This window comes from Acinetobacter pittii, from assembly GCF_034064985.1.
Lineage (GTDB): Bacteria > Pseudomonadota > Gammaproteobacteria > Pseudomonadales > Moraxellaceae > Acinetobacter > Acinetobacter pittii_H.
Genome location: NZ_CP139249.1, coordinates 3163052 through 3278394, shown reverse-complemented (window position 1 = coordinate 3278394; position 115343 = coordinate 3163052). Strand labels below are relative to the sequence as shown.

The following is a 115343-nucleotide window of genomic DNA, read 5'->3' as shown; positions in this document are numbered from 1 at the left end:
TGGCACTTAAGCGAAAGAGGAACATCCTTCGCATATTCAACACATAGTTGCTCTTTACCCTTAAAACTCTTAATAGGTGTAAGTATAGCGATAGGGCGCTGCTTCTGAAAAAACTTGATCAACTCAATACGACTGATCATTTTCTCAACTTCGTGGTTTATACTCGTCTTGAAAGTTTTAGTATTACCATTCTCTGTTGTCCACTCAAAAGTTGAAAAATCTTCTTTGAGCTGTTCTAGGAATGCATCTCTATCTGCACCTGAGAACTGTGCGATAGGTGGAAGAGAAGGTTTAGCTGTAGCGTTAAAAGATTTCATAATATACCTCAATACAAATAATTAATTACGTATCAGGCGTCATGAGGTAAAAGCTCTCCCTATGGACATCGTTTAGACATGTCCATTAGAGGTAGGCGTAGAGTGGGTATTGGCTAATCTATCTGGAGTGTATTCAAATCAATCTAATCCATAAGCAGTATTTGCTAAGGCATACTGCTTATGGCAATAAGTATCTATCAGAATAATTACATATATCTAATATTACTTATTAATTGTATTTAAGCCGAAAAGCCGATTGCCCTTTACTTCGAGAATGCTCTACCAAAAAATGACGGTAATACGAGAACTTTTTAAAGGTTGCGATGTCCCGCGTTACGCAGCATTTAAATGGCTTTGTGGAGTTATTTTTGGGTTGACCCACACCTGTAAATTGCTAAGCTTCCAATTGAATGTACTTATTAATTTGATGTGTTGCTGGCTTAGGTTTGAGTTGGTCATATTGGTTCCTTATGTAGCAAGTTTTGTATGCTTGATTGCATAAGGGGAATTCTAGAAAAAATTGACCACCCCAAAAAAAACTGCGAAGAATTTCTTTAAGCTACTGATATTTATATTTTTAAAAGCTTTAAAATATAGAAATTTCATTGTAATTATTACTCTTTTAAAAATTTATTAATTTTTTTTAAGAGCATGTCAGTGTAGAACTAACAGGCTCTAAATAAACTATGTGAGTGATCGGATTTTTATTGGGGTGAGAGGGGAATTCTAAAGTTTTCTACCTTTCTTTTCTATAAAAATGTTCAGCGCATTATATAGGCTTGGTTCGCTTTCCTTTAACCAAGATTTAGCTCCATTCAGTAATTTTAATCTTTGGTCGAAGTCTCTAATTTTACTTTTTTGAGTTTCTAAGTCAGAAATCTTTTTCTGATAAAATACTCTTATTTCCTTATAACGTTCGATAGGGCGACCTGCAAAAGAAGTTAGGGGTTGATCACGGTTCTGAGCTTGTATGATTACAGTTTTTTTACCATATTCTTCAATTTCTTTGACTTCAGCTGTAGATAGATCATTTCGAGCTGCAAAAAGAAAATATTCAGCTTCTTCTTTTTTTCGTAAACAATGTTCTATTTCAGCATTGTATTCTTGAGTGAGGTATTCTGGAATTTTTGAGATAGCTTGCTGCTCAATGGCTCCTAGAACCGTATCCATACTTGAGTAAGTTTTTTGATTACTGGTAATAAAACGTTGAACAAGTGAGAGGTAAGTTTTTTTTACCCTCTGGGATTTTTTATGGCTGTTTCGGGCTAATTGAGATTGTCTAATCTGTTTATAGATATCTTCTGGTAGCGTGTAGATATAGAAAGAACAATCATAATGTTTGGAGTAGAGACGAAATGCTTCTTCAAAATGTTTCTCAGCTTGTTGTGCTGTTTTTTTGAATATTCTGGTTTTAGTTGATACCAAGTTTTTGAATTTACGAATTTCAGTCGCGATTTCGCCATAGTGTCGGGCAAGTCGGTCCTCTTCGGGAATGTAGATGTAAATTTCCGATTTACCTCGAAGTAATGGTGGGGGTAATCTCCAAGTTTGTTTGCGTAGTTCAGATTGTTCCAGCGATTCATCTAATAAACCTTGGTCAAGCTGTTCATAAAACCACTTTCGGTCATTATCCGTCATTTCTTCACTGATAGGTTCCATTTGTTCGGGTAAATAAGCTTTGTAGTGTTCGGCATAGGCTGATGGCAAACCATAGGGAAATTTATGTCTTTTAATAATATGTTCTTCAAGTTGGTCAATTAAGCCAATAAGTTTTTTGATGTTACTCGTAGATGTGGTTTCTTGTTTAGCCTTAGCATTTTTTTTAGCTGAAGTTGCCATGTAATCAAGTTCACTTATTCATTTTAAAAGAAGTGCATATATTATAAGTCGTAACTACTTATAATTTAAAAATGATTTAGCTTAACTTGAGAGTGAATTATGAGCATTTGTAGAGGGGTGTTAGGTGTTAAACTGCACTCCATTTATGTACCGACTTATGATGATTCTGTACCGACTTGCGATGTTTTGGGTGAAAAGTAGTCAAAATCAAAATGTAGCTTAGAGTTATAATTGTTGGACTAAACTTGTAGTACTGTGAAGCATTCTACTGGATTATAAATTTATTATGGACTGAATCAAGTGCTAGAAAATCACTCATTATTGGTTAGTTAATAGTATGTCTTTGTATTACTAAAAGGTCTCAATAGCGTTTCATTAATTGCAATGCAAGATTGTAGGCTACGGTTGTAGAAATTGACTCTGCTATAAAGAACTCTTGGGGTGGGGTGAAGTTTAAAGCCTGCTTTCGATAACGCGTCTGCTTTCCTGTCTGTTTGTCTTTGAAAATAAACTCATCCTGAGCATGAGAATGTTCTTGTCCATACAGTGGACCACCAAGACACTTTAACCGAAACACTGAATCATCCTTAAATTTACCTAATGGTTAGTTTAAAGAATTAATCTAATGAAAAACAATAACAATCACTTTACAACTTAGTCGATAGATCATTGACACCTTAAATTTTGCACATTATCCTTTGCGTGCTGGCCTACATTGCCAGTTGGTTTTGACAGACCATTTCTCAGAGATATTAAAAGATCTTCTTTTAATGTCTAGCTTCTCGTTCCCTTCCGTAGCGGTAGGACGGAAGTGGGACACTTTCGAGTGTGCTGGCCTCTGAGACCAGTCTGTCAACCCACTTTCGTTCTGCCACCATAATTCTAAATTAATGCTTTGGCAGAACTCCCAATATAAGGAGTTGGCTATGCATATTCTTTTTACACCTTCCGACTAATTTTAATCGAGTTTGATGAACTTACTGTTTCTCAAGCTTTAGTTTTTTTCGTCTAAAAATTTAACTTTAAAAAATGTCATGTGAGCTACACCGTGGCAGGGCTTTGTATTACCTAAAAAAGCCTGACCTCCATGACCATGTCACTGGATATAACGATGAAAAATAAAATTTTGATGGGTGTGGTGGGTATCAGTTTTCTGATCTTGAATGGCTGTTCTTCCGATTTTGAAAAGGGCGTCAAACATGGCTGTTACAACATGGGTGGCAGTCGCAGCTATTGCTCTTGTGTCTATGACAAGGTCGAAGAACACTATGGACGTAAAGTCATGCGGCAAGTTGAGCGTATGAGCTACCTTCCTGCCGATCTGGACCGTGTGATGTACCAGTCTGGTGAGCAATGCGTAGACAAGTTTTAGTACCAGATATTTAAAGCCTTAAGCAAATCATTAAAGCACTCATTTCCTGTTGCCTGTTCGGGCAACGGGAAGGGCTTATGCAACTCAATTTAGGAGTTTTGATCATGAAACATCCATTTTTTACCTTCTATTTCACGATTGTCATTGGTTACTGGCTGTATTGCATTTGGGAATATCCGGGACATTACTCTGGCGCTTATTTACTAGGACGTGCTCTGGTCTGGCCGGTTATCTTTATACGTTGGTTCTTTTAGGGGGATTAAGAGTGATGAGCATATCGGATCGAATCCAGAAGAGTCAGTGGGTGCCCTTATTGCGATGTAGCGATAATATTTATTTTTCACCAGTCATTCCCAATAAAAAGTTGCAAGGTGCCATGACCTATCTCCCACATGGTGTAAGTCCCAATGATGTCTTGATGCTGATTGATGACACTGTATTTGGTAGTGCCAAGGCTGGAATGTGTCTCACGGCAAAGGGGCTTTTCTATAAAGAAAGCTTTGAAGATGAACAAGCTTATCCGTTTGAACACATCCAGCGAATAGAGGCTGATATTGGAATACTTACCAGTTCTATTTTGATCAATGGTCATGATGAACTGAACTTTAGTCAACTCGATAAAGGTGTGGTAAAAACTTTGGTGGCATTCCTAAATGAATGTTGTCAGGGCAAGCAAGCAACCAAGCAAACGAATGTAAATATTGATGCCGAGATGCAGATCATGATTGATCTGTTTGCTTACTTTATTACCTTTAGTGCGGGTCAGTGGAATAGCCGATCAAAAGCAGCGGTATCCGATCATTTTACTAAATTGAATGATAAGGGTGTGCATCAGTATGTTGAAAAACTACTGAATGAACAGACGCACTTCGATTATGACGACCTGTTGCATCGTCTGGCAGACCTGAAAGATAAGCTGGCCTATAACTTCCGTAGAGAGATGATTGAGCAACTGGTCTATGCAATGGCACTGGGACAAGTTGAGCAGAATCAGGCGGATCTCTTCATGACCCATTTATGTCGTGTATCCAATGTTTCTAAAGCCGTATTTCCGGATCTGGTCAAAATTATTTATCAATGTCTGGCTGATGAAGTGAATCAGTCTACTACTTCTACTTTCAACGGTGAACAACTTCAAGCGTGCAAACTTCTTGATATTCAGCCTAATTCACTGACTGAACAAACCTTGCAAATTGCTTACCGAAAAAAGATGGCTGAGTTCCATCCCGATAAATACCAGAACTTACCTGAATCTGTTCGTCAGTTGATTGAAAGTCAGGCACAGCAACTGAATGAAGCAAGAGCAGTATTAAAAAGCTATTTGGACAATAACTGAAAATAAAGAATTTTTACTTACATATTACCCCAGTGAAGGCAGCACTAAAGCGCCGTATATCCTCTATTTCAAGGTAATGATATGAATATGATAAAGAACAGCACTAACTCAACTAAAAAGATACCACCGTTATATTGGTTGTTAACTGTAGTCATGATGGCGGTGTTAATTGCAGGCGGTATTTTATTTAATCAACATCAAAAACGACAAACTGAACTTCAGTTAGCACAACTCGCTTTAGAACAATCTAAGGTACAAAATCAATCTGCCACAACACAAGCAGCATCGGAACCCGTTGAATCAGGTTTCACTGGAATTGAAAGTATGGTGGAAAACCCGGAATCAGAATCTGCTCATTCACAAGCTGAAGATGAGGTGGTTGCGGGGGCAATAGCCGCGGTTGATCAGGCAAAAGCACAAGATACAAGTCTAGGTAATCTCAGTTCAGAAGTTGATGGTGAGTACCATGAAGGGAAAACCTTAAGTTCCAATGCTTCTCGCTATGGATTAAAGCCAATCAAATCTGCTCCTAGTGATTTAAAGTCAGCCATCCCGAATATTGATCAAATGTTAGCTTCACACCTCATGAATGTATGGGGCCGCTCAAGTCCAGATCAGGTGAGTAAACGAGTTGAAGGATGGAGCCAGCAAGGTAATACCATGACCTATCGTACTGCATGGGACTCTGACCGTTACCAATGTACTTGGTATGTGGTGAGTTGGGATAAGAACAGCAATCAAGTCCTGAATGAAGGATACCAGCCATGTTTTGGTCACTAACTTAAATAGCCTTTTAGCATTTATTGAATGATTACTTTTATTTACATCAGAGAAAAGATTATGAACTTTATCAAACTTATCACTTGTGGCGTTTTAAGCCTTTCAATCAGTTCTATTGCCTTGGCTAAAACTGAGCAGGTTACACTTAAAGCCAATGTCTATTACGGCGAAGAATCAGTGGTATTTCCAACCACTAAAGGCGAAGTCATTTTAAATAGCTACGCCATACCAGCCAAAGTTGTTCCTCAAGTTAAACCTTTTAAGAAGGGGCAGTGTTTAGAAATTAAATCAAAACATGGTTTCTTTAAAGACACTGGAGATGGTCAATATATTGAAAGTATCCAACCATGTAGCAAGAAAGGTTTAGCGACTCCAAAAGTAACTCGTTAATCTGACATTCATCAAAACGACATAAATCTCAATCAAACCACAAGCATTTGCTTGTGGTTTTTTTTATGCCTTTTATTTAGAGGAAACGACTATGCATCAATGTCCTTACTGCCATTCGAGGCATCTGAAATTACTACGGCAGTCGGAGCAAACTCACCAAAGTGTATTTGCAAAGCTCTCATCATTCTCACCCATGTCTCTAGCAGCGGCCTGTATGCAATTGTCAAAGCGCAGTCCTATTCACCCACTAGTCGGTGGCTTTGTTGGGTTAGTTGTAGGGGGCATGTTTCTGCTCTACGTCCAGCATCAAGACAACACGGTGACCTTGCATTACCAGTGTGAGCAATGTCTGGAGCACTTTGAAATCAAGCAGTCGGGTTTTTAGTAACTCTCAATTTTACAGAATTCAAATTATTTAAATCATTTAAAGGAAATCAATCATGGCACATCAAGTGGAAAAAATGGCATTTGTAGGTCAAACCCCTTGGCATGGTTTAGGGAATCAATTGACCCGAAACCAACCTATAGAAGTATGGGCGGAACAAGCAGGTCTGGACTGGCGAATTGAATCATCCAATGTCAGCTATATGGCAAAAAATGAACGTGGACAAAGCATCATCATGCCGTATGAAGATCAGAGAGTCCTTTATCGTTCAGATACTCATGCGCCGTTATCGGTAGTGAGTCAGCGTTATCAGGAAGTCCAGCCCAAAGAGATTTTAGAATTTTACCGAGACCTAACAGAGCAATCAGGCTTTGAACTGGAAACAGCGGGGGTACTTAAAGGTGGGCGTAAGTTCTGGGCATTGGCAAGAACAGGGCAATCGGCAGCGTTGAAAAGTAAGGATGTCAGTAATGGCTACATTTTGTTGGCAACTGCATGTGATGGCACATTGGCAACCACGGCGCAATTTACCTCGATTCGTGTGGTATGTAATAACACTTTAGCTATTGCCTTACGTGGGCAGAATAGTAGTGCTGGTGTAGTTAAAGTTCCACACAGTACCAAGTTTGATGCTGAGAAGATCAAACAGCAATTGGGTATTTCAGTTCGTGCATGGGATGAACACATGTATGAAATGAAGCAACTCAGCCAACGCAAAGTCACTCAGCAGGAAGCAGCAGCTTACTTTGATGCTGTGTTCAATAACACGAATCTGAGTATTGCCGAACAGGATGATAGTATCATTCAGTTCTACCGTAATGTAGCTACGCCTAAACAGATCAACTCATCCAGAGCCGATAATAAAACTGAACCCAATGGGCGCGCCATGTCAAAAGTCATGACCATGTTTAACGGACATGGACGTGGGGCAGAGTTAGCCTCAGCCAAAGATACGGCTTATGGCTTGTTGTGCAGTATTACAGAATTTGCAGATCACGAGCGACGGGCGATTTCAACGGATCATCGGATGGATTCGGCATGGTTTGGAGCTGGGGCCAACCTTAAACAACGTGGATTGGAACAGGCATTAAGAATGGTTGTATAAGGTATGATTATTTATTTAAGTTCATTTATACATTAATTACAGAAAATCATGTAATTAATGTATAAAAACATAGGCAGATTATGGGGTAAGTAATTTTACCCCTATATTTTAAAAGATTTGAGACTCTATAGCCGTACACTACACTCTACTTACAATAGTAAAGCTTATGGAGTTAGAAAAAATATCAAGAATTGAACCAATAATGAAATCAAACAGAATCAGATAATTTTTTTCATTTTACTTTTTAAATTTCTATATACCTATTTAATCAATTCCCACTACAGTTGTAATATATCCAGTCGTTAAAAGGATCATTAAGCCTAATGATATTTCAAATAAAATGGCATAACCCAACTGTCCGGCAAATTTCGGGTCTTGTAAGCGAGGGGTAAAATACCATTTGTTAGAGGCAGCTAATAATAAAATGCTTAGAACAAATGCGATTTTAATAATAAAACCATGTCCATAAGGAGTATTTAGTAGAGTATTAAAATCTTTAATGAGTAACAGCGCAATACTGGCACCACAAGCGAGTAGTATTCCTACAACAAATGCTGCGATTCTTCCAAATAAATGCATGCGATCTTTTAATGGAAGACCAGTAATTTTTTTAGTTGTTCTCCATAAAGGGAAAAGTGATCCCATCCATAAGGACATTACAAGTACATGTATTGATAATAAGAATTGAGCTAATAAAGGTAAATTCGTAACATGGCCTAGTTGTGAAAAACTAAAAACTATGGGGATGAGCAGGATGGTAAAAATTGTCCCTTCTACTTTGGAAATCTGGATAGTCCCTTTACTAAGCTTTACGAGCATAAATAACAGTAAAAATGCGAAGCTGACTGAACGGATGATATGGATATGCCCAGTAGGTGTATTTACTAAGATATTAATGTAGTTACTGTCCCACATCCCAGAAAGACCTGTATTGGCAAAACTTCCTATAAGAACGAAGAAACCTAAAGTACTTGAAATAAAGCCTAATCCGGCACCAATAGTAATGTACTTTAGGAGAATTTCCTTGATTTCTACATAGCGTCCCAGTAGAAAATAGCTAAAGGCGCCCCCAACGACAAAGGCTATTCCTAAATATAAAATGACTTTAATCAGCCACGTTGCATATATCCAAGTTTCAGGATTCATATTTATCCCCCGCGATAGCAATATGCCAGCAAGCTGCTGGCATATAGACTACTGGTGTTTTATGGTTATTTCGCTGATTTAATGGTGAAGCTATATTCACCATTCATGTTATGACCATCAGCACCCATTGTGGTCCAAACCACTGTGTACTTGCCTTTCTTAAGTTTAGGTACTGCGACTTCAAATGATTTTTTTAAATCATGAGTTACCTGGTAATTTAAAGGGATGTCTTTACGTTGAGCGTCAAGTAATTTGACATTCATTAACATGACTTCATCACCAAAATTCAAAGTTATATTTTTGGGCTGGCTTGCTACAGATGCATTAATAGCCGGAGTAGCACTTTCAAGTTTGACATGAGCAAATGCGCTTGAAGCAGCTACAACCATAGTCGCACCTACTAGTACATTACGTAGAGCAGACACTTTATTTTGGAAAATTTTCATTTCATCACCTTTTTAAAATTAGTACTTGCTAAGTAATGACCCAGTGAAATTCCTAAATTGATAGAGTTGGTCATCACTCTTTGTATGCCTATTATTCAAGAAAGAGAGAAACGTCTTGATGACTCCAAAATTACATTTTTGTCATTTTTAGAATTGAAAACTCACAAGTGCTAAACTGACTTTATCAAGAAAAATGTTCATTAAATATCCAAATAACCGGAAATTTATTTCTGTCCGAAGCTAATTGTTTTTTTTTAAATTAAATATGAAGGAGGTTTATATATGAACCATCATCATGAAAAGAAAAGTATAAATGAAGCACTTAAGGATCCTGTCTGTGGCATGGCTGTAACAGAAGAATCTAAATTTCATGAACAAGTTGGTATTAAGACTTTTTACTTTTGTAGTGAAAAATGTCAGATAAAATTTAAGCATGATCCTGCTTTGTATATTGCTAAAGAAAATGAATCTGCTTCCGCAAATGCCTCTCTAAATAAGATGGATACACACTCAGATAGTGTAAATACCTTATCAATTTATACTTGCCCAATGCATCCAGAGATCCGGCAAAATCATCCCGGTAACTGCCCCATATGCGGTATGTCACTAGAACCATTACTACCCAATCTAGATGAAGCTGATGATAATTCTGAACTTAAAGATTTTAAAAGAAGATTTTGGTACACCTTACCGTTGACCCTAATTGTAGTATTTTTGGCGATGTTTGGTCATCAACTGAATTGGTTTGAAATGAAGGTGCAAAGCTGGATTGAACTTGTCCTTACTTTACCAATCGTTTTTTGGGCAGGTTGGCCATTTTTTGTAAGATGTTGGCAATCAATTTTAAATCGTAGTCCGAATATGTGGACTTTAATCGGAATTGGGACTGGGGCTGCATTTATATATAGTCTCGTTGGGACTTTGGCCCCACAAGTATTTCCAGATTCTTTTGTTTCTATGGGGCGTGTCGCTGTGTATTTTGAAGCTACAGCCGCCATTATTTCATTGACCTTATTAGGTCAAGTACTTGAATTAAAAGCTCGGTCACAGACTTCGGAAGCAATTAAGTCTTTACTTGGGCTGGCTCCAAAGACTGCAAGAAAAATTAACGAAGATGGCCGAGAGGAAGATATCCCACTTTCCCATGTACATGTTGGAGATTTACTGAGAGTGCGGCCAGGTGAAAAAGTACCTGTTGATGGAGTAATTACAGAAGGTTCAAGTTCTATTGATGAGTCGATGTTAACGGGGGAGCCAGTTCCGGTAACAAAACGTATAGGTGACCAAGTCATTGGTGCGACAATGAATATGAACGGTTCATTAGTGATGCGCTCGGAAAAGGTCGGCTCTTCAACAGTACTTTCACAGATAGTTCAAATGGTGGCACAGGCTCAGCGTTCTAAAGCCCCTATGCAAAGAATGGCAGATCAGGTAGCCGGTTGGTTTGTGCTGGTGGTGATCGGTATATCTATCCTTACTTTTTTTGGTTGGGGAATATTTGGACCAGAACCAAGTTGGGTATATGGACTAATCAATGCTGTCGCAGTTTTAATTATTGCTTGCCCGTGTGCTTTAGGATTGGCTACACCCATGTCAATCATGGTCGCAACAGGTTGTGGTGCATCCAATGGCGTACTCTTCCGTGATGCCGCAGCAATAGAAAATTTACGTAAGATAGATACATTAATTATTGATAAAACAGGCACCTTAACAGAAGGTCACCCCTCGTTTGATAAGGTCATTGCTTTATCCGGATATGAAGGGAATGAAGTTCTCAGACTAGCTGCGAGCTTGGATCAAGGTAGTGAACATCCCTTGGCGGATGCAATTGTACGGGCTGCCCGTGAAAGAAACCTTGTACTAACCACACCAACATCTTTCGAGTCAGGTTCCGGAATTGGTGTGAAGGGCGAGTTAGAGGGGCAACAATTAGCATTAGGCAATACCGCTCTAATGGAACAACTCGGCATATCAGTTGATACATATATCCCTCAAGCTGAGCAATTAAGAGCAGAAGGTGCGAGTGTTATGCATTTGGCTGTTGATGGGAAGCTCGTAGGATTATTGGCTGTTTCTGATCCAATCAAAGCCAGTACACCTGAGGCTGTGCATGCTCTGAAGAATTCTGGTTTAAGAATTATAATGGCCACAGGAGATGGTTTAACTACTGCAAAATCAGTTGGAGCTAGATTAGGCATTGATGAAGTTTATGGAGAAGTTAAACCGGCAGATAAACTGGAACTGGTTAATAAATTACAAAAAGAAGGAAGAATGGTTGCAATGGCAGGTGATGGCATCAATGATGCCCCAGCTTTAGCTCAAGCGGATATTGGTATTGCAATGGGAACAGGAACAGATGTGGCCATGAATAGTGCTCAAGTCACTTTAGTCAAAGGTGATTTACGGGGTATAGAGATCGCTCGTTCCCTGTCAGAGGCCACTATTAAAAATATGAGGCAAAACCTGATGTTTGCATTTCTTTATAATGCTTTAGGCATCCCTTTAGCTGCGGGTATTTTATATCCATTTACCGGTTGGCTACTTTCTCCTATGATCGCAGCTTTAGCAATGAGCCTAAGTTCAGCATCGGTTATTGGTAATGCTTTAAGGTTACGTAGTTAAGAAAGAATCATTGTCTGACTACTCATAACTTTTTAGATATAGAAATGAGTAGTCAGTTATTTTTTATTCACAAATATTTATCTTTTAAAAATTATTTGAAAAGCTATCCGACCGTTGTTATAGTCCGCTTGAATCGTTGCACCATGTACATCAAGAATTGACTTGGTAATTGCTAGACCTAAACCTGTGCCTTCCTCAACTCTTTGTCTGGACGCATCCGTACGGTAAAAACGGTCAAATAACCGATTCAGCTGCTCAGATGTTATTGGTGAGCTTTCATTTTCGATTGTAAATATAGTGGTATCAATATTTTGTCGGCAGTTAATCTTAATTACTGTATCAGGTTTGCCATATTTGATCGCATTTGATAGTAAATTACTCAGTGCACGACGTAACATTGAAGGATCGCCTTTTACATATCCTTGTCCACTTTGTTCTAGGGACATTCCCTTTTCAGCAGCGATAGCATCATAGAAGTCAAATAAAGCAGAAATTTCTTGTACCAGGTTGATCTGCTGCAGGTTTGGTAAGTGTAGGCCATGCTCTGCCTTTGCAAGAAATAACATATCTGAAACCATTCGAGCCAAACGTTCAAACTCTTCCAGATTAGAAAAGAGGACTTCCTGATAAGTATTAATATCCCGACTACGAGATAAACATACTTGAGTTTGAGTCATTAAATTATTAATTGGCGTTCTAATTTCATGGGCAAGATCAGATGAAAAATCTGAGAGTTTTTCTACAGCAGTTTCTAATCGATCTAGCATATCGTTAAAGGCTATGGCTAATGATTTTAGTTCAGTAGGAGTGTTATCGACTGCTAAACGTTCAGATAGATGCTGAGCTGAAATACCTTCTGCAACTTTTGCCATTTTCTGAACTGGACGTAAGCCCCTCCATGCGGCAAACCAACCTAAAAACATTAAACAAATTGTGCCCACCACTCCGATATATAACAATTGTCGTCTAAAGTCGTTTAAAAAATGTTGATGTTCGGAGGTATCGATTCCAACAATAATTTGAGCAGTTGGAACACTCATATTTTTATCAAACGACTTCTTATAAACTAAACCGCGGTATGTTTTATTTTGAATTTCCCACTCTATCCAAGGGATATGTTTGGACTTTACTAATGTTTTAGCCTTTATAACGGCAGGTGCTGAACTAAAAATGATTTGGCCAGTTGGGCGTTCAATCTGGACAATTAGGTCATGATGGCCAACTAAAGCATCTTTTAAATATATCTTTAGTTCATCGGTATTTTTCGGATTCTGTTCCAGTAAATTTTCTAAAAGCTGAATTTTCCCTTCTAGCTGAGTGCGGTCCTGAGTTTCAAAATGATGCATAACAAGCTGATGAATGACCAGCCCCATAATCATTAAGATAATAATGGTAGATAATGAGAAGATGAGAGCAATACGGAAACTGATCGCATTAAACAGTTTATGAGTCATCTTCTACCTCTAAGACATACCCCATTCCGCGGATGTTTTGAATCAACTTAGGACTAAAATTACTATCTATTTTATTTCTTAGACGTTTAATAGCGACTTCTACAACGTTTGTATCACTATCAAAATTCATATCCCATATTTGAGAAGCAATGAGAGCACGAGGCAGAATCTCTCCACGTCTACGCATGAATAATTCCATCAATGCGAACTCTTTAGCTGTAAGGTCAATTCTTTGTCCAGCACGTGTGACACGGCGTTTACGAAGATCAAGTTCAAGATCAGCAATAGTAATAATATTGCTATCTTCCTTTTGTTGACCGCGACGAAGTAAAGTTTTAATTCGGGCAAGAAGTTCTGCAAAAGCAAAAGGCTTAACGAGATAATCATCAGCTCCTAGTTCCAGGCCTTTAACTCTATCTTCAATTTGATCACGTGCTGAGAGAAAAAGGATAGGCATAGTTTTGCCACTTTTGCGAATATCATTAATGATATTCCAACCATCTAACTTCGGTAACATTACATCTAGTATAATTAGATCATATTCTTCAGAAAGAGCTTGATGTTTACCTGATAAGCCATCTGTAACCCAGTCTGTAATATATCCTGCCTCAGAAAGACCTTGCTTTAGATAATCACCAGTTTTTTGTTCATCTTCAACTAGTAAGATTCTCATTTATTAAGCCCCGTATCGCATATTAAGACCATAATAACGTTATAAATACAGGATGCGATGTAGATTACAAAAATGTCATTTTCAAGTCACATAGATGTCCGGTTCCAACCTATAAGTTAGTTATATAAAATTTATTTTTGGAGCAATCAATGAAAACTCTATTCCGTCGTAGCTTTACTGCTTTTATGTGTGTTGGGACTTTAATTGCTGGAAGCCAATCTTGGGCTGCGGATGCTCAACAGAAAAATACTGTAAGTACAGAAGTTAAAGTAAATTCAAAAGCACAAGAGAAATGCAAAAAGCCTTGTGATATGAAAGATGGCAAGGAAAATCAACAAAACCATAGTCAGCATGATCACAGCCAAATGTCTGATATGTCCCAAATGGATCATTCTAAAATGATGAACATGGATCATTCTCAAATGGGTGAGATGGACCATTCTAAAATGAATATGCCAAATAAATAATTAATACGCGAAATAAGATATTGAGGGAAAGTATTTTATCCACCTGCTTAGCCCTCAATTAACTATAGATAGGTGAAAATAAATGTCTAGAAAATTAAGTCATGTCCTTTTAATAGGAGTCGGATTGTTTTCGTCGACTTGGGTTATGGCAGCGGTTAAAGAATATGATTTAACAATTGCTGAACAGACGGTGAATATTACAGGAAAGCCTCTAAAACGAATTACTGTAAATGGTAAGTTTGTTGCACCTCTTCTTGAGTTTGAGGAAGGTGATGATGCCGTTATTCGCGTACACAACAAGTTGAAAAACCAAGATTCATCTATTCATTGGCATGGTTTAATTTTACCTGGCATTATGGATGGAGTACCTGGGTTCAACAAGTTTGATGGTATTGCACCAAATAAAACCTATGAATATAAATTCAAGGTTCGTCAGAATGGAACCTATTGGTATCACTCGCATAGTAAAGGCCAAGAGCAAGATGGCTTGTATGGTCCTCTAGTTATTTATCCCAAAAATAAAGTTCCTTTAACGGCTGGAGAAAAAGCTGATAGAGATTACGTAGTCTTACTCTCTGATTTTCACAATTCTACTAGTGGTCAGATTATGAGTAATCTCAAGAAAGAAGCTGATTATTACCAGAATCGAAGAGAAACGGTTTTTGATGTTTTCAGGCAGATTAAAAGAGATGGTTTAAAAGCAACATGGAAAGATCGTTCCATGTGGAATCAGATGCGAATGCTTAAGACAGATATGTCTGATGTAACAAACTATACGTTTTTAATGAATGGTAAGACTCCAGAACAAAATTGGACTGGAAATTTTAAAGCTGGAGAAAAAGTACGTCTTCGTTTTATCAATGCTTCTGCAATGTCTTTGTTCGATGTAAGAATTCCTAATCTGAAAATGACAGTAGTCAGCGCGGATGGACAACCAGTAAAACCCGTGCCAGTGGATGAGTTCCGGATAGGAACCGCTGAGACTTATGATGTTATTGTAGAACCGAAACAAGCAAGTTATCAGATTGAAGCTGAATCTATTGATCGAAGTGGTTTTTCTATCGGTACATTACATGATGAAAATACTTCACCTGTAAAAAATATAATGATGCCGACACCTCGTCCCCGTGCTTTACTGACGATGGAAGATATGGGAATGAACCATGACATGTCTTCGATGGAAGGTATGGGTCATGACATGTCTTCAATGAAAGGTATGGGTCACGACATGTCTTCAATGAAAGGTATGGATCATGACATGTCTTCAATGAAAGGTATGGATCATGACATGTCTTCGATGGAAGGTATGGGTCATGACATGTCTTCAATGAAAGGTATGGGTCACGACATGTCTTCAATGAAAGGTATGGGTCACGACATGTCTTCAAAAACAATGGGCTCTTCTGGATCAGATGAGGTGGTTTACGGATGGGCGAATGCCTCAACCCCAGCTGGACTAAAAGCACTTCAATATAGTGATCTACAATCTTTAACCCCTCAAAAAGATACTCGTGCTCCAGAACGTGAAATTGAAATCCGCTTAGGGGGAAATATGGAGCGCTATATTTGGACAATTAATGGTAAGAAGTTTAATGAAACTGAACCATTTAAAGTGAAATATGGTGAGCGTATACGCTTGAAATTTGTTAACGACAGTATGATGGCTCATCCAATGCATTTACACGGCATGTTTATGCAACTGGAAAATGGCCAAGATCCAAGTAATATGCCGAATAAACATACAGTAATTGTTCCACCAGGTAAAACAGTTACAACTTTATTAACTGCTGATGAGTTAGGTGAATGGGCCATCCATTGTCATTTGCTCTATCACATGTCTGCTGGAATGATGAATAAACTTATTGTGGCAAATGTCGATAGTAATAGTACATCTTCGAAAGATGTTGTTACTCAACCTAATACTAATGATAAGGGGGTAAATCAACATGCGCACCACTAAAAAAATATATTCTAAGACACTTTTATCTATAGCTTTAATTGGATTATCAGGTCTAGCTTTTGCAAATAATACTGATGTTCAACGCACGGATAATAGTACTAAATTCTGTCAGTCCGAGAGTATGAAAATGCTGTTAAAAGAGCCTGGTGGGCTAGGTTATGTTGACCGTAATACTTATCAAAATTCAACTTCTGGTAATGATGGAGATAACAATGCAGGTCTTGAAGTTGAAACATCTAATAGCCGAAATCATGATAAGCATCTGAAAGAACATGGTGGACAAGTTTTTCAAACGACTAAATTTGAGAATGAGTGGACTGTGGATGAAGATGGCAAAGGTACTTTAGGATCGAAAATTGAAACATTGATAGGCACAGATGAAAATCGCCTATTTATTGAAGCAAATTTGGATAAAGTAGAAAGTCATGATCCAAAATATGATGTGTCTGCACTTTATAGCCGTAATGTAGCACCCTTCTGGGATGTGCAGGCGGGGGTGAGATATAGTGAAGATAAAAATAACAGCAATAGTGATCGGGTTGATGGTGTTATTGGCGTATTGGGATTAGCTCCCTATTTCTTTGAAACCCAAGCTTATTTGTACGGTGGTGAGAATAATTTCTGGGGGGCAAGCTTAGAAGTCGAGCGTGATTTCTTGTTAACCCAGAAATTGATCACACAACCTTATCTCGAAGTAGATGCTGTGTTTAGCGATAATTCTAACTATGCTGCAAAATCAGGTTTATCTGAATTAAAGACAGGTATTAAAACCAGATATGAAGTTACTAAGAGAATCCGACCTTTTGTAGATATTGCTTATCAATATGAAAAAGGAAAAAAAGCGACTAATATGCAAGAAGCAACTGAGTCCGAAAAAGGATGGAGATATGGTGCAGGCATCGAATTGGGCTTTTAATGTACTATAACTTGGAATCATGAATGGTAGTTTTAGCTACTATTCATGAAATTGTTGCTATTGCCTTTCAATTCTGTAAAACTAAAAAAGCTTAAATTTTGGTCTTATCATTATGCAGTGGTTAAAGACATGCCTATCGCTGTTTTTATCGTTTGCTATCCTGTTAGTAGGATCGGCTGCTGCTGCTTCATCTGTACATAAGCGTTGTTTAATGCCATCTGAACAGATACAAACCATGCAAATGGAGCTGTCCGAAGTTCGGGGTATGATGCATACTGACTGTATGAAAACCGAGGTGAAGGTAAAAAAAGATGTACATGATCCATCATGTATGTCTGAGCAGGGACTGTTCTAAATTTTGTGTAAGTACTTAATTTTCATTTATCCTTCAGAGGATAATTACAAAAGGTACTTCACATGGATGAAGCAACAATCAAAAGTATGGCTGCCGAATTGGCTAAAGGTCTAAAAACACCAGAAGACTTAAACCAAATGACAGCAGTCTTTAAAAAATTCATGATTGAAACTGCACTCAATACTGAACTTTCAGACCATCTCGGTTATGAAAAGCATCAGCCCAAGAAAGGCTCAAATAGCCGTAATGGGTTTAGTTCTAAAACCATTACAACTCAAGATGGACAACTGGCTTTAGATATTCCCCGTGATCGAGAAGGTTCATTTGAGCCACAAATTATCAAAAAGCACCAAACACGCATCACCAGTATGGATGACCAAATCCTCTCACTGTATGCAAAAGGAATGACTAATAGGGAAATTGTAGCCTTCTTCAAAGAAATGTACGATGCCGATGTGTCAGCATCTCTCATCAGCAAAGTTACCGATGCTGTGATTGAGCAAGTGACTGAGTGGCAAAATAGAGCCTTAGATAGCCTTTATCCTGTTGTCTATCTTGACTGTATTGTTGTCAAAGTCCGTCAGCACTCCAATGTGATTAACAAGTCCGTATACCCTGCTTTAGGCATCAATATGGATGGGCAAAAAGAATTACTGGGTATGTGGATTGCTCAGACAGAAGGTGCCAAATTCTGGCTGTCAGTCATGACAGAGCTAAAAAATCGAGGAGTACAGGACATTCTTGTTGCCTGTGTAGATGGATTAAAAGGCTTCCCTGACGCGATAGCCTCTGTTTACCCTCATACTGATATTCAACTATGTATCGTGCATGTTGTACGCAATAGCCTGAGATTTGTAAGCTGGAAAGACTACAAAGCTGTTACGTCGGGTCTGAAAGCGATTTATCAGGCAAGTACAGAGGAAAATGCTTTAAAATCCCTAGACATCTTCTGTGATCAATGGAATCACCAGTATCCCAAAATTGGAGAATCCTGGCGGGCCAATTGGGAAAATATCCGAACGATCTTTAGCTATCCAGCCGAAATACGTCATGCTATTTATACAACAAATGCGATTGAGTCGTTGAATAGCGTAATACGCCATTCAACGAAGAAAAGGAAAATCTTTTCATCTGATGACTCAGTAAAGAAGGTCATTTACTTAGCAACATCAAATGCTGCGAAGAAATGGACGATGCCAATTCAAAATTGGCGTTTAGCAATGAATTGGTTTACGATTCAGTTCGATGATCGATTAAAAGATCATTTATAAAAAATGGAACTTACACAAAATAATTTACAGGCTCTCTGAGCAAGATTGTATTATGTCTTTTGCCAAGATTGCTTATGCCAACACTGCTCAAGATATTTCGCACTCAATTGTGTTCTCTCCAATAGAACGCTCTATTTTTTATTCTCCAGATCAAAACCTTCCTTCTCCATACCCTTCTGGTTTATGGAAACCCCCACGCTCTAACTAATCTGATGATTTTTTATCATTCATAGATTTTTCTATGGATGTTCTGCACGCGCGCGTGTACATCTTTTTAGAGCTAGAAATATGGACTTTTATAAAGAAAAACTGTCTCGAAAATGGGGGGGATGGTCAATAGCTGTGGCTTGCTTCTCTTTGACCTATGGTCATGCTTATGCCCAGCCACTGACCTTGGATACAGCTTTGAATCTTGCTGAGCAATATGCACCTACCCTAAGAGCAAATAGCGCCCAGATTGAAGGGGCTGAGGATATGGTTTCAGCTTCAGGTATTTTACCTAACCCTAAACTATTTGTGGGCTTAGATAATTACCCTGTATCTGGCGATGCTGCATGGTCAGTCACACGAGAAGGTATGACTATGCAAAAAATTGGCGTGATGCAAGATTTTCCAAATCGTGCCAAAAGACAAGCTGAGGTCGATTTAGCAAAAGCTGAACTAGGTTCGGCCAATGCTCAAACTGAGATTCTGCGTATTGAGTTACGTCAGAAAGTCGCATCTGCTTGGCTTAAGCGCTTTTATCTTGAACGTAAATTAGCACTATACGATGAACTGTTTTCAGAGAATCGATTACTTTCTCAAATTACTCAAACACAGGTCATCTCTGGTCGTACAATCATTGCCGATGCACTTGATCCAAGACAAGAAGCCACGGTATTGCTTGACCAGAAGGATGATTTACTTCGTGATTTAAATAAAGCCAAGTTGGAGTTGCATCGGTTAGTCAGTGCAGAACCTACTGAAAATCTCTCTCAAATTGAAACCTTACCTGACCAAGCACCATCTATCTACCTTGATAGATCAAAGCTATATCATCATTTGCATCAACATCCTGAATTAAAAGCATTTCAGGCAGAAAAGCAAACTGCTGAAGCAAAACTGAAGCAAGCTCAGGCTTTACAGAAACCAGATTGGGGTATTGAACTTGCTTATCAGCATCGAGCACCCGAATTTGGCGATATGATCGGGGTGCAACTAACAACAGAGCTTCCTGTGTTTTCAAAAAGACGTAGTAGTCCACTCATTCGGGCAGCTTTAGCCGAACAAAACAGGATTACTGCCGATCAAGAAGTCCAATACCGTGACCATCTCACTATGCTAGATGATGGGTTATCCGATCTTGATGCACTTGATCAGCAAATTAGACGTGCGATGCAAACAAGTATTCCACTCGCTAAACAAAAAGTGGGTTTACAGTTGGCAAGCTATCAAGCAGGTAAAAGTAATTTATCTAATGTTATTGCTGCTCGACAAGCTCTTTTAGAACAGCGTTTGCGTCTCATTGATCTCCAACAGCAACAGGCTGTGACTAAAGCCCAACTTTATTATGCCTTTGAAGAACCGACCTTAAACCATGTTGAGGGGCAGCCATAATGTTAAGAAATAAATTAGCAGTTACTGTCATGGGCGTTGCGGTAATTAGTCTGGCTGCGGGTGGTGGCGCTGGATACTGGATTGCACATCAGAAATACAATCCTCAATCAGGTCCGCAACAGGCTGCCAAAGTGTTGTATTGGTATGACCCAATGAAGCCTGAACAGCATTTTGATAAACCGGGGAAATCGCCATTTATGGACATGCAACTGGTTCCTAAATATGCAAATGAAAATACTACGATGACTGAAGACAGTTATCCTGCGGTTAAGATTGATCCATCCCTCCAACAAAATTTAGCAATCCGTTATGCTTCAGTCGAACAAGCTGTGATGGGAAATGCTTTGTTAACCAATGGTATATTGCAGACCAATGAACGACAGGTAGCTATTTTACAAACAAGGGCAAGTGGTTTCGTCCAACGAGTGTACGGACATGCCGTTGGGGATATGGTGACGCAAGGCAGTCCCATAGCTGATATTTCAATACCCGAATGGACAGGAGAACAAACTGAATTTCTAGCTGTACTTCGAACTGGAGATCGTTCTCTTATTCAGGCAAGCCGACAACGTTTACAGCTTTTAGGAATCCCACAAAATGTGATTAATCAAGTCGAGCGGACACATCGAGTGCAATCCAATATGACTTTAAGTGCACCTGTGAGTGGATTTATTGATTCGTTAGAAGTCCGCAATGGAATGGCTTTAGCTATGGGGCAAACGCTTGTCACTATCAAGGGGATAAGCCCAATCTGGTTAGAAGCATCTGTTCCAGAAGCACAAATTGCCGGGATAAAACGGGGAATGAAAGTTGAAGCTACTTTTGTTGCATACCCTCAAATAGTGTCCGGTAAAGTTATTGATATTTTACCAACTTTGGATAGCACGAGTAGAACCATAAAAGTTCGTATTGAGTTGCCCAATAGAGAGGGACTGCTCAAGCCGGGAATGTTTGCTTCTGTTAAATTCTCCAACAACCCACAAAGCAATTTAGTTATACCAGAGCAAGCTGTTATACGTACAGGTACTCGGAACGTTGTCATTGTGGGACATGAGCAAGGGCATTTTGAACCTGTTGTAGTACATTTAGGTCAAAGTGATGGCAATAAAATTGCAATTCTACAAGGGTTGAAAGCTGGTCAGAAGGTAGTAATTTCAGGGCAATTCCTGATTGATTCTGAAGCAAATTTACAAGGTGTATTGGATAAGCTGAACACTGGACAATCGATGACTTCATCCCAAGTGGTTAAGACATCAATATATCAAGGCATTGGTAAAGTTGAAAAAGTCACAGCTCAAGACATTACCATTTCACATCAGGCGATTCCTGAGTTGGGTTGGGGGGCTATGACTATGAGCTTTAAACAACCAGTGCAACCATTTACCCAAATTCAGCAAGGCGATCAGGTCCGTTTTAGTTTTACACATGCTAGAGATACTTACGTTATTTCTGACATTTCCAAGATGTCTATGACATCTATGAAGAACTAAACGGGAGGACGATTATGATTGCCCGTATTATTCGTTTTTCAATTGCGAATCGTGTATTTGTCCTGTTGGCCGCTTTAATTCTGGCTGCTTGGGGAACTTGGGCCGTAAAGAATACTCCGGTCGATGCATTACCAGATTTGTCTGATGTACAAGTAATTATTCGAACTAATTTTTCTGGTCAGGCACCACAAATTGTTGAAAATCAGGTGACCTACCCTTTAACAACAACCATGTTATCGGTACCGGGTGTTAAAACTGTTCGCGGTTATTCTTTTTTTGGTGACTCATTTGTTTATGTCATCTTTGATGAACATACTGACCTTTACTGGGCCCGTTCTCGTGTATTGGAGTATCTAAATCAAATTCAAGGGAAAATGCCTGCAAATGCGAAATCTTCATTGGGACCAGATGCCACTGGCGTTGGTTGGGTTTATGAATATGCATTAGTAGACCCAACAGGACAGCATGATCTTTCGGAGCTGAGAAGCATACAAGACTGGTTTTTAAAGTATGAACTGAAGACATTACCTAATGTGGCTGAAGTTGCCACAATTGGGGGAATGGTTAAGCAATATCAGGTTGTCTTAGACCCAAGCAAGATGGCTACTTTAGGTGTCACACAAAACAATGTCATTGAGGCGATTCAAAAAGCTAATCAGGAAACTGGTGGTTCAGTTCTGGAAATGGCTGAAACGGAATATATGGTGCGGGCTTCTGGTTATTTAAAAACTTTAGATGATTTTCGCCAAATTCCTTTACGAACAAATAGTTTCGGTGTTCCTGTTTCTTTAGGTGATGTTGCAACTATTCAACTTGGTCCAGAAATGCGTCGTGGCATCAGTGAATTGAATGGGCAAGGTGAAACGGTTGGGGGTGTCGTGATTTTACGAGCAGGTAAAAATGCACGTGAAACGATTACTGCTGTGAAAGCGAAGCTAGCTGAATTACAACAAAGTCTACCGAAAGGTGTACAAGTTGTTCCTGTATATGATCGCAGTCAATTGATTGATAGAGCAGTAGAAAATCTCAGCCATAAATTAATTGAAGAGTTTATTGTGGTGGCTTTAGTCTGTGGACTATTCCTCTGGCATTTACGTTCAGCAATGGTGGCTATTGTTTCTTTGCCGCTTGGGATTTTATCTGCTTTCTTGGTGATGCATTATCAAGGGCTAAATGCCAATATCATGTCGTTGGGTGGTATTGCTATCGCGATTGGCGCTATGGTCGATGCCGCAATTGTAATGGTTGAAAATGCACATAAGCATATCGAAACTTGGCAACACGAACATCCTGAGCAAGTCTTGGAAGCACAAGTCCGTTGGAACATCATTACACGTTCTGCCAGTGAGGTCGGGCCAACTTTATTTTTCTGTCTACTCATCATTACCTTATCCTTCATTCCTATTTTTACTTTACAGGCACAAGAAGGTCGCTTGTTCTCACCACTGGCATTTACTAAAACCTATGCAATGGCAGCAGCAGCAGGTTTATCCATTACCTTGATTCCCGTTTTAATGGGTTATTGGATTCGAGGGAAATTACCTTCTGAACAGCGTAATCCACTGAACCGTTTTCTGATCAAAATATACAGCCCTATGTTGGATAAGGTTTTAGCTCATCCAAAGACAATTTTACTTGGTGCATTGCTAATTTTCCTTATTAGTCTTTTCCCTTTAACACGGTTAGGTGGGGAGTTTCTACCCAATATGGATGAAGGTGATTTACTGTATATGCCTTCAGCTTTACCGGGATTGTCCGCAGCAAAAGCTTCTGAGCTACTCCAACAGACTGATCGAATGATTAAAACCGTTCCTGAAGTTGCAACAGTATTCGGTAAAGCTGGTCGCGCAGAGTCAGCCACAGATTCTGCACCATTAGAAATGTTTGAAACCACGATTCAGTTCAAACCACGGTCTGAATGGCGTTCAGGTATGACACCTGACAAATTGATAAAAGAACTAGATAAGGCAGTCCAAGTACCGGGTTTAACAAACATTTGGGTGCCACCTATCCGTAACCGGATTGATATGTTGGCAACTGGGGTGAAAAGTCCAATCGGGATTAAGGTTTCAGCAAATGATCTGCAAGATATTGATCGGGTAGCACAGCAAATTGAACAAGTGGCTAAACAGGTGCCCGGTGTTAGTTCAGCTTTAGCTGAACGGCTCACAGGTGGTCGATATGTTGATGTTGATATTAACCGTATGCAGGCTGCGCGATATGGTCTCAATATTAAAGATGTACAGCAAATCGTCTCATCAGCGATTGGCGGGGAAAATATTGGTGAAACTGTTGAAGGCTTGGCACGGTATCCCATTAATGTACGTTACCCACGAGAGATTCGAGATTCACTGGAAGCCTTAAGAAATTTACCGATTCTAACTGAATCTGGTCAACAAATAGTCTTGAGTAGTGTTGCTAATATTCAAATTACAGATGGGCCGCCAATGCTTAAAAGTGAGAATGCCCGTCCAAGTGGTTGGATCTATGTCGATGTACAAGGACGTGACTTAGCTTCGGTTGTACAAGATTTGAAGCAGGCCATAGACCAAAAAGTAAAACGTTCTTCTGCCATGAGCATTAGCTATTCAGGACAGTTTGAGTTCATGGAGCGTGCGAATGCTCGCTTAAAAGTTGTTATTCCAATTACTTTGATGATCATTTTTCTATTGCTCTATTTGATTTTTAGGCAAGTACAAGATGCTGTTCTGATTATGGCAACACTACCTTTTGCCTTGATTGGTGGTATTTGGGCTATGTACTTGAGTGATTATCACTTTTCGGTTGCGATTGCTGTTGGTTTTATTGCACTTGCTGGTGTTGCCGCAGAGTTTGGTGTAGTCATGTTGTTCTATTTAAAGCAAGCAATTGAGCATGCACAGCAAAGCCTATCTTCTTCAACGGCATCCTTAACAGAGCAACAACTCAATAAGGCAATTCATACAGGAGCCGTGCTACGTGTTCGCCCTAAAGCAATGACAGTCGCTGTCATTTTGGCGGGGTTAATCCCTATTCTGTTGGGGACTGGAACAGGTTCTGAATTAATGAGTCGTATTGCTTTACCTATGGTTGGGGGGATGATTTCAGCCCCTCTCTTATCTATGTTTGTTATCCCTGCGGCATATCAGCTTTTAATCAAAAGAAAACTATCAAAGAATTGATAGTTTTATTATTTCGTCAAAAGAGGTTTTATTATGTTGAAATTTATGAAAATTGTGGCTCTTGTTGCAACTGTTGCTGCGTTAAGTGCATGTAGCAAAAATGAGGCATCAGAGCAAAAGAAAGCGGAAGCACCGATGGAGCAGATGAGTAAAGAGTCATCTACAGTTGCAACAGCTCAAGCTGTTGGTGTGATTACTGCTATTGATACGAAAGAAAATATTCTAACACTCGACCATGAAGCAATTCCTGCAATTAAATGGCCTGCAATGACCATGGGCTTTAAAGTTGCAGATCCAGCATTATTGAATGGTTTAACTGTAGGGGAAAAGGTTGACTTCGAATTAAAAATAGAGGGTGAGAGTCAGATTATTGTTGCTGTGAAAAAAAGCTCATAATCAGTTTGATACTTAAAAGAAAAATGGATGCGAAGGCATCCATTTTTCTTTATGAAATATTCTTATTTTGATTAAAGTCTACTAATAAGCTGATATGTAATGAAGGCAAAGAAATACGCAAGCCCAAATAAGTAAGTCGCCATAATAACAGGCTGTTTCCAGCTACCAGTTTCACGACGAATGGTCGCTAATGTTGCAAGACAATGTGGTGCGAAAATGTACCAAACTAATAATGACATCCCTGTAGCTAGCCCCCAACCATCAGGACCAGAGATTTGACTCAACAATGTTTGAGTTACAGTATCTTCATCTCCAGACATAGCATAAATTACACCTAAAGCAGCAATGACAACTTCCCTTGCAGCCATAGCAGGAATTAATGCGATACAGATTTCCCAAGTAAAGCCAATAGGTGCAAATATAGGCTGAATAATGTGTCCAAGTTGTCCAGCTAAACTATAGTTGATAGCAGGCATCGTGGCATGCTCAGGTGGTTGAGGGAACGTAACCAACACCCAAAGCAATATAGATAATGCTACGATAATACCACCAACTCTTTTTAGAAAGATCGTAGCTCGATCATAAAGTCCTAATGCAACGTTTCGAATATCTGGCAATCGATAAGTAGGCAACTCAAAGATAAAAATACTTTCTGTTTTATCTTTTCTAACTAGTTTCAAAAATAAAGAAACACATAATGCTGAAACAATTCCAGCCATATATAGTCCAAAAAGAACTAAACCTTGTAGGCTCAACCAACCATAAACTAATTTGTTTGGAATGAATGCCGCAATTAGCAAAGCATAAACAGGTAATCTTGCAGAACAAGTCATTAATGGCGCAATCATAATGGTTGCTAGACGATCTCTTTCCGAACTAATGCTTCGTGTTGCCATGACACCAGGAATAGCACAGGCAAAACTAGACAATAGTGGAATAAAGGAACGTCCACTTAAACCAGCTTTGGACATTAATTTATCCAAAAGGAATGCTGCTCGTGGCAAATAACCTGATTCTTCTAAAATTAAAATAAAGAAGAATAAGATAAGGATCTGCGGCATATAAGCCAAAACACTACCCGATCCAGCGATTACCCCATCAACAATAAGACTTCTAAGTAATGGATGAGTAATAAGCGGGCCAATTGTATTACCTAACCAAGCAATTGCATTTTCAATTAATGAGATAAAAGGTTGTGCCCAGATAAAAACGGCTTGGAACATGACAAACATGGTAAGCGTTAGGATGACTAAACCAAGTACAGGATGTAAGAAAATTTTATCCAAGAAAGCTGTTCTTGCATCACCGTTATCATTTTTTAAAATTACCTGTTTAGTAATATTTTTAATCTGATCAAAATGATTCAGATCAGAATGATAAGGAGTGACAAATAGATTTTTTTGATCTAATTGATTTAGTAGTTCTTGCACGCCTTTAGTTTTAACGGCAACAGCCTCAATAACAGGGATACCCAACAATTCTGATAGCTTATTAATATCTATCGAAATACCACGCTTTTTGACCTCATCCATCATATTTAAAACAAGAAGCATTGGTCGATTCAATGCCCTTATTTCAAGCACAAGACTTAAATGTAAATGTAAATTAGTGGCATCAACCACACATACATATATATCAGGTAGAACCTCACCCTCAAGCTCACCTAAGCATACAGCCCTTGTTACCTCTTCATCTAGACTCGTAGGCTTTAAGCTGTATGTGCCGGGCAAATCTAAAACTCGAACTGATTCACCAGAAGGTAGTTTAAAAAAACCTTCTTTCCGCTCAACAGTAACACCAGCATAATTAGCTACTTTTTGACGAGTACCTGTTAAAGTATTAAAGAGAGATGTTTTCCCACAATTTGGGTTACCAATAAGTGCAATATTTTTACTGTTCATTTGAAACAATCTCTACAAAAATTCGTTCAGCTTCATTCTTTCTTAACGCAAATCGAGAAGTTTCAATTTGAACCAATACTGGATCACCACCGAAAAGTCCCTTAGCTAGAACTTGTAAAGTTTCACCAATTCTGAAACCTAACAATTCAAGTCGTTCGAGAACTGGATCATTTTTATCTAAATATTGGTTACCTTTTTTTAGGTCAACAATTTTGACAAATTCGTTTGGTTTAACTTGGAATAAATTCATTTTTAATACTCTTATTTCAATGCCAAAATTTTTCGAGCACCGTTAAGTACGAAAAGTGAAACAATTATTCCTATAACAAGATCTGGATATGCGGAACCTGTCAAAGCAACTAGTATCCCTGCACAAATCACACCAAAATTGACTATGATATCATTGGATAAAAAGACCCAACTAGCCTTCATGTGTGCACCATCATTTTTTTGATGAGACATTAGGTATATACAATAAAAATTGGCAATTAGCGCTAAAGCAGCAATTCCAATCATCAAGAAAGACTCTGGCTCACTACCATAAATGAACCGACGCACAACATCTACAATTACAGAAGTAGCGAGAATTAACTGTAACCAGCCTGAAAGATGCGCTGCTTTTAATTGTTTTTTTACACTTTTACCAACAACAAACAGTGCTATACCAAACACTGTGGCATCAGCAAGCATATCCAATGAGTCAGCAATCAAGCCTGTAGAGGCAGCTACCAAACCACTGATAAACTCTATAAAGAATAATAGGAGATTAATCGCTAAAAGAATTTTTAAAACTTTTGCTTGTTCAGACGTATCTGCTTTTTCAGGCATTTCACCCACAGAGGCAGCGGTACTTTCAAGTTTGGCTCCAAAACCAAGTGCTTCAAGTTTGCTAGTAATTTCATTAAGACCATCATTATGAAAAACTTTTAATTTCCGATTAGGTAAATCAAATATTAGTCCTTTGACCTCACTCACTGGAGACAATGCCATACGAACCATTTGCTCCTCAGCAGAGCAATCCATTTTCGGAATCAGAAACGTACTGATTTCTTTTGCATGCTCTTTATTTACATAGGCTTCAGTTTTATTTAATTTAGCGCCAAACCCAAGAGCTTCAAGTTTTGCAGTGATTTCATTACTTTCACCATTATGCATAACTTTTAGGTTTCGATTCGGCAAATCAAAAACTAGCCTCTTAACATTTACCAAAGAAGATAAAGTCATCCGAACCATTTGTTCCTCTGCGGAACAATCCATTTTAGGGATTTTATAGTCACTGATGAAAGTCGCTACACCCTCATTATCACTGATTATCTCAGGTGAACTTATTGAATCTGGGGTGCAACATGAGTTTGACTGCGTAGAACATGGCTGAGTACTAGCACAAGAATCTTTTTCATCTGGCTTAGATTGTTGTGGTACTTCATTACCACAACAAGAGCTTTTACTTTCTTCAGCAGTTAAATCTTTACTGTTACCAGAATTTGTTTCTGATTCATTTTGATTTTGCTTAGTGTCTTCACAAGAACTTTCTTTATTACAACCGCAACCACTCATTGATGTGCCCATAGTCATATCTTTACTTATTGCATATTAAAATCTCTATAGCTACTATAGAGTCAAGTTGGATTTTGAGTATTTCTAATGTTTATGAAGATAGGAGAGCTCTCTGAGAAAACGTCGTGCTCAGTACTGACAATACGGTTTTATGAAAAAGAAGGTTTAATCCCGCAACCTGATCGAACTCAAGGTAACTATAGACTATATACTGAAGATTACATTGATCGGTTGAAATTCATTGTGAATTGTCGTTCTTTGAATATGAACTTAATTGAAATCAAAAAATTACTAAATTATAAGGATCTGCCTAATCTAAATTGTTCTGATGTGAATGAGCTTATCGATTCACATATTAACGATGTAGAGGAAAATATTCGGAATCAGCAGAAACTCATACAGCAGCTATTAGAAATAAGAAAGACTTGTGATGGGTTATGTACAGTGGACAAATGTGGTGTACTGAAGAAGTTAGCCTGAATAAAAAGTTAGTGATCACATTTGTTTCTCAAACTTACTGATACGTATATTGGCTTATTTAATATTATTGCTAAATTCTTAATCTAAAATGAATTGTTTACAGCAGTTTTTCAAATTTAACTAGCTTATTTAATGGATTGTATTTTGCAGACCATCATATATGAAGTTGCATATATATGCTAATTCATATATAAAGATATTAATATATTAGAGGTCCCAGTTTCATGACAACTTCATTAGATGTAAAGATTTATCACAATCCTGCTTGTGGCACCTCTCGGAATACTTTGGCTTTGATTCGCAATACAGGAATTGAACCAACCGTTATTGAATATCTCATTACACCACCTAGTCATGACGAATTAGTTAAATTGATTCAGGATGCAAACTTAACAGTAAGAGAGGCTATTCGTCAGAATGTAGATCCTTATCGGGATTTACAGCTTGATCGTAGTGATTTGAGTGATGAACAACTACTCAGTTTTATGCTTGAACATCCTATTTTGATTAATCGACCATTTGTTGTTACTGAATTAGGTACTCGCTTAAGTCGTCCTTCAGAAGTTGTCTTGGATATTCTGCCATTACCACAAAAAGGTGCTTTCACTAAAGAAGATGGTGAACAAGTGATCGACGAAAATGGTCAGAGAGTAAATTAAAAAATTTAGTTCTTGTATGTGATTATCTGCATATCCAAATTTATAGGTAGCAAAGATGGATCAAGTTAATTTTTTTAAATGCTTATCAGATGAAACCCGTCTCAATATTGTCACTTTAATTGCTGAGAATAAAGAACTCTGTGTTTGTGATCTGACAGAAAAGCTACAACTGAGTCAACCAAAGATTTCTAGGCATTTAGCTTTATTACGCTCTTCTGGTCTCTTACAAGACAGACGACAAAGCCAATGGGTGTACTACAGCATTAATCAACAACTTCCAGCATGGTGTTTTGAAATTCTAGATACTTTGAAAAAAACATCATCTAGTCAAGTTGTAAGCAATACCAACACGCTTTCTATAAATAGTTATTGTGAGTAATAGATTATGAAATTCCTTTTTTTGTGTACTGGAAATAGTTGTCGTAGCATTTTGTCTGAAGTGCTTTTTAACAGTCGTGCTCCTCATGACTGGAAAGCATACAGTGCGGGTAGTAAGCCATCAGGACAGGTGCATCCATTGACTATTGAAACTTTGGAAAACCTTGGTCTTTCAACAGAAGGTTTATGGAGTAAAACCATTGATGACTGTGAGCAATATAAACCTGATGTAGTGATTACTGTGTGTGATTCAGCAGCTCAAGAAGCTTGTCCTCTTTATTTGGGGGGAGCGATCAAGGCACATTGGGGCTTGGCTGATCCATCACATTTAGACTTGCCTAAAGAGGAAAAATTAAAAGCTTTCCAAGTGACAGTAGACCATATCAACCGTCGTTTAGATGCTTTATTTGCACTTGATACAGCAAATATGTCTCGTCCTGAATTAATTGCTGCAATCAATCACATATCAGATATTGAATGAGAAAATCATGGCTCAACAAAGACTGTCATTTTTAGATCGTAACCTGACGCTATGGATTTTCATTGCGATGGGGTTGGGGATTGCGATAGGTGTCTTCTTACCTCAAGCTTCCGTTACTTTAGACAAAATGAGTGTGGATTCTGTCAATATTCCAATTGCGATTGGTTTGATTCTGATGATGTATCCACCGTTAGCCAAAGTGGACTATGCAGCTCTACCACAAGTATTTAAAGACAAAAGAACATTAACTTTGTCTTTAGTACAGAACTGGATTATTGCTCCTGTATTAATGTTTGCATTAGCAATTATTTTTTTGCATAGCTATCCAGAGTATATGACTGGACTAATCCTGATCGGATTAGCTCGTTGTATTGCAATGGTTTTAGTTTGGAATGGTTTAGCCTGCGGCGATAACCAATATGTAGCAGCATTGGTTGCATTCAATAGTATCTTTCAGATTTTGTTCTTTAGTACTTATGCTTGGTTATTTCTTACCTTCTTACCACCTTATTTTGGTATTGCTGGGCAAGTAATCAATGTGGATTTTTGGACGATTACCCACGCGGTATTAATTTACTTGGGTATTCCTTTTTTTCTTGGTTTCTTGACCCGTTTGATCTTAGTCAACGCCAAAGGCTTAGAGTGGTACCAAAATGTCTTTTTACCGAAGATCAGTCCATTAAGTCTATTGGCATTACTGTTTACTATTGTTGCTATGTTTAGTCTCAAAGGTGGAGATGTAGTGAGTCTGCCTTTGGATGTAATTCGAATTGCGATTCCATTAACAATTTACTTTATCGTAATGTTCTTCATTAGTTTCTTTATGAGTAAGTGGATGGGTAATGACTACCCAAAAACTACAGCAATTTCATTTACTGCTGCGGGTAATAATTTTGAGTTAGCACTGGCTGTAGCCATTGCAACCTTTGGTTTAGCATCGCCTGTGGCATTTACTACAGTCATTGGGCCATTAGTTGAAGTACCAGTTTTGATTGCTTTGGTCAGTGTCTCTTTATGGCTAAGAAAAAAGTATTTTGAATCGGTGTAAATCTATGAATCTCCCAAATGTTGATATGAATCTTCTTGATCGACCTACTTTAGAGAAAGTTCAAGCTAAAGCACTGGATCATGCACCACGCATCTTATTGTTATATGGCTCGAATCGTGAACGTTCTTATAGTCGTTTAGCGGTGATGGAAGCAGGACGAATCTTGGAGGAGTTTGGTGCTGAGGTGAAAATCTTTCATCCGAAAGGATTGCCTTTGCCAGAAGATGCCGATACTGAACATCCAAAAGTAAAAGAATTGCATGAACTTTTGGCTTGGTCAGAGGGTATGGTTTGGTGTTCACCTGAGCGTCATGGTTCTATGAGTTCTATTTTTAAATCCCAAATCGACTGGATTCCTTTGGCTGGTGGTGCAATACGTGCGACGCAAGGTAAAACTTTAGCACTTATGCAAGTTAGTGGTGGTTCACAATCTTTTAATAGCGTTAACCAGATGCGTATTTTGGGGCGCTGGATGCGGATGATTACAATCCCGAATCAATCTTCAATTCCTAAAGCCTTTTTAGAGTTTGAAGAAGATGGACGTATGAAAGCATCTTCTTATTACGATCGTATAGTAGATGTGATGGAAGAACTCTATAAGTTTACATTACTTACGCGTGGACAAAGCCTGTATCTAACTGATCGATATTCTGAGCGTAAAGAATCTGCTGAAGAATTATCTAAACGTGTTAACCAGCGTAGTCTGTAACACATTGGAGAGAACTAAATGCAAAGTAGACATTCACGTCTGATAATTCTCGGTTCTGGCCCTGCGGGCTATAGTGCAGCTGTCTATGCAGCGCGTGCAAACCTTAAACCTACTTTAATTGCGGGTTTACAACTAGGTGGGCAACTTACAACAACACCGAAGTTGACAACTGGCCGGGCGATCCTGAAGGTTTAACTGGTCCTGCATTAATGGATCGTATGCAAGCACATGCTGAACGCTTTGGTACAGAACTCGTCTATGACCATATTAACGAAGTGGACTTAAACGTACGTCCTTTTGTTCTAAAAGGTGATATGGAAGAGTACACATGTGATGCTTTGATTATTGCAACTGGTGCTACAGCTCAATATCTTGGCCTAGAGTCTGAACAAAACTTTATGGGACAAGGCGTAAGCGCATGTGCAACATGTGATGGTTTCTTCTACAAAAACCAAAAAGTAATGGTTGTAGGTGGTGGTAACACTGCTGTTGAAGAAGCGCTTTATTTATCAAATATTGCTTCACATGTAACGCTAGTACACCGCCGTGATAGCTTACGTTCTGAAAAGATTTTGCAAGATCATTTATTTGCTAAAGAAAAAGAAGGCAAAATCAGCATTATCTGGAATCACGAAGTTGAAGAAGTATTGGGTGACAATACTGGTGTAACAAGTGTTCGCCTTAAATCAACTCAAGATGAGTCTAAGCAAGACGTAGAGGTTCATGGTCTATTCGTTGCAATTGGCCACAAACCAAATACTGGAATGTTTGATGGTCAATTAAACTTACGTGATGGCTATATCCAAGTACAAAGCGGTACTTCTGGTAATGCAACAGCAACTTCTGTAGCTGGTGTTTTTGCTGCTGGTGACGTCGCTGACAGCATTTATCGTCAAGCGATTACTTCAGCTGGGTCAGGCTGTATGGCTGCTCTAGATGCTGAAAAATATCTAGATCAATTGAACGATTGAAAAGCTAATTCAATCACTTGAAAGTTTTAAGAAATAAGCCCAGTCTGTTAAACAGGCTGGGCTTTTGATTTTGTTTATGACAATAAAGAAGAGGGAGAGATAATTTGTCTCAATTACAAGCTGAAGTAGATGTAGTCATTATTGGTGGTGGACAAGCAGCTCTTGCTACAGCCTATTTTTTAAAACGTAAGAAAATTCCATTTGTGATTTTAGATGACCAAAATCAGGCAGGTGGTGCATGGTTACATGCTTGGGAGTCTTTACGTCTTTTTTCTCCAAATACTTGGAGTTCGTTGTCGGGCTGGATGATGCCAAAAACTGAACAAACTTATCCAACGCGGAATGAGGTGATTCAATACTTATCTGCATACGAACAACGCTATCAATTTCCTGTCATTCGACCTATACATGTTGATCATATTGAGAAAAAAAATGACTGCTTAGATGTATATGCGGGTGATAAATATTGGCGAGCAAAGGCCGTTGTCAGTGCTACAGGTACATGGAGTCAGCCTTATATTCCACATTACGAAGGATTAGAAAGATTTAAAGGAATACAAACCCATTCAGCACATTATGTTAATCCAGAACCTTTTATTAATAAAAAGGTTCTAGTGATAGGAGGAGGTAACTCTGGTGCTCAAATTCTTGCTGAAGTTTCAGAAGTTGCAGACACTATTTGGATCACAGTAAATCCTCCTCAATTTTTATCGGATGATGTTGATGGGCGTGTTTTATTCCTTCGAGCAACAGAACGTTTGAAGGCACAACAGGAGGGACGAATAGTTGATCAACCCATTGGTGGTCTAGGGGATATTGTCATGATTGATAGTGTCAAAGATGCACGTGAACGTGGGGTATTACATAGCAGAGAACCCTTTAAAGCATTTAAAGAATATTCGGTTGTTTGGGAGGATGGTTCAACACAATTGGTTGATGCTGTGATTTGGTGTACAGGCTTCAAAGCATCCCTAAATCACTTAAGGAGTCTAGGAGTGATAGAACCTAATCAGACTGTTGCTGTCAATGATGGGCGTTCAATAAAAATAAACAACCTTTGGCTAGTTGGTTATGGTGAATGGACAGGCATGGCATCGGCAACATTAATTGGGGTTTCTAGAACAGCCAAAGCAGTAGTCGATGAAATAGCTGTTTACTTAGCTATAGATTAAAAATTCTTAAATAAAGGATGGCTAAAGATATAGAAGGTTTATATATTTTTTATATCAAACACTTATATTTTTTTTTGGTGGTATTGGTTCTAATTTAGTTAGTGATCAATAACTGGAAAATTTTAACTAGACTCTAGTTGCTTAATATAATTCCCAATAAAACTAGTCTACTGTTTATATACTCTTTCATGAGTAAGGAGGTATCTGAGTACTACAAAAGTTGTTATTACTCAGATACCGACAGATTTAATTGAGCTAATTACACTGTAAGCAGAACCAATTACAGAGATGAAATCATGAAGTCTATAGATGAAATAAAAGCTCAAGAGGTATGTGTAGCTATTCTATTAGATAAAAAAGCTACTAATACGCAAGCCAAGATACTTCCTAGTGAAAATATAATCATTGATAGGTTACTTGAGCGTAAAGTTGAGTTACAACATGCTTATAGTGAGTTGTATTCAAAACTAGGGAAATATCATCAAGCCCTCACAAATTTTTTAGATTTGTTAGTAGAAATTACTTCAATGCATAGTCCAGAGGAAGTAATAAAGTCTAGAGCTGCTCAGAAAAAATTGAATGAGATTAATCAGCAAATTTCTATTAAAGCTCATGAATTAGCAGCTCTCCTAGAAACTAGATCCGAGTTAATAAATACTTCTGGCTTTATGACAGATACCCATTATCACATTGGTAATGTAATTCGTGAAGCATCTCAGAATAATCCGTATTTTAGAACATCTTTGCTAGATAAATTAAAGCAACTCCAAGGTCGGTTTGATCTTAAATATTGGCCTCGGTTAGATGATGTAATGAAAGTTATCGCTGAAGATGCAAGAATGGCCGTACCTATTGCTATTGATTCTATTACTGAAGTGGCAACAAGAGGTGAGAGAGCTTCCTTAGTTGATTATTTTAGAGCTTTATTTGAAGCTATTGAATGTAATCGTCAGAAAGAATATGGTTTCTTACCTAATGACTTTAAGTTAACAGATAATACAATTGCTACTTTAGCTAATTGCGCCTTAGCTTTAGAGCCAAAAGAAATGATTGATGGCCTATATGTGAAAAATTTTAGAAGTCGTGAACGCAAACGCATAGGTAGTGACTCCTAATTTTAAATATGTGGACAAGTCTGGATTTGTCCACATACATAAAACAATCTATAGACTACCTATCCCTATAACAGAAAGTATTTTTACTGTTATTTATTATTTAAGATCATTAGAGGTTAGTCAGACTGTAATTCTGTTAGAAAGACCGTGACTAAATTAGGTTTTGAATGAAGGAATTATGGGCAGCTTATGTCAATTCAATATCTAACATATCAAACTTTAAATATTGATTTATTTAATTAAATTTATTCTTTTATTTCAAAAAAATCTAACAAAGACCATATCACTGATAAATATTTAAGCAATTAAAGTAGTTCTCAATAATTAGTTTATGATAATTACCAAAATGGGAATTGAGTTGTATTTTGAAATGGTGTAATTTATTCCCAAATTGGGAATATTTTTAAATGAAGCTTTTAGGTCTTGAAAAAATAACAGTGATTGAGTGTGAGTTTGCTAAAAAATGGCTCATAAGTTGGATCTCTGAAATACGTGATGCTCATTGGCGGGGCGCGGAAGATATTCTGAAACAATTTCCAAAAGTATCTATTTTGGAAAATCAATGTTTCGAATTTTCGATACATAACTCTAAATGGGTTATTTGTCTACAAATCGCGTTTTCTCAAAGAATAGCGATTATTAAAGCTGTAAACATTAAAGGTGCTAACAATGGAATTTAAAGTTATTCGTACAAGAGAGCAGTATCAAGCTTATCTTGACGAAGTGCATTCTTTAATTATGCTAAATCCGGCTATAGGAAGTCCTGAGAGTGATCGGTTGGAATTATTATCGGTTTTAATAGAAGATTATGAAAATAAACAATATCCGATAGAGGCGCCTGATCCTATTGATGCAATTCTATTTAGGATGCATGAGAAAGGGTTAAAACAAGCTGATTTGGCCCCATATTTTGGTACTACTAGTAGAGTTTCTGAAGTTCTTAATCGAAAAAGAGCTTTAACCGTAGATATGATCCGAGCATTATCTGTAGGGTTGGGACTGTCGGTAGAGACATTAATTGGTTTATCAAATTCAAAGAATACATTAGATAAAAATAATATTGATTGGTCTAAATTTCCTGTTAAAGAGATGAAAAATAGGGGGTGGTTAAAAACATTTCTTGCTGATACGGCAGCATCAACTGAGAGTATTATCCAAAAATATATTGCTCAATCAGGGTTACAAATCGGCTCAGCTTCTTTTAAACGAAAGTTGTCTGGTGATGCCCAAACACCTAATACGATGTATGCACTGTATGCGTGGCTAGCTAGAGTCATTCTCCAAGCTAGAGATAAGAAAGATAGTCTAGGAAAATATGACCCTAATTTAATAAATAGTAATTTTTTAAGAGAGTTAGCTCAATTAAGCTGGTTTGAGCATGGGCCAATATTAGCAATTGAATACTTAGAAAAGCATGGAATTGCTGTAGTCATTGAGCCTCATCTTAAGGGTACGCATCTTGATGGAGCGGCATTGAAGGACAGTGACGGCACTCCTATTATTGGGCTAAGTTTACGATATGACCGATTGGATAATTTTTGGTTTACGTTACTACATGAATGCGCACATATTTGGAAGCATGTTGATGAAACAGAAGCATTTCTCGATGATTTAGATTCATCAAGTATGGAGGATCGGAGGGAGGCTGAAGCAAATCGATTGGCAAGAGAGGCATTTATACCAAGAGGAGTTTTGAGACGTACAGAGGCATTTATCTCACCAAGTAAAGAATCTATTGAAAAGTTGGCTAAAGAGTTGAGAGTTCATCCAGCAATCATTGCAGGGCGTATTCGAAAAGAGTTGGGAAATTACACCTTATTTTCAGACTTGGTTGGTCAATATCAGGTCAAGGCATTATTAACCAATTCTCATTTATTAAGTGTTGAGGAGTAGAGATGATGAAAATTCCAGAATATGTCCCAATCATGAAAGCGAAGCAAGGTGAATTTGATGCGATAAAACCTATTAGGTCTGAGCAGTTAGAATATCAAATACAGCCAACTTTCCACCCTTTATTTGAAATGCCTAATATTTATAAAGAAGGGGTTTCAAGACTTGTTGATATTAATAGCCGTTGCGAGAAAATAGGGAAATTATGGAGTGGAAATATTGCTTTAGTGGATGGTTATTTTTGGAAACCATCTGAAGCTTTATTGGAGAATGGTGAGCATTTCCTAACCTATACGTATAACAAATTGTTTGCATTAGGAGTAAAGGTAGTTCCTGTAATTGGTTATGACCGTTGGTTTGATCAAATGAGCAGTCTTTATCATCAAACAATGAAAAATTTAAATTATCCAGAGGCTCCTTATTTTTGTATTAGATTAGATGGTGAGGCAATGTATGATATTGATGAACCTGATTTTTTCAAAGAACAACTAGAATCAATTATTTCTGATTTAAAATTAGCAGAAAATAATTGTTCTATATTATTAGATTTTGGGGATGTAAGTGTCAATCGTATAACAATTGAACAGATGCTAAGCAAGTCTAGAGACTTTTTAGAAGTATTAACTGAATATGATTTTAAATACATTTCTATCAGTGGAGCTTCATATCCTTCAAGCGTTGCAGAAGCCATTGAAGATCATGATACGGATGGTCCAGTACTTCGAAAAGAAATGGTTGTATGGCAGACTTTAAGAAACATGTTCCCTAATGTTAAATTGAAGTTTGCAGATCATGGAGCAAGACATCCAGCTCCAGAAAAGCAGATTATTAATCAACATACGAATGGAAAAATTATCTACACTATAGATAAAAATTACTATGTCGTAAGAGGCCATCCATTTTCTAGAGATGGTGGAAGTCATGGGCATAGAAAGCAGCTAGCAATGAGATTAATTAATTCTATCTATTATGAAGATGTAAGCTTTAGTTGGGGAGACAATAAAATCTTTGAATGTGCGCACGGTATTAATAATTTTATAGGAAATCCTACGCAATGGGTTGCAATTGATACGAGCCACCACATTCGGTATGTCTTAGAGGAAATAGGATCTTTTGAGCTAGCTTATCAAAAATAGATCAAATAAAAATCCAGCCATTCATAAATGGGCTGGATTTTTAAATTATTTTTCAGTAATTAAATTTTTACACTAAATTTACACCATGAATTTTATTTTTGTTTCTAAGTTTTTAATAATAAATGATATTTTATTTTAGTTGATCCTATCCATCATAGGCGCGACAGAAATACGAGGTTGTAACGATTGAAGTGATTGCATAACCAATAGACCCAAAAGTCGCTAAATTAATGAAAGGGCAGCATTATACGGGGTTTAGCCTTGAATCGACAGTGGCATTTAACCGAGTAATTTATAACCACCCTTGTGTTAAATATAGAAAGATGATTTTTAACAAATTACTTTATAGCTAAGCCATTTGCTTTTTTTTGTAAGAAAGCATCAATCACGCTAAATAAAATACAAAACACAACGAGCCCCACACCTGCAAGGCAAGTCATAGTCCATCCACCACGATTCCATGCAAAAATCCCTAATGCCGAACCACCAGCACCACCAATAAAGTAAGTAGTCATATAAATAGCATTAATACGAGATTTAGCATCTGGACGTAAACGGAAGATAATACTTTGGTTGCTGGTGTGAACAAGGGCAAGTGCTAATTGAATTAGAGCAAAACCAATAACATAAGCTGAAAGTAGAGTTTGTCCGAAATAGAAACAAATCCAACTTACCAAAAACAGCCCACAGCCCATCCAAGTGAGGAGGCGTGTATACCCTTGGTCGGCATATTTACCAATATAACGTGTAGATAAAGCACCAAAGATACCAACTAGCGGGACTAGTCCGATAAATAGATCAGGTAAATGATGTGCCGAGGTGAGAAGTAATGCGATGGTGGAATATAGAATACTTACTGCTGCAAAGGCGAAAGCACCTGTAAGCGCTCTTAATAATAGTCGCTTTTCCTCTTTTAATAGTTGAGCCATGGAAACAAAGATTTGCCCATAGTTCATTTTCATGCGCATGACATAAGGTAGACGGCTTTTTAAGGTAAATGCCAACAGAAGCATTAATACGCCGCTGACGACATAGACTACTTTCCAGTGGAAAAGGTTGGAAAATAAGCCAGCTAAACTGGTAGAGAGTAAAATTCCGACCAATAAGCCACTCATTAAAAAACCAATGATCTCGCCAGTTTTCTCGGGTTTTACGGTCATGGTTGCAAGTGGGATCAGGACTTGCGCAGCAACAGAAAATAATCCCGCTAAAATTGTACCAATCCACAACATGGGTAAGTTCACAGCAAAAGCAGATGTGAATAGACCAACTGCGCAAAGCACCATCAAAAACGGAATAGCTTTGGCTTTATTGACAATATCACCCAATGGGACAATAAAGAGTAAACCGAGGGCATAAGACACCTGAGCAAATGTCACTGTTAAAGCGGCTTGTGCTTGAGTTACAGCAAACTCTTGCTGAATAGAGTGAATTAGAGGCTGACAATAATAATTCACACCTGCACATAAACCGCATGCTGCTGCCATCAACCAAAGCAAAGGTTTATTTTGACTGATATCTTCAGGGGTAGACATGACGTTCTCTCAGTTTTATTGGGTGTATGCCGTTGCTTCAACTTCAATAAGCATGTGTTCTAGCGCAAGGCGCGGCACAGGAATAAGTGTACAGGCAGGAAAAGGATGATTTTTCCATAAATTTTGCATAATTTTAATCAAAATTTGATGTTTTTCGACCGAGTGGTCAACAACTAAAACTCTCAATACAGCAATATTGCTAAGCTCTGCATTGGCCGCTTTTAAAGCATGTTGAATATTATCAAAAGCTTGGTTTACTTGTTCTTTAAAACTTGGGCTTAATTCACCTTGGGAATTTTCGCCTCCTTGACCTGCTACATGAATAATATTCTTAAAGCTTTCCACTACAGCAACATGACTATAAGCGTTTGGCGTTGGATTATATAAAGTTGATGGATTTATGATTTTAAAAGTTTCTTGACTCATTGGAACTCAACCGTTTATTAAAATTTAGATGAGTATCCAACCTCAACTTAAGTTGAGGTCAAGAGAATTTAATGTTTTAGTCTTTTCTTTCTGAGTGTAATCATCATGACACCGACAATATTAAGAAGGCAGCCGACCCATTGCCACATATTGAGATGTTCATTTAAAAAAGCCACAGCAAGTAAAATTGTTAAAACTGGTCCGATCGAAGCGATCATTGCTGATTGAGAGGCACCTAATCGTTCAATGCTTTGCATGAGCATAACGGTGGGTAACACGGTAACTAAAAAGCCTAAGCCAATGCCATACCAAATTACACTAGAGGGGAGTTGTAATAAAAGTTGAATAGGTTGAGGTGTGCTTAATACGTAATGAGTTAATGTGCCGATACAAGCCACAGTTAAGGCTAACCCTGTGAAATTCCAAGAGCCAAATTTCTTAATGAGAGGTGGAGTCAGCAATAAATAGCCAGCGAAAGCCACGGCACTTGCAAATACGAAACTTGTCCCTAACCAGAAGTTGCCCTGAATTGGTGCGTTGTTGTGCTCCTGAAGCATAACCAGCACGGTTCCACCATAACTAAGAAAAATGGCAAAGAAACTTTTTACATCTAATTTTTGTTTGTAGAGTAGGCTTGAAACAATTACGGTGAGAGTGGGATATAAAAATAGAATAATTCGTTCTAGAGAGGCACTAATAAACATAAGACCCATGAAATCGAGCCAACTTGCTAAGTAGTAGCCTAATAGACCGGCAAAAATTAAAATTAGCCAATCCTTCTTTTTTATGCCCTGATTATGATGCCTGTTAAACCAGCAAATTAATAGAAAGAACGGTAAAGCGCTTAACATGCGTAAAGCCATCAGGACTGTACCGTCGACTAATGGAGAAAGGGCATAAGTCTGTTTAATAAAGATTGCTTTGGTACTGAATAGAAACGCAGAGCAAAGCGCAAAAAAAGACCCGATTTGAAACGATGATAAAGAAATTTTCATATACAGGACTGTATAAGAGAGACTATTGTCTGTAAAAAAAGAAAAATCTTCCTATATTACACCTCAAATCAAATATCGTGAATCATCAGTTCAAAATATGGGTATTTATTAAATAAATATTGGGTGGTATTTTAAAAAAGTTCAATTAGAATCCAAATTCTGTACAAAGAATACACATGGGGGAAACATTGCAGCTTGCAATGTTTTTGACAATGAGAAATTAGCTTGAGGAACGCTCATGCAGATCGGAATCCCAACCGAAACTGTCGTCGGTGAAAATCGTGTAGCTGCTACGCCAGAGACAGTAAAGAAGTTGATTAGCGCTGGTCATAGCGTTGTGATTGAACGTGGTGCTGGTGTAAAGGCTGCGTACATTGACAGTGCTTATGAACAGGTCGGTGCAACCATTACGGATGATGCCTATACGGGTAGTCAAATTATTTTGAAAGTTCGCGCTCCACAGGGCGGGGAAATTCAGAAACTTGCAGCAAATACTGCTGTTGTAGCAATGTTTGATCCTTATCGTAACACCGAGCTAGATCAGTTTGCGAATCAACAGGTGTCTGCTTTTGCTCTAGAACTGCTTCCTCGTACGCTTTCTCGTGCACAAAACATGGATGTGTTGTCTTCTCAAGCAAACTTAGCTGGTTATAAATCAGTTTTACTTGCTGCTGCTGAATATCAACGCATGTTCCCAATGCTTATGACTGCTGCGGGTACCGTAAAGCCTGCGCGTGTTGTGATCATGGGTGTTGGGGTTGCAGGTCTTCAGGCGATTGCAACTGCAAAACGTTTAGGTGCAATTGTTGAAGCGACTGACTTGCGTCCTACGGCAAAAGATCAAGTTGAGTCTTTAGGCGGTAAGTGGTTAGACGTACCAATGTCTGAAGAAGAGCAACAACGTGCAGCAGACGCCGCTAAAAATGGTTATGGGTGGATGCCGGGTGAGCAGTACATCAAAGACCAAGCTGCCATTGTAGATAAAGCTGTTTCTAACGCAGACATCGTGATTACGACTGCATTGTTACCAGGTCGTGATGCGCCGCGTCTGATTAAAGCTGAAACTGTTGCCAAGATGAAACCAGGCTCTGTCATTTTAGATATGGCTGTTGAAACTGGTGGTAACGTTGAAGGCTCTAAAGTGGGTGAGACTGTATTTACTGAAAATGGCGTGAAAATTTTGGGTGTTCCAAATATTCCGGCAACTGTAGCAACAGAAGCTTCTGCATTGTATGCGCGTAACGTTTTTAATTTCGTAGAGACTTTATTCGACAAAGAGAAAAACTTTGCGATTAATCAAGAAGACGAAATCCAAAAAGCCCTATTGGTCACTCATGGCGGTCAAGTACTGCTTAAGCGTGGTTAAGGAGATTTCTCATGGTTGAGACTATTACAATTTTCGTCCTTGCCATCTTCGTAGGTTATTACGTGGTTTGGGGTGTTACGCCAGCTTTGCATACACCACTTATGGCGGTAACCAATGCTTTGTCATCTATTATTGTGGTAGGTGCGATGTTGCAAACTGTAGGTCTGCCAGTTTTAGGTGTAGATGCTAACGTTGCATTTCAAAGTGTGAATGTGGTGAGCGTACTCGGTGCGATTGCAGTATTTTTGGCAAGCATTAATATTTTCGGTGGCTTTGCAGTAACTGCACGCATGCTGGAAATGTTCAAGCCTAAGCAAAAGAAATAAGAGGGCTTTGACATGGAATTTATTCAAGCAAATGCAAACTGGTTGTACCTTGTTGGCGCAATCCTCTTTATCTTGACGCTTCGTGGCTTATCTGGCCCTAAAACAGCAATTCAAGGTAACCGTTACGGTATGATCGCGATGGCGATTGCAGTTGTAACCACCTTCTTTGTTGCGAATAACCCAGTTATTTGGATGATCGTTGGGGCAATGGTGTTAGGTGCAATCGTGGGTATCGCGCGTGCACGTACAGTGCCAATGACTCAAATGCCGGAAACTGTTGCGCTTATGCACTCATTAGTGGGTTTGGCTGCTGTTTTAATTGCGATTGCTGCAATTTTACATAATAACCAACTTACTGAACTATTTGCTCAAAATGAGGCGGCTTTAACAGCAGCTGGCGTGCAGCATGCACACATGAGTAAGGTTCACTTATTTGAATTGTTTGTTGGTTGTTTCGTTGGTGCGATTACCTTTACTGCATCTGTGTTTGCGTACGGTAAATTGGCTGCGAAAAAATGGGCTAAAACAATTTCTGGTGCATGGGTTAAACCTGTTCAAGCGCTTATCTTTATTGCGATGTTGGCTTGTGGATTTTACTTCTTCACGACTGGCAACATGACTGCTTTCTGGGCAATGACAGCTCTTGCGCTTGCATTTGGCTGGGTATGGATTGCACCGGTCGGTGGCGGTGATATGCCTGTAGTAGTATCGCTTCTTAACTCATTCTCAGGTTGGGCTGCGGCGGGTATTGGTTTTACTCTTGAAAACAACATGTTGATCGTTGCGGGTTCGCTTGTAGGTTCATCTGGTGCGATTCTGTCGTACATCATGTGTAAAGCAATGAACCGTTCGATCATCAATGTATTGTTTGGTGGAGCAATGGGTGGTGCAGCAGTTGCATCTGCAGATAAAGGTGAGCAAGTTCAACGTAACTACCGTTCAGGTTCTGCTGATGATGCTGGCTTCTTAATGTCAAATGCTGACAGTGTTGTGATTGTACCTGGTTATGGTATGGCGCAAGGTCGTGCTCAAAATGCGGTAAAAGAGTTGTGTGAACTTTTGAAAGAACAGGGGGTTCGCGTTCGCTTTGCAATCCATCCGGTTGCAGGTCGTATGCCTGGACATATGAACGTACTACTTGCTGAAGCAGACGTGGCATATGAAGACATCTTGGAAATGGATGAGATTAACTCAGACTTTCCTGCAACTGACGTAGTACTTGTAATTGGTGCAAACGACGTTGTTAACCCTGCTGCAAAAGATGACCCAAGCTCACCAATTTATGGTATGCCGATTCTTGAGGCTCATAAAGCGCGTACAATCATGGTGATTAAACGTTCTATGGCAACTGGTTATGCTGGTTTAGACAATGATTTGTTCTATAACGAAAAAACAATGATGATCTTTGGTGATGCCAAGAAAGTTGTGGAAGATATGACGAAAGCAATTAATGGTACAGGCCACTAATTTGCTTTGAAATAAAAAAACCACCTTCGGGTGGTTTTTTATTTACCTCTATTTTTAAAGAAATTTTTCTACAAGATCCATCGACTGTTGATAGAGGTCGCGTGCTAGTTGCTGGTTTTTAGCATGTGATGATTTCCAGTCTGGCATATGTGCACTGACATATTCGCCGTTGCGGTTTTGCCATGCTTCAGAAGTTGCCATTTCTGTAATGAGCTTTGCTGGAACTGAGGTTGGGACTAAGCCTAATTTCATTGCCGCATAGACAGGTTTTGGTAATTCACGATAAATATCAGAAGCAACACCGCCAGGGTGCAATGCATTATTGGTAATTGAGCTTCCAGTTAATTGCTCTGCTAATGCATTGCTAAATAGTAAATTTGCAAGTTTTGATTGTCCGTAATAGAACAGGGGATTGTAAAAACCTTCTGCACGAAATTTATTGGGTTTAATTGAGCCAACCCAATGAGCAATCGAAGCTAGATGAATAATTCGTGCTTTAGAGGACTGTTGTAAAACTGGAATTAATTTTTGAGTGAGTAAAAAATGGCCCAAATAATTAACCCCAAATTGTTGCTCAAAACCCTCTGTGGTTAGTTGCTTTGTTTTGGAAAATAAGCCTGCATTATTAATGAGTACGTCAAGGTTGCCATATTTATCTGCAATTTCATCTGCTGCTTTTTTGGTTAACTCAAGACTGTTTAAGTCGAGAGAAACGACATCGACTTGTCCTTGGTTAAGTGAGCTTAGTTTGTTTTGTGCCTCTTGCGCTTTGTGTGGATTTCGACAAGCCAAAATCACATGTTGTCCTTGTTTAACAAGTTGTTCTGCTGTGGCAAAACCAATCCCTGTGTTGGCGCCTGTAATGAGTATCTTCACTTTTTAGTGCTCCAGTTATGCTATTTATTGATGAGACTATAAGAATTGGTATAGTGCTGGAATTCTGACAATTTGTCATGTCAATTTTTGGTTGTAAGTGATAATTGGTTTCTTAGAGATAGTAGATGATATTTAAAAGGGGCTAAATTGTTATTAGAGAAACAAAAAAGCGGCTCAAAAGAGCCGCTTTTTTTAAAAGCAAAATTTTAAGCAACCGACTCCGGAGTGGTACGCCATAAGCTTTCTAAATCATAGAATTTACGAGCTGTTGGTAGCATCACATGTACTACAACAAAGCCGAGATCAATTAAGATCCATTCTGCATCTCGTTCACCTTCAACACCAATCGGGCGGAAACCGGCTTTTCGAGCTTCTTCTGCAACATTGTCAGCAAGTGCTTTGACATGGCGAGTAGAAGTACCACTTGCAATTACAATAGCATCAGCGACATTGCTAATTGAGCTAACATCTAACTGGAGAATATCTTTTGCTTTTACATCAACTAAAGCGTCGTGGACGACTTTGAGACAAGCTTGTACGTCTTTATTTGAGGTATTCATTGCGAAATCGTGAGAATTAGACACGCTGGGCGATGGTTCTAAATTCATATAGGGTATATTTTCCTGACAATTACTCACTATCTAATATAGTGGTTTTCGCGCTAAATTTCAAACAGAAGTCGTAACAGTTTATATATTTACATCATCAGAAAAGTATTTTTTCTTCCATGTAAACGACTGATTTGAAGCATTTTCAGGTTTATATTCTGCTGCAATATAATTTTGATATGAGCTTTGCTTTAACCAAGAAAAAATTTGTTCATAAGGAATTTGAGCGGTATCGGGTTCGTGGCGGCCCGGGCAGTCAGCAAATTGAATATGTCCAATTGAGTTAATATTCTCTTGTAAACCTTCAAGTACATCTTCACCCATCATCGCCATGTGATAGCAGTCATACTGCATTTTGAGAGCAGGGTGGTTAACCGCTTCGAGCATCTCCTGTGCTTGTGCAATGTTCTGCACTAAAAAGCGTGGCATATCAGTGCCGTTAATCATTTCAAAAACAGGCTCTATACCGTGTTCACCGAGTAAATTGCAGGCAAGTTTTAGATTGGCTGCTAATGTTTTTAAACAAGGAAGCAAGTCTGCATCAAGCGGTTGTTTACCCGCTAAAATATTAACACGAGGAACGTTTAAAGCAGTGGCATAGCGTATAGCCAATTCTAAAGCTTCATGAAAAGCGGCTTCTTGACCGGGTATGCCTGCTAAACCATTCCCGCCTTGCATAAGATCACCAGCAGGCACATTAATTAAGCAAAGACTGAGATTGTAGCGTTCGAGTTGAGTTTGAATATCGTCAATCGTCAATTCATAGGGGAATTGAATTTCTACATATTCAAAGCCCTGTGCATGAGCCAGAGCGAAGCGTTCAATTAAAGGAACTTCGGTAAAAATCATGGATAAATTGACTGCAAGACGACCCATACTCAAACTCCGTTTATTTTTGCTCTATTAATTGAATCATAGTAGCTAAATCTTTCTCGGCAAAGCCATTTTTTTGGTGAGTTTGTAGCTGTAATAGAGCTTTTTGTGCAACGGGGATGTCTAAATTAACATTGTTAGCCAATGTTACTGCGTTGTTAAGATCCTTAGATAATGTTTGAACTTTCCACTGAATAGGCTCAAATGTATGAGTTGCCATGCGTGGCGTCAGAATTTGAAAAGGTTTTGAATCTGCAAATCCGCCTGCTAAGGCTGGAGCGAGTAAAGTTGTATCTACACCCGCTCGGTCTGCAAGCGCGACAGCTTCTGCAATAAGCGCGCTGTTGGCTGCGACGATGAGTTGATTACAAATTTTGGTGGCTTGACCAGTTCCTGTATCTCCCATTCGCGTTACACGTTGAGATAGAACATTATAAATAGGCGTTAATTCTGTAATTGTTTGAGCATCACCGCCTGCAAAAATGACAAGTGTGCCTTGTTCTGCTCCAGCTGTTCCCCCCGATACAGGAGAATCAATCCAAGTAATCTCATGCGTGGCAGCATCTTGAGCAAGTTTTTTTGTTGCAGCAACAGATAAACTTGAGAAATCAACAATCACCTGTTTAGCTTTTAAGTGGGGCTGAATTTGCTCAAATACACTTTGTACGGCTTTGTCATCTGCGAGACAAGTTAAAATAACAGGATATTCGCCAATATTTATAAGATCTAAAGGCTGTGCGCCTATATCAATCAGTTCTTCACATGCAGAAGAGGTTCGGTTCCAAACAGCAACTTGAAAACCTGCCTGAATAAGACGGGTTGCCATGCGGCTTCCCATCAATCCTATACCTAAAAAAGCAATAGGGGTGTTGCGATCAAAATTCATAATCTAAGCTCTTTATTTATATTGGCGTGGTAAAAAATTAACTTCCGGATGTTTGTCTTTTTTACGAGCAAGTTTGCTATTTTTACCAAGTAATAATTTAAGTTGCCAGATTTTTTCTAAACGTAATGATTTTTCTGGTTGGTGCTCCATCGCATCGAGTACACGTTTTGCCGCAGTGAGCGCATCTGGTGAGCGCTGTAACATTTCAGCTGCAATTTCATTGGCTTTCTCTAGTGGAGAGTCACTTAAATGAGTTACAAGACCAATTTCTTTTGCATAATTTCCATCGAAAACGCGAGCGGTTAAGGTGAGTTCTTTTGCAAGGTCAACGCCAATTAAGCCTTTTAATGAGCGAGTAAGTCCCATATCCGGAACTAAGCCCCAACGACTTTCCATAATCGACATTTTAGTGTCTGGATGGGAAATTCGAATGTCGGCTGCTAAGGCAAGTTGCATCCCGGCGCCAAAACAATATCCTTCAAGTGCCGCAATCACAGGTACAGGTAAATTTTGCCAAATCAGGAATGCTTTTTGGAATAGACTTTGGCCTGGTTTAACAAGCTCCCAAATAGCAAAAGCAGAGTTTTTTGGATTATTAAGGTCAGACAAATCAATTCCGGCACTAAATACTTGTGCTTCACCTGTCAAAATCACACAGCGAATATCACGGTCCTTTTTAATGGTTTTTGCTGTTGAAACAAGTTCTTTTAATAAGGCAAAACTCATAGCATTGCGTTTATCAGGACGGTTTAAATATACCGTTGCAATGCCATTATTTTTTTCAATACGTAAGAGTGCCATGAGATTTCCGCTTCTTTTTTTATCGATAAGCGGAGCATAGCATGGCTGTAATTTGGAAACATGACAGCCCAGTCATGCCTATTTTGTAGATATGTTAGTCAGGAATTACCAAGATTTGATGGGCTGCACTTTCCACTTCTTTTACAACAAGTCCTAACTCGTCGAAGCGTCTCATAACTTCTTCAATGAAGCCTTCATCTGCTATACGGCGTTCTTTACGTAGTGTTGAAATAAATTGCTCAAAGTCACCTGTTACTTGTTGGAGCTTTGGAGTACCTACATAGCGAGTAGCGCCATAAAGACGATGTAAAACATGCTCAAGTTGAGGGAAGTCTTCAAGTTCAATGAGCTGCTGCATTTCATCTAGCTCAGTTGGGAAACTATCAACTAGCATTTTAAGTAAGTCTTGAGCTAAGTCTTCTTTATTTGCTGCAAGTTGCAAGCTTTGTTGCCAGTTTAAAATTTGCGGATCTAGAGCTTCTGCAACGACATGATGGTCTTTCTCTAGCGCTTTTGCTGCAAAGTTGTTTTTAGTCCACTGCGTTAAAATCTGGATAATTTGTTCCATTTGAATTGGCTTGGTGACATAGTCATTCATGCCGACTTTGAGTAGTTTTTGCTTTTCATCAGCAAGGGCATGGGCTGTTAATGCAATAATTGGAAGCTGCATTTCACCATCTAAAGTTGACTCTAGTGAACGAATGGCACGAGTGGTATCAATACCTGACATAACAGGCATTTGAATATCCATGAACACTAAATCAAATGGTTTGAGTTTTTGATCAATTCGCTCTTGGATAAGGTTCAGGGCTTCTTGACCGCTGAGAGCTTTAGTTGTTCTAACGTTGAGCTCACCTAGCAGGGCTTCTAGCACAATTAAGTTAGGTAAGTGATCGTCGACTGCCAGAATGTGTAAACCCTGCCCATTAAAGTCTTGTTGTTCCTCTTCAAAAATAGGTTGATCATTTAATAATTGAATGAGTCCGCTTCGGCTTAATGGTTGATAGAGAGGGCGAGCACGATATTCATTGAGCATATTTGGCTCAAGCGTCATTTGATAGCCATAAACTGCCAAATTACCTTGATAACGACTACGGATTTCTTTTAATAAGGCTTCAGTATCGCCGCTGTGGTCAACAATGAGCCATGTATTATCTTTTTGATCAAGATGTTTTAAGCGACTAAATAAGTCCAGAATCGATTGTGTCTCGATGTGAGGAACATGATAGTTTTCAAGATAGTAACGTAAAACACTTGCGGTAGCAGGGTGGGCAAGATAAGACACCACTTGTAAATGTTCAAAGTGCGGGTGTTCAATCTCGTAATCTTCATCTACAACAAATTGTGCGGTAAACCAGAAGGTCGAGCCTTTTTCTGTTGGAGCACGTTCTTGGTTATCCTCAAAACCAATTTGGCCATGCATGAGATGAACAAGCTGCTTAGAAATCGCAAGACCTAAACCTGTACCGCCAAATTGACGTGTAACGGATGCATCACCTTGCGAGAATGATTCAAATAATTTTTTACGGTCAGTGCCGCTTAAACCAATACCACTGTCTTGAACACTAAAATGAAGTAGGCATTGCCCGATATCATCATGTTCCATACGAACACGAACAATAATTTCGCCATCTGGAGTGAATTTAATCGCATTCGAAATCAAGTTAGTCAGAATTTGTTTAAAGCGTAAAGCATCACCAATCACTTGTTGTGGAATGTTGTCGGCATAGTAAAAAGCCATGGCGATATGCTTTTGGGCAGCCAGTGGAGACAACATATCCATGACATCAAAGACAGCTTCTTCTAAATCAAACGGTGCTGTTTCTAGCTCTAATTTACCTGCATCAATTTTTGAGAAATCTAATACATCATTAATTAATGCCAATAAATGGGCTGATGATTTGCGAATAGTTTGCAGGTAAAGATTTTGTTCGTTATTTAGATTTTGTTGACGAAGTAATAAATGAATAAAGCCATCAATACTATTTAGAGGGGTCCGAAGCTCATGACTAATATTGGCAAGAAAAACTGATTTGGCTTGGTTCGATGAAATCGCTTGGTCACGTGCTTGACGATAGGTAATATTTTGAACTTCTAAAGTATCTAAAGTTCTACGTAAGTCTTCTTCGGTTTGTTCAGTATGTTCTTTTAACTCTAAAAAGCTAAAGTGCAATCGTTTAACAACATTTGCAATATCTCGCTGTAATAAGCGTAATTCACCAGTACTGTTAATTACCATGTGCTGGTCTAGTGTGTCAGCATTTAAACGTTGCAACTGCATGCGAATTTCATACATCGGCGCAATCCAGCGACGTGAATAAAAATTCAGGCAAAGTAAAAGTAACAGTAAGGTCATTAATCCAGTAATGACGAGGGCGATTAGAATACGGTAACGAGCCAGTTCTAATGGCTGATTATCCATTTCAATAACAAGCCAAACAGGTGCTTTTCCGGGTGTGTCGCTAATCCGCTGTCCATAAATATTGTTGTGGTTATAAGAGATGGGCCCAAAAAAATTATTGTTTTGTTTGAAGTTTGGCCAGTAGCGATTGTCGCGATAACCGATACTTAAATAGGTCTGGCCATTACTGTCAATTAAAGCAGCACGTTTTAAATTTTTTTCACTAAACATGCTTTGCATGATGTGCTGAGCGTGATCATATTCATCGGGTTCTAGTTCAACCAGCTTATATAAATCGATCGCGATTTGATTATAGCGAGCTAAAATTGCAGAGGCATGATGTAGCTGTTGTTGTTTTACTGAATGTGAGGTTTCAGTTAAAACCAGAAAAGCACCAACGCACGTTAAAATCATAATAGGCACAAAAATCAGAGCAATTAATTGCCCATATGCATGATTCAGACGTAAGCGTTTCGATAAGGTTTTATTGAAATTAGACATGGCTACATCAGATTTATCTCTCTGTACGGCATCTTATCACGCTTTATTTTAAAACAGACGGCATTTTATAAATGACCGAGCTTTAATCGCTTTCATGAAAAAGCATATTGAAATGGGTGCAGTACCGAGCATTTTTTCATACAATAGGCCCACCTCGATATAGGTGTTGATCATGAGTAATACACAACCTGATTTTTTAGCCGACGAATTTTTGTTAGATCACTATGTAGGTAACACACCTCTAGTCCGTTTGCAGCGCTTGGCGTGTCACACGCAGGCAACGGTTTTAGCAAAATTGGAAGGTAATAATCCGGCAGGTTCTGTAAAAGACCGTCCAGCATATAACATGATTATGCAGGCAGAAAAACGTGGTCAAATTAAGCCAGGAGATACCTTAATTGAGGCAACCAGTGGAAACACGGGTATTGCTTTAGCAATGGTTGCTGCAATGCGTGGCTATAAAATGAAATTAATTATGCCGGGGAATTCAAGTCAGGAGCGTAAGGATGCAATGCGTGCTTATGGCGCAGAATTGATTGAAGCACCGAATATGGAAGCTGCACGAGATATGGCTTTGCAAATGCAAGCTGAAGGTCTAGGTCTGGTCCTTAATCAATTTGGTAATCCAGATAATGTCGAAGCTCATTACCTCACCACTGGCCCTGAAATTTGGAAGCAAACAGGTGGGAAGATTACTCATTTTGTGAGTTCAATGGGTACAACCGGTACCATTATGGGTGTTTCTAAGTATTTAAAAGAACAAAACCCAGATATTCAAATTATTGGTTTACAGCCTTCTGAAGGTTCAAATATTGCTGGCATTCGCCGTTGGCCACAAGAATATTTACCTACGATTTTCGAACCAAAGCGCGTTGATCAAATTATGGATATTCCGCAAATTGAAGCGGAAAAAACGGCTCGCCGTTTAGCGCGTCAGGAAGGAATTAGTGCAGGTACATCTTCTGGTGGAGCAGTGTGGGCTTCAGTAAAAATTGCAGAAGAAAATCCGGATGCTGTTATTGTTTGCATTATCTGTGATCGTGGTGACCGCTACTTATCTACAGGACTGTTTTCAGTACAGGACGATAACTCATAATTGAGAGAAATCATGCGTTTCCCTACCTTAGTTTTTGATATTGAAACTTTAACTGATTTAAAAGCGGGAGCGCATTTATATCATCTTGATTTACCTGAGACCGATGTAGAGCAAGCGCTCACAAAAATCCGTCGCCAAGAATCAGGTATGGACTTTCAGCGTTTGCCTTTACATGAAATCGTTTGTATCTCTGGCTTATGGGTGGATGAGTCTGGTTTTAGATTATTTTCTTTTAGTCGAGAACAATATTCTGAAGCCGAAATTTTACAGAAGTTTTTATCAATTTTTGACAAACGCCATCCGACTTTAGTGAGTTGGAATGGCTCACAATTTGATTTACCTGTCATTCTATTTCGCGCAATGTATCATGGGCTTTCTGCACCGGGTCTATTTGATCAAGGTGAAATTGATAGCCAAAAACGTTTTAATAATTACCAAAACCGTTATCACCATCGCCACATCGATTTAATGGATGTGATGGCAATGTTTAATGGTCGTAATTTCCAAAAGCTTGATGATATTGCCTGTATTTTAGGCTTACCAGGTAAGCGTGGTGAGTCGGGTTATCATGTGCCTGAATATGTCCGTAATCAACAGTGGTTAAAATTGACTAGCTACTGTGAAGGGGATGTGCTCAATACATGGTTTATTTATTTGCGTTGGCTAGTGCTAAAAGGCCAATTAAATGCAGATGAGCATAATCACTGGATCAGTTCGAGTATTGAATATTTACAGACTATCCCTCAGCAGGCCGATTTTCTTGAAGTATGGGAACGTACTTCAAAACATACTGAATTTACTTCTCACTATTTTAATTCTTCAGATTTTTAGGTTCATCCTTTGAAACAACAAGCCAAATCTCGCACCCTCCAACAACCTGAATATATTTTTCAGGTTGAAACACTTTCTCATGAGGGGCGAGGAATTGCGCATTATGGTTCTCATCCAGATCATCCGGCAGATAAGCATGGCAAAAAAGTTTTTATTCGTTATGCATTGCCTGGAGAAACTGTAAAGGCTCGGATTACCCATCAAGCGAAGCGCCTCGAAGAGGCTGAGATGTTGCAGTTGTTAGGAGAGCCTTCAGTACATCGTATTGAGGCAATTTGCCCTCATTATGGTGTTTGTGGTGGCTGTAGCATGCAGCATATCCATCCTGACGAACAAATCCGTTTAAAGCAAAATGTACTGCAGTCACATTTACAGCATTTTGCAGGTATTCAACCTGAACAATGGCTAGAACCGATTCGATCTTTACAAAGCGATTATCGTCGTCGTGCTCGAATAGGCGTGCGCTATTTGCCAAAACCAGATCGCTTAATTATGGGATTTCGCGAACATCATAGTAATCGTCTAACTTCGATCCATAGCTGTAGTGTTTTGGATAAAAACTTATCAAATAGTCTGCCTGAGTTACGTACTTTACTCCAAAGTCTAAAAGGCAAAGCGCACATTGGTCATGTAGAATTAGCAAAAGGTGATAATGAAATTTCTTTATTGGTTCGTCATGTAGAAAAATTAAACAATTCTGATGTCAACCAATTAAAGCAATTTGCGTTACACAAAGGGTGGCAGTTGTATTTGCAACCTAAAGGTCCAGAAAGCATTCGTCGTATTGATGATGAACAAGGTGCTTTACGTTTACATTATGCCTTAGAAAGGTTTAATGTAAATTTTGCTTTTTCGCCATTGGATTTTACTCAGGTCAATGCCACAGTAAATGAACAAATGGTTCAATTGGCATGTGAATTGCTTCAATTGCAACCAGGTGAAAAGGTACTTGATCTATTTTGCGGTTTGGGCAATTTCTCACTTCCGTTAGCACGATGTGTTGGTGAGAGTGGGCAGGTTGTCGGTGTTGAAGGGAGTGAGGAAATGGTGGAGCGGGCAACAGCTAATGCAAAATGCAATAGTTTGGTGCAGGCGACCTTCTTTTCACAAGATTTAACAAAAGATTTTTCGCATCATTCTTGGGCGAATCAAGGATTTGATGCATTATTGATTGATCCTCCTCGTGCTGGTGCATATGAAATTATGCAGTATGTATCAAATTTTGGAGCAAAAAGAATCGTTTATGTATCATGTAATCCAGCTACACTGGCAAGGGATGCGGGTGTTTTGGTCCAATATGGTTACCAGTTAAAAAAAGCAGCAGTGATGGACATGTTTACGCATACCGAACATGTTGAATCCATTGCACTATTTGAAAAAATTCAAGAGATAAACGATTAAAAACATGAGTTACATATTGAGGAGAATGGTATGGTCACAGTACGTGAACAGTTACCTGAACAACTAACCGAGTTGTCAGAGGAAACGACTGTAGAGCATGCCGCCGAAACGCAAATCGGTTTAGCCTCATGGTTGGATCGGGTGCGTGAAATATTAGATGGGGCGGAGCTTGAACAACTTGAAAAAGTCGCTCATTTAACCCTGCAAAAAGAGTTAGACTCAACGGTTAATCATCGTTCCAATACTTTTGCTACAGGCGTTGGAATGGCCGACATTCTGGCACATCTCCATGTAGATGAAGATACTTTATCAGCAGCAATGCTTTATCGTAGTGTGCGTGAAGGCATTACCGATATAGAAGAAGTAAAACAGAAATTCGGGGAGCAAGTTTACAACCTTGTCAAAGGTACTTTGGCAATGGGTAAACTTTCAGAACTTATTGAAAAAAATAAACGGTTAGAAGATCACTTTAATAATAATCAACGAGAACATTTAAGCGGCATTTATAAAATGCTGATTTCGGTGACCGAAGATGTTCGTGTTGTTTTAATTAAACTTGCTGAGCGTACTTATTCTTTGCGAGAGCTTGCAAATTCCTCTCGTGAACGCCAAGAACGTGTAGCGCGTGAAATTCTTACTATTTATTCGCCGTTGGCACATCGACTTGGTATTGCTCAGCTTAAATGGGAACTTGAAGATCTTGCATTTCGCTATTTGGCACCAGATCGTTACAAAGAGATTGCTTCATTACTCAATGAAAAGCGTTTAGAGCGTGAGCATTATATTCAGTTCGTCATTGACCGTTTGAAAAATGAGTTAGCGTCTTACGGCATCGAAGCTGAAATTACAGGTCGTGCAAAACACATTTATTCGATTTATCGAAAAATGAAGAGCAAAAACCTGAGCTTCGACCAACTTTATGACATTCGTGCTTTGCGTGTATTGGTAAATAGTGTGCCAGAGTGTTATCACTCTTTAGGTATCGTACATCAAATCTGGCGCCATATTCCACATCAGTTTGATGACTATATTACCAACCCGAAAGCAAATGGTTATCGCTCATTACATACGGCTGTAATTGCTGAAAATAAATCTCTTGAAGTGCAAATTCGTACTCATGAAATGCATGATGAAGCAGAGTTAGGTGTTTGTTCACACTTTAATTATAAAGAAGGTTCAAAGAATACTGACCATTCTTTTAACCATCGTTTGCATTCGTTGCGTGCTGTTTTAGAACACTATCAAGAACGTAATGACACGACAGTACATCAAAATGAAGATGAAACAGAAGGATTTGAACAGTTACAAGACTTTGAAGGCTTTGAGAAGATTTATGTTTTCAGTCGTGATGGTGATATTAAAGAACTGCCGCGTGGTTCAACAGTTTTAGATTTTGCCTATCATGTACATACAGAAGTAGGGAACAAGTGTTATGCAGCGCGGGTCAACCAGCGTTATGTACCACTTACCTATACTTTAAAAACGGGTGAACAGGTTGAAATTTTAACTAAGAAAGATCGGGAACCAAACCGTGACTGGTTGGTGAATTCTTTAGGTTATATTAAAACTTCTCGTGCACGTGACAAGTTGCGTCATTGGTTTAGACAGCAAGACCGTAGTAAAAACCTTGAAGTAGGCCGAGAACTGCTTAATAAAGAGTTAGCTCGTCTAGCGATTCATCCAAAAAGTATCGATTTGAACGATTATTCGTCACACTTTAATGTGAAGACGGGTGACGATATTTTGGTGAGCCTGGTTAGTGGTGATATTAGCTTACATGCCCTGATTAATCAGGTGAATCGCCAAATGCATCTAGATCAGGATGAGCCTGAGCTAGTACTTAAACCAACATTGAATCCGCGTGCCAGCCATACGCTATCAGCACATGGAATTTTAATTGATGGTTTAGATAATGTAGAGCTTCACATTGCTCAATGTTGTCAACCAGTGCATGGTGAATCAATCGCTGGATATATTACTTTGAACCGTGGTGTTAGCATCCACAAAGTCATTTGTTCAGACTATCAGCGTATGATTAAGCAAGAGCCAGAGCGTGCTGTTGAAGCTGATTGGGAAATGCAACCAACACGTGGTCAAAGCGTTCAGATTGTGGTGGAAGCTTATGATCGTCGTGGCCTGCTTAAAGACTTAACTCAAGTGATTTTCTCTGACCAAATCAATATTCGTCAGGTCAATACAATTTCTGAGGCAGATGGTATTGCCAATATGAAGCTGTTAATTGAGGTTAAAGGTTTAGCACAGCTTTCTCGCTTATTGGCTCGCCTAGAGCAACAACCGGGAATCATTAGTGCTCGACGCATGATTCAAGGCGTTTAATAAATTAAGTAAAAAGACTGTCAAATGACAGTCTTTTTTATTTTGGATTATTTTTTTGATAAATAAATATTGGTGAGTCGATTTAGAAACTGAGGACTCAACGTTGAGAGCTGATAAAGCAGTTTGGTTTTTATACCCACTGGAGTGTGAGTAGGCGTCCAAAAATGAGCTTTTTTCTCGACAAGCGTAAGTACCTGCTGAGCAATATCATTTGGGGTTAAATCTATCCCCATATTTTGAATAGTGCCTGCATCCATATTGTTAACCATTGCAGTTTGTACAAATAGCGGCATCACATCTAAAACACGAATACCGTATTTTTTCCACTCCACATCCAAACCTTCGGTAATTCCGCGAACCGCAAATTTACTCGCTGAATAAGAGATTAAATCAGCTTGCCCATAAATTGCAGAGGCTGAAGAGAGGTTGATGACGCGTGCAAAAGACGCTTGCTTTAAATAGGGTAGAGCAGCGTGACAGCCATTGATTACGCCGTTTACATTAATATTTATTGTTCTTTGGTGAGCTTTAATATCAGTCGTTTCAAAAGCGCCAGAATATAAAATACCTGCATTATTTACCAAGATATTAAGTTCACCAGCCCACTCGGTAAATTCTTTTAATATGTGTTGCCACTGGCTGTAATCACTTACATCTAGATAGCCGGCACGGGCATTTGGCCCTATGTCATTTGCTAGTTCTTGAGCAAGCGACTCATTAATATCATAAATGCCTACTTTATATCCTTGTTTGTAGAATACCCGTGCAATTTCAGCCCCAATACCTTGAGCGGCGCCACTAATCAGAATACTGTGTCCCATATTTTTTCTCTTTCTCAGTACAATAGTGCGACTGATTTAATCGCTTTGATTTTGATCATAGCAAATTAAAATCTTAGTTTTACTGACCGACTTTTTAAACTTGAGGGTTACCATGGATAAATTGCTTACAATTATGCAAGAGTTACGTGAAAAATGTCCGTGGGATCAACAACAAACCCCAATGTCATTGACTAAATATGCGATTGAAGAGGCATATGAAGTCGAAGCGGCTATTCGTCAAGGCGATATGAATGAAATCCGAAATGAGCTTGGCGATTTGTTATTACAAGTTGTATTTCAATCACAGATGTTTAGTGAGCAAGGTGCTTTTAACTTTCAAGATGTTGTTGAGGCAATAAGTGAAAAGCTAATTCGTCGTCATCCCCATGTTTTTCAGGCAGATCAATTTAATAATTTAACCCCAGAACAAGTCAGTGAACTTTGGAAAAAAATTAAACAGCAAGAAAAACAAGGAAAATCACAATCAAGGTTGGACGAAATTAAACATGGACCAGCCCTATTACAGGCACAAGAAATACAAGCAAATGTTGCTAAGGTTGGGTTTGATTTTGAAACAGTAGAAGATGCTTATGAAAAACTAGAAGAAGAGTTAGATGAATTTAAGCAGGCATTAAAAAATAAAAATATTGATGAAATTCAAGACGAATTTGGCGATTGCTTATTTTCATTAGTCAATGTTGGACGTAAACTTGCGATTTCAAGTGAAACATCACTTTTATCAACAATACATAAATTTAGAAGTCGTTTTGCTTTTATTGAAGATCAAGCGCAAAAACAGCAAAGAACATTAGAAGACATGACTTTGTCTGAAATGGATGAATTGTGGAATCAGGCAAAGCGGCAGTTAAAGTTAGGGGAAAAAACACATGCAGCTCAGCATGAATCTTTGGAAGAATAAACACTATATTTTCATTGTTTTATTTTGGAGCCTGATCTCATCAACACTAGTTCAGGCTCAATCTTTTGATCAAAATTTTAAGGAGTGGAAGGCTAAGCAACAGATGTATGATCAGAAGTTGAGCATGCAATATGCCTCTCATTCTAATGTTTCAAAAAGCTCAGCTATGACTGATTCGTCAGGACAAATTCGCTTGAATCAAGCCAATATTGATGAGCTTCAAAAGCTAAAAGGTATTGGTGAGAAAAAGGCACAAGCGATTGTAGAATACCGTCAAAAGAATGGTGGCTTTAAAAATATTGATGAATTTAAAAACGTAAAGGGCATTGGTCCAGCCATTTTTGAAAAGAATAAAGCACGTTTGACTTTATAAATTATCTGTCTGTCAATTGTCATTTCATGCGCAAACTACAGAGAATCAAATTGCCCTTTGTGTGCGTTAGAGCTATGATTAGCGACAACTTGTTATTTACGTCCTGACGTAGGAGACAGCGTCTTTTGCAAACCTTGCGAGCGTCAAAATGTGGTTTGTCCACAGCCCAACTTCCTTCTTCGATTTTAGATGTGATCGATAGCCTGACTAAAGCTGGCTATGAAGCTTATATTGTTGGGGGTGGTGTCCGTGATTTAATGCTAGGGCTTAATCCTAAAGATTTCGATGCAGTCACTAATGCAACACCTTCCCAAATTAAAGAAGTTTTTGGTCGACGTTGTCGAATCATTGGCCGTCGATTTGAATTAGCACATGTCTATTCAGGGCGTGAGCTTATTGAAGTTGCAACTTTCCGTGCTCCTCCTAAAAAAGCAGTCACCAGTGCCTCGGGCATGATTTTACGTGATAATAATTGGGGAACCATCGAACAAGACTTTGCTCGTCGTGACTTTTCTATCAATACGCTATATTACCAACCGCGTAAGAGTATTGTGCTCGATTTCTGCAAAGCTATTGACGATGTAAAAAATAAAACTCTACGTTTATTAGGTGATCCAGCACAGCGTTTTGAAGAAGACCCAGTGCGTATGCTGCGAACTTTACGTTTTGCAGCCAAATTAAATTTCAAAATTGATGCAAATATTCTCGATATATTTGATGCAGAGATGACGCAGTTACTGCGTGATGTTTCTCCGCATCGTTTATATGATGAATCGCAGAAGCTTTTTACAATGGGGCATTTGGCACGTGTTTTGCCAATGTTGATTGAGTTTGGGGTCTGGAAACAACTCTTTGCAGATATTCAGCCGAACCTCACACCATTTATTTTAAGAGCAGCAAAGAATACAGATCAACGTATTCAAGTTGGAAAAACAATTAATCCGGCATTTTTCTATGCGGTTTTATTGTGGCAACCATTTTTAGAGCGTTGTGAATTTTATTTATCTAAAGGCGTTGTACCCGCTGAAGCACGTGCACAGGCAGGTTTAGATGTCTTAAAGCGTCAGGCAACACGCACAGTGATTCCTCGCTTTGCAGAAACTTTTATCCGTGAAGTTTGGGAAATGCAGACTCGTTTGCTGAATCCAAAACCACAGCAAATAGAAGCATTGGCAGGACATGCACGTTTCCGTGCTGGTTTTGACTTCTTGTTACTTCGTGAAAAGTCTGGTGATGACACGACACAAGGAATGGGAAGCTGGTGGGAAGCCTACCAAGAAATGTCGAATGACGAAAAAGAAGCTGCGATTAGCCAGTACAATCGTCAGAAAGCCAAAAGTCGTCGTAAAGCTGCTGCTGAACCTGTTGAAAACAATAAAGTTGAAACGGAAATCGAGCCTTTGGTTGATGTTCCCGAACCACGTAGTCGTCGCGGGAAAAAAGAACGTACTCGACAAGACCAATCGATAGGGCGTTTTGTTGAAAAAGCCACTGCTTTGGATGCAGGCGGCACGATGAATGATCATCCGATTTTGAAGCGTAAGCGAGTACAACGCGATTTAAGCCAAGTGATTTTTGGGCCAACGCAATGACAACGAAGACGTATATTGGTTTAGGTAGTAATTTGGGCGATTCGCGCCAAATTTTATCTGAAGCCATTGCTAAGCTTAAAACTTTAGGTGCGGTGAGAGTTTCTAGACTTTATCAAAGCCCACCTATGGGGCCTCAAGATCAACCAAATTATTTAAATGCTGTAGCCGAGTTAAATACAGATCTCACGCCTTTAGATTTATTAGATCAGTTGCAGCGATTTGAGCAAGAAGCTGGTCGTGTACGTCTTCGTCGTTGGGGCGAGCGTACTTTAGATCTGGATTTGCTGATATATGGCAATGAAAAAATTCAAAATGAGCGCTTAACAGTGCCGCACATTGGAATTCTAGAACGAGATTTCGTTGTAATTCCTTTATTAGATTTAGATGCTGATTTACATATTGATGATCAGCCACTTAAAAATTTAGAACTCTTACAGCAGCCAACGCTGACTGTACTTGCTGATGAGTCTTGGGCTTAAAACCTGACTTATTACGTTCTGCAAACTCCTGTAGAGGATACCATCATGATTAGTCTAAGTGACTTAAGAAAATTTAAAGCCGAAGGACGTAAGTTCTCTTGCCTAACTTGTTACGATGCGAGTATGGCAAAAGCAATGGAACTTGCTGAAATTGATACTATCTTAATTGGTGATTCTCTTGGAATGGCAATTCAAGGTCGTGACTCAACTTTACCTGTAACTGTTGAAGACATGGCTTATCATACGGCAGCAGTTCGTCGTGGTAACCAACATGCCTTGATTATGACTGACTTGCCATTTATGAGTTATGCAACTTTAAATGATGCTTTGCAAAACGCAAGAACAGTCATGCAAGCTGGCGCTCAAATGATCAAAATTGAAGGCGGTGCATGGTTAAGTGAAACTGTACAAGTGTTAACACGTAATGGTGTACCTGTTTGTGTACATTTAGGCTTAACCCCTCAATCTGTACACGTATTTGGTGGATATAAATTACAAGCTAAAACACGTGAAGCAGCTGATCAGCTTATTGCCGACTGTACAGCTGTGGTTGAGGCTGGCGCAGCAGTTCTATTGCTTGAATGTGTACCTGCTCAGTTGGGACAAGAAATTGCGGAACTATTCCCAAATACGCCTGTGATTGGTATTGGTGCAGGTAATGCGACTGATGGTCAGGTACTCGTAGTACAGGACATGTTAGGTTTAACTTTTGGTCGAGTTGCGCGTTTTGTTCGTAACTTTATGAAAGAACAATCTGGTGAAACTGCCATTTTAGATGCTTTTAAAGCTTTCCATGCTGCTGTGCAAGATCAGTCATTTCCAGCTAAAGAACATACTTTCCACGTTGAGCTGTAATTCATGAAAACAGAAACCACCATACAAGGTCTTGCAGCTTCTTTAAATCCTGCTAGAGCTGCGCGTAAAATTATTGGTTTTGTCCCAACTATGGGAAATCTACATGAAGGACATCTCACACTTGTTCGTGAAGCGAAAAAGTTATGTGATGTTGTAGTTGTTAGCATCTTCGTAAATCCAACTCAATTTGGGCCGGGTGAAGATTTTGATAACTATCCTCGTACTTTAGAGCAAGATAGCCGTCTATTAGCCGATGTCGGCTGTGACATTATTTTTGCGCCATCGGTTGAGCAAATGTACGGTACTCAGCCTCGTTTAACCAACATAAGTGTCAGCCAAATTACTGATGCTTTATGTGGTAGTTCACGTCCTGGGCATTTTGATGGCGTAGCGTTGGTGGTCACCAAACTCTTTAATATTGTGCAACCTAATTACGCTTTCTTTGGTCAAAAAGATTACCAACAGTTAGCAGTGATTCGTCAGTTTGTACAAGACTTAAATATCCCTTTAGAAGTCATTGGCGTGCCTATTGTTCGTGCGGCAGATGGTTTGGCTCTTAGTTCAAGAAATGGTTATTTAAGTCCAGAGCAACGTCAGGTCGCTCCGGTTATTTATCAAAGTTTGAAGCAAGCTGAACAGCAGTTACATCAAGGTAAAGATCTACAACAAGTTTTAGAAGATATTAAAACTCAGTTGACAGATAATGGCTTTGTTGTGGATTATGTCGAAGCTCGTCAATCAAATCTGTTACCTGCTACTCAGTTTGATCGTGATATTGTGTTGTTTGTCGCGGCAAAATTGGGTGAAACACGTTTGATTGATAATTTAGAAGTTGCCTTTACACCCTAATAAACAGATCAAAGGACAGCCATGCCATGAAGCGTATACTTATCGTGACAGGACAGTCTGGTTCAGGAAAATCTTCGGCTCTCCAAGTGTTAGAAGATTTGGGCTATTACTGTATTGATAATTTGCCTTTGGCATTGCTGCCCGAAATTGTGGCAAAGCTAGATCATGAAAATAACCTAGAGCAATTGGCATTAGGTGTGGATGTTCGAAGCACTCGTGCAGATATGCAAGAGTTCGACCATGTTTTTGAACAACTACAAAAACATGGCACAGTTGATGTGATTTATCTGACTACGCAAGATCAGGATTTGATTGCACGTTTTAGTGCATCGCGTCGTCCGCATCCATTGGCCAATCGTTTTAAAAGTCTGTTGCAATGTATTCATGAAGAAAAGCAATTGCTGCTCCCAATTCAGTTCCGTGCTACGGTTCATATTGATACAACGGATAAAAGCGTTCATGATCTAAAGCATATTTTACTGTCTAAATTGGGGCAGTCAGATAAGCTCATCGTGATATTGCAGTCATTTGGATATAAGCATGGCATTCCTTTAGATGCTGATTATGTTTTTGATGTACGGCATTTACCAAATCCGCATTGGGATTTAGAATTGAGACGTTTTTCTGGTTTGGATGAGCCAGTAAGACAATTTTTAGAAGCAAGTCCGCAAGCAAACGAAATGTTTGACGATATTCTTCACTTCTTAAAAAAATGGCTTCCAGCATTTGCTGAAGGACATCGTCACTATATGACGATTTCTATTGGTTGTACTGGTGGTCAACATCGTTCCGTTTATATCGTAGATAGACTAAAACAAGCACTTGAGGCAGAATGGTCTGTTCAGGTCTTACACAGAGAAATGAAGCACTGGTCATGATAGACACAACTGTTGATGTAATTAATAAACTCGGTTTACATGCTCGTGCATCAGGAAAACTGATAGAGGTCACTACAAAATTTCGTTCGTCGATCCAAATTGGAAAAGGCGATCATTTAGTAGATGCAAAAAATATTATGTCTTTGCTGATGTTAGGTGCAGGTAAAGGGACCACTTTACGATTGGTCATTGATGGTACCGACGAAGAGCAGGCATTAAATGAAGTACAGGCGTTATTCGCCGCAAAATTTTATGAGGCAGATTAATCGTGGCACGTCGTCCCCAACGTTATACTGAAGAAGATTTTGGCTCTTTAGAAGGACGTGCAAGTAAGACAGAGCAGAAAAAAGCAGTTCAACGTATGGCTGCTTTAGGTGAGCAATTAGCACAACTTTCTGTTAAACAGATTCAAAAACTTCCAGTTGATGAACGTTTAATTGATGCGTTAATGGAAGTACAGAACATTAGTTCTTTTGAAGCCCGTCGTCGTCAGTTTCAACGTATTGGTAAATTATTGCGCAATGAAGATGAGACCGTTATTTTGTCTTATCTAACTCCGCAGCAAGGCGCAAAAAAGCAGGCTCAATTGATGCGTTGGGTTGATCGTATGATCGAACAAGGCGACCCTGCAATTAATGAATTTAGCAAAATTTATAATGCATCGGAACGTCACACATTGCGTCAGCATGTGTTGAGAATCAAGCGTGATAAGACTCAACAAGTGAGTGAAGCAGAGCTTGAGGCATCAAAAGGTAAATTTGTAAACTATGTACAGCAAATTGCTTTATTGTCTGACCAAGGCTAATGCTCTTCCATAAAAAGCGACGCTCAAGGCGTCGCTTTTTTATTTATACATTTTCAGCCCGTTCTTTTGCCCATTCACGTAAGATAAATTTCTGTAATTTACCTGTCGATGTTTTCGGAATTTCTGTAATAACCACATCTTTAGGTACTTTAAAGCGCGCTAATTCTTTTTGGCAGTGTGCAATAATTTCTTCAGGTGTTGCTGTAGTACCCATCTTTAATTCAATAAACGCGCATGGTACTTCTTGCCAACGTGCATCGGGTTTAGCGACTACCGCAGCGGTTAATACTGCAGGATGTTTATACAAAACATCTTCTACTTCTAAAGATGAAATGTTTTCTCCACCTGAAATAATGATGTCCTTCGAACGATCAGTAATTTTTGCATAACCATCTGGGTGGCAAACGGCTAGGTCGCCCGTGTGGAACCATCCACCTGCAAATGCTTCTTGTGTTGCTTTAGGGTTCTTTAAATAGCCTTTCATGACAATATTGCCACGGAACATGATTTCTCCCATGGTTTGACCATCATTCGGGACAGGTTCCATTGTCTCGGGATCTAACACACGCATGCTGTCTTGTAACGGGTAGGGTACGCCTTGACGGGAATGAAGTTGGGCTTGTTCAGCAATTGATAGCTCATTCCATCCAGATTGAGAAGCACATAGAGCAGAAGGTCCATAGGAACCGCAAAATGTGCTTCAATCATGGCTGGAATATTTGGCAATAAAACGGATACCGTATCATTTTTCTCAATTCCCAGTTGCTTGAGCTGAGATGCAAATTGACAGCAGCGCTGATAAGTTTCTTTCCATGAAATTTGACGCTTACCATGAATAATTGAAGCTTGATCTGGGTAAATATAAGCCGCACGCTCTAGGTAGCGTAGAGGTGATAACGCAACAAAGTTTGCGGGTGTGCGTGGTAACTCATCATAAGCACTAACCATGTGAAACAACTCCGTGTTCTATTTTTAATTCATTCTTTGAACATATGATTTAATATTAATCAAAGCATTTATGCTTTAGTCTTAAAGAATGATACCCTCCAGTCAAAAAATGAGCAGAAATGCTATTTTCTTCATCTTAAACCACTTGTGTTAAACATGTTTAAAAATCATCTCAATATATTTTTTAAGTCATTTATTGCTGTTTACGTGATAAGCAAAATGTATTTATGATTTTATGGACTCAAAGGTTTTCACATTGCTTGAACAAGTGTAAAATCTTTCAGGTTTTTTAACTTTGATTTACACCGTTTTTATATTTTGAGGTTCGCCTCGATCATAATCTCGCGGTGAAATGCTCCTTCGTATAGGGCATCACTCCTTAAGGATTTTTTTATGCCAATTATCACATTGCCAAATGGCGATCAAAAGAGTTTTGATCACGCTGTATCTGTTATGGAAGTTGCCCAAAGTATCGGGCCTGGTCTAGCAAAAAATACTGTTGCTGGCCGTGTAAATGATCGCTTAGTTGATGCATGTGACTTAATTACCGAAGATTCGACCTTACAAATTATCACTCCAAAAGATGAGGAAGGTCTTGAAATTATTCGCCATTCTTGTGCACACCTTGTAGGGCATGCTGTTAAACAGCTTTTCCCGGAAGCCAAGATGGTGATTGGTCCAGTCATTGAAGAAGGTTTTTACTACGACATCTGGATGCCACGTCCTTTTACATTAGATGATATGGCAGCTATCGAAGAGCGTATGAAAAAGCTCATTGATCAAGATTACGATGTCGTTAAAAAAATGACACCGCGTGATGAAGTTATTGCTGAATTTACTGCGCGTGGCGAAGAATATAAATTACGCTTGATTGCAGACATGCCTGAAGAAACACAAATGGGCTTGTACTACCATCAAGATTATTTGGATATGTGTCGTGGTCCACACGTACCGAATACCAAATTCTTAAAATCATTCAAGCTCACTAAAATCTCTGGTGCATACTGGCGTGGTGATGCGAAGAACGAACAGCTTCAACGTATTTATGGTACAGCTTGGGCAGACAAAAAACAGCTCGCTGCCTATATTAAACGTATCGAAGAAGCTGAAAAGCGTGACCACCGTAAAATTGGTAAAGCCTTAGACTTGTTCCATATGCAAGAAGAAGCACCGGGTATGGTATTCTGGCATCCAAATGGCTGGACTATTTACCAAGTACTTGAACAATACATGCGTAAAGTTCAGCAAGACAATGGTTACCTTGAGATTAAGACACCACAAATCGTAGATTTTACATTGTGGGAAAAGTCAGGTCATGCGGCCAACTACGCAGACAATATGTTTACGACGCATTCTGAAAATCGTAACTATGCGGTTAAGCCAATGAACTGCCCATGTCATGTGCAAGTGTTCAACCAAGGTTTGAAGTCTTACCGTGATCTACCAATTCGTTTGGCAGAGTTCGGTTCTTGTCATCGTAACGAACCATCAGGTTCTTTACACGGCATTATGCGTGTACGTGGCTTTACACAAGATGACGCACATATTTTCTGTACTAAAGAACAGATCGGCCAGGAAGTCGCTGACTTTATTAAGCTGACTTTAGAAGTTTATAAAGATTTTGGCTTTGAAGAAGTGCAAATGAAACTTTCTACACGTCCAGAAAAACGTGTAGGTGATGATGCGCTTTGGGATATGGCTGAAAAATCTTTAGCTGATGCTTTAGATGCAGCGGGTCTCGAATGGGAATTACAACCTGGTGAAGGCGCGTTCTACGGTCCGAAAATTGAATTCTCATTGAAAGACTGTCTCGGACGTGTATGGCAGTGTGGTACTATTCAGTGTGACTTTAACTTACCAGAACGTTTAGATGCGTCTTATGTGACTGAAGACAATGATCGTGATCAGCCTGTAATGTTGCATCGTGCAATTCTTGGCAGTTTTGAGCGTTTTATTGGTATACTAATTGAACACTACGCTGGTTTCATGCCACCTTGGTTGTCGCCGTTACAAGCATGTGTCATGAATATTACGGACTCTCAAGCTGAAGCTTGTGAGAAAGTCGTAGCAAAACTCAAAGAAAATGGCCTTCGTGCTATTTCTGACTTGAGAAATGAAAAAATCGGATTTAAGATTCGTGAGCGTACTCTAGAGCGTATTCCTTACCTATTAGTTCTTGGTGATCGAGAAGTTGAAGAAGGTACAGTGAATGTGCGTACCCGCTCAGGAAAAAATTTAGGTACTATGTCAGTAGATGCATTCATTGACTTAGTGAAGTCTGCCGTCGCCGAACGTGGCCGGTATATTGTGGAGTAAGAAAGATTAAACAGCCTGACCGTAACCAACAACAAGGTGCAAAAAGCAACCGTCCAGCAATTAACGACGAGATCCGTGCAAAAGAAGTACGCCTCGTTGGTGCTGACGGTGAGCAAAAAGGAATTGTTTCATTAAATGAAGCACTGCGCGCTGCTGAAGAGGCAGATCTTGACCTAGTTGAGATCGTTGCAAACGCCGAGCCGCCTGTTTGTAAAATTATGGATTACAACAAGCACTTGTTTGACCTTAAGCAGAAGCAAAAAGATGCGAAGAAAAAACAGCATCAAGTGCAAGTGAAGGAAATCAAACTGCGCCCTGCAACTGACGTTGGTGATTATCAAGTTAAGCTTCGTGCTATTTTGAAATTCCTTGAAGAAGGAAACAAAGTGAAAATCACTTTACGTTTCCGTGGTCGTGAAATGGCTCACCAACAACTTGGCTTAGCTCAATTACAAAAGATTGAAGCTGATGTTGCTGAGTTTGGGGTTGTGGAACAAGCACCTAAAATGGAAGGCCGTCAAATGGGTATGTTACTTGGACCTAAAAAGAAAAAGTAATACTCAAAAAAAGCACTGCAAAAGCAGTGCTTTTTTATATCCTTATCATAATAAAAAAAGATGATTTAATTTTCTCTGTTCAGTTTTATTTAAGACAATTGCTATATCTTTTAAAAGAAATTCAATTCTTGAATTTTATGTATTTTTTAGTGTTGGAAATCTCATCGTCCCTCTTAAAACATGCTATAACGCAAGACGCAGTCATGATAACGATGAATAGGAAAATAGAATGATTGATCTATATTATTGGGGAACTCCCAATGGACATAAAATCACAATTGCCTTAGAAGAAATGGGACTGGACTACACTCTTTACCCAATCAATATTTTAGAAAATGATCAATTTCAACCAGACTTTCTGAGAATTTCTCCAAATAATAAAATTCCGGCGATTGTTGACCAAGATGGACCTCGTGGTGAGCCAATTTCAATATTTGAATCAGGCGCTATTTTGCAATATTTAGGGCGTAAAACTGGATTATTTTATCCAACTGATGAGCAAGAGCGAGTTGAAGTTGAACAATGGCTCATGTGGCAAATGGGTGGGCTAGGGCCTATGCTAGGGCAGAACCATCATTTTAACCGTTTTGCACCAGAAAAAATTCCATACGCTATAGACCGCTATGTAAATGAGACTAAGCGCTTATATGGTGTGCTGAATAAGCAGCTCATTGGCCAGAAGTTTGTTGCAGGTGAATACTCGATTGCTGATATGGCAATTTTACCTTGGATTTTGCGCTATGAATGGCAAGGTATTCAGCTAGAGGATTATCCTTATGTGCAAGAATATATTGTTCGCTTGACGGCACGTCCTGCGGTACAAAAAGCACTATCAATTAAAGTTATTTAACTTTTATTGGTAGCGTAATGAATAAAGTGAAAGGTGATTTGGTCTAATTTAATATGCTAAGTTACTTTTTACTTTTTTTGAGCGCGTTTGGGGCGGCTACATTATTACCGTTACAATCAGAAGCTGTACTCGCCACCTTATTATTAAAAAAAGAATATTCTGCTTTTCTTCTAATTTCTATCGCCACTTTCGGAAATGTACTGGGCTCGTGTGTGAACTGGTGGCTTGGTTTAAAAATAGAGCAGTTTAAACACAAAAAGTGGTTTCCTGCTTCTGAAAAGCGTTTAGAGCAAGCTCAAAGTTTTTATCATAAGTATGGGTTTTATTCGCTGCTGCTAAGTTGGACACCTGTGATTGGTGACCCAATTACTTTAGTTGCAGGTTTATTCAAAGAAAATTTTTGGCGCTTTTTAATTATCGTTTTGATTGCTAAAGCAGGGCGTTATATTTTTATTTATTGGGTGATTACAGGTTTTATTTAAAATAAAAGCATCCGAAGATGCTTTTAATAAAATGGTCTAACTAGTCTTCTGAGCTTTTGGTAATATCGACTTTAAATAGATCATTGGTTTTTAGCCAACAGAAGGTGACCACTGCAAGTGTCATACAACCCCCAAAAATAGTGGCTGCAATTGTTCCTAAATATTTGGCTGCTAAACCTGACTCAAATGCACCAAGCTCATTACTTGATGAAACGAACATTCCGTTTACAGCAGCAACGCGACCACGCATATTTTCTGGCGGAAAAATTTGCAAAATAGTTTGTCTAACCACAACTGAAATACTGTCACAAGCGCCCGTCATAGCCAACGCAAATAGTGATAACCACATGTTATTTGAGAACGCGAAAAGAATCGTGAAAACACCAAATCCTGCAACAGCAAGTAGCATGTTACGCCATGCATGCTGAGTTGGTGGAAAGCGAGTCAAAGCAATCATAGTGACGAGCGCTCCAATAGATGGCGCCGCACGCAAATATCCCAGTCCTTCTGGACCGACTTTTAAGATATCTTCTGCAAAAATTGGTAATAATGCGATGACTCCACCAAATAAAACAGAAGCTAAATCAAGAGAAATTGCCCAAAGAACAATTTTAGTTTTCCAGATAAAACGGAAACCATCTCCTAAACTTTCTAAAACATTAGCAGTTTCAATTTTAGGAAAAATACGCTTATGCAATAGGTTAATTAAGATGAAACAAATACCAAGTAAAACCGCAACACTAAATAGACTTGTTTCTCGGCCTAAATAGGCAAGCATGAAACCACCAAGCATTGGCCCGATAATTACACCACTTTGCCAACCGATTGTCGTCCATGTTGCACCATTTGCATACAGTTCACGAGGTATCAAAAATGGTTTTAAAGACGTTGCAGAGGGATTATAAAACCCGCGTATAGTACCTAAGCCAAAAATAACAGCATAAATACCCCAAGAAAGGAAATTTACGCTGATATGACCTAGACCATGCAGATGGAACAGCGACCACAACACTAAAGGAAGAGGAACCGAAAAAAATAAACAGATCTTCATAATAATCTGTTTATTAAACCGATCTGCAAAATAGCCACCCCAAAGAGAAAGAGCAATAAAAGGAATGGCTTCTGCGAGTCCAATTAAACCTAGAGTCAAAGGGTCTTTGGTGATTTGATAGAGTGAGTAGGCAACAATAATTTCTTGAATCAGAATTGCTAAAGTTAAGCAAAATTGATTAATCGTAACAATTGAGAAATCTCTGTAACGTAAGGCAGCAAATGCATCATGTTTCTGCATTAGGAATATCGTATGTTGATAATTTGATCGTATTATAAATGGAAAAAAGCACAGGTGCTTTATTTATTATTGATATCGTTGGCACGGTTGAATTTGGAAAAGTCTTTCTTGCACTCATAAAAACAGTAACTAATAGTTTTAATTTTAGTCAGCATGCTATAAAATACGCGCTTCCTTACCTGCAGGTCGATTTTGCAATGGTGCAATCGCGCCGAACAGGTGCCTAAAAGAGGTTACTATGGCTAAGTTAAAAACTCGCCGTGGTGCAGCTAAACGCTTCAAAGCGACTGCAAACGGTTTTAAGCGCAAACAAGCATTCAAGCGCCACATTTTGACCAAAAAATCTGCTAAACGTATCCGTCAATTACGCGGCTGTGTAATGGTTCATGTTTCTGACATGAATTCAGTTCGTCGTATGTGCCCATACATCTAAGGAGATTATAAATGGCTCGTGTAAAACGTGGTGTAGTGGCTCATCGTCGTCACAAAAAAATTCTTGCTCGCGCTAAAGGTTACTACGGTGCTCGTTCACGCGTTTACCGCGTAGCGTTCCAAGCGGTAATCAAAGCTGGTCAATACGCTTACCGTGACCGCCGTCAAAAGAAACGTCAATTCCGTGCTCTATGGATTGCGCGTATCAATGCTGGTGCTCGTCAAAACGGTTTGTCATACAGCCGTATGATCGATGGCTTGAAAAAAGCTCAAGTGATCATCGACCGTCGCGTATTAGCTGACATCGCTATGCATGATGCAGTAGCATTTGCTGCTTTAGCTGAAAAAGCTAAAGGTGCATTAGCTGCATAAGCTTAGAGATTCAAGGAAAGACCGCTTTTTAGCGGTCTTTTTTATTTTTAGCGGTTCTATTTTAAAAAGAGATAACAATCAGAGATAAAATATGAAAGACGAAAAATTTCTTAATGATTTAATTCAAAAGGTACAGCAAGGTCACCAGTTCAAATATCTATATTTCTGGGGACATACTCCTAAGAAAGCTGATATTGTTGATAAGAGTTGTTTTAGCCAGTGGTTTCCTGCGCAATTTGAACTAGAGGGTATCGAGTACTTTACTGCTGAACACTATATGATGGCGCAAAAAGCAAAAATATTTAATGATGAAGAAATTTTTGCACGGATTTTGCAAGTTAAACATCCTAATGAGGCGAAACAGCTAGGTCGCAAAGTACGTAATTATGAGGAACAGATATGGCAAGAAAAGCGTTTTGACATCGTGGTGCAAGCGAACTCTGCTAAATTCTCTCAGCATACTGAATTGAAAAAATTCTTATTAGCAACGAAAGACCGTATTTTAGTTGAAGCATCTCCAGTCGATAAAATTTGGGGAATTGGTATGGCGCAAGACCATCCACATATTCAAGATCCATCTCTATGGCAAGGACTAAATTTGTTGGGTTTTGCTTTAATGCATGTTCGAGAGCTACTTTTAACTGAGTAGGTTGGTGTGAGACTAATCAATGCTTCACTTTAAAAGTAGTGACATGAGGGAAGTGAATTGAAAATATTAAATGACATGGATATTCGTATAGCATCACTTAACGATGCATTATCTATTGCAGAAGTACATGTACAGGGGTGGAAAGAAACCTATACAGGTATAATTAAGCGAGAAATATTAGATGAGCTTAAAGTCCTAGATAAGGAGTTATTATGGAAAGAAATAGCCAAAAGCCCTGATCATAAGTTATTTGTCTATACTGAAAATGGGGCAGTGAAAGGCTTTCTCGATGGTTATTTAAACCCAGAAAATAATATTGCTGAAATTCTTGCTTTTTATCTTTTAAAAGAAGTTCAAAAGCAAGGCACGGGACGTAAGTTATTTCAAAAGTTCTACCAATGCGCTTTAAATCAAGGATACAGTTTTATTCGCGTAGAAGTTTTTAATAAAAATCGAAGTCGTTTCTTCTACGAAAAAATGGGAGCTAAATTAATTGGGGAAACCGAACTACTTGAGTTCGGTCCCGAAATAACAGAGTTACTTTATCAATGGGAACTTTAATCTTTAAAGTCCAAAATAATAAGCCAAAGCACAAATAATAATGGTTAAAATAATGAGCTTAATCACGCCTGAACCAGTGCCTTTATGATGTTGAGATTTCAAATGTTGTGGATTTTCATTTGATTGCTCAAATGGAGATGCTTTAACTACAGGTACCATCTGAGCTGTCTGATAATGGTTGGCAACTTTCACAATAAGTTTGGCAAACAAATCATCAGTTTTTTGTGTAAAGTTTCTTAAATTGATGAGTTGCTCTTGGTCTAGTTCTTCTCCTAAAGGATCATTTGCAATACGTTTCTTTTGTTCTAAATAATCGGCTAATGCTTGAGTATGAGATAAAAGTTGATGGGCATAATCTGCGGGATAACTCTCAGGAATTAGGGCAAGTTTTGGTTCTAAACTTTTAATATTTATTCCATCAAAAAGAGTATTTTGAAGTTCTGGTTCCTCAAAGCCTGTCGCATACTTGCTACGGAATAATTCACTCTCCATAAAGTCGGCTATTTCTTGCCATGGTGGATTTTTTAGATCAGCTTCAATTTTTTTTGATAATTTTTCATTTAATTCAAAACGCCAGAATGTCTCTAGACGCAATTCACAGGTTTGTGAAGAAGGCGCTTCGAACTCGTTATCATTGTTATACCATTCAGCAAGCTCATGGCCAAAAATCCATGCAAACTTCTTATTATTTTGATGACTTACAATAAAATGAGTATAAGGCAAAAGCTCGACGTTACTGTTTGGATTTTGCTCTTCATTGAGAAGGCTTGATAAATGTAAACTGAGCTGAGTGGTGCCTTGTTTTTTTAATGCTTCTAGCCAAACTTGGAAATGTTGAGCCAATAAATGCTGTGAAGTTAAGTCGCGAAACTGAAAACTATGATGGTCGAAAATATGATGTTGTCGCCATTGGTTAAAGCTTAAATTCTGACGGAGGTATTCATTACCATATGTCACAAGCGTAAGTTGTTGTTTCCAAATCTGATTAAGCGCCATAATAGTTGATCTCATTGACGATGCTATTATCTTATACGTTTTATCTTTTTGTTGCCTAATACATTTTTCATGATGGATAAACTTCATCAATTCGATGAAAAACTGTTAGAATGCAGTGTTTTATTATATTTTTTTAATTTGTTGCTTTGAGAGTTAATATGTCACTGGAAGCCCTGACCACAGAAGCGCTTGCTGCCATTGCAGCAGCTCAAGACCTTGTTGCACTTGATCAGGTGCGTGTGCAATTTACAGGGAAAAAAAGCCAGCTTGCAGAACAATCGAAAGCATTAGGGAAAATGGACCCTGAAGAACGCAAAGTACAAGGTGCTGCGATTCATGCTGTTCGAGAAACAATTAATGCTGCTTTAACAGAACGCCAAGCGGCATTACAACAGGCAGCACTTGAACAAAAACTAGCAAGTGAAACGATTGATATTACTTTGCCGGGCCGCGGTCAACGCGTTGGTACAGTCCATCCTGTTACTCAGGTACAAGAGCGAATTTGTCAGTTCTTCACTAAAGCTGGTTTTACAGTTGCTACTGGTCCAGAAGTTGAAGATGACTATCATAATTTCGAAGCATTAAATATTCCTGGTCACCATCCGGCACGTGCTATGCACGATACTTTCTACTTTGATGCCACTCACTTGCTACGTACGCATACCTCTGGGGTACAGATTCGTACAATGGAGACGAGTGAGCCGCCAATTCGTATCGTATGCCCTGGCCGTGTTTACCGTTGTGATTCGGATCAAACGCATTCTCCAATGTTCCATCAGATCGAAGGTTTATACGTTGCTGAGAACACAAGCTTTGCTGAATTAAAAGGTTTATTGATTAACCTACTGAATGAATTTTTTGAGAAAGATTTAAAAGTACGTTTCCGCCCTTCATATTTCCCATTTACAGAGCCTAGTGCAGAAGTAGATATCATGGATGAGCGTGGACGTTGGTTAGAAGTATTAGGCTGTGGCATGGTGCATCCAAATGTATTGCGTGCTGCGGGTATTGATCCTGATAAATACAAAGGCTTTGCTTTTGGTTTAGGGGTAGAGCGTTTTGCAATGTTGCGTTATGGCATTAATGATTTGCGTATGTTCTATCAAAATGATGTGCGTTTCTTACGCCAATTTGCCTAACAATTTTTCAGGATTAAAAAAGGTTTATAAAGATGAAGATTAGCGAAAATTGGCTACGCACATGGGTTAACCCAGCAATTGATAGTGAGACATTGTCTGATCAGTTGACTATGCTTGGTCTTGAAGTTGATGAACTCGCACCTGTTGCAAAGCCATTTACTGGTGTCGTGGTTGGTGAAGTTTTAACAGTTGAGCAGCATCCAGATGCAGATCGTTTGCGTGTAACAACAGTTAATATTGGTTCAGGTGAGCCTTTACAAATTGTATGTGGTGCCCCAAATGTTCGTGCTGGCATGAAAGCTCCAGTTGCAACGATTGGTGCTGTATTACCCGGCGATTTTAAAATCAAAAAAGGTAAACTTCGTGGAGTTGAGTCACAAGGCATGCTTTGTGGGGCTTCTGAAATTGATCTTGAAGATAAAATCGATGGTTTGCTCGAACTACCTGCCGATGCTCCAGTAGGGGTAAACATCCGTGAATATCTAAAACTTGATGATAACGTCATTGATATCAGTATTACACCAAACCGTGGTGACTGTTTCAGTATCCGTGGTATCGCTCGTGAGATTGCAGTAATTAATCAACTGCAAATGAATGAGCCTGAAATTAAATCGGTTGATGCGACAATTGCTGATGAGAAAAAAGTAGTAATCAGCACGGATGGTGCTCCACGCTACTTAGGACGTGTAGTTAAAAACGTTAATGTAAAAGCTGCTACTCCTGAGTGGATGGAACAGGCTTTAGCACGTTCAGGGATTCGTACTCATAGTATTTTAGTTGATGTAACGAACTACGTCCTTATGGAATTGGGTCAGCCAATGCATGCTTTCGATTTAGCTAAAATTGAAGGGACTGTACATGTGCGTCAAGCTCAGCCACAAGAAAAATTACAACTTTTAAATGATCAAGAAGTTGAATTGCAAGAAGATATTATGGTGATTGCTGATGACCAGAAAGCTTTGGCAATTGCCGGAATTATGGGTGGTCTAGCATCTAGTGTAACCGATGATACAACTGACATTTTCTTAGAAAGTGCATTCTTTGCTCCACTTGCGATTGCTGGACGTGCTCGCCGTTTTGGTTTACACACAGATTCTTCACAGCGTTATGAACGCGGTGTGGATTTTGAATTACCGTTAATTGCCATGAACCGTGCTTCGCAGCTTATTCAAGAGTTGGCAGGTGGTGAATTTGGTCCAATTACTGTGGCTGAAAAAACTGAAATTTTACCAAAGCGTGAAGCAATTGAACTAAAACAAGCTCAGGTAGACCAATTGTTGGGATATCAATTGACGGCTGATTTCATTGCAGATGCTTTAACTCGACTAGGGTGTGAAGTAACTGTTAAAGTTGAAGGTGACTGGAGTGTAGTCCCTCCATCACATCGCTATGATATGGCTATTTATCAAGACCTAATTGAAGAAGTAGCGCGTATTGATGGTTATGACAATATCCAAATTAACTTACCAAGCATGGATGTTCAATTAGCTAAATATCAAGACCGATTTGAAATTGCAGAGTTACGCCAAACTATCGTGACTTTAGGTTATCAAGAAGCAATTAGTTTTAGCTTTGCTGATGCAAAACTTGAAAAGCAATTGAACCCGCAAGTAAACCCGTTAATGCTAGCAAATCCAATTTCAAGTGATTTGGCTGCGATGCGTAGTACTTTGCTTTCAAGTTTAATCCCGTGCGTACAATATAATCTCAACCGTCAACAAAGTCGTGTCCGTTTCTTTGAATTAGGACTGCGTTTTGATTATCAAGATGCTAAAAGTATTGAAGATCTAAAACAGATTCCGACTTTAGCTTTGATTGCAGTAGGTTCACAACAACCTGAATCTTGGCATGTTAAGCCTCAGCCAATGGATTTCTTCGACTTCAAGGGAGAGATTGAAGAGATTTTAGCTGCTGGACGTGTCAAAGTTGAATATGTACGTTCAGAGCGTGCATGGTTGCATCCAGGGCAGTCTGCTGAAATTTTAGTTGATGGACAATCAATTGGTTACTTAGGCCGCTTGCATCCATCTTTAGAAAATGAGTTAGATTTGAGCACAACTTGGGTTGCTGAACTCGATCAAACAGCCGTTTTGCAATCTTATGTATCTAATTTTACAGAATTATCACGTTTTCCTTCGATCAGACGTGATATTGCGCTTTTAATCTCTGATAATATAAATGTTAGAGATATTCAGCAGTTAATCGAAAAAACTGGTGGAGAGCTTTTAGACTCTACATGGTTATTCGATGTGTATACGGGGCAGGGTGTCGAAGAAGGTAAACGCTCATTAGCGTTTGCGTTATTATGGCAACATCCTTCACGTACGCTTGAAGATGCTGAAATTAAATCTGGTATGGACAATATAATCCAAGTGTTGGAAAACACTTATCAAGCGACATTGAGGGCCTCATGACAGCATTAACTAAAGCAGACATGGCTGATCATTTAAGTGAGTTAACCAGCTTAAATCGCCGTGAAGCAAAACAAATGGTCGAGTTGTTCTTCGACGAAATTAGCCAAGCGCTTATTGCGGGAGAGCAAGTTAAGCTTTCTGGTTTTGGTAATTTCGAATTAAGAGATAAACGCGAACGTCCTGGACGTAATCCTAAAACAGGCGAGGAAATTCCAATTTCTGCGCGCCGTGTAGTTACCTTCAGAGCGGGTCAGAAGTTTAGACAACGCGTTGGAAATGAGCAGATCGATTGATCTGCTTTTTTTATATTTATATTTTAAGAAGCTTTATATAATTTTATTTGGCAGCAATATAGGCTAATTTAATATTAGAAAATCAAAATTTAGACATAAAAAAAGAGGACAAAATGTCCTCTTTTTTATCTAATCTAGAATGTAGATTAGTGTGCAGCAGAAGCTGGTGCAGAAGCTTCAGAAGCAGCAGCAGCAACGTCAGAAGCAGCAGCAGCAACGTCAGAAGCAGCAGCGTCAACAGCTACAGCAGCTTCAGAAGCAGCAGCAGTAGCTTCAGAAGCAGCAGCTACAGCTTCAGAAGCAGCAGCAGGAGCTTCTTCTTTCTTAGAACAACCAACGAAAGCTAAAGTAGCAGCAACAGCAGCAGCAACAGCGAATTTTTTGAATAACATGGCATCACTCTCACAAAAAAGATTTGAGATTAAAAAAACCTAAGTTGGACTGTTTTGCTTTTATTATTCCTAAAACGTAGCTAGGTAACAACGCATGGAGCAGTCTAACTGGTCTGCCGCTATGCTATCACTGCAAATGTGGAAATACTACTGTCGCTTGTCAAAAAAACGTATGAAAAAGAGAAAAACAGACTGTTTTTTAACAGAAAAAAACAATTAACTGACTGGTATATATTGGAAAAGGTAGAGATAAGTTACTAAAAAGAATGAACTTTTTTATATAAAAATATTTATTATCAAAAACTTATAAATAATTTTACATAAAAATCGACGAAATGTATTTTTGTGTAAAGCTTGTCAACCAAATAAAAAACCACTCAAAAGAGTGGCTTTTTATTAAGATTTGATCAATTAAGTTGAAGCTTTACGCTTCATTTGATCAAAGAAATCATCGTTTGTTTTGGTTTCTTTCATACGGTCAAGTAAGAATTCCATCGCTGCCAACTCATCCATAGGATGAAGGAGCTTACGAAGAATCCATACTTTACGTAATTTATCTTCATCCATTAAACGTTCTTCACGACGGGTGCCAGATTTTTTGATATTCATGGCAGGGAAGACACGTTTTTCAGCAATACGGCGATCAAGCGTAATCTCTTGGTTACCTGTACCTTTGAATTCTTCATAAATTACGTCATCCATTTTACTGCCTGTTTCAATCAAAGCAGTTGAGATGATCGTAAGTGAACCACCTTCTTCGATATTACGTGCAGCACCGAAGAAGCGCTTAGGACGTTCCAATGCATGAGCATCCACACCACCCGTTAACACTTTACCTGATGACGGGATAACAGTGTTGTAAGCACGTGCAAGGCGGGTAATAGAGTCAAGAAGAATCACAACATCTTTTTTATGCTCAACAAGACGTTTAGCTTTCTCAATTACCATTTCTGCAACTTGTACATGGCGAGCTGGTGCTTCATCAAATGTTGACGCAATAACTTCACCGCGAACAGTACGCTCCATTTCGGTTACTTCTTCTGGACGTTCGTCAATGAGTAGAACGATCAAGAATACTTCTGGATTGTTTCTAACAATCGATTGAGCAATATTTTGAAGTAACATTGTTTTACCGGCTTTCGGCGGTGCAACAATAATAGAACGTTGGCCTTTACCAATTGGCGCAACTAAATCAACGACACGAGCAGTTAAGTCTTCTGTCGTACCATTACCTAATTCCATAACCAATTGTTCGGTTGGGAAAAGAGGAGTTAAATTTTCAAATAAAATTTTATTTCGAGAATTTTCTGGCGTGTCGTAGTTAATCTGGTTAACTTTGAGCAACGCAAAATAACGCTCACCTTCTTTTGGAGGGCGAATAGTACCTGTGATGGTATCACCTGTACGCAAGTTAAAGCGTCGGATCTGTGAAGGACTCACATAAATATCATCCGGACCTGCTAAATACGAACCTGCGGCAGAACGCAAAAAACCAAAACCATCAGAGAGAATTTCGAGAACGCCATCACCAAAAATTTCTTCGCCATTCATCGCATGGCGTTTCAAAATGGCAAAGATAATATCTTGCTTTCTGTTACGAGCCATACCTTCCAGGCCCATAAATTCAGCAATTTTAATTAGTTCGCCGATTGGTTTTTTCTTGAGTTCAGTTAAATTCATAAGGGTCAGAATTAGGAAAGAGTAGAGTGTGGTTTAAAAAGAAGAAAAATCGCTCGCATACAAAAAAGATTATCGCAATTGTATTTACACAATAACAATTCAGAAGTCTGATTAATTGTTTCGAAGAGAAATGTGAAAAAACAATTTCTGTTGCCGAGTGGCGATCTTTATGTTTGTGTCTTGTAAGAAGCCGGACGAAGATGATTCCCTTCAGTGCCTCTTGAGCATGCAATATAAGCCAGCCTAGCAAATTTGTCAATTTATAGGCGAAAAAAATACGCTATAAAAAAGTATAGCGTATTTTCTTTTTTAGCATTTTGACTTAAACATTTTCATCAATAAAGCTAACAAGTTTAGAGCGAGGTACAGCACCAATTTGTTGAGCTACAACTTCACCATTTTTGAAAAGTAGTAAAGCAGGAATGTTACGGATGTTGTATTTCACTGCTGTATCTTCGCAAGAAGTCACATCAACTTTAACAATTTTTACTTTACCAGCATATTCACTTGATAGGTCTTCAAGAACAGGCGCGATCGCTTTACAAGGAGCACACCATCCTGCCCAGAAGTCAACAAGTACAGGTGTTTCAGAATCTAAAACATCTGCTTGGAAGTTATCATCAGTTGTATTTACAATAGTTGCAGACATGGTACGGCTCCAATTTTTAGAAAAAAGTGCTATTACAGGAGAAAATTATCTCTATCAGTATTACATAGCTACTTAGTTCAATGTAAGGGTTTGATGCTATTATTCAAGGCTTATCTAAATTTGTCTAATGGATGCTCACGATATTCATCATCGACTTGTACAATCAACTTCTAAATAGAAAAATTTAAATCACAGCTAATTGTTGATGAAAATGGCTTTTCAATTGCATTCTTGTGAATTACTCTAGGCGTGAATTGTTATGGGTTTAGTTCAATAATGTCTGACTTTCTGATTGATGAAGAATTACTTGCCGCCATAGATATGGGGTCGAACAGTTTTCACCTTGCAATTGCACGGGTAGATCATGGTGAAGTTAAAAAAGTTGCTTCGATGTCAGAAAAAGTACAGCTTGCAGCTGGTTTAGACGAGAATAAAAACTTAACAGAAGCCGCTCAGCAACGAGGCCTAGCGTGTTTGGCTCGTTTTGTTGGAAGATTAAGTTCTGTTCAACCAAATCGTTTAAGAATTGTGGCGACCAATGCCTTGCGTCAGGCAAAAAATGGTCATGAATTTATTCAAAAAGCGGCAGAAATTTTACCTAAACCTATCGAAATTATTGCCGGACGAGAAGAAGCACGCCTGATTTATCTTGGTGTATCACATACCATGGCAAATGGTGGTCGACGTTTAGTTGTAGATATTGGTGGTGGTTCTACCGAGTTCATTATTGGTGAAGAGTTTGAACCTATTTATACAGAGTCATTGCAAATGGGATGCGTGGCTTATACAAAAGCTTACTTTGCCGATGGCGAAATCACTCAAAAAGCCTTTGATAAAGCAGTAGTTGCTGCCCGTAAAGAACTTTCAGCTATTGCCACAACGTATAAAATGGAAGGTTGGGATACTGTCGTTGGTTCTAGTGGAACGATTAAAGCTTGCCGCCAAATTATGGTAAATATGGGCTTAAGTGATGAACAAGAAAACGTTACTCGAGAAGGCTTATATAAACTCAAAGATAAATTACTTAAGTTTAAAAATATTTCTGAAATTGATTTTGAAGGGTTAAGAGAAGACCGACGAGCAGTTTTGCCAGCCGGATTGGCAATTTTGTACGCAGTTTTTGAAGTTTTAGAAATTGATCGTTTGGCATATTCTGATGGTGCATTACGTGAAGGAGTCATGTATGACCTATTAGGTCGTTTTAAACATGAAGATATCCGTGATCGTAGTGTACAGGCCTTAATGGGGCGTTATAACGCTGATCCAAAACAAGCAGAACGAGTTGTAAATACAGCACAACAATTATTTGATGGTGTTGCAGAACCTCTCAATTTAACGAGTGAAGACAGTGACTTACTGCGTCGAGCTGCCTATTTGCATGAAATTGGTTTAGCGATTAGTCATGGTGGGTATCACCGTCATGGTGCTTATTTATTGCAGCATTCTGATATTCCGGGCTTCTCACAAATTGATCAAAATCACCTTTCACATTTGGTCGCTCACCACCGTCGTAAATTGCGAAATGATGTAAAAAATGAAATTTTGAAGGCTGGTGGTCATAAATTACTTTATTTATGTTTATTACTTCGCCTAGCAGTTTTACTCAACCATAGTCGAAGTGATCAGATGCTTCCTGCCATTGAACTGACCATCATAAATGATCAACAATGGCAACTTAGTGTTTCTGGTGATGCCAAACAATGGCCATTGTTAGTTGCCGACTTGCATGATGAGCAAGAGCAGTTTAAGCATTGGGACATTGAATTGAATATTCAGTCGGAAAAATTTATCGATTAAAGGGATAATATTCGACCTATGAAAAAAGCTACTCAGTCCAAAGCGTGGACAACGGTTCAAATTGCACGTCATCCTGATCGTCCGCAGTTTCTAGATTATGTCGGTGAAATCTTTACAGAGTTTGATGCCTTGCATGGTGATCGTTTGTTTGGTGACGATGGTGCGATGGTAGGTGGTCTTGCTCGTTTTGATGGTCAGCCTGTGATGGTTATTGGCCAACACCGTGGTCGTAGTACCCGTGAAAAATTAAAGCACAACTTCGGTATGGCTAATCCAGAGGGTTACCGTAAATCTCAACGCCTATTAGATATGGCAGAGCGCTTTAACCTTCCGGTCTTCACATTTATTGATACTATGGGTGCTTACCCAGGTGTTGGTGCTGAAGAGCGTGGACAGGCAGAAGCAATTGCAACTAGCCTTGCTCAACTTTCAAGTTTGAAAGTTCCTGTTGTTGCAACAGTACTCGGTGAAGGCGGTTCTGGTGGTGCTCTAGGTATTGGTGTTGCTGACCGAGTAATTATGTTGTCACATAGTATTTATTCTGTGATTTCGCCAGAAGGCTGTGCATCTATTTTGTGGAAAACTGCTGAAAAAGCGGCTCAAGCAAGTGAAGCTTTAGGTTTGACTGCAGATAAATTACAATCTCTAGGTATTGTTGAATATGTAGTAGATGAAGGCGAGGGGGCTCATTTAGACCCTGAGCAAGTCATGCAAAACCTAAAAGTAGTTTTGAAGCAAGCTTTGGATGAGTTGCTACCAATGGATGCAAATGAACGATGCGAAGCACGTTATCAACGTTTAATGAAGTTTGGCAGCGAAAATTTAGGCATCGCGTCTTAAAACAGGCTCAAGAGTTTTTAGAAAATAGTACTTTTCTTATTGGATGTAGTGGCGGCATGGATTCAATGCTGCTACTACATTTGATGTCTCAAATTTTCCCTCATAAGATCCGAATAATTTACATAGATCATCAACTGCAATCAAAAAGTGCAGAGTGGGGCGAACTCGTCGCTAGACAAGCGACTCATTTAAATATTCCTTATACCATTCAAAAAGTTCAAGTTACTGACGGTAATTTGGAAGCTCAAGCACGTCAGGCACGTTATCACGCTTATCTACAACATTTGCAAGCCAATGAAATTTTAGTGCTCGCTCATCATCAGCAAGACCAGGCTGAAACGGTAATATTGCGTTTATTGTCGGGTGCAGGTGTTGATGGGCTTGCTGCTATGCAGTCTATTGATCATCGTGTTGATATGACAATTTGGCGCCCTTTTTTGGATTTAACCCGTGAGCAGATTGCCGAGTGGACTACTCAACTTGAAATTGAGTATGTAGATGATCCTACAAATTACGATATCCATTATGATCGAGCATGGTCGCGTGAAGAACTTTGGCCCTTCTTACAAAACCGATTTCCAAAAATGCAGCAAGCACTTAGTCGTACCAGCTATCTGATGCAAGATGCTTCTGAAATTTTAGAAGAAGTTTTAAAAGTTGATTTGCAAAATTGTGGTACAGATGAATGTTTGGATTTAACTCAGCTATTAAAACTATCTTCTGCCCGTCAGCGTCAATTGCTTTCGGTTTGGATGAAAGGTGATGGGCAATATCGACCTGCATTCGAAATGGTTGAGCGTTTAAAAAATGAAGTAATTGATTCAAAGTCTGATGCACAAGCGGCATTACACTGGAACCAGTTTTATTATGTTCGTTATCAACATCATCTTTATAGGTTGAGTAAGCAAGTTTTTCTTGCTGAAAAATTAAATCCAGTTGAAACCGAGACAGAGCATTATTTCCAAATGGGGGAAATAGTGCACTGTGCTTCAGGATATTTTCAAATTACACAAACAAATATCGGTTTATCTTCATCTTTATTAAAGAAAAAATTAAAAATTATTCGACGCCAAGGTGGTGAAAAGGTCCATTTATATGGTCGTGTTGGGCAATGGCCATTAAAAAAAGCAATTCAAGAAGCACATATTTTGCCTTGGCTTCGTCATACAATTCAAATATTAGTCATAGATAATGTTATGCTTGGGGTTTTTACACCGAAAGGATTTTGGTTGGCTCAGTCTCCGTATTGTGAGCAAGGAGGATGGCAACCAGATTTAATTTCTTATTCTTGTAATCTGGTAAATGGCGAAGATGGTTATGACAAGTGCAGTAAATAGTAATATCTGTTTTATTGGTGGTGGTAATATGGCCCAAGCTTTGATTGGTGGGCTCATTTCAAGAGGTTTACCGCCAACACGTATTACCGTTTCAGATCCTGTTGAGCAAATCCGCCAACTATTGCAAGAAAAAGAAGTCCATGTGACACAAGATAATGTGGCGGCAATTCAAAATGCTGATGTTGTTGTACTGGCAGTAAAACCACAAGTTTTGGCGACAGTTTTACGTCCTTTAAAAGGTCTGTTATCAGATAAATTGGTTATTTCAATTATTGCTGGTGCTGAAATCCAAACAATATCAAACTTAATTGATAGCAATCGAATTGTTCGAGTTATGCCAAATACGCCAGCTCTAGTTCAAACTGGTGCGCATGGTATCTATGCAAATGATGTAGTTGGTACTTCGGATCGTGAATTAACAAGTCAGATTTTAGCAGCCACAGGTTTAACAATTTGGGTAAACTCCGAAGCTCAAATTGATGCAGTAACAGCGGTTTCTGGCTCAGGTCCGGCATATTTCTTTTATCTCATGGAAAGTATGATCCGTGCGGGTAAAAACTTAGGACTTGACGAGAAAGTTGCAACTGCGTTGACTCTACAAACGGCATTAGGTGCAGCTCAAATGGCAATTACCAGTTCAAATACTCCTTCTGAACTACGTAAGAACGTGACGTCACCAAATGGTACAACTCAAGCTGCACTTGAAGTTTTTGACCGTGCACAAATCTCCCAAAATATTCAATCTGCATTGGCTGCTGCACAGAAGCGTAGTCAAGAATTGGCTCAAGAATTGAGTGACAGTGCGAAATAGCTTAAATAGGATAAGACAACTATGGGTGCAAATTCTGCGCTAATTTTTGGAATTTTAATTAATGTCGCGATTTTATTGGTCTTTTTCCGTTTTTTAATGCAATTGGCGGCAGTAAGTCCTTATAATCCTGTGGTTTTATCGACCGTAAAGGCGACTAAAATTGTTGATATTTTTGGCCGAATTTTTCCGACGGTCGCAAAAGGCCGATTTAATTTGGCTGCGTTGGTTCTTTTAATTATTTTATATTTACTGAAAATTTTCGGTGTGATGTATCTTTCTGGTTCTATGCCCAATAGTCCGGTTCATTTAGTGATTCTGACTTTTGTGACCATGATTCAGGACTTAATTCGTTTCTGCCGTTATTTAATTTTTGCAACAATCATTTTGAGTTGGGTGGTTATGTTCACTCAATCGCGTTCACCTTATATTGAAGTGATTCAAGATTTGGCTGAACCATTACTCGCGCCATTCCGCCGTATATTGCCTAATATGGGAATGATTGACTTATCTCCAATTTTAGCGTTTTTGGCGCTTTATATTGCCGAGATCCTAATGAATGAAGTAGCTAAAGTTCTTTTAACAGGACTTTAAGTTAACGCAATAAAAAAGGGCTGTATTTTACAGCCCTTTTTTATTTTTGCTAATTAATGAGCATCATCCCAATTTAGCCCTTGTCCAACTTCAACAAGTAAAGGCACAGAAATTTCTACAACAGATTCCATGACACTTGCGATTTGCTTGGAGAGTTCTTCAGCAATATTTTGATCGGCTTCAAATACTAATTCATCGTGTACTTGAAGAAGTAACTTCGCTTGATCTTTTGGCAAGATTTTATCAACTTCAATCATTGCAAGTTTAATAATATCAGCCGCACTACCTTGTAAAGGGGCATTGATCGCAGCACGTTCAGCAGCTTTACGCACCATCACATTTCGTGCATCAATATCAGGCGTATAAAGGCGACGACCTAAAATGGTTTCAACAAAACCTTGCTCTGATGCAACTTGACGTGTGCGTTGCATATATTCATAGATGCCAGGATAGCGTTGGAAATATTGCTTAATATAGTTTTGCGATTCTTGACGTGTAAAGCCTAATTGACGAATCAAACCAAACTCAGACATACCATAAAGTAGGCCAAAGTTAACTGCTTTCGCTTGACGGCGTTGGTCATTGGTCACATCTTCGATATCAATACCCAATACTTCGGCAGCAGTACGGCGGTGAACATCTTGCCCATGTTGGAACGCATGCACTAACGCTTCATCTTGAGAAAAATGAGCCATTAAGCGTAATTCAATTTGCGAGTAATCGGCAGCCAATAGTACTCGGCCTTCTGGTGCAATAAAGGCTTTACGAATTTGACGGCCAATTTGTCTACGAATCGGAATATTTTGTAAGTTAGGATCAGACGAGGAGAGACGGCCTGTCGCTGTCAGTGCTTGGTGATAGCTCGTATGTACGCGATGCGTGTCGTTATGAGATTGCTCAACTAAACGATCTGTATAGGTACTTTTTAGCTTTGCTAAACCACGATGCTCTAGAATAATTTCCGCTAAAGGATGTTCAATTTTTTCTAAAACACTTTCACTGGTGCTGTATTGTCCAGTTGCAGTTTTTTTACCGCCTTTAATTCCTAATTTATCAAATAGTATTTCGCCTACTTGTTTAGGAGATGCAATATTAAAAGTTTCATCTGCAATTTCCATTGCTTGATTTTCAAGCCCTTCAATTGTTTTTGCAAATTCAACGCTTAATTTATCTAAGAAGGCATGATCTAGACGAATACCATCTTCTTCCATACCCGATAAAATACGGGCAACTGGCATTTCGATGTTATATAAAATGTTTTCTAGCTCAGGAAATGGCTTAAGTTTGTTTGAAAGCACTTCATACAAACGATAAGTCACATGCGCATCTTCTGCTGCATAGTGAGCAGCAACTTCAATCTCAATTTGATTGAAAGTCTTTTGCTTAGCGCCCTTACCAGCAATTTGTTCAAAGGTAGTGGTTAAGTGACTCAAGTAGACACGCGCTACATCATCCATGCCGTGACGAGTCGCTGCTGCATTTAAAACATAAGATGCCAGCATGCTATCGAAATACCAGCCTTTAAGTTCTATGCCATGATTGGTAAAGATATGAGCATCATATTTAAGATGATGTCCGATTTTTTTAATTGCTTCATTTTCTAGCACAGGCTTAATTTGAGCCAGAATTTGATCACGATCCAGTTGTTGTGGCGCATTTTCATAATTATGCGCTAATGGAACATAGTAAGCATCTTTCGCATCAAAGGCGATTGAAAAACCGACCATCTCGGCAATACGGTAGTCCAGACTAGTGGTTTCTGTATCAATAGCAAAATGATCGGCATTTTGCATGCGTTGCCAGAGTTGATCCCATGCTTCTTGGGTTAAAACAGTGTGATAATTTGCTGTTCCAAGCTGGTCATCTTGACTAGTTAAGCTTGCTTGATCTTCAGTTTCTATAGAGTCAGCAGGTTTAACTTCATTTTGAACAATAGCCTGCGAAGCTTGTTGTTTATAAGTAGAACTGTTTGGATTGTTTGGATGATCAAGTGACTGTAACTGATTTCTAAATTCAAGCTCAGTATACAAATTACGTAGAGCTTCTATGTTTGGATCAGTAAGCTTTAACTCATGCCAGTCGAGTTCTAAAGGAAGATCACAAACAATGCTAGCTAACTGGTGATCAAGCTTAATATTGTCTAAATTATCTTTAATATTTTGGCTAATCTTGCCTTTAAGTTGGTCCGCATTGGCAATGATATTGTCTAAAGTGCCATATTCAGTCAGTAACTTCGCTGCTGTTTTTGCACCAACGCCAGGCACACCCATGATACCGTCAGATGCATCGCCCATAAGAGTTAAGTAATCGATAATTTGATTTGGCCAAACCCCAAATTTTTCAAATACACCGTCAGTGTCGAGTACACGATCTTTAAAGCTGTCTTCGAGTTTTACATGATCATTGACGAGCTGAGCCATGTCTTTATCTCCGGTTGAGATAAGTACATGATGGCCTTCGAGTACGGCACGTTTAGCGAGTGTACCGATAATGTCATCTGCCTCTGCACCCGGAAGACTATATAAAGGAATCCCCTGAGCTTTAATCAATGCATGCAAATATGGAATCTGTTGAGATAACTCTTCTGGCATGGTTGGGCGATCACCTTTATAAATAGGTGACAGCTTGTGGCGGAAAGTTGGCTCAGGCGTATCAAAAATGACGGCCATATGTGTTGGCTGCATACGGCGCATTAATTTTTGAATGGCAGAAATTGCCCCACGTATTGCATTGGTATGTAACCCTGTAGAGGTTGTCAATGGTGGTAATGCATGATATGCACGAAATAAAAAATAGGACCCATCAACCAAGACAAATGGTGGCATTGAACAATTCCTTAATCTGAATTACGGGTATTTTACGTGAAAACGGCTATGAATGCAGGTTTATGATTTTTGCAGTATTTTGTATGTATAAATATACGCTTGTATTGGCTTGAAGTAAGATGACTTGTAATGAAGGTGTCATATTGCTAAGCCCATGTATAAAAAAGACAAACAGGGAATGATCATTGTTTTGATCGCTTTGACTTTGTTTTTAGCCATTTCAATTGGTTTTAAATTTCAGAGTGCGGTTGTGGCTTTATCTATTGCACTTACTGTTATTCTGGTTCAATTGCTGTCAAATCTGCATGAGCGCTTAACTCATTTAGAACAGCAGTTTTCTCAGCAGAAAACCCCACTTTATTCTATTCATATGCAAAGAACAGTGATTTATGCAGCCGCCTTGGTTGCATTAGTTGCTTATATCAATCATTGGATGTGGATTGCTGGCGGGGCTTTACTGGTTTTATTATTATGTTTAATTCAAACCATCAGTGCATTTCATACTCGACTGTTGTACCTCGAATCAGCAAAACAAACTGTTCATGTAAATGAGACAATACAAACAGAAGTTATAAATCCTGTAATAGACCAAGTTAGTTCTAACAATACGGATACGCTAGTCCCAGCGGGAACGGCAACTTTCAATCAAACAGAACAACCAGCACATGTTCAGACCGCATGGTGGCAACCAGCCGTAGATTGGATGGTTCATGGTAATCCAATCTTAAGAGTTGCTGTTGCTGTGCTTATGGTTGGGGTGGTGTTGTTATTACGTTTTGCAAGTGAGCATTGGCAACTTAGTTTAGGTGTGAAGCTTGGATTTATTGCGATTGCTGGAGGTGTGTTAACGGCATTTGGGTATACATTGCAAAAGAAAAATCAGCTGTTTGCTGTGGCATTGCAAGGTGTCGGGCTGGCTGTTGTATTCCTGACACTTGTGTTCTCACATCATTTTGGTGTAATTGCCAACCTAACTACAGCGAGTATTCTGTTTACGATTTTATTAGCTATTACGGTATTCCTGAGCTTAAAACAACAAGCTATTTATTTGGCAATATTAGCACTGGGTATGGCTTATGCGGCTCCTTTAGTTATTCCGCAATATCGCCCTGATGTAACCTTCCTATTTAGCTACTACTTAGTAATTAACTTAGCAGTTGCTGCGGTTAATTTTATTCAGCCTTGGAAAATCTTAAATCAAATTGCTTTCTTTGCAACAATGTTTATTGGTGGTAGTGCAATCGCATTTTATGCAGAACCCGAAAAATTTAATACATTAGACTGGATTTTGTGGTGCCATATCGCGCTGTTTATTTGGCTTAGTATTCGTTATAGCCAAAATATATCTCGGACGTCAGCACATGAAAAACAAGAAGGCATTCGTTTACCTCCGCTCTTAGATGTTGGTCTTATTTTTAGTGTGCCAGTACTGGGCTTTACCCTTCATGCCTACTTAGTACATGAGTCTACACAAGCGTTGACGATTGGGGCTGCTGTTTTGGCTGGTACATATGCGCTATTAACGTTCTGGATTAAAAAAACTCACCCTCAGCTTTCAGTTCTTGCCAAAAGCTTTTTCATCCTCGCTGTTGCATTTTTTGCCTTAATCTTTCCACTTGCAAAAGGAGCACATTGGACAGCGATTGGTTGGGTTGCCCAAGGTACGGCTTTAATTGTTTGGGGAGTAACTGAACGCTACCGTTTAAGCCGATATATTGGTGTGGTTTTAGTTTTACTTAGCTCTATTGCGCTGTTTTATCAGGTGTGGGCCAATGAAGAGTTTCCAACGCTAAGCACAAGCATCTATGCAATTGCTCAATTTATTTCTGCCTTTTATTTATTGCAATACAACAGTAAAGAGCAACGCTATTTTAGCGCAAGCATGTTTAGTGGCATTTTCTTGTGTTTAGGAATGTATTCGGGTGCTGTAGCTGGCGTAGAAATAATGGCATGGCATCATCATGCTTTGAGTCCATATTTGATGTTCGCCGTAGTTCTAATAGCAATATTTAGCGCAATCGTTCACTATAAACTTCGTGTGCAATGGCAAAGTTTGCAGTTAATTTTAATTAGCCTGTTACTGTTGTTAGTTTTGGGTGAAGCCTTTACCAGTCAAGTATTCATCATCTTTAAATGGCCGAGTATATTACAGCAGGGTGCTTTTCTAGTCGCTACCATTATTCTAAGTGCCTTATTTATTATGGCTCAACCGCAGTCGGATGAGTCCGGATACTTAAAAGTCTGGGCAGGTTTAAGTTGGTTAGCATTAGCCGTGACTGGTCTGGCAATCTTTCCACAAATGCCAGTTGTTGCTCTGGCTTTTATCCCTGTGGTTTATTCGCTTTGGGCGTATAAGGCTCATAAAACTACATTGTTACATCAAATTCCGGTGTGGTGCCTAAGCTTGGTCTGGTTGCTTGTAGTCAGTGTTGATATGCATTCTGCCCAGTATCTTTATTTTATTCCTTTATTTAACTTAACTGATTTTCTTTCTATTGTAGTATTTGCAGGTCTGCTCTTTATTATTTATCAACATGCTTTTGATCAAGATAAATCACTAGAGTGGATTTTTAAAATTACAACAATTCTTGTGGGATTATTAGTATTCAGTAGTGTGGTGGTCAGAGGTTTGCACCATTACTGGGCAACGCCACTCTGGAGTGCTGCAATTTGGACAAATGGCGTAGTGCAGTTAAGTTTGACATTGCTCTGGGTAATCTTGGCATTCATTTTAACTACCTTCTCAAGTCGCAAAATGATTCGTCAATTGTGGTTTGTTGGCGCTGCACTTTTAGGAATAGTCGTATTAAAGTTGATTTTGCTTGATCTATCGCAAAGTGCGACATTAACTCGGGTGATTTCATTTATTGGAGCAGGTGGGGTAATGTTGATTATTGCTTATCTTGCGCCATTACCACCGTCTTCTATACAAAGAAAACAAGAGCCTAAGCTTTAGGCTCTTGTTTTAACTCTTTTTGATTACTGTATTGATCGATATCATCTTCAGCGAAAACAGTAGATGGTCGATCAATTAGTCCCATTTTAGGAACAGGAATTTCGATCTGGTTGTCTAAAAATCCATTTCGAATTCGTTCTTGCATCTCATCCCGAACTTTTAAAGAGTTTTCTTGTCTACACCACATTGCAAATAAAAGTTCAATCGATGATTCCCTGAATGCGGTAACCGTAACTGCAGGTTTTGGGTCATCCAACACAAGCGGATAATGGGCTGCCACATCAAGCAGAACCTCGCGGACTTTAATAATGTCTTCATGAAAGTTGATTGCAAGTGTAATGGGAATGCGCCGTATTGGATATTTAGATAAGTTATGTACGGGTGCACGAATAAGTTGTTCATTTGGCAAACGAATATAGACATTGTCGAGTGTAAGTAACTTTACAGAAAGCAAATCAATTGAGATGACTTCACCTTCAATTGTATTGCCACGGATGAGGGTGATCTGAATGGTATCGCCGACTTCAAATGAACCTTCGCCAATCAAGAATAAGCCACTAATTAAGTTACTGGCAGAAGTTTGTGATGCGAAACCGAGTGCTACGGTTAGAATCCCTGCTGCACCGAGGAATACACTAAGTTTGAACCCAGCTTCTTTTAAACTCGTCATAATGAAGAGTAAGAAAATGAAATAAAAAATACCACGGCGCCATACAAGGCGTTGGTGAGCATTAAAACGTGAGCCAACAGTTCTAATAAACGTATTAGAAATAATACGCGCAAGAACAAAGCCAATGAAACACAGTACAACAGCGACTAAAATTTCACTAATACGTTCGGTATTGATATTGGTAAATATACTTTTGAGGCTATCAGCGATATCTTTTGGAATATTTGAATCAGCCATATAAACCTCTTAAAAGAATGAATCAAACATATTAAATAGTGCTCCACCAGGTGAACGTGGTGGGTGAACATAGGTTACTTCACCAGCAAGAGGTGGCGTACGATTTTCAATACGAATGCGTGCGGGGCGGTCAGAGCCTTCATAGTAAACTTTGATTTGAGAAGTCCATAAACGACCTGTACTTTCACTATAAAAAAGAGGCAGAGCGGTAACTGGCACATTCATACGATCAAAGCGTAATTGATGATTACTGGTGTTGTGAAAGTCGATTGGAGTAACAGCACGGAAAGCGCGTGGTGTTAATAGATTCAAATCGGTACGCCCATCTACCGACGTGGCATAACAAATTTCACCTTGTTGGGCATTTGGACCGAACCATGTGTCTTTAGGTTGAATCACAGGAATCTCAAATAAAGGCTCATGCTGACTTTCAACTAAACCTGCGATCCATAATGGTGTACTTATATATAAAGTCCCACGTTGGCCTGCTGGAATATAAATAGGATCAACAGGTTTAATAACCACAGAACGATCTGCCAGACGTGGCATCAGTAAAAATTCTGGGTTGGTCTTTCGAAACATGTAACGTTCTACTTGAACCGTATGTGGAAAGGCAAAATGAGGATCGGCAACGGGGTGCCAATCTTGTTCATTATCGTCTTGGAGAGACGGACGATAATATTCGATGCGCCATTCTTTTATGCCACGTGTTAAACGAAAGAGCATTGAACCGAATTGCCATGCTTTGGATTGGTTAATTTCAAAGTTTTGTTCTCCCCACCATTTTAAAGAATTCTGGGGGCGAGGCTGATATTCATTATTTTCAAACAAGACGCAAAATTCCTCTACCGAGTTGTTAAACAGACTTCACGCTGTAATCTGCTTAGAGTACACTCAAAATCATCTTACTCATCATTATAAATTGTGATGCAAATATTGAAACAAATACAAGTTCCATATAGTTTTGCCAAGCGTCATGGTGTTTTATTTCGTTATGACGGTGATCAAGTATTTATTATTAGACGTCAAAACACTGAAAAAATTGCATTGCAGGAAGCAAGACGTATCTTGGGGAAGTCAGCTCATTATCAATTATGTACTGAACAAGAATTTAATACGCTCTTAAGTACAAGCTATGCCGGCGATACGGGAGAATCACAACAAGTTGCAGCAGGTTTAGAAGATCATCCTGATTTATTGAGTTTGGCTGATCAGGTTCCTGAAACAGAAGACTTGATGGACCAAGAAGATGACGCACCTATTGTTCGTCTGATCAATGCACTTCTCTCTGAAGCAATTCGAGTAGGGGCTTCTGATATTCATATTGAAGCTTTTGAAAAGAAACTATCTGTACGATTACGTGTAGATGGACAATTACGTGAGATTGTACAACCACGCCGTGAGTTGGCGCCTTTACTAGTTTCGCGTATTAAAGTTATGGCGAAGCTTGATATTGCTGAAAAACGTGTACCACAAGATGGACGTATTTCTTTACGTCTTGCTGGCCGTGAAGTAGATGTACGTGTTTCAACTTTGCCATCGTCACATGGTGAAAGGGTCGTTATGCGTTTGCTTGATAAACAAGCGGGCCGACTCAACATGACTCACTTGGGTTTAATGGCTAATGACTATGAGCGTTTAACTCAGTTAGTGCATCGTCCCCATGGTATTATTTTGGTCACAGGGCCTACCGGTTCGGGGAAAACGACCACCCTATATGCAGCCTTGTCTGATTTAAATGACAATACTCGTAATATCTTAACTGCTGAAGATCCAATCGAATATCAACTCGAAGGCATTGGTCAAACTCAAGTAAATACCAAAGTGGATATGACATTTGCTCGTGCTTTAAAAGCAATGTTACGTCAAGATCCTGATGTTGTAATGGTGGGGGAGATCCGTGATCTGGAAACTGCTGAAATTGCGGTTCAAGCATCTTTAACAGGCCATTTGGTTTTATCAACACTACATACCAATACAGCTATTGGTGCAGTTACTCGTCTTAAAGATATGGGGATTGAACCTTTCCTGCTTTCAAGCTCTTTAATTGGGGTGGTTGCGCAGCGTTTGGTTCGTACTTTATGTCCACATTGTATGACATGGCGTGAAGCCGATACTTTTGAGAAGCAAGTTTTTCAGCATATTTCCCATGAACCAAGTTTAAAGTTACCGGAGGCTCAAGGGTGTGATCAGTGTTCTCATTTAGGGTTTAATGGCCGTACAGCAATTTATGAAATTGTACCTATTGATGAACCTATGCGCCGTCTCATTCATGGTAATGCAGCTGAATTTGAATTAGAAAACCATGCTCGTCAGTATTCTGGTTCTATTCGCGATGATGGTTTGCGCAAAGTACTTGCAGGTAAAACTACACTCGAAGAAGTGCTTCGTGTAACCAATGAGGCAAGTGAAGCGTAATATTTAAGATGTAAAAAATGCCCGATTTGATTCGGGCATTTTTTAAATATCAAAACTTATTCCGTCACAATATTAAAAGTTACATCAATATTGTTACGAGTTGCATTTGAATATGGACAAACAACATGAGCTGCTGCAACTAATTTTTCAGCTTCTTCACGGTCCATGCCGACTAAATAAACATTTAAAGTCACTTCGATGCTAAAACCTGTAGGGATTGGGCCAATACCTACTTCACCTTCTACATAAGCGTCTTTACTAATATTAAATTTATCACGGTTTGCAACAAATTTTAAAGCACCTAAAAAGCATGCTGAATAACCAGCTGCAAATAATTGCTCTGGATTTGTTACAGCACCACCAGCGCCACCCATTTCTTTAGGTACGCCAAGTTGTACATCTAATACACCGTCTGATGAAGTCGCACGGCCATCACGACCACCGGTTGCTTTAGCTTTTGCACGATAAACAACTTTTTCTAATGACATCGTTTTTATTCCTAAAATAAATTGAATACAAATATATCGTACACGACTTAAATATTTTGACAAGTCAATTTTGTAAAAAAAATGGTGATTATTTAGCTATATTTGTACGGAGTTTAGTAAGTTGATCTTTGAGGTCTAGTAGCGTTGTCATATCACATGAACTTGCTTCTAGTACACCTGCCGGGATATCCATTGCTTGATCTTTTAATTTTTTTCCTTCATCACTCAACGTAATAATCACTTGTCTCTCGTCTTGAATTGAACGGGTACGATGAAGTAAATGTTGGGCTTCTAACTTTTTCAAGATAGGGGTGAGGGTAGATGATTCTAAAAAAAGTTTTGCTCCAATTTCTGAAACAGTGACTTCATCTTGCTCCCACAACACTAACATCACTAAATATTGAGGATAGGTAATACCCAAAGGTGTTAGAAGTTTTCTGTAGAGCTGATTAAGCGCTAAATTTGTTGAATAAATGAGGAAACATAATTGATTCTCAAGCTTTAAGTTTTGACAGTCTTGGTCCATATATTCCTCAAAGAAAATGATACTACTTTTGTAGTATATCGCTTTCTATTCAGTTTCTTAAATGTTCATCAGAATAGTTTATGAATAAAACAAATGAGCGCACATAAAAAATGGAATAATTACATTAATTATTCCATAAGATAAAAATATTTTAGATCACTGTATTTACCACAAATCTGCAATCTTTTTCATTAATCGAGCACGATATTTAGCGGTAGGATTATTTGCATTACGTTGTTGCTCTTGTTCATAAAAGTCTTGCCATGCAGTAATCATTTCAAGAGTGGTTCCTTGTTTTTTAATCATGGAAACATCTGCAGGCTGAATATTTTCTAAACGTTGTCTTGCACCTTCTGCACCTGTACCCCAGCCAATTATTCTTTGGCCGAATGCAGGTAAAGGAATATTTTTAGGTGTTGCTGGAAGAATATCTGAACTGAGTTGTGCAGTGGGTGAAACGAAATGGTTCGTTGTTCCAAACTCTGCATAACAATGAATATTTGTCCCCAAGCAAAAAAAGCTAAATAAGTATTTCCACATGAATAATTAAACTTTTAATATTGAATCAATTTACGGTGTGTCATTAGAGGCATTGAAGAGCGGACGAGTTCTTGTGCTGTTAAATCAAAGGGTACAGTGATTAAACCATTCCCTTCATATCCAACCATACTTAAAATTTGACCACGACTATCTGTTGCCCCAGAGTGTCCCCAAGTTTGTCGTTTTTCACCATGCCAGCCCTGTTGTGCTGCACCTAAAACATAACATTGGCTATCCATTGCCCGAGCCTGTAGCAAAAGCTGCCAGTGCATTTGTCCAGTTGTATAAGTAAATGCAGCAGGAGCACTAAGAATATGAGCGCCTTGTTGTCTCAGGGTGAGAGCAAGCTCTGGAAAACGTAAGTCATAACATACCATTAAGCCGATATTGCCAAAAGGAGTAGATGTGACTACTACGTCTGTCCCAGGTTCAAAGAAACGAGACTCCTGATAACCACCGACAGCATCACCCACTTGTACATCAAATAAATGGATTTTGTCATAACGTGCTTCTGTACGCTCAGGGCTAATACAAAGACTAACCGTTCGGACTCGACCATCTTGAATGGTGGATCCATCTGGACGAAAAGGGCATGGTAAAGTACCGGCTATAATCCAGATTTGATATTGATGTGCTAGTTTCTCAAGCCTTTGCTGAATAGACTCAAACTGCTCAGCTGTTTCACGCTGTTTCCCAGCAGCAAAACATACAAAGTTTTCAGGGAAAACAATTAAGCTGGCATTTTGCGCCTTACTTTGTTGAATCAAAGACTCAATGACTTGAAAATTATTTTCAATATCATCTTGAGAGTTCATTTGAGCAACAGAAACAAGGGTCATATTCTAGTCCGGCTTAATAGAGGAAATCAGGCATTTTGCTTGTCAGATACCTGTTCAAGCGTATCTTGTTCTTTCTGTAACTGCTTCACAAGTGGCTCAAACATATTCTGATTGTTTGCATTGAGTTTCATCAATGTCTTATGTGCATCCAGAACTGTTCTTAGCATTGCATTATGAGTGATCTGTTCATCAGTTAACGTTAATGTGCAAACGTTAGGATCGCCACAGTAATTCAAAATGACAAAAACCTGCCCTAGCCCCATACTGTTGGCTAAGGTTGTGATATCTGGATTGGTAGATAGCATCACAGCTTGAATATGATGAGTTTGTTTAAGCTTTAAACCTAGCTTAGCCAGGATGCCTAATACTGTACTATCAATAAATGTTGTTTGGGTTAAATCAACGATTGCACCAACAACATTCTCTTGCTGTTCAATTCTGTTTAAAAGTTTGTCTAGACTTATACAAGAATGGGCTCGCACTTCACCAATAAGTTTGAAAATATGCGTTCCATTTAAACTTGCATATTCAACATGACCTGTTGACATATAAATGCCATTTTCAGAGAAGGATAGAAAAATTATCACATAGTGCCATCTCAGACTCAAGAGTCCTTAAGTCGTATATTATGTAATTAATTGATTCGTAAATTAATTCATTCGACAAAGACTAAAGATGGCAATGTCATCAGCTACATGATCGGGTGCTTGAAATGATTGATTTTGCAAATGATGAACCAATTGTTGGAACTGATCATTTAAACCACCGTCAAAAGGTTCAAGTGCTCCATCTGAGCAAACAATGAAGCGGGATTGGTGATTTAATGTACAAATATGCTCTTCAACTTCAAGTTCATCGGTTAAACCTAATGGAAAACTACTTGTTGTTAGAATTTTTGGAGCTTGATTTGGTTCAAAAATGATAGGAGGTGGGTAGTGGCCTGCACTTGACCAGCGAAGCGTATGTGTTTCTAGATTTAAAATACCGACCACAATCGTAATGTGCTTTTCAATATTCTCTTGAACCAGCATCCCATTTAATTTTTTTATTAATTGTCTTGGGGTTTTAGAACGGCCATGAAAAGCTGCCATCCATGATGTTAATAAACTACTGGTTACACCATGTCCTGAAACATCGGCAAGATAAAATAAAACTTCCTTATCATTTAATTTCCAGTAGTCATACCAATCACCGGAGAGATAAGCTGAGGGTTGGAAGAAAGTTTCGACTTGATAATTTAATAAATCGATTGGATTAGGCAGTAATCGTTTTTGCAGTTCAGCAGCCGAAGGTAAATCACGACTATCTTGATTACGCTTATATTGAGCATCAATTCTTGATAGGGCTTTATTTAAATCGTTAGGTAACTGATTCCACACCCAGCCTGCAAGAGCACCTGCTTCCCATGCTTGAGCTAAAGCGCTCCCTTCATGTTCAAAAGCAATGACAATGGTGGGTAAATTCCATTTATAAGACAGAAAATCTTGTACATCTGCTATTGCAATGATGGTTGGATCATATAAATCTAAATCATCTATGTTAATGACTTGTAAGCCTGGCAGTTTATCCAAAGCTTGCTCTAAATAAGGGATAGAGCGTGTCGGTTTAATAAAATACATAGAAGAGATGGTAGTCCTTTTATATGATCACTTTATTCATCATAGAGTATGTATGATCAAAATCAAGGTATTGCCGAACTCTTAATCCAAGCAATACCTTGATTTCATCTTTTAAGGGTTTTGATTCTCATCTGGTGTATCTTCTGAATCATCATCAATGAAAGATACATCAGCTGAGTCGCCTTTTTTCTCTGCAATTTGGAATGCTTTACGTTGGAGATATAAGTCTCGAATCATGGCATATTGATCACCCTGTAAGGTTTGATCTAAATCTAGATATTGGGCACGCGTATCAACGGCTTGTAACATATTGCTCGACCAATAAAGCCCATCTTGATCTTCCATAATATATTTCTGTGGACGAGCTTGAGCATCTACTGCTAAGCCGAAACCATCACGTAAGGTACTTGGACCGAAAAAAGGCAACATAAGGAATGGGCCAGAAGGAACGCCATAGTAACCGAGGGTTACTCCAAAATTCTCTTCTTCAGTCGGTAAGCCTAAACGGCTGGCAGGGTCAGCTAAACCAAGAGTCGTTAAAGTGTTAATTGTAAAGCGTCCTAAAGTTTTTGCTGCACGACCAGGACGGCCTTGAATAAGCTGGTTGACTGCATTCCAAGGTTCTCCAAGATTTTTACGGAATTGGCGATAAGAACCACGAACATCTTCTGGAGTTTTTTCTCTATATTGAACAGCAACTGGACGTAAAAAATTTCGATCCAACATATCGTTAAATGAATAAATTGGACGATTTAGTGATTGTAAGGGATCTTTTACAGGATCTGGTTGTGCTGCATTCGCATTAATTTTTAAATCTTTAACTTTAATATTTTTTAAATCTTTAATAATTTGTGAGCGCGGATGAGCAGGTGCTGTTTCTTCTAGTGAGCTAGCATCAGAAGATTCACTTATAGTATTTTCTTGAGCATATATAGAGGTACACACACCTACAGATATTACGCTGAGTAAAATTAAATTAGAATAATTCATATAATTCCTTAACCGCCAGCCAGGCTAATACTTAAATGTGCAGTTGGGTGGAGATATGCTTTAATACAAAACTGATAACCTATTATCAATGTAAAATTGATCAAATAATATAGATAAAATGCTAAAAAGCTTAAAAAATAGACAAGTGATAATATTAAATGAAAAAAGGGGTTGCAAAGGGAATGAGATGGTCTATAATGCACATCCATCGGCGGTGATGCAGATAGAAACTTGTTGAAAAACAGTTACTTGTGATTAGATTGGTTGCTTTAAGTGATGAATTTGATGGTAAGTTGGTTTTGAGAATAAGTTTTAAAAATATCGAAATTACCTGTTGACTTTTAAGAGATTAAGAGTAATATAGCCGACCTAGCTTGCTGGTGACGAACCAGGAAGAAGATCATTAAGAGAATTGAAGAACAACTTGTGTGGATTTTTACTGATTGATTAATCGAAATAATTTTCATTGATTGATTGGTTTAAATTACTCGAAGTTTATTTGAGCGAAATTTAAGTCAGTAATTGATGAGCCAGAATTGGCACCTTGTCTTTAATAAGGTGCAAAATGATTTTAACTGAAGAGTTTGATCATGGCTCAGATTGAACGCTGGCGGCAGGCTTAACACATGCAAGTCGAGCGGAGAGAGGTAGCTTGCTACTGATCTTAGCGGCGGACGGGTGAGTAATGCTTAGGAATCTGCCTATTAGTGGGGGACAACATTTCGAAAGGAATGCTAATACCGCATACGTCCTACGGGAGAAAGCAGGGGATCTTCGGACCTTGCGCTAATAGATGAGCCTAAGTCGGATTAGCTAGTTGGTGGGGTAAAGGCCTACCAAGGCGACGATCTGTAGCGGGTCTGAGAGGATGATCCGCCACACTGGGACTGAGACACGGCCCAGACTCCTACGGGAGGCAGCAGTGGGGAATATTGGACAATGGGCGCAAGCCTGATCCAGCCATGCCGCGTGTGTGAAGAAGGCCTTATGGTTGTAAAGCACTTTAAGCGAGGAGGAGGCTACTTTAGTTAATACCTAGAGATAGTGGACGTTACTCGCAGAATAAGCACCGGCTAACTCTGTGCCAGCAGCCGCGGTAATACAGAGGGTGCAAGCGTTAATCGGATTTACTGGGCGTAAAGCGCGCGTAGGCGGCTAATTAAGTCAAATGTGAAATCCCCGAGCTTAACTTGGGAATTGCATTCGATACTGGTTAGCTAGAGTGTGGGAGAGGATGGTAGAATTCCAGGTGTAGCGGTGAAATGCGTAGAGATCTGGAGGAATACCGATGGCGAAGGCAGCCATCTGGCCTAACACTGACGCTGAGGTGCGAAAGCATGGGGAGCAAACAGGATTAGATACCCTGGTAGTCCATGCCGTAAACGATGTCTACTAGCCGTTGGGGCCTTTGAGGCTTTAGTGGCGCAGCTAACGCGATAAGTAGACCGCCTGGGGAGTACGGTCGCAAGACTAAAACTCAAATGAATTGACGGGGGCCCGCACAAGCGGTGGAGCATGTGGTTTAATTCGATGCAACGCGAAGAACCTTACCTGGCCTTGACATAGTAAGAACTTTCCAGAGATGGATTGGTGCCTTCGGGAACTTACATACAGGTGCTGCATGGCTGTCGTCAGCTCGTGTCGTGAGATGTTGGGTTAAGTCCCGCAACGAGCGCAACCCTTTTCCTTATTTGCCAGCGAGTAATGTCGGGAACTTTAAGGATACTGCCAGTGACAAACTGGAGGAAGGCGGGGACGACGTCAAGTCATCATGGCCCTTACGGCCAGGGCTACACACGTGCTACAATGGTCGGTACAAAGGGTTGCTACCTAGCGATAGGATGCTAATCTCAAAAAGCCGATCGTAGTCCGGATTGGAGTCTGCAACTCGACTCCATGAAGTCGGAATCGCTAGTAATCGCGGATCAGAATGCCGCGGTGAATACGTTCCCGGGCCTTGTACACACCGCCCGTCACACCATGGGAGTTTGTTGCACCAGAAGTAGCTAGCCTAACTGCAAAGAGGGCGGTTACCACGGTGTGGCCGATGACTGGGGTGAAGTCGTAACAAGGTAGCCGTAGGGGAACCTGCGGCTGGATCACCTCCTTAACGAAAGATTGACGATTGGTAAGAATCCACAACAAGTTGTTCTTCATAGATGTATCTGAGGGTCTGTAGCTCAGTTGGTTAGAGCACACGCTTGATAAGCGTGGGGTCACAAGTTCAAGTCTTGTCAGACCCACCATGACTTTGACTAGTTGAAGTTATAGATAAAAGATACATGACTGATGATGTAAGCTGGGGACTTAGCTTAGTTGGTAGAGCGCCTGCTTTGCACGCAGGAGGTCAGGAGTTCGACTCTCCTAGTCTCCACCAGAACTTAAGAGAAGTTCGGATTACAGAAATTAGTAAATAGAGATTTTAAGATCTTGGTTTATTAACTTCTGTGATTTAAGTATCACGGTATTAAGCATGACCTGACGAAGGCATGTTTATTCATTAACAGATTGGCAAAATTGAGTCTGAAATAAATTGTTCACTCAATAACAAAAAGAGAGGAAGTAATTCTGATCTTGGAGTTGATTGAGAACTAGCAAATTAACTGAATCAAGCGTTTTGGTATATGAATTTAGATTGAAGCTGTACAGTGTTTAAGTACACAGACAACAGATAGTAGCGATGAAGAATCGCACGGACAACACTCACTTGTAGGTGTTGACGACTGTTTGGGGTTGTATAGTCAAGTAATTAAGTGCATGTGGTGGATGCCTTGGCAGTCAGAGGCGATGAAAGACGTGATAGCCTGCGAAAAGCTCCGGGGAGGCGGCAAATATCCTTTGATCCGGAGATTTCTGAATGGGGGAACCCACCTACTTTAAGGTAGGTATTGCAACATGAATACATAGTGTTGCAAGGCGAACGAGGGGAAGTGAAACATCTCAGTACCCTTAGGAAAAGAAATCAATTGAGATTCCCTCAGTAGCGGCGAGCGAACGGGGATCAGCCCATTAAGTTATGTGTGTTTTAGTGGAACGCTCTGGGAAGTGCGAACGTAGAGGGTGATATTCCCGTACACGAAAGGGCACACATAATGATGACGAGTAGGGCGAGGCACGTGAAACCTTGTCTGAATATGGGGGGACCATCCTCCAAGGCTAAATACTCCTGACTGACCGATAGTGAACCAGTACCGTGAGGGAAAGGCGAAAAGAACCCCTGTGAGGGGAGTGAAATAGATCCTGAAACCGCATGCATACAAGCAGTGGGAGCACCTTCGTGGTGTGACTGCGTACCTTTTGTATAATGGGTCAGCGACTTATATTCAGTAGCAAGGTTAACCGTATAGGGGAGCCGTAGGGAAACCGAGTCTTAATAGGGCGTTTAGTTGCTGGGTATAGACCCGAAACCAGGCGATCTATCCATGAGCAGGTTGAAGGTTGGGTAACACTAACTGGAGGACCGAACCCACTGTCGTTGAAAAGCCAGGGGATGACTTGTGGATAGGGGTGAAAGGCTAATCAAGCCTGGTGATAGCTGGTTCTCCCCGAAAGCTATTTAGGTAGCGCCTCGGACGAATACCATAGGGGGTAGAGCACTGTTTCGGCTAGGGGGTCATCCCGACTTACCAAACCGATGCAAACTCCGAATACCTATGAGTACTATCCGGGAGACAGACTGCGGGTGCTAACGTCCGTAGTCAAGAGGAAAACAATCCAGACCGCCAGCTAAGGCCCCAAAATCATAGTTAAGTGGGAAACGATGTGGGAAGGCATAGACAGCTAGGAGGTTGGCTTAGAAGCAGCCACCCTTTAAAGAAAGCGTAATAGCTCACTAGTCGAGTCGGCCTGCGCGGAAGATGTAACGGGGCTAAAACTATGTGCCGAAGCTGCGGATTTGACATTAGTCAAGTGGTAGGGGAGCGTTCTGTAAGCCGATGAAGGTGTATTGAGAAGTATGCTGGAGGTATCAGAAGTGCGAATGCTGACGTGAGTAACGACAAAACGGGTGAAAAACCCGTTCGCCGAAAGACCAAGGGTTCCAGTCCAACGTTAATCGGGGCTGGGTGAGTCGACCCCTAAGGCGAGGCCGAAAGGCGTAGTCGATGGGAAATTGGTTAATATTCCAATACTTCTGTGTAATGCGATGAGAGGACGGAGAAGGTTAAGTCAGCCTGGCGTTGGTTGTCCAGGTGGAAGGATGTAGGTATGTATCTTAGGCAAATCCGGGGTACTCTATACTGAGATCCGATAGCAAGCTGTACTTGTACAGTGAAGTGGCTGATACCATGCTTCCAGGAAAAGTCTCTAAGCTTCAGTTACACAGGAATCGTACCCGAAACCGACACAGGTGGTCAGGTCGAGTAGACCAAGGCGCTTGAGAGAACTCTGCTGAAGGAACTAGGCAAAATGGTACCGTAACTTCGGGAGAAGGTACGCTGTTGTTGGTGATGGAACTTGCTTCCTGAGCTGACGACAGCCGCAGAAACCAGGCCGCTGCAACTGTTTATTAAAAACATAGCACTCTGCAAACACGAAAGTGGACGTATAGGGTGTGATGCCTGCCCGGTGCTGGAAGGTTAATTGATGGGGTTAGCGTAAGCGAAGCTCTTGATCGAAGCCCCAGTAAACGGCGGCCGTAACTATAACGGTCCTAAGGTAGCGAAATTCCTTGTCGGGTAAGTTCCGACCTGCACGAATGGCATAATGATGGCGGCGCTGTCTCCAGCAGAGGCTCAGTGAAATCGAAATCGCTGTGAAGATGCAGTGTACCCGCGGCTAGACGGAAAGACCCCGTGAACCTTTACTGCAGCTTGACACTGAACTTTGACCTTACTTGTGTAGGATAGGTGGGAGGCTTTGAAGTTGGAACGCTAGTTCCAATGGAGCCGTCCTTGAAATACCACCCTGGTAATGTTGAGGTTCTAACTCTGTCCCGTTATCCGGGACGAGGACCGTGTCTGGTGGGTAGTTTGACTGGGGCGGTCTCCTCCTAAAGAGTAACGGAGGAGTACGAAGGTGCGCTCAGCGTGGTCGGAAATCACGCGTAGAGTATAAAGGCAAAAGCGCGCTTAACTGCGAGACCCACAAGTCGAGCAGGTACGAAAGTAGGTCTTAGTGATCCGGTGGTTCTGTATGGAAGGGCCATCGCTCAACGGATAAAAGGTACTCTGGGGATAACAGGCTGATACCGCCCAAGAGTTCATATCGACGGCGGTGTTTGGCACCTCGATGTCGGCTCATCTCATCCTGGGGCTGAAGCAGGTCCCAAGGGTATGGCTGTTCGCCATTTAAAGAGGTACGCGAGCTGGGTTTAGAACGTCGTGAGACAGTTCGGTCCCTATCTACCGTGGGCGCTGGAAATTTGAGAGGATCTGCTCCTAGTACGAGAGGACCAGAGTGGACGAACCTCTGGTGTACCGGTTGTGACGCCAGTCGCATCGCCGGGTAGCTATGTTCGGAAGGGATAACCGCTGAAAGCATCTAAGCGGGAAGCCTACCTCAAGATAAGATTTCCCTAGGAATTTATTCCTCTAAAGAGCCGTTCGAGACTAGGACGTTGATAGGTTGGATGTGGAAGCATAGTGATATGTGAAGCTGACCAATACTAATTGCTCGTGAGGCTTGACTATACAACACCCAAGCAGTTGTATGTGAAGCATCAATCGATTCATAAACATGCAAAGCAACTTGATTTAGTTAAACGCTTAGCTAAAATGAACAAAATCAGATTCAATCAGCCCGTCTGTAAAGATTTGGAAAACGCAACGTATCACACAGTGAATAAAACGAAGCAAGTATCCATAAACAGTTGTGCTGGCGACCATAGCAAGAGTGAACCACCTGATCCCTTCCCGAACTCAGAAGTGAAACCTCTTAGCGCTGATGGTAGTGTGGGGTTACCCATGTGAGAGTAAGTCATCGCCAGCTCATTATTCTAAACACCCCCGTTCCAATGAATGGGGGTGTTTTTTTATTATTAGAAAAATAATTAAAAATCTAAATTAGATTTATGGATTTAAATTTTATAATTTAATGAAAAACTGTAGAAAGAAAGAGTATTTTATTAAATAAAATTAGAAGAGGATTAGTCCCTTCTAATTAAATTCTTATAAGAAGATTTTGTGTCTATCTTGTTGGGAACCATGTTCTATAGAATTAATTTAATAAAGTTATGTCTGTAATTGGAAAAAACTATTTTTTCTTCTAAAAATTTCAGTTGGATATGTAGGACAAATAGAGACTATATGTTATAAATATTGAATAGGCATGATTTTTGCTTGTTTTATGGAAGTTAAAATATATGAAATTATCTGTTGGATTGAAAGTTGCGAATTCTCTATCGTTAACACCTCAATTGCAGCAGGCAATTCGTTTATTACAACTTTCTAGTTTAGAGTTAGAACAGGAAATTCAGATTCAATTAGATAGTAATCCTTTACTTGAAAAAATAGAAGAAGAGTCGTTAACGGAAAGCCTGACTACATTAGAAAGTAAAGAATCAGATGATTTAACAACTGAACTAAATGCAAACCATTTGCCTGATGATTTGCCAGTCGATACCGAGTGGGATGATGTTTATACACATCAATCAACGGCTTTAGCTACTCCAGAATTTGAAGAACGAGAGGATAATCGCCAAGTTCAATTATCTCTGAAGGAACACATTTTAGAGCAAGTTAATCTTTTGCATTTCTCTAAAATAGATCAATTAATTGCTTATTGTATTGTTGATGCATTAGATGATAAAGGTTTCTTAGATGCTGAAATAGAAGAAATAATTTTAGCAGCACAACAATTGCTAAATGAAATGGATATTGAGGAAGAGATTGAAGAGGATGAAGTTTTCGTTGTTTTGAAGCATATTCAACGTCTTGATCCATTAGGGATTGGTTCACGTAATTTAGCAGAATGCTTAAAGGTACAGCTTGAATTTCTACCAAAAGATATTGAGTATTTAAGCGAGGCGAAAAGCTTATTGCAGCATTATGAGCTTTTAATAGCAAATGACTTAAATAAGTTACTCAAACAAACGGGCCTAACGAGAGACCAACTAAAATTTGCAATCGATCTTTTAAAGACATTAAAACCATATCCTGGTATGGATTTTGATAAGCAAGAATCTGATTATCAAATTCCAGATGTGGTGGTTTCAAAAAAAGATTTACATTGGCAGGTTCAGCTAAACCCCGATGTACTTCCTAAATTAAGAATTAATTCTTTTTACTCTAGTATGATTCGTAGAGCAGATCAGAGTGAGGATAATTTATATTTGCGTAATCAAATGCTTGAGGCGAAAAACTTTATCAAAAGCATTGATGAAAGGCATAAAACATTATTAAAAGTAGCTTCTTGTATTGTGGAGCATCAAAAAGCCTTTTTGGAGATAGGTCCTGAAGCAATGAAGCCGCTAGTTCTTCGAGATGTGGCAGAAGAAGTCGAATTGCATGAATCTACAGTTTCTCGTGTAACTACAAATAAATATATGCTTACGCCTCGTGGTCTATTTGAGCTGAAATATTTTTTCTCTAGCCATGTAGGAACAACAGCAGGAGGAGAGGCCTCTTCCACCGCAATTCGGGCAATGATTAAGAAACTAGTCGCAAACGAAAATCCACGTAAACCTTTGTCAGATAATGTAATTGCTACATTGTTAAAGGATGAGGGAATCGAAGTGGCTCGAAGAACGGTCGCAAAATATCGAGAATCGTTACATATTCCTTCGTCGTCTGAAAGAAAAGTCTTGATCTGAATTTTGAAGTATGGCTATTCTAGAGATTCATTATGACGAAATAATGAAATTTCATTTTCACCAAGAGAGTAACTAAAATGGTTTAATTGTCCCAAGTTTTCTTTTTGATAGCATTAAATCGTTTTAGTTCTTCTTTAGATAACCTAAAAAAGGTGAGGGATAGAATTATGCAAATAACGATTCGTGGACATCATTTAGCAATTACACCAGCTATAGAAGAAAATATTAAATCAAAGTTTAATCAGTTAACGAAGCATCTAGATCAGGTGAATAGTATGCAGATTAAATTAACAAAAGATCATCAAATTGATAAGCGCTCTCATAAAGGTAGTTCAAACCATGTTGCAGAGGCTATTGTAAGATTGCCTGGAATTGAGTTATTTGCTCAGGCAGCTGCTGATGATATGTATACTTCAATTAAAAAACTAACTGAAAAATTAAAAAAACAATTATTAAAATATCGGAAAATGCAGTGTACTTATTCGCAAGTTGCTGTTTCTATTTAATAAGTTTTATGTAATTAGAAGAGGCTTGAAAGATAGCCTCTTTTTTATTGATAAAATATAAACACGTACTGAATTCTTTGAAAAAGTTATAGTAAAATACTTCGTTTTACACCTTAGGTTGTGTCAGAGGTCTTTGCAATGAATAGTGAACAGCTCACTCAAATTTTAAAAGAAGCTTTCCCTGAAGCGGAAGTAGCGGTGAGCGGACAGGCCGGAAAATTTGACCTCCGTATTGTGGATGATCAATTTGACGGTAAGCGTACTGTTGCTCGCCAACAATTAGTTTATGCACCATTAAATACTTATATTGCAAGTGGCGAAGTTCATGCGGTAACAATTCGTGCAATGACCAAAGATGAATGGCGTAAAGCAAGCCTTTTCGGAGCTTAAATATTAATGGATAAATTTTTAATTACGGGTGGTGTTAAGCTCGAAGGGGAAGTGCGCATTTCTGGTGCTAAAAATGCCGCTTTACCATTACTTGCTGCAACTATTCTTGCAGACTCACCAATTACGATTACCAATGTTCCAAATCTTAAAGATGTAAATACTTTGGTTAAGTTGATTGGTGGATTAGGGGTTACAATCGGCTATGAAAATGACACAGTAAAAGCTGATACCTCTACTTTAGATAATCAGTTTGCTCCTTATGAACTAGTAAAAACAATGCGTGCCTCAATTTTGGTTTTAGGACCATTATTAGCACGTTATGGTAATGCGAAAGTTTCTTTACCAGGTGGTTGCGCAATTGGATCACGTCCAGTTGACCAACATCTAAAAGCTTTAGAAGCTTTAGGTGCACATATTGAAGTTGAAAATGGTTATGTCCATGCTTCAGTTGAAGGCCGTTTAAAAGGCGGCGAAGTTGTTTTTGATATGGTTACCGTTGGCGGTACTGAAAACATCTTGATGGCTGCTGCATTAGCTGATGGCGTTACGACAATTCGTAATGCAGCTCGTGAGCCTGAGATCACTGACCTTGCTCAAATGCTCATCAAAATGGGTGCCAAGATTGAAGGACTTGATACTGATACTCTTGTTGTAACTGGAGTGGAAAGTTTGCATGGCTGTGAATATGCTGTGGTAGCTGATCGTATCGAAACGGGTTCTTATTTGGCAGCTGCTGCAATTACAGGCGGTCGTGTCAAGACTACACATACCGACCCTGCATTACTTGAATCTGTTTTGGATAAGTTTGAAGAAATGGGTGCTGAAGTCACTCGTGGTGATGACTGGATCGAACTTGATATGTTAGGCAAACGCCCTAAAGCTGTAAGTTTTAGAACTTTGCCACATCCAGAGTTTCCAACAGATATGCAAGCTCAGCTTATGGCTGTAAACGCTATTGGTCGTGGATTTGCAACTATCTCTGAAACGATTTTTGAAAATCGTTTTATGCATGTTCCTGAATTGTCACGCATGGGTGCTAATATTCAGGTTGAAGGTCACGATGCTGTCGTAACTGGAGTAGAAACTTTACAGGCTGCACCTGTAATGGCAACAGATTTGCGTGCTTCATTCTCTTTAGTTTTGGCAGCTTTAGTGGCAGAAGGAGATACCTTAATTGACCGTATCTACCATATTGACCGTGGTTATGAGCATGTCGAAGAGAAACTTCAAGGTTTAGGTGCCAAAATTAAGCGAGTAAGTTAATGAATGATGTAAGAAACGATGATCCTAATTTTGATGTGATGGGCAATTTTGATCATGGTTTGACCTTGGCACTCAGTAAAGGGCGTATCTTAAAAGAGACGTTACCTTTACTAGCTACAGCGGGTATTAATTTGCTCGAAGACCCAGAAAAGTCCCGTAAACTGATTTTTCCTACTACCCATAAGCAAGTACGTATTTTGATTTTACGTGCATCTGATGTGCCTACCTATGTAGAAAATGGTGCAGCAGATCTAGGAGTAGCAGGTAAAGATGTGTTGATGGAACACGGTGCTCAGCATGTATATGAATTACTTGACCTGAAAATCGCTAAGTGTAAATTAATGACTGCTGGTAAAGTGGGAATGGAGCGACCAAAAGGCCGTTTAAAAATTGCCACGAAATACGTCAATCTTACTCGTCAGTATTATGCAAGCTTAGGTGAGCAAGTCGATGTGATCAAACTCTATGGTTCTATGGAGTTAGCGCCTTTGGTCGGGTTGGGTGATTACATTGTCGATGTGGTCGATACTGGTAATACTCTAAGAGCGAACGGTCTTGAGCCATTAGAGGAGATTTGCAAAGTCTCTTCACGTTTAATTGTAAATAAAGCTAGTTTTAAACGTAAGCAAACTCTATTAAACCCCATCATTTCACAGCTTGAGCAAGCCGTTCAATCACGTTAAAAGCAATTTCCCATCACGCTTTTGTGATAGTTGCTTCAGATGATGCCCACAAGCGCTTAGAAAAAGAGTAAACTTGGTTTTTCTTTTTCGCCTTGTGGGTAAATTGATGCGACGTTTATCGACTCAAGATCAGAACTTCAAACAGGTTTTTGCTGAGCTTTTAGCATTTGAAACTGTAAATGATCTTAATTTAGTGCAAACAGTAGATCAAATTATTGCTGATGTTCGTCAGCATGGTGATGATCATGTTTTAAAGCTCACTCAACAGTTCGATCGACATCCAGCGCATCAATTCTCAGATTTAGAATTATCTCAACAAGAACTTAAAACTGCTTTTGATAATTTAAATCCAGAAATTCGCGATGCTCTTCAGTTAGCAGCAGCTCGTATTCGTACATTTCATGAAGCTCAGAAACAAGATAGCTGGACTTATATAGATGATTTGGGCAATACATTAGGACAAAAAGTGACACCTCTAGACCGTGTCGGTATTTATGTACCAGGCGGTTTAGCTTCTTATCCATCTTCAGTTTTAATGAATGCTGTACCAGCCCACGTTGCAGGTGTACCTGAAATTATTATGGTTGTTCCTGCCCCAAACGGTGAACTAAATCCATTGGTTCTAGCGGCAGCTTACCTTGCAGGAGTGAGTCGAGTATTCACCATTGGGGGAGCTCAAGCTGTAGCAGCTCTTGCTTATGGTACTCAGACCATTCCACCCGTAGATAAAATTACTGGTCCTGGAAATCGTTTTGTCGCAGCTGCCAAACGCGCTGTATTTGGTCAGGTCGGTATTGATATGATTGCTGGACCTTCTGAAATTTTAGTATATGCAGAAGGTGAAAATAATGCAGATTGGTTAGCTATGGATGTTTTATCTCAGGCTGAACATGACACAGTTGCTCAAGCAATTTTTATTACTCCTGATGAAGCTTTGCTTAATGCAGTCGAGTTGGCAATTGAAAAGCATTTAAATGAATTGCCAAAGGCAGATATTGCTCGAACTTCAATTGAAAACCGTGGTGCTTTGGTATTAGTCAAAAACCGTGCAGAAGCAATTGAATTGATTAACCAAGTTGCACCAGAACATTTGGAACTTTGCTTAGATGATGCCGAGGCTATGAGTGAAGATATTCGTCACGCTGGAGCAATTTTCATGGGTCGTTATACACCTGAAGCAATCGGTGACTATTGTGCAGGTCCAAATCATGTATTACCAACGTCTGGAACGGCTCGTTTTTCTTCTCCATTAGGTGTTTATGATTTCCAAAAACGTTCGAGCTTAATTATGTGTTCGAAAGATGGAGTCAAATCGTTAGCTAAGACAGCTGACATATTAGCTGTCCAAGAGAACTTAGATGCCCATGCACGCTCAGCTCGCTATCGTTATCAATAAGCTTATAAGCCTTATAGTTTTTTAATTATTACTCAGGGCTGAATTTCAGCCCTTTTTTGAGATAAGACCATGACTTTATCTACAGCACAAATGCGCTTTTGGAGTCCAGAAGTTCGTGAGTTAGAGCCTTATGTTCCTGGTGAACAGCCTAAAATTCAGAATTTATTGAAACTCAATACAAATGAAAATCCATATCCGCCATCACCAAAAGTAGTTGAAGCAGTTCAAGCTGTTTTAACTCATCAGGCTGATGCATTGCGTTTATATCCAGATCCAGATGCTACGGCATTAAAACATGCGATTGCTAAGCAACAGAATATTGACGTTTCACAAGTTTTTGTTGGTAATGGCTCAGATGAAGTGCTTGCTCATATTTTTAAAGCATTTTTTCTTCAAGATGAACCAATTCTTTATCCAGATATCACTTATAGTTTTTATCCAGTTTATAGTCAGTTCTTTGGAACAAAAACTAAAGAAATTCCACTCAATGATAATTTTGAGATAGACGTTAAGGATTATGTGCAGCCAAATGGGGGGGTTATTATTACGAATCCTAATGCACCAACAAGTATTGCACTAGGCTTAGCAGAAATTGAAAAAATTTTAAAAGCTAACCCAGATCGAGTGGTGGTGATTGATGAAGCTTATGTTGATTTTGGTGCAGAATCCGCTGTGAGTTTAGTAAATCGCTATGAGAATCTGGTTGTGTGCCAAACAACTTCAAAATCTCGCTCTCTTGCGGGTTTACGCGTTGGCTTCGCGATTGCTCAGTCTCATTTAATTGCTGCACTTGAAGCTGTCAAAAATAGTTTTAACTCATATCCTATTGATCGTTTTGCAATTGCAGCAGCGGTAGCCTCTTTTGAAGATCAAACTTATTTTGAAGAACAATGTCAAAAAGTTATTTCTAGTCGTGAAAAGCTAGTAGATGAATTAACTGCTTTGAGCTTTAAAGTTTTACCTTCTAAAGCAAACTTTATTTTTGCTTCACATTCATCGCATGATGCAGGTCAGCTTGCACAGCAATTACGTGATCAGGGCATTATTGTGCGCTATTTCAATAAGCCTCGTATTAATCAATTCTTGCGAATTACTGTAGGAACTGATGAGCAAAATGAGCGTTTAGTACAGACATTAAAAGAAGATATTCTCTAAATTTTACTCTGCTGTGCTGTTCATCAAGTTCAGCATAGCAGAGACTTTATCAAGACTTTCTTGATATTCTGCTTCTGCATTTGATGCAATCGTAATACCCCCACCTGCCCATAAAGAGAGCTGATTCTGATATTGTTGAAAACTACGGATGAGAATATTCCAGCGGCCAGTTCCATTAAAATTGAAGTAACCCAATGTCCCGCAATATGCACCTCTTGCTGATTCCTCTAACTCTTCAATGATCTGCATTGCCCGAATTTTGGGAGCTCCTGTGATTGAACCTCCTGGTAAGGCAGAGAGCAGCATTTGCATAGGATTAATATCATCTTTAAGGGTCGCAACGATCTCGCTTACCATATGATGTACTTGATTAAAACTTTCAATCTCGAATAATTTTGTTGTTTTTACAGATCCTGTATTGGCATAAATGCTCAAATCATTACGTAATAAATCGACAATCATCACGTTTTCTGCCTGGTCTTTTTGAGAGTTTTTTAAGGTTTGTTTAGAAATAAAATCTTTTTCTGTATTCTCATAGCGAGGCATTGTGCCTTTAATAGGTCTAGTTTTAATTTGTTTATTTTGATTGAACTCGATGAAAAGCTCGGGAGAGCAACTTAATAATTCAAAATCATCTAATTTTAAATAACCTGCATATGGAGCATTTGTAAGTTGCCATAAATCTTTAGCTTTATTTAATAAGGATCCTGAAAATTTAGCTTTAAACTCTTGGGTTAAATTAATTTGATAGCAATCTCCAGCCTTAATATATTCTTGTATTTTATAGAAAGCATCGAAATATTGTTTTTTAGACCATCTTGGTTGAATAGTGGTTTTTAATTCAAATGTATTTTTAGAGTTGTTGGAACCAAAATTCTCTATTTTATTTTCAATATATGAGAATAGATCAATTGCATTTTCTTCATCACTAAAAAAATACCAATCATTATCTATATATTTTAAAAAAGATCGATATTGGCCTAGGAATAGAGAAGGTTGTATATGATTTTGTCCATTAATAAATTGATGTGCACTGAAATCATAGCTGATAAAACCAATATAACCACCCATAAAACTTGTTGTTGATTCAATATCTTTATTTAAATTATTTCCTTTAAATTGAATGAAATTTAAAAGTTGATTTGATTTTGATCTATTTTTATATTCGTTGAAATTTTGGCGCTCAAACTCTAAATAATTTTCATTTTGAATAATAATATAATCTTGTGGAAGAAATCCAATAGTTGGGTTGTTGTTGTCATTTAAATAAATAAGCCCAGTTAAACCATCTAATTTTTTTAAAATATCGGCAGCATTTTTACTATATAAAGAGATTTTTTTCTTTAACTGAGACATTTTTAAATAAAAGAGTGTTTAATGAGAGAGTAGTTAGTTTACTATAAGTTGTACTTCATCAGGAGAAA

107 protein-coding genes, 2 tRNA genes, 3 rRNA genes and 3 pseudogenes (1 of these 115 cut by a window edge) are annotated in these 115343 nt (G+C 39.1%); 78 read left to right on the top strand and 37 right to left on the bottom strand.

What is annotated here, in order from left to right; translation table 11 throughout:
• From SOI76_RS15725 to SOI76_RS15715, 3 genes are all read right to left on the bottom strand, one after another.
• A protein-coding gene (locus SOI76_RS15725) for an inovirus-type Gp2 protein (RefSeq protein WP_000834699.1) crosses the window boundary here: on the bottom strand, nucleotides 1-317 show its 5' end (the start). Its footprint begins 919 nt before the window's first position; 317 of the gene's 1236 nt are visible here — the first part of the coding sequence; the start codon lies at nucleotides 315-317; the stop codon falls past the left edge of the window.
• Nucleotides 318-1043: 726 nt separating this feature from the next.
• The gene (locus tag SOI76_RS15720) at nucleotides 1044-2156 is read right to left on the bottom strand and encodes a hypothetical protein (protein ID WP_002055171.1); all 1113 of its coding nucleotides are present in this window, start codon (nucleotides 2154-2156) and stop codon (nucleotides 1044-1046) included.
• Nucleotides 2157-2517: 361 nt separating this feature from the next.
• Nucleotides 2518-2733: a hypothetical protein gene (locus tag SOI76_RS15715; protein WP_104080382.1), complete on the bottom strand. Its 216-nt coding sequence runs from the start codon at nucleotides 2731-2733 to the stop codon at nucleotides 2518-2520.
• A gap of 534 nt (nucleotides 2734-3267) precedes the next feature.
• Here SOI76_RS15715 and SOI76_RS15710 point away from each other — a divergent pair.
• The 7 genes from SOI76_RS15710 to SOI76_RS15680 all read left to right on the top strand — a co-directional run bounded on the left by SOI76_RS15710 (nucleotide 3268) and on the right by SOI76_RS15680 (nucleotide 7524).
• Complete coding sequence (locus SOI76_RS15710) at nucleotides 3268-3528, top strand: hypothetical protein (RefSeq protein WP_000790978.1); 261 nt, start codon at nucleotides 3268-3270, stop codon at nucleotides 3526-3528.
• A 104-nt stretch (nucleotides 3529-3632) separates the two neighbouring features.
• On the top strand, nucleotides 3633-3782 hold the full coding sequence (locus SOI76_RS15705) for a hypothetical protein (protein ID WP_002056795.1): 150 nt from the start codon (nucleotides 3633-3635) through the stop codon (nucleotides 3780-3782).
• Between the two features lie 14 nt (nucleotides 3783-3796).
• Nucleotides 3797-4864: a J domain-containing protein gene (locus SOI76_RS15700; RefSeq protein WP_019767983.1), complete on the top strand. Its 1068-nt coding sequence runs from the start codon at nucleotides 3797-3799 to the stop codon at nucleotides 4862-4864.
• Between the two features lie 81 nt (nucleotides 4865-4945).
• Entirely contained in the window at nucleotides 4946-5644 is a 699-nt protein-coding gene (locus SOI76_RS15695; protein ID WP_031945661.1) for a hypothetical protein, read from the top strand.
• 60 nt (nucleotides 5645-5704) lie between these two features.
• Nucleotides 5705-6034 (top strand): hypothetical protein, encoded by a 330-nt coding sequence (locus SOI76_RS15690; RefSeq protein ID WP_001009292.1) that lies wholly within the window; start codon nucleotides 5705-5707, stop codon nucleotides 6032-6034.
• 91 nt (nucleotides 6035-6125) lie between these two features.
• Nucleotides 6126-6419: a hypothetical protein gene (locus SOI76_RS15685; RefSeq protein ID WP_075400723.1), complete on the top strand. Its 294-nt coding sequence runs from the start codon at nucleotides 6126-6128 to the stop codon at nucleotides 6417-6419.
• A gap of 55 nt (nucleotides 6420-6474) precedes the next feature.
• Nucleotides 6475-7524, top strand: coding sequence for a DUF932 domain-containing protein (locus SOI76_RS15680; RefSeq protein WP_000951141.1), 1050 nt, complete (start codon nucleotides 6475-6477; stop codon nucleotides 7522-7524).
• Nucleotides 7525-7788: 264 nt separating this feature from the next.
• On the opposite strand, the gene SOI76_RS15675 is transcribed toward SOI76_RS15680, so the two are convergent.
• Together SOI76_RS15675 and SOI76_RS15670 are read right to left on the bottom strand one after the other, a co-directional pair.
• Nucleotides 7789-8670 carry a copper resistance D family protein gene (locus SOI76_RS15675; RefSeq protein WP_001067741.1) on the bottom strand — a complete coding sequence of 294 codons (882 nt, stop codon included), beginning with the start codon at nucleotides 8668-8670 and terminating at the stop codon, nucleotides 7789-7791.
• 65 nt (nucleotides 8671-8735) lie between these two features.
• A complete protein-coding gene (locus SOI76_RS15670; protein ID WP_000689220.1) occupies nucleotides 8736-9116 on the bottom strand; it encodes a copper resistance protein CopC in 381 nt (126 codons plus the stop codon).
• Nucleotides 9117-9398: 282 nt separating this feature from the next.
• On the opposite strand from SOI76_RS15670, the gene SOI76_RS15665 reads away from it, so the two are divergent.
• Nucleotides 9399-11738 (top strand): heavy metal translocating P-type ATPase, encoded by a 2340-nt coding sequence (locus SOI76_RS15665; RefSeq protein WP_104080383.1) that lies wholly within the window; start codon nucleotides 9399-9401, stop codon nucleotides 11736-11738.
• Nucleotides 11739-11815: 77 nt separating this feature from the next.
• Here the strand turns inward: SOI76_RS15665 and SOI76_RS15660 are convergent, their stop codons facing one another.
• Nucleotides 11816-13192 (bottom strand): heavy metal sensor histidine kinase, encoded by a 1377-nt coding sequence (locus SOI76_RS15660; RefSeq protein ID WP_000149045.1) that lies wholly within the window; start codon nucleotides 13190-13192, stop codon nucleotides 11816-11818.
• Nucleotides 13182-13865, bottom strand: a complete 684-nt coding sequence (locus tag SOI76_RS15655) for a heavy metal response regulator transcription factor (protein ID WP_001221580.1) — start codon at nucleotides 13863-13865, stop codon at nucleotides 13182-13184. Before SOI76_RS15655 ends, SOI76_RS15660 begins: the two co-directional genes overlap by 11 nt.
• Nucleotides 13866-14014: 149 nt before the next feature.
• On the opposite strand from SOI76_RS15655, the gene SOI76_RS15650 reads away from it, so the two are divergent.
• The 10 genes and pseudogenes from SOI76_RS15650 to SOI76_RS15605 all read left to right on the top strand — a co-directional run bounded on the left by SOI76_RS15650 (nucleotide 14015) and on the right by SOI76_RS15605 (nucleotide 25477).
• A complete protein-coding gene (locus SOI76_RS15650; RefSeq protein WP_000853610.1) occupies nucleotides 14015-14332 on the top strand; it encodes a hypothetical protein in 318 nt (105 codons plus the stop codon).
• An 82-nt stretch (nucleotides 14333-14414) separates the two neighbouring features.
• Nucleotides 14415-16292, top strand: a complete 1878-nt coding sequence (locus SOI76_RS15645) for a copper resistance system multicopper oxidase (protein WP_050560511.1) — start codon at nucleotides 14415-14417, stop codon at nucleotides 16290-16292.
• Nucleotides 16279-17208, top strand: coding sequence for a copper resistance protein B (locus SOI76_RS15640; RefSeq protein WP_001260879.1), 930 nt, complete (start codon nucleotides 16279-16281; stop codon nucleotides 17206-17208). Before SOI76_RS15645 ends, SOI76_RS15640 begins: the two co-directional genes overlap by 14 nt.
• Nucleotides 17209-17320: 112 nt before the next feature.
• Nucleotides 17321-17551, top strand: a pseudogene (locus tag SOI76_RS15635) (hypothetical protein); the annotation flags it as partial.
• Between the two features lie 74 nt (nucleotides 17552-17625).
• A complete protein-coding gene (locus SOI76_RS15630; protein ID WP_104080766.1) occupies nucleotides 17626-18834 on the top strand; it encodes an IS256-like element ISAba26 family transposase in 1209 nt (402 codons plus the stop codon).
• Between the two features lie 52 nt (nucleotides 18835-18886).
• Entirely contained in the window at nucleotides 18887-19042 is a 156-nt protein-coding gene (locus SOI76_RS15625) for a hypothetical protein (RefSeq protein WP_165382809.1), read from the top strand.
• A gap of 80 nt (nucleotides 19043-19122) precedes the next feature.
• Nucleotides 19123-20430: a TolC family protein gene (locus SOI76_RS15620; protein WP_000348405.1), complete on the top strand. Its 1308-nt coding sequence runs from the start codon at nucleotides 19123-19125 to the stop codon at nucleotides 20428-20430.
• Complete coding sequence (locus SOI76_RS15615; RefSeq protein ID WP_000945699.1) at nucleotides 20430-21920, top strand: efflux RND transporter periplasmic adaptor subunit; 1491 nt, start codon at nucleotides 20430-20432, stop codon at nucleotides 21918-21920. The genes SOI76_RS15620 and SOI76_RS15615 overlap by 1 nt, the downstream gene beginning before the upstream one ends.
• Nucleotides 21921-21934: 14 nt before the next feature.
• Nucleotides 21935-25081 carry an efflux RND transporter permease subunit gene (locus SOI76_RS15610; protein ID WP_000561666.1) on the top strand — a complete coding sequence of 1049 codons (3147 nt, stop codon included), beginning with the start codon at nucleotides 21935-21937 and terminating at the stop codon, nucleotides 25079-25081.
• A gap of 33 nt (nucleotides 25082-25114) precedes the next feature.
• Nucleotides 25115-25477, top strand: coding sequence for a copper-binding protein (locus tag SOI76_RS15605; protein ID WP_000911302.1), 363 nt, complete (start codon nucleotides 25115-25117; stop codon nucleotides 25475-25477).
• A 71-nt stretch (nucleotides 25478-25548) separates the two neighbouring features.
• Here SOI76_RS15605 and feoB read toward each other — a convergent pair whose 3' ends face one another.
• The 3 genes from feoB to SOI76_RS15590 are packed head-to-tail and all read right to left on the bottom strand — an operon-like array spanning nucleotide 25549 to nucleotide 28947.
• Nucleotides 25549-27378: a ferrous iron transporter B gene (gene feoB, locus SOI76_RS15600; RefSeq protein ID WP_001086233.1), complete on the bottom strand. Its 1830-nt coding sequence runs from the start codon at nucleotides 27376-27378 to the stop codon at nucleotides 25549-25551.
• The gene (locus tag SOI76_RS15595; protein ID WP_001048218.1) at nucleotides 27368-27628 is read right to left on the bottom strand and encodes a FeoA family protein; all 261 of its coding nucleotides are present in this window, start codon (nucleotides 27626-27628) and stop codon (nucleotides 27368-27370) included. The genes feoB and SOI76_RS15595 overlap by 11 nt, the downstream gene beginning before the upstream one ends.
• 11 nt (nucleotides 27629-27639) lie before the next feature.
• Nucleotides 27640-28947, bottom strand: a complete 1308-nt coding sequence (locus SOI76_RS15590; RefSeq protein WP_000537300.1) for a cation transporter — start codon at nucleotides 28945-28947, stop codon at nucleotides 27640-27642.
• A 75-nt stretch (nucleotides 28948-29022) separates the two neighbouring features.
• Between SOI76_RS15590 and cadR the strand changes: the two genes are divergently transcribed.
• The 12 genes and pseudogenes from cadR (at nucleotide 29023) to SOI76_RS15530 (ending at nucleotide 38974) form a co-directional block, all read left to right on the top strand.
• A complete protein-coding gene (cadR, locus tag SOI76_RS15585) occupies nucleotides 29023-29415 on the top strand; it encodes a Cd(II)/Pb(II)-responsive transcriptional regulator (RefSeq protein WP_000480874.1) in 393 nt (130 codons plus the stop codon).
• Between the two features lie 224 nt (nucleotides 29416-29639).
• Nucleotides 29640-30074, top strand: a complete 435-nt coding sequence (arsC, locus tag SOI76_RS15580; protein WP_000213577.1) for an arsenate reductase (glutaredoxin) — start codon at nucleotides 29640-29642, stop codon at nucleotides 30072-30074.
• A 55-nt stretch (nucleotides 30075-30129) separates the two neighbouring features.
• Nucleotides 30130-30453: a metalloregulator ArsR/SmtB family transcription factor gene (locus SOI76_RS15575; RefSeq protein ID WP_000373080.1), complete on the top strand. Its 324-nt coding sequence runs from the start codon at nucleotides 30130-30132 to the stop codon at nucleotides 30451-30453.
• A 6-nt stretch (nucleotides 30454-30459) separates the two neighbouring features.
• Complete coding sequence (locus tag SOI76_RS15570) at nucleotides 30460-30933, top strand: arsenate reductase ArsC (RefSeq protein ID WP_000670223.1); 474 nt, start codon at nucleotides 30460-30462, stop codon at nucleotides 30931-30933.
• Nucleotides 30934-30940: 7 nt separating this feature from the next.
• Nucleotides 30941-31981 carry an ACR3 family arsenite efflux transporter gene (gene arsB, locus SOI76_RS15565; protein ID WP_000068658.1) on the top strand — a complete coding sequence of 347 codons (1041 nt, stop codon included), beginning with the start codon at nucleotides 30941-30943 and terminating at the stop codon, nucleotides 31979-31981.
• 4 nt (nucleotides 31982-31985) lie between these two features.
• Nucleotides 31986-32690, top strand: coding sequence for an arsenical resistance protein ArsH (gene arsH, locus SOI76_RS15560; RefSeq protein ID WP_001052988.1), 705 nt, complete (start codon nucleotides 31986-31988; stop codon nucleotides 32688-32690).
• A gap of 18 nt (nucleotides 32691-32708) precedes the next feature.
• Nucleotides 32709-33661: pseudogene (trxB, locus tag SOI76_RS15555) on the top strand (thioredoxin-disulfide reductase).
• Between the two features lie 104 nt (nucleotides 33662-33765).
• The gene (locus SOI76_RS15550) at nucleotides 33766-34833 is read left to right on the top strand and encodes an ArsO family NAD(P)H-dependent flavin-containing monooxygenase (protein ID WP_000080827.1); all 1068 of its coding nucleotides are present in this window, start codon (nucleotides 33766-33768) and stop codon (nucleotides 34831-34833) included.
• A 296-nt stretch (nucleotides 34834-35129) separates the two neighbouring features.
• Entirely contained in the window at nucleotides 35130-35948 is an 819-nt protein-coding gene (locus tag SOI76_RS15545) for a hypothetical protein (protein WP_000835370.1), read from the top strand.
• Nucleotides 35949-36355: 407 nt separating this feature from the next.
• Complete coding sequence (locus tag SOI76_RS15540) at nucleotides 36356-36628, top strand: type II toxin-antitoxin system HigB family toxin (RefSeq protein ID WP_000770669.1); 273 nt, start codon at nucleotides 36356-36358, stop codon at nucleotides 36626-36628.
• Entirely contained in the window at nucleotides 36618-37841 is a 1224-nt protein-coding gene (locus tag SOI76_RS15535) for an ImmA/IrrE family metallo-endopeptidase (RefSeq protein ID WP_000394712.1), read from the top strand. Before SOI76_RS15540 ends, SOI76_RS15535 begins: the two co-directional genes overlap by 11 nt.
• Before the next feature lie 2 nt (nucleotides 37842-37843).
• Nucleotides 37844-38974 (top strand): beta family protein, encoded by a 1131-nt coding sequence (locus SOI76_RS15530; RefSeq protein WP_000975797.1) that lies wholly within the window; start codon nucleotides 37844-37846, stop codon nucleotides 38972-38974.
• A 338-nt stretch (nucleotides 38975-39312) separates the two neighbouring features.
• Here SOI76_RS15530 and SOI76_RS15525 read toward each other — a convergent pair whose 3' ends face one another.
• The 3 genes from SOI76_RS15525 to SOI76_RS15515 all read right to left on the bottom strand — a co-directional run bounded on the left by SOI76_RS15525 (nucleotide 39313) and on the right by SOI76_RS15515 (nucleotide 41930).
• Nucleotides 39313-40509 carry an MFS transporter gene (locus SOI76_RS15525; RefSeq protein ID WP_104080765.1) on the bottom strand — a complete coding sequence of 399 codons (1197 nt, stop codon included), beginning with the start codon at nucleotides 40507-40509 and terminating at the stop codon, nucleotides 39313-39315.
• A gap of 15 nt (nucleotides 40510-40524) precedes the next feature.
• Nucleotides 40525-40935 carry a RidA family protein gene (locus SOI76_RS15520; protein WP_104080764.1) on the bottom strand — a complete coding sequence of 137 codons (411 nt, stop codon included), beginning with the start codon at nucleotides 40933-40935 and terminating at the stop codon, nucleotides 40525-40527.
• 68 nt (nucleotides 40936-41003) lie between these two features.
• The gene (locus tag SOI76_RS15515; protein ID WP_104080763.1) at nucleotides 41004-41930 is read right to left on the bottom strand and encodes a DMT family transporter; all 927 of its coding nucleotides are present in this window, start codon (nucleotides 41928-41930) and stop codon (nucleotides 41004-41006) included.
• A 238-nt stretch (nucleotides 41931-42168) separates the two neighbouring features.
• Between SOI76_RS15515 and SOI76_RS15510 the strand changes: the two genes are divergently transcribed.
• From SOI76_RS15510 to pntB, 3 genes are read left to right on the top strand one after another with little or no spacing between them, the layout of a single operon-like run.
• Entirely contained in the window at nucleotides 42169-43296 is a 1128-nt protein-coding gene (locus SOI76_RS15510; RefSeq protein ID WP_002117245.1) for a Re/Si-specific NAD(P)(+) transhydrogenase subunit alpha, read from the top strand.
• 11 nt (nucleotides 43297-43307) lie between these two features.
• Nucleotides 43308-43622, top strand: coding sequence for a proton-translocating transhydrogenase family protein (locus SOI76_RS15505; RefSeq protein ID WP_000230434.1), 315 nt, complete (start codon nucleotides 43308-43310; stop codon nucleotides 43620-43622).
• A gap of 12 nt (nucleotides 43623-43634) precedes the next feature.
• Complete coding sequence (gene pntB, locus SOI76_RS15500) at nucleotides 43635-45089, top strand: NAD(P)(+) transhydrogenase (Re/Si-specific) subunit beta (RefSeq protein WP_032056052.1); 1455 nt, start codon at nucleotides 43635-43637, stop codon at nucleotides 45087-45089.
• Between the two features lie 54 nt (nucleotides 45090-45143).
• Here the strand turns inward: pntB and SOI76_RS15495 are convergent, their stop codons facing one another.
• The 6 genes from SOI76_RS15495 to barA form a co-directional block, all read right to left on the bottom strand.
• A complete protein-coding gene (locus tag SOI76_RS15495) occupies nucleotides 45144-45965 on the bottom strand; it encodes an SDR family NAD(P)-dependent oxidoreductase (protein ID WP_104080762.1) in 822 nt (273 codons plus the stop codon).
• Nucleotides 45966-46171: 206 nt separating this feature from the next.
• Nucleotides 46172-46573, bottom strand: coding sequence for a ribosome silencing factor (gene rsfS, locus SOI76_RS15490; protein ID WP_001047581.1), 402 nt, complete (start codon nucleotides 46571-46573; stop codon nucleotides 46172-46174).
• 81 nt (nucleotides 46574-46654) lie between these two features.
• On the bottom strand, nucleotides 46655-47449 hold the full coding sequence (gene hyi / locus SOI76_RS15485; RefSeq protein WP_104080761.1) for a hydroxypyruvate isomerase family protein: 795 nt from the start codon (nucleotides 47447-47449) through the stop codon (nucleotides 46655-46657).
• 13 nt (nucleotides 47450-47462) lie between these two features.
• The gene (glxR, locus tag SOI76_RS15480) at nucleotides 47463-48332 is read right to left on the bottom strand and encodes an NAD(P)-dependent oxidoreductase (protein ID WP_104080760.1); all 870 of its coding nucleotides are present in this window, start codon (nucleotides 48330-48332) and stop codon (nucleotides 47463-47465) included.
• A 12-nt stretch (nucleotides 48333-48344) separates the two neighbouring features.
• Nucleotides 48345-49133 (bottom strand): crotonase/enoyl-CoA hydratase family protein, encoded by a 789-nt coding sequence (locus tag SOI76_RS15475; RefSeq protein WP_104080759.1) that lies wholly within the window; start codon nucleotides 49131-49133, stop codon nucleotides 48345-48347.
• Nucleotides 49134-49227: 94 nt separating this feature from the next.
• The gene (gene barA, locus SOI76_RS15470) at nucleotides 49228-52035 is read right to left on the bottom strand and encodes an ATP-binding protein (RefSeq protein WP_032056061.1); all 2808 of its coding nucleotides are present in this window, start codon (nucleotides 52033-52035) and stop codon (nucleotides 49228-49230) included.
• A gap of 172 nt (nucleotides 52036-52207) precedes the next feature.
• Between barA and cysM the strand changes: the two genes are divergently transcribed.
• From cysM to relA, 4 genes are read left to right on the top strand one after another with little or no spacing between them, the layout of a single operon-like run.
• On the top strand, nucleotides 52208-53131 hold the full coding sequence (gene cysM / locus SOI76_RS15465; RefSeq protein WP_032056062.1) for a cysteine synthase CysM: 924 nt from the start codon (nucleotides 52208-52210) through the stop codon (nucleotides 53129-53131).
• 12 nt (nucleotides 53132-53143) lie between these two features.
• Complete coding sequence (locus SOI76_RS15460) at nucleotides 53144-53962, top strand: 3'-5' exonuclease (RefSeq protein WP_032056063.1); 819 nt, start codon at nucleotides 53144-53146, stop codon at nucleotides 53960-53962.
• 9 nt (nucleotides 53963-53971) lie between these two features.
• Nucleotides 53972-55363: a 23S rRNA (uracil(1939)-C(5))-methyltransferase RlmD gene (gene rlmD / locus SOI76_RS15455; RefSeq protein ID WP_104080758.1), complete on the top strand. Its 1392-nt coding sequence runs from the start codon at nucleotides 53972-53974 to the stop codon at nucleotides 55361-55363.
• Nucleotides 55364-55393: 30 nt separating this feature from the next.
• Complete coding sequence (gene relA / locus SOI76_RS15450; protein WP_104080757.1) at nucleotides 55394-57700, top strand: RelA/SpoT family protein; 2307 nt, start codon at nucleotides 55394-55396, stop codon at nucleotides 57698-57700.
• A gap of 47 nt (nucleotides 57701-57747) precedes the next feature.
• Here relA and SOI76_RS15445 read toward each other — a convergent pair whose 3' ends face one another.
• Nucleotides 57748-58521, bottom strand: coding sequence for an SDR family oxidoreductase (locus SOI76_RS15445; RefSeq protein ID WP_104080756.1), 774 nt, complete (start codon nucleotides 58519-58521; stop codon nucleotides 57748-57750).
• A gap of 112 nt (nucleotides 58522-58633) precedes the next feature.
• Between SOI76_RS15445 and mazG the strand changes: the two genes are divergently transcribed.
• The 9 genes from mazG to yjgA all read left to right on the top strand — a co-directional run bounded on the left by mazG (nucleotide 58634) and on the right by yjgA (nucleotide 65271).
• Entirely contained in the window at nucleotides 58634-59440 is an 807-nt protein-coding gene (mazG, locus tag SOI76_RS15440; RefSeq protein WP_104080755.1) for a nucleoside triphosphate pyrophosphohydrolase, read from the top strand.
• Complete coding sequence (locus SOI76_RS15435; protein WP_104080754.1) at nucleotides 59409-59813, top strand: ComEA family DNA-binding protein; 405 nt, start codon at nucleotides 59409-59411, stop codon at nucleotides 59811-59813. Before mazG ends, SOI76_RS15435 begins: the two co-directional genes overlap by 32 nt.
• 125 nt (nucleotides 59814-59938) lie before the next feature.
• The gene (gene pcnB / locus SOI76_RS15430) at nucleotides 59939-61405 is read left to right on the top strand and encodes a polynucleotide adenylyltransferase PcnB (protein WP_104080753.1); all 1467 of its coding nucleotides are present in this window, start codon (nucleotides 59939-59941) and stop codon (nucleotides 61403-61405) included.
• Nucleotides 61402-61884, top strand: coding sequence for a 2-amino-4-hydroxy-6-hydroxymethyldihydropteridine diphosphokinase (gene folK / locus SOI76_RS15425; protein ID WP_057075659.1), 483 nt, complete (start codon nucleotides 61402-61404; stop codon nucleotides 61882-61884). The genes pcnB and folK overlap by 4 nt, the downstream gene beginning before the upstream one ends.
• Before the next feature lie 45 nt (nucleotides 61885-61929).
• Complete coding sequence (gene panB, locus SOI76_RS15420) at nucleotides 61930-62739, top strand: 3-methyl-2-oxobutanoate hydroxymethyltransferase (protein WP_002117298.1); 810 nt, start codon at nucleotides 61930-61932, stop codon at nucleotides 62737-62739.
• 3 nt (nucleotides 62740-62742) lie between these two features.
• Entirely contained in the window at nucleotides 62743-63588 is an 846-nt protein-coding gene (gene panC, locus SOI76_RS15415; protein ID WP_057075656.1) for a pantoate--beta-alanine ligase, read from the top strand.
• Between the two features lie 26 nt (nucleotides 63589-63614).
• The gene (gene rapZ / locus SOI76_RS15410) at nucleotides 63615-64466 is read left to right on the top strand and encodes an RNase adapter RapZ (protein ID WP_005066272.1); all 852 of its coding nucleotides are present in this window, start codon (nucleotides 63615-63617) and stop codon (nucleotides 64464-64466) included.
• A complete protein-coding gene (locus SOI76_RS15405; RefSeq protein WP_000567533.1) occupies nucleotides 64463-64732 on the top strand; it encodes an HPr family phosphocarrier protein in 270 nt (89 codons plus the stop codon). The genes rapZ and SOI76_RS15405 overlap by 4 nt, the downstream gene beginning before the upstream one ends.
• Nucleotides 64733-64734: 2 nt before the next feature.
• Nucleotides 64735-65271, top strand: coding sequence for a ribosome biogenesis factor YjgA (yjgA, locus tag SOI76_RS15400; RefSeq protein WP_069141795.1), 537 nt, complete (start codon nucleotides 64735-64737; stop codon nucleotides 65269-65271).
• A 43-nt stretch (nucleotides 65272-65314) separates the two neighbouring features.
• On the opposite strand, the pseudogene SOI76_RS15395 reads toward yjgA, so the two are convergent.
• A pseudogene (locus SOI76_RS15395) lies at nucleotides 65315-66219 on the bottom strand (AMP-binding protein).
• A gap of 393 nt (nucleotides 66220-66612) precedes the next feature.
• Between SOI76_RS15395 and thrS the strand changes: the two are divergent.
• From thrS to SOI76_RS15375, 4 genes are all read left to right on the top strand, one after another.
• The gene (thrS, locus tag SOI76_RS15390) at nucleotides 66613-68535 is read left to right on the top strand and encodes a threonine--tRNA ligase (protein ID WP_002117224.1); all 1923 of its coding nucleotides are present in this window, start codon (nucleotides 66613-66615) and stop codon (nucleotides 68533-68535) included.
• A gap of 5 nt (nucleotides 68536-68540) precedes the next feature.
• On the top strand, nucleotides 68541-69092 hold the full coding sequence (gene infC, locus SOI76_RS15385) for a translation initiation factor IF-3 (RefSeq protein ID WP_075383312.1): 552 nt from the start codon (nucleotides 68541-68543) through the stop codon (nucleotides 69090-69092).
• Between the two features lie 229 nt (nucleotides 69093-69321).
• A complete protein-coding gene (gene yfcG, locus SOI76_RS15380; RefSeq protein ID WP_002117212.1) occupies nucleotides 69322-69942 on the top strand; it encodes a glutathione S-transferase N-terminal domain-containing protein in 621 nt (206 codons plus the stop codon).
• Nucleotides 69943-69995: 53 nt separating this feature from the next.
• Entirely contained in the window at nucleotides 69996-70424 is a 429-nt protein-coding gene (locus SOI76_RS15375) for a YqaA family protein (RefSeq protein ID WP_104080752.1), read from the top strand.
• Nucleotides 70425-70464: 40 nt separating this feature from the next.
• Here SOI76_RS15375 and nreB read toward each other — a convergent pair whose 3' ends face one another.
• Nucleotides 70465-71715: a nickel resistance MFS transporter NreB gene (nreB, locus tag SOI76_RS15370; RefSeq protein WP_104080751.1), complete on the bottom strand. Its 1251-nt coding sequence runs from the start codon at nucleotides 71713-71715 to the stop codon at nucleotides 70465-70467.
• 38 nt (nucleotides 71716-71753) lie between these two features.
• On the opposite strand from nreB, the gene SOI76_RS15365 reads away from it, so the two are divergent.
• From SOI76_RS15365 to SOI76_RS15345, 5 genes are all read left to right on the top strand, one after another.
• A complete protein-coding gene (locus SOI76_RS15365; protein WP_017387623.1) occupies nucleotides 71754-71942 on the top strand; it encodes a hypothetical protein in 189 nt (62 codons plus the stop codon).
• 11 nt (nucleotides 71943-71953) lie between these two features.
• Nucleotides 71954-72148 carry a 50S ribosomal protein L35 gene (rpmI, locus tag SOI76_RS15360; protein WP_002054552.1) on the top strand — a complete coding sequence of 65 codons (195 nt, stop codon included), beginning with the start codon at nucleotides 71954-71956 and terminating at the stop codon, nucleotides 72146-72148.
• Nucleotides 72149-72159: 11 nt separating this feature from the next.
• Entirely contained in the window at nucleotides 72160-72519 is a 360-nt protein-coding gene (rplT, locus tag SOI76_RS15355) for a 50S ribosomal protein L20 (RefSeq protein WP_000124858.1), read from the top strand.
• Between the two features lie 91 nt (nucleotides 72520-72610).
• A complete protein-coding gene (locus SOI76_RS15350) occupies nucleotides 72611-73168 on the top strand; it encodes an NADAR family protein (RefSeq protein ID WP_104080750.1) in 558 nt (185 codons plus the stop codon).
• Between the two features lie 57 nt (nucleotides 73169-73225).
• Nucleotides 73226-73729: a GNAT family N-acetyltransferase gene (locus SOI76_RS15345; protein ID WP_104080749.1), complete on the top strand. Its 504-nt coding sequence runs from the start codon at nucleotides 73226-73228 to the stop codon at nucleotides 73727-73729.
• A gap of 3 nt (nucleotides 73730-73732) precedes the next feature.
• Here the strand turns inward: SOI76_RS15345 and SOI76_RS15340 are convergent, their stop codons facing one another.
• Nucleotides 73733-74725, bottom strand: a complete 993-nt coding sequence (locus tag SOI76_RS15340; RefSeq protein ID WP_104080748.1) for a hypothetical protein — start codon at nucleotides 74723-74725, stop codon at nucleotides 73733-73735.
• A gap of 158 nt (nucleotides 74726-74883) precedes the next feature.
• On the opposite strand from SOI76_RS15340, the gene pheS reads away from it, so the two are divergent.
• From pheS to himA, 3 genes are read left to right on the top strand one after another with little or no spacing between them, the layout of a single operon-like run.
• Nucleotides 74884-75864 (top strand): phenylalanine--tRNA ligase subunit alpha, encoded by a 981-nt coding sequence (pheS, locus tag SOI76_RS15335; protein ID WP_104080747.1) that lies wholly within the window; start codon nucleotides 74884-74886, stop codon nucleotides 75862-75864.
• A 32-nt stretch (nucleotides 75865-75896) separates the two neighbouring features.
• Nucleotides 75897-78278 carry a phenylalanine--tRNA ligase subunit beta gene (pheT, locus tag SOI76_RS15330; protein ID WP_104080746.1) on the top strand — a complete coding sequence of 794 codons (2382 nt, stop codon included), beginning with the start codon at nucleotides 75897-75899 and terminating at the stop codon, nucleotides 78276-78278.
• Complete coding sequence (gene himA, locus SOI76_RS15325; RefSeq protein WP_000126166.1) at nucleotides 78275-78571, top strand: integration host factor subunit alpha; 297 nt, start codon at nucleotides 78275-78277, stop codon at nucleotides 78569-78571. Before pheT ends, himA begins: the two co-directional genes overlap by 4 nt.
• 146 nt (nucleotides 78572-78717) lie before the next feature.
• Here himA and SOI76_RS15320 read toward each other — a convergent pair whose 3' ends face one another.
• On the bottom strand, nucleotides 78718-78963 hold the full coding sequence (locus SOI76_RS15320) for a hypothetical protein (protein WP_016144370.1): 246 nt from the start codon (nucleotides 78961-78963) through the stop codon (nucleotides 78718-78720).
• Between the two features lie 94 nt (nucleotides 78964-79057).
• On the opposite strand from SOI76_RS15320, the gene SOI76_RS15315 reads away from it, so the two are divergent.
• A complete protein-coding gene (locus SOI76_RS15315) occupies nucleotides 79058-79183 on the top strand; it encodes a hypothetical protein (protein ID WP_079284414.1) in 126 nt (41 codons plus the stop codon).
• Between the two features lie 191 nt (nucleotides 79184-79374).
• Here SOI76_RS15315 and rho read toward each other — a convergent pair whose 3' ends face one another.
• Nucleotides 79375-80643, bottom strand: coding sequence for a transcription termination factor Rho (gene rho, locus SOI76_RS15310; protein ID WP_002117304.1), 1269 nt, complete (start codon nucleotides 80641-80643; stop codon nucleotides 79375-79377).
• Nucleotides 80644-80965: 322 nt separating this feature from the next.
• Nucleotides 80966-81292: a thioredoxin gene (trxA, locus tag SOI76_RS15305; protein WP_016142169.1), complete on the bottom strand. Its 327-nt coding sequence runs from the start codon at nucleotides 81290-81292 to the stop codon at nucleotides 80966-80968.
• A 276-nt stretch (nucleotides 81293-81568) separates the two neighbouring features.
• Here trxA and ppx point away from each other — a divergent pair, with 276 nt between their 5' ends.
• Genes ppx through SOI76_RS15280 form a run of 5 tightly spaced genes read left to right on the top strand, consistent with a single transcriptional unit; the run spans nucleotide 81569 to nucleotide 86668 of the window.
• Entirely contained in the window at nucleotides 81569-83089 is a 1521-nt protein-coding gene (ppx, locus tag SOI76_RS15300) for an exopolyphosphatase (protein ID WP_002117171.1), read from the top strand.
• A gap of 18 nt (nucleotides 83090-83107) precedes the next feature.
• Complete coding sequence (accA, locus tag SOI76_RS15295) at nucleotides 83108-83929, top strand: acetyl-CoA carboxylase carboxyltransferase subunit alpha (RefSeq protein WP_005066304.1); 822 nt, start codon at nucleotides 83108-83110, stop codon at nucleotides 83927-83929.
• A gap of 56 nt (nucleotides 83930-83985) precedes the next feature.
• Nucleotides 83986-85266: a tRNA lysidine(34) synthetase TilS gene (gene tilS, locus SOI76_RS15290; protein ID WP_250621080.1), complete on the top strand. Its 1281-nt coding sequence runs from the start codon at nucleotides 83986-83988 to the stop codon at nucleotides 85264-85266.
• The gene (gene proC, locus SOI76_RS15285) at nucleotides 85241-86077 is read left to right on the top strand and encodes a pyrroline-5-carboxylate reductase (protein WP_079284416.1); all 837 of its coding nucleotides are present in this window, start codon (nucleotides 85241-85243) and stop codon (nucleotides 86075-86077) included. The genes tilS and proC overlap by 26 nt, the downstream gene beginning before the upstream one ends.
• A 21-nt stretch (nucleotides 86078-86098) precedes the next feature.
• Nucleotides 86099-86668, top strand: coding sequence for a YggT family protein (locus SOI76_RS15280; protein WP_016142164.1), 570 nt, complete (start codon nucleotides 86099-86101; stop codon nucleotides 86666-86668).
• A gap of 53 nt (nucleotides 86669-86721) precedes the next feature.
• Here SOI76_RS15280 and polA read toward each other — a convergent pair whose 3' ends face one another.
• Entirely contained in the window at nucleotides 86722-89493 is a 2772-nt protein-coding gene (gene polA / locus SOI76_RS15275; protein ID WP_104080744.1) for a DNA polymerase I, read from the bottom strand.
• A 154-nt stretch (nucleotides 89494-89647) separates the two neighbouring features.
• On the opposite strand from polA, the gene SOI76_RS15270 reads away from it, so the two are divergent.
• A complete protein-coding gene (locus SOI76_RS15270; RefSeq protein ID WP_104080743.1) occupies nucleotides 89648-92449 on the top strand; it encodes a DUF2339 domain-containing protein in 2802 nt (933 codons plus the stop codon).
• Here SOI76_RS15270 and SOI76_RS15265 read toward each other — a convergent pair.
• Together SOI76_RS15265 and SOI76_RS15260 are read right to left on the bottom strand one after the other, a co-directional pair.
• Nucleotides 92439-93356, bottom strand: coding sequence for a mechanosensitive ion channel family protein (locus SOI76_RS15265; protein ID WP_104080742.1), 918 nt, complete (start codon nucleotides 93354-93356; stop codon nucleotides 92439-92441). The two genes, SOI76_RS15270 and SOI76_RS15265, sit on opposite strands and share 11 nt — an antisense overlap.
• Nucleotides 93357-93365: 9 nt before the next feature.
• Nucleotides 93366-94187, bottom strand: coding sequence for a hypothetical protein (locus SOI76_RS15260; RefSeq protein ID WP_104080741.1), 822 nt, complete (start codon nucleotides 94185-94187; stop codon nucleotides 93366-93368).
• A gap of 96 nt (nucleotides 94188-94283) precedes the next feature.
• On the opposite strand from SOI76_RS15260, the gene gspE reads away from it, so the two are divergent.
• The gene (gspE, locus tag SOI76_RS15255; protein WP_104080740.1) at nucleotides 94284-95774 is read left to right on the top strand and encodes a type II secretion system ATPase GspE; all 1491 of its coding nucleotides are present in this window, start codon (nucleotides 94284-94286) and stop codon (nucleotides 95772-95774) included.
• A 56-nt stretch (nucleotides 95775-95830) separates the two neighbouring features.
• Here gspE and ohr read toward each other — a convergent pair whose 3' ends face one another.
• The 7 genes from ohr to SOI76_RS15220 form a co-directional block, all read right to left on the bottom strand.
• The gene (gene ohr / locus SOI76_RS15250) at nucleotides 95831-96262 is read right to left on the bottom strand and encodes an organic hydroperoxide resistance protein (RefSeq protein WP_104080739.1); all 432 of its coding nucleotides are present in this window, start codon (nucleotides 96260-96262) and stop codon (nucleotides 95831-95833) included.
• A gap of 88 nt (nucleotides 96263-96350) precedes the next feature.
• Nucleotides 96351-96788 (bottom strand): MarR family winged helix-turn-helix transcriptional regulator, encoded by a 438-nt coding sequence (gene ohrR / locus SOI76_RS15245; RefSeq protein WP_104080738.1) that lies wholly within the window; start codon nucleotides 96786-96788, stop codon nucleotides 96351-96353.
• A 165-nt stretch (nucleotides 96789-96953) separates the two neighbouring features.
• Nucleotides 96954-97328 (bottom strand): DUF4951 domain-containing protein, encoded by a 375-nt coding sequence (locus tag SOI76_RS15240; protein WP_104080737.1) that lies wholly within the window; start codon nucleotides 97326-97328, stop codon nucleotides 96954-96956.
• Between the two features lie 14 nt (nucleotides 97329-97342).
• On the bottom strand, nucleotides 97343-98167 hold the full coding sequence (locus SOI76_RS15235; protein WP_104080736.1) for a carbon-nitrogen hydrolase family protein: 825 nt from the start codon (nucleotides 98165-98167) through the stop codon (nucleotides 97343-97345).
• A 26-nt stretch (nucleotides 98168-98193) separates the two neighbouring features.
• Nucleotides 98194-98715 (bottom strand): anti-anti-sigma factor GigB, encoded by a 522-nt coding sequence (gene gigB, locus SOI76_RS15230; RefSeq protein ID WP_002117273.1) that lies wholly within the window; start codon nucleotides 98713-98715, stop codon nucleotides 98194-98196.
• A 102-nt stretch (nucleotides 98716-98817) separates the two neighbouring features.
• Nucleotides 98818-99786, bottom strand: coding sequence for an RsbU family protein phosphatase GigA (gene gigA, locus SOI76_RS15225; RefSeq protein WP_104080735.1), 969 nt, complete (start codon nucleotides 99784-99786; stop codon nucleotides 98818-98820).
• 111 nt (nucleotides 99787-99897) lie between these two features.
• On the bottom strand, nucleotides 99898-100776 hold the full coding sequence (locus tag SOI76_RS15220) for a VacJ family lipoprotein (protein WP_250621819.1): 879 nt from the start codon (nucleotides 100774-100776) through the stop codon (nucleotides 99898-99900).
• A 572-nt stretch (nucleotides 100777-101348) separates the two neighbouring features.
• Between SOI76_RS15220 and SOI76_RS15215 the strand changes: the two genes are divergently transcribed.
• The 12 genes from SOI76_RS15215 (at nucleotide 101349) to hisC (ending at nucleotide 113919) form a co-directional block, all read left to right on the top strand.
• Nucleotides 101349-102886, top strand: a 16S ribosomal RNA gene (locus tag SOI76_RS15215).
• A 59-nt stretch (nucleotides 102887-102945) separates the two neighbouring features.
• Nucleotides 102946-103022 (top strand) — tRNA-Ile (locus SOI76_RS15210).
• 55 nt (nucleotides 103023-103077) lie between these two features.
• A tRNA-Ala gene (locus SOI76_RS15205) sits at nucleotides 103078-103153 on the top strand.
• A 362-nt stretch (nucleotides 103154-103515) separates the two neighbouring features.
• A 23S ribosomal RNA gene (locus SOI76_RS15200) occupies nucleotides 103516-106406 on the top strand.
• Between the two features lie 183 nt (nucleotides 106407-106589).
• Nucleotides 106590-106704, top strand: a 5S ribosomal RNA gene (gene rrf, locus SOI76_RS15195).
• Together the 16S, 23S and 5S rRNA genes with 2 tRNA genes alongside form the textbook arrangement of a ribosomal RNA operon.
• 373 nt (nucleotides 106705-107077) lie before the next feature.
• Entirely contained in the window at nucleotides 107078-108526 is a 1449-nt protein-coding gene (gene rpoN / locus SOI76_RS15190; RefSeq protein ID WP_104080079.1) for an RNA polymerase factor sigma-54, read from the top strand.
• A gap of 167 nt (nucleotides 108527-108693) precedes the next feature.
• A complete protein-coding gene (gene hpf / locus SOI76_RS15185) occupies nucleotides 108694-109032 on the top strand; it encodes a ribosome hibernation-promoting factor, HPF/YfiA family (protein ID WP_057075171.1) in 339 nt (112 codons plus the stop codon).
• A 138-nt stretch (nucleotides 109033-109170) separates the two neighbouring features.
• On the top strand, nucleotides 109171-109422 hold the full coding sequence (gene ibaG, locus SOI76_RS15180) for a BolA family iron metabolism protein IbaG (RefSeq protein WP_002115399.1): 252 nt from the start codon (nucleotides 109171-109173) through the stop codon (nucleotides 109420-109422).
• A gap of 6 nt (nucleotides 109423-109428) precedes the next feature.
• On the top strand, nucleotides 109429-110685 hold the full coding sequence (gene murA, locus SOI76_RS15175; protein ID WP_104080080.1) for a UDP-N-acetylglucosamine 1-carboxyvinyltransferase: 1257 nt from the start codon (nucleotides 109429-109431) through the stop codon (nucleotides 110683-110685).
• Nucleotides 110685-111368: an ATP phosphoribosyltransferase gene (hisG, locus tag SOI76_RS15170; RefSeq protein WP_005071248.1), complete on the top strand. Its 684-nt coding sequence runs from the start codon at nucleotides 110685-110687 to the stop codon at nucleotides 111366-111368. Before murA ends, hisG begins: the two co-directional genes overlap by 1 nt.
• Nucleotides 111369-111474: 106 nt before the next feature.
• Nucleotides 111475-112764 (top strand): histidinol dehydrogenase, encoded by a 1290-nt coding sequence (gene hisD / locus SOI76_RS15165; protein ID WP_104080174.1) that lies wholly within the window; start codon nucleotides 111475-111477, stop codon nucleotides 112762-112764.
• Nucleotides 112765-112833: 69 nt separating this feature from the next.
• Nucleotides 112834-113919 carry a histidinol-phosphate transaminase gene (gene hisC / locus SOI76_RS15160; RefSeq protein WP_104080081.1) on the top strand — a complete coding sequence of 362 codons (1086 nt, stop codon included), beginning with the start codon at nucleotides 112834-112836 and terminating at the stop codon, nucleotides 113917-113919.
• Nucleotides 113920-113922: 3 nt separating this feature from the next.
• On the opposite strand, the gene pabB is transcribed toward hisC, so the two are convergent.
• A complete protein-coding gene (pabB, locus tag SOI76_RS15155) occupies nucleotides 113923-115275 on the bottom strand; it encodes an anthranilate synthase component I family protein (protein ID WP_104080082.1) in 1353 nt (450 codons plus the stop codon).
• Nucleotides 115276-115343 lie beyond the last annotated feature (68 nt).

What these genes read in the sequence shown, in the direction of transcription:
- SOI76_RS15720 (WP_002055171.1), bottom strand. Translation starts at nt 2,156, where the DNA reads ATGGCAACTTCAGCTAAAAAAAATGCTAAGGCTAAACAAGAAACCACA.
- SOI76_RS15710 (WP_000790978.1), top strand. Translation starts at nt 3,268, where the DNA reads ATGAAAAATAAAATTTTGATGGGTGTGGTGGGTATCAGTTTTCTGATC.
- SOI76_RS15705 (WP_002056795.1), top strand. Translation starts at nt 3,633, where the DNA reads ATGAAACATCCATTTTTTACCTTCTATTTCACGATTGTCATTGGTTAC.
- SOI76_RS15700 (WP_019767983.1), top strand. Translation starts at nt 3,797, where the DNA reads ATGAGCATATCGGATCGAATCCAGAAGAGTCAGTGGGTGCCCTTATTG.
- SOI76_RS15695 (WP_031945661.1), top strand. Translation starts at nt 4,946, where the DNA reads ATGAATATGATAAAGAACAGCACTAACTCAACTAAAAAGATACCACCG.
- SOI76_RS15690 (WP_001009292.1), top strand. Translation starts at nt 5,705, where the DNA reads ATGAACTTTATCAAACTTATCACTTGTGGCGTTTTAAGCCTTTCAATC.
- SOI76_RS15685 (WP_075400723.1), top strand. Translation starts at nt 6,126, where the DNA reads ATGCATCAATGTCCTTACTGCCATTCGAGGCATCTGAAATTACTACGG.
- SOI76_RS15680 (WP_000951141.1), top strand. Translation starts at nt 6,475, where the DNA reads ATGGCACATCAAGTGGAAAAAATGGCATTTGTAGGTCAAACCCCTTGG.
- SOI76_RS15675 (WP_001067741.1), bottom strand. Translation starts at nt 8,670, where the DNA reads ATGAATCCTGAAACTTGGATATATGCAACGTGGCTGATTAAAGTCATT.
- SOI76_RS15670 (WP_000689220.1), bottom strand. Translation starts at nt 9,116, where the DNA reads ATGAAAATTTTCCAAAATAAAGTGTCTGCTCTACGTAATGTACTAGTA.
- SOI76_RS15665 (WP_104080383.1), top strand. Translation starts at nt 9,399, where the DNA reads ATGAACCATCATCATGAAAAGAAAAGTATAAATGAAGCACTTAAGGAT.
- SOI76_RS15660 (WP_000149045.1), bottom strand. Translation starts at nt 13,192, where the DNA reads ATGACTCATAAACTGTTTAATGCGATCAGTTTCCGTATTGCTCTCATC.
- SOI76_RS15655 (WP_001221580.1), bottom strand. Translation starts at nt 13,865, where the DNA reads ATGAGAATCTTACTAGTTGAAGATGAACAAAAAACTGGTGATTATCTA.
- SOI76_RS15650 (WP_000853610.1), top strand. Translation starts at nt 14,015, where the DNA reads ATGAAAACTCTATTCCGTCGTAGCTTTACTGCTTTTATGTGTGTTGGG.
- SOI76_RS15645 (WP_050560511.1), top strand. Translation starts at nt 14,415, where the DNA reads ATGTCTAGAAAATTAAGTCATGTCCTTTTAATAGGAGTCGGATTGTTT.
- SOI76_RS15640 (WP_001260879.1), top strand. Translation starts at nt 16,279, where the DNA reads ATGCGCACCACTAAAAAAATATATTCTAAGACACTTTTATCTATAGCT.
- SOI76_RS15630 (WP_104080766.1), top strand. Translation starts at nt 17,626, where the DNA reads ATGGATGAAGCAACAATCAAAAGTATGGCTGCCGAATTGGCTAAAGGT.
- SOI76_RS15625 (WP_165382809.1), top strand. Translation starts at nt 18,887, where the DNA reads ATGTCTTTTGCCAAGATTGCTTATGCCAACACTGCTCAAGATATTTCG.
- SOI76_RS15620 (WP_000348405.1), top strand. Translation starts at nt 19,123, where the DNA reads ATGGACTTTTATAAAGAAAAACTGTCTCGAAAATGGGGGGGATGGTCA.
- SOI76_RS15615 (WP_000945699.1), top strand. Translation starts at nt 20,430, where the DNA reads ATGTTAAGAAATAAATTAGCAGTTACTGTCATGGGCGTTGCGGTAATT.
- SOI76_RS15610 (WP_000561666.1), top strand. Translation starts at nt 21,935, where the DNA reads ATGATTGCCCGTATTATTCGTTTTTCAATTGCGAATCGTGTATTTGTC.
- SOI76_RS15605 (WP_000911302.1), top strand. Translation starts at nt 25,115, where the DNA reads ATGTTGAAATTTATGAAAATTGTGGCTCTTGTTGCAACTGTTGCTGCG.
- feoB (WP_001086233.1), bottom strand. Translation starts at nt 27,378, where the DNA reads ATGAACAGTAAAAATATTGCACTTATTGGTAACCCAAATTGTGGGAAA.
- SOI76_RS15595 (WP_001048218.1), bottom strand. Translation starts at nt 27,628, where the DNA reads ATGAATTTATTCCAAGTTAAACCAAACGAATTTGTCAAAATTGTTGAC.
- SOI76_RS15590 (WP_000537300.1), bottom strand. Translation starts at nt 28,947, where the DNA reads ATGGGCACATCAATGAGTGGTTGCGGTTGTAATAAAGAAAGTTCTTGT.
- cadR (WP_000480874.1), top strand. Translation starts at nt 29,023, where the DNA reads ATGTTTATGAAGATAGGAGAGCTCTCTGAGAAAACGTCGTGCTCAGTA.
- arsC (WP_000213577.1), top strand. Translation starts at nt 29,640, where the DNA reads ATGACAACTTCATTAGATGTAAAGATTTATCACAATCCTGCTTGTGGC.
- SOI76_RS15575 (WP_000373080.1), top strand. Translation starts at nt 30,130, where the DNA reads ATGGATCAAGTTAATTTTTTTAAATGCTTATCAGATGAAACCCGTCTC.
- SOI76_RS15570 (WP_000670223.1), top strand. Translation starts at nt 30,460, where the DNA reads ATGAAATTCCTTTTTTTGTGTACTGGAAATAGTTGTCGTAGCATTTTG.
- arsB (WP_000068658.1), top strand. Translation starts at nt 30,941, where the DNA reads ATGGCTCAACAAAGACTGTCATTTTTAGATCGTAACCTGACGCTATGG.
- arsH (WP_001052988.1), top strand. Translation starts at nt 31,986, where the DNA reads ATGAATCTCCCAAATGTTGATATGAATCTTCTTGATCGACCTACTTTA.
- SOI76_RS15545 (WP_000835370.1), top strand. Translation starts at nt 35,130, where the DNA reads ATGAAGTCTATAGATGAAATAAAAGCTCAAGAGGTATGTGTAGCTATT.
- SOI76_RS15540 (WP_000770669.1), top strand. Translation starts at nt 36,356, where the DNA reads ATGAAGCTTTTAGGTCTTGAAAAAATAACAGTGATTGAGTGTGAGTTT.
- SOI76_RS15535 (WP_000394712.1), top strand. Translation starts at nt 36,618, where the DNA reads ATGGAATTTAAAGTTATTCGTACAAGAGAGCAGTATCAAGCTTATCTT.
- SOI76_RS15530 (WP_000975797.1), top strand. Translation starts at nt 37,844, where the DNA reads ATGATGAAAATTCCAGAATATGTCCCAATCATGAAAGCGAAGCAAGGT.
- SOI76_RS15525 (WP_104080765.1), bottom strand. Translation starts at nt 40,509, where the DNA reads ATGTCTACCCCTGAAGATATCAGTCAAAATAAACCTTTGCTTTGGTTG.
- SOI76_RS15520 (WP_104080764.1), bottom strand. Translation starts at nt 40,935, where the DNA reads ATGAGTCAAGAAACTTTTAAAATCATAAATCCATCAACTTTATATAAT.
- SOI76_RS15515 (WP_104080763.1), bottom strand. Translation starts at nt 41,930, where the DNA reads ATGAAAATTTCTTTATCATCGTTTCAAATCGGGTCTTTTTTTGCGCTT.
- SOI76_RS15510 (WP_002117245.1), top strand. Translation starts at nt 42,169, where the DNA reads ATGCAGATCGGAATCCCAACCGAAACTGTCGTCGGTGAAAATCGTGTA.
- SOI76_RS15505 (WP_000230434.1), top strand. Translation starts at nt 43,308, where the DNA reads ATGGTTGAGACTATTACAATTTTCGTCCTTGCCATCTTCGTAGGTTAT.
- pntB (WP_032056052.1), top strand. Translation starts at nt 43,635, where the DNA reads ATGGAATTTATTCAAGCAAATGCAAACTGGTTGTACCTTGTTGGCGCA.
- rsfS (WP_001047581.1), bottom strand. Translation starts at nt 46,573, where the DNA reads ATGAATTTAGAACCATCGCCCAGCGTGTCTAATTCTCACGATTTCGCA.
- hyi (WP_104080761.1), bottom strand. Translation starts at nt 47,449, where the DNA reads ATGGGTCGTCTTGCAGTCAATTTATCCATGATTTTTACCGAAGTTCCT.
- glxR (WP_104080760.1), bottom strand. Translation starts at nt 48,332, where the DNA reads ATGAATTTTGATCGCAACACCCCTATTGCTTTTTTAGGTATAGGATTG.
- SOI76_RS15475 (WP_104080759.1), bottom strand. Translation starts at nt 49,133, where the DNA reads ATGGCACTCTTACGTATTGAAAAAAATAATGGCATTGCAACGGTATAT.
- barA (WP_032056061.1), bottom strand. Translation starts at nt 52,035, where the DNA reads ATGTCTAATTTCAATAAAACCTTATCGAAACGCTTACGTCTGAATCAT.
- cysM (WP_032056062.1), top strand. Translation starts at nt 52,208, where the DNA reads ATGAGTAATACACAACCTGATTTTTTAGCCGACGAATTTTTGTTAGAT.
- SOI76_RS15460 (WP_032056063.1), top strand. Translation starts at nt 53,144, where the DNA reads ATGCGTTTCCCTACCTTAGTTTTTGATATTGAAACTTTAACTGATTTA.
- relA (WP_104080757.1), top strand. Translation starts at nt 55,394, where the DNA reads ATGGTCACAGTACGTGAACAGTTACCTGAACAACTAACCGAGTTGTCA.
- SOI76_RS15445 (WP_104080756.1), bottom strand. Translation starts at nt 58,521, where the DNA reads ATGGGACACAGTATTCTGATTAGTGGCGCCGCTCAAGGTATTGGGGCT.
- mazG (WP_104080755.1), top strand. Translation starts at nt 58,634, where the DNA reads ATGGATAAATTGCTTACAATTATGCAAGAGTTACGTGAAAAATGTCCG.
- SOI76_RS15435 (WP_104080754.1), top strand. Translation starts at nt 59,409, where the DNA reads ATGCAGCTCAGCATGAATCTTTGGAAGAATAAACACTATATTTTCATT.
- folK (WP_057075659.1), top strand. Translation starts at nt 61,402, where the DNA reads ATGACAACGAAGACGTATATTGGTTTAGGTAGTAATTTGGGCGATTCG.
- panB (WP_002117298.1), top strand. Translation starts at nt 61,930, where the DNA reads ATGATTAGTCTAAGTGACTTAAGAAAATTTAAAGCCGAAGGACGTAAG.
- panC (WP_057075656.1), top strand. Translation starts at nt 62,743, where the DNA reads ATGAAAACAGAAACCACCATACAAGGTCTTGCAGCTTCTTTAAATCCT.
- rapZ (WP_005066272.1), top strand. Translation starts at nt 63,615, where the DNA reads ATGAAGCGTATACTTATCGTGACAGGACAGTCTGGTTCAGGAAAATCT.
- SOI76_RS15405 (WP_000567533.1), top strand. Translation starts at nt 64,463, where the DNA reads ATGATAGACACAACTGTTGATGTAATTAATAAACTCGGTTTACATGCT.
- thrS (WP_002117224.1), top strand. Translation starts at nt 66,613, where the DNA reads ATGCCAATTATCACATTGCCAAATGGCGATCAAAAGAGTTTTGATCAC.
- yfcG (WP_002117212.1), top strand. Translation starts at nt 69,322, where the DNA reads ATGATTGATCTATATTATTGGGGAACTCCCAATGGACATAAAATCACA.
- SOI76_RS15375 (WP_104080752.1), top strand. Translation starts at nt 69,996, where the DNA reads ATGCTAAGTTACTTTTTACTTTTTTTGAGCGCGTTTGGGGCGGCTACA.
- nreB (WP_104080751.1), bottom strand. Translation starts at nt 71,715, where the DNA reads ATGCAGAAACATGATGCATTTGCTGCCTTACGTTACAGAGATTTCTCA.
- SOI76_RS15365 (WP_017387623.1), top strand. Translation starts at nt 71,754, where the DNA reads ATGGAAAAAAGCACAGGTGCTTTATTTATTATTGATATCGTTGGCACG.
- rpmI (WP_002054552.1), top strand. Translation starts at nt 71,954, where the DNA reads ATGGCTAAGTTAAAAACTCGCCGTGGTGCAGCTAAACGCTTCAAAGCG.
- rplT (WP_000124858.1), top strand. Translation starts at nt 72,160, where the DNA reads ATGGCTCGTGTAAAACGTGGTGTAGTGGCTCATCGTCGTCACAAAAAA.
- SOI76_RS15350 (WP_104080750.1), top strand. Translation starts at nt 72,611, where the DNA reads ATGAAAGACGAAAAATTTCTTAATGATTTAATTCAAAAGGTACAGCAA.
- SOI76_RS15340 (WP_104080748.1), bottom strand. Translation starts at nt 74,725, where the DNA reads ATGGCGCTTAATCAGATTTGGAAACAACAACTTACGCTTGTGACATAT.
- pheS (WP_104080747.1), top strand. Translation starts at nt 74,884, where the DNA reads ATGTCACTGGAAGCCCTGACCACAGAAGCGCTTGCTGCCATTGCAGCA.
- pheT (WP_104080746.1), top strand. Translation starts at nt 75,897, where the DNA reads ATGAAGATTAGCGAAAATTGGCTACGCACATGGGTTAACCCAGCAATT.
- himA (WP_000126166.1), top strand. Translation starts at nt 78,275, where the DNA reads ATGACAGCATTAACTAAAGCAGACATGGCTGATCATTTAAGTGAGTTA.
- SOI76_RS15320 (WP_016144370.1), bottom strand. Translation starts at nt 78,963, where the DNA reads ATGTTATTCAAAAAATTCGCTGTTGCTGCTGCTGTTGCTGCTACTTTA.
- SOI76_RS15315 (WP_079284414.1), top strand. Translation starts at nt 79,058, where the DNA reads ATGGAGCAGTCTAACTGGTCTGCCGCTATGCTATCACTGCAAATGTGG.
- rho (WP_002117304.1), bottom strand. Translation starts at nt 80,643, where the DNA reads ATGAATTTAACTGAACTCAAGAAAAAACCAATCGGCGAACTAATTAAA.
- trxA (WP_016142169.1), bottom strand. Translation starts at nt 81,292, where the DNA reads ATGTCTGCAACTATTGTAAATACAACTGATGATAACTTCCAAGCAGAT.
- ppx (WP_002117171.1), top strand. Translation starts at nt 81,569, where the DNA reads ATGTCTGACTTTCTGATTGATGAAGAATTACTTGCCGCCATAGATATG.
- accA (WP_005066304.1), top strand. Translation starts at nt 83,108, where the DNA reads ATGAAAAAAGCTACTCAGTCCAAAGCGTGGACAACGGTTCAAATTGCA.
- tilS (WP_250621080.1), top strand. Translation starts at nt 83,986, where the DNA reads ATGGATTCAATGCTGCTACTACATTTGATGTCTCAAATTTTCCCTCAT.
- proC (WP_079284416.1), top strand. Translation starts at nt 85,241, where the DNA reads ATGGTTATGACAAGTGCAGTAAATAGTAATATCTGTTTTATTGGTGGT.
- SOI76_RS15280 (WP_016142164.1), top strand. Translation starts at nt 86,099, where the DNA reads ATGGGTGCAAATTCTGCGCTAATTTTTGGAATTTTAATTAATGTCGCG.
- polA (WP_104080744.1), bottom strand. Translation starts at nt 89,493, where the DNA reads ATGCCACCATTTGTCTTGGTTGATGGGTCCTATTTTTTATTTCGTGCA.
- SOI76_RS15270 (WP_104080743.1), top strand. Translation starts at nt 89,648, where the DNA reads ATGTATAAAAAAGACAAACAGGGAATGATCATTGTTTTGATCGCTTTG.
- SOI76_RS15265 (WP_104080742.1), bottom strand. Translation starts at nt 93,356, where the DNA reads ATGGCTGATTCAAATATTCCAAAAGATATCGCTGATAGCCTCAAAAGT.
- gspE (WP_104080740.1), top strand. Translation starts at nt 94,284, where the DNA reads ATGCAAATATTGAAACAAATACAAGTTCCATATAGTTTTGCCAAGCGT.
- ohr (WP_104080739.1), bottom strand. Translation starts at nt 96,262, where the DNA reads ATGTCATTAGAAAAAGTTGTTTATCGTGCAAAAGCTAAAGCAACCGGT.
- ohrR (WP_104080738.1), bottom strand. Translation starts at nt 96,788, where the DNA reads ATGGACCAAGACTGTCAAAACTTAAAGCTTGAGAATCAATTATGTTTC.
- SOI76_RS15240 (WP_104080737.1), bottom strand. Translation starts at nt 97,328, where the DNA reads ATGTGGAAATACTTATTTAGCTTTTTTTGCTTGGGGACAAATATTCAT.
- SOI76_RS15235 (WP_104080736.1), bottom strand. Translation starts at nt 98,167, where the DNA reads ATGACCCTTGTTTCTGTTGCTCAAATGAACTCTCAAGATGATATTGAA.
- gigB (WP_002117273.1), bottom strand. Translation starts at nt 98,715, where the DNA reads ATGTCAACAGGTCATGTTGAATATGCAAGTTTAAATGGAACGCATATT.
- gigA (WP_104080735.1), bottom strand. Translation starts at nt 99,786, where the DNA reads ATGTATTTTATTAAACCGACACGCTCTATCCCTTATTTAGAGCAAGCT.
- SOI76_RS15220 (WP_250621819.1), bottom strand. Translation starts at nt 100,776, where the DNA reads ATGAATTATTCTAATTTAATTTTACTCAGCGTAATATCTGTAGGTGTG.
- rpoN (WP_104080079.1), top strand. Translation starts at nt 107,078, where the DNA reads ATGAAATTATCTGTTGGATTGAAAGTTGCGAATTCTCTATCGTTAACA.
- hpf (WP_057075171.1), top strand. Translation starts at nt 108,694, where the DNA reads ATGCAAATAACGATTCGTGGACATCATTTAGCAATTACACCAGCTATA.
- ibaG (WP_002115399.1), top strand. Translation starts at nt 109,171, where the DNA reads ATGAATAGTGAACAGCTCACTCAAATTTTAAAAGAAGCTTTCCCTGAA.
- murA (WP_104080080.1), top strand. Translation starts at nt 109,429, where the DNA reads ATGGATAAATTTTTAATTACGGGTGGTGTTAAGCTCGAAGGGGAAGTG.
- hisG (WP_005071248.1), top strand. Translation starts at nt 110,685, where the DNA reads ATGAATGATGTAAGAAACGATGATCCTAATTTTGATGTGATGGGCAAT.
- hisD (WP_104080174.1), top strand. Translation starts at nt 111,475, where the DNA reads ATGCGACGTTTATCGACTCAAGATCAGAACTTCAAACAGGTTTTTGCT.
- hisC (WP_104080081.1), top strand. Translation starts at nt 112,834, where the DNA reads ATGACTTTATCTACAGCACAAATGCGCTTTTGGAGTCCAGAAGTTCGT.
- pabB (WP_104080082.1), bottom strand. Translation starts at nt 115,275, where the DNA reads ATGTCTCAGTTAAAGAAAAAAATCTCTTTATATAGTAAAAATGCTGCC.